The following is a 111,059-nucleotide window of genomic DNA, read 5'->3' as shown; positions in this document are numbered from 1 at the left end:
CCGGCCCGGCACCGCGCACCGGCGCTCCCGCGGAGGTCGTCACTGCCTCGGCGAACAGCTTCAACCTGACCGCGCAGACCGAACCCACCCCCGGCGGCGTGCGTGCGACGATCGCCGAAGGGGGCTATGATGCGGTGATGAACTGGCTCGCCGACATCGCCCGCACCAGCAGCCTCTCGGTCACGCGCGTCGATATCCGCAAGCGTCCCGCGCCCGGCATGGTCAGCGCGACGGTGGAGTTCCGCGGATGACCGACACGCTCGTCGCCGCCCCGCCGCGGCTCCCCTATAGCTTCGCACGCCGCACCGGCGTGCTGCTCCAGGCCGATCCCGGCGGCGTGGTGTGCCTCCACCGCCCCGACGCCCCGCTCGACGCTATCCTGGAGGTGCAGCGCATCGCGCCCTGGACCAGCTTCGTCCCGGTGACCGAGGAGGCATTCGCCGCCGAGCTGTCGCGCACCTACGGCGAAGGCGCCGCGCAGGCGGCCGAGTTCGAGATGGACGCGACCGACCTCGCCGCGCTCGCCGACTCGGCCGCGGCGGTCGACGATCTGCTCGACACCCGCGACGATTCGCCCGTCATCCGCCTGATCAACGCGCTGCTGCTCGAGGCGATCAAGGAAGGCGCCTCCGACGTCCATGTCGAGACCACCGAGAAGCGGCTGGTCGTCCGCTTCCGCATCGACGGCGTGCTGCGCGACATCGTCGAGCCGCAGCGCGCGCTGGCGCCGCTGCTGGTCAGCCGCATCAAGGTGATGGCCAAGCTCGACATCGCCGAGAAGCGCGTGCCGCAGGACGGCCGCGTGACCCTGCGCATCGGCGGCCACGACGTCGACGCGCGCGTCTCGACCATCCCGACCCAGCATGGCGAGCGGGTGGTGATGCGCCTGCTCGAGAAGGGCTCGCTCAAGCTCGACCTCGGCGGCCTCGGCATGAGCGAGCGCGACCAGGAGGTGTTCACCCGCCTGCTCGACCGGCCGCACGGCATCCTGCTCGTCACCGGCCCGACCGGATCGGGCAAGACGACGACGCTCTACGCCGCGCTCACCCGCCTCAACGACCGCAAGCGCAACATCATGACGGTCGAGGATCCGATCGAGTACGAGCTGCCCGGCATCGCCCAGACCCAGGTCAACCCGCGCACCGACATGACCTTCGCCCGCGGCCTGCGCGCGATCCTGCGCCAGGACCCCGACGTGATCATGGTCGGCGAGATCCGCGACCACGAGACCGCGGAGGTCGCGGTGCGATCGGCGATGACCGGCCATTTCGTGCTGTCGACGCTCCACACCAACAGCGCGATCGGGTCGGTCACGCGCCTGATCGACATGGGCGTCGAGCGCTATCTGCTCGCGCCGATGCTGGTCGGCCTCGCGGCGCAGCGGCTGGTACGGCGACTGTGCCCCGACTGCCGCTGGCAGGACGTCGCGACCGAGGCCGATTCGCGGCTGCTCGGCGGCGAGCTCAAGCCCGGCAAGCCGATCTGGCGCGCCGGCGGCTGCGACCATTGCCACGGCGAGGGCTATCGCGGCCGCGCCGGCATCTACGAGGTGGTGGCCATCGACGAGACGCTGCAGGCGATGATCCACGACGGCGCGTCGGAGGCCAAGCTCGAGAAGGAAGCGCGCAAGAAGAACCCGTCGCTGCTCGACGACGGCGTCGCCAAGGTCCGCGCCGGCATCACGACGGTCGAAGAGGTCGCGCGCGTGACGCGCGAGGAGGGGTGAGTAGAGCCCGCAAGATCCTCCCCGGCACGGGGAGGAGGACCATGCGCAGCATGGTGGAGGGGGCTCTCCGCCAGCGACTCGCCAAGCGGCGAGCCCCCTCCACCACCGCCTTCGGCGGCGGTCCCCCTCCCCGTGCCGGGGAGGATCTTTAAATGCCCGCCTACGCCTACAAAGCGGCCGACAAGGCAGGCGCCACCCGCAAGGGCATCGTCGAGGCCTCGTCCCCCGTCGCCGCCCGCGCGCTGCTGCGCGAGCAGGCGCTGCTGCCGCTGTCGGTCGAGCCCGCGTCCGAGCGCCGCGCCGGCTTCGGCGAGTTCCGCCTGCCGCGCCTGCGCAAGGGCATCACCTCGCGCCAGCTCGCGACGCTCACCCGCCAGATCGCGACGCTGGTCGGCTCCGATATCCCGGTCGAGGAGGCGCTACGTCTCGTCGCCACCCAGTCCGATTCGGGCGCGGTCAGCTCGCTGCTGCTCGACGTGCGCGGCGCCATCCTCGACGGGCGCAGCTTCGCCACGGCGCTCGGCAACCATCCGAAGGCGTTTCCGGAGTTCTACCGCGCCTCGGTCGCGGCCGGCGAGAGCTCGGGGCGGCTGGCGCATGTCCTCAACCACCTCGCCAATTTCGTCGAGACGCGCCAGGCCAATGGCCAGAAGCTCCAGCTCGCGCTGCTCTACCCGGCGCTGCTGGCGGTCGTATCGGTCGGCGTGATCGTGATGCTGATGATCTACGTCGTGCCGGACATCGTGCGCGTGTTCGTCTCGCGCGGCGCCGATCTTCCATTCCTGACCCGCGCGCTGATCGCGATCAGCGCCTTCCTCCAGCATTACGGGCTATGGCTCGGCCTCGCGATCGTGGCGGGGAGCCTCGTGTTCGGCCGCTGGGCGAGCGTGCCCGCCAACCGCCTGAAACTCGACCGCTTCTTCGTCGAGCACCGCCCGTTCCGCCGCTTCGTCCGCCAGCACAACGCCGCGCGCTTCGCCGGCAGCCTGGCGACGCTGGTCGACAGCGCGGTGCCGCTGGTCGAGGCGCTCCAGGCCGCCGCGGCGGTCACCCCCAACCGTTGGATCCGCGAGCGCGCCTTCAACGTCGCGACGCGCGTGCGCGAAGGGCTCAGCCTGCGCGCGGCGATGGCCGAGGCCAATGTCTTTCCGACGATGCTGACCGCGCTGGTCGCGAGCGGCGAGAGCTCGGGCAAGCTCGCGCCCGCGCTCGGCCGTGCGTCGTCGGAGCTGGAGCGCGAGCTCGACGCGCTGGTGGCGACGCTGGTCGCGCTGGTCGAGCCGATGGTGCTGCTGCTGATGGGCGGCATGGTGCTGCTGATGGTGCTTGCGATCCTGCTGCCGATCATCAACCTCAACAATCTGGTGACGTTGTAGGCATCGCCGGCTCCAGTGTGGCGATGCGTTGATTTCCCACATTCTTTGGCCGGCGGCCAAGCTTTGTTAACCAAGGCGCGTTAGCCCGGCAGGGTGATCTCTGGCCGTTTCTTGCCGCTTGCGCAGCCGCGGGGCCATCCGACCGCCTCCGCGAACGCAGGGGTGCGCCCGACCAGCCGCGTGAAGATTCTGCTGTGGGCGTTCGGGGTAGCGTTCGTCACGGGCTTGCTGGGTCTGGGGCTGCCGATTGAAGATTATTACCGGATGGCGCGCAATGCCATGCGGGCCCACCCGCCGTCCGGTGACATTGTGGTCATCGGAATCGACGACCGCAGCCTTGAGCAGGTGGGAAGCTGGCCGTGGCCCAGGACCCGGCATGCCGAACTGGTGGATCGCCTGAAAGCAGCGGGCGTGAAGCGGATATTCTTCGATATTTTCTTCAACTCCCCCGCGCATCGCGGCGAGGATCGGGCCTTTGTCGATGCGATGAAGCGCGCCGGCAATGTCTATCTTGCCGGGTATAGCGCCACGGCCCGTGTCGGCGGCTTCAGTGAGAAGCTGCCGATCCCCCCGCTTCGTGCGGTCAGCCGGCTGGTGAGCGTCAACGTCCGCTATAGCGGCACGATGTCCGTCCGGACGCTGCCGTACGCAAGCAACATTCGCGGAGTCACGACATCCTCGCTTGCGGCCACGCTGGCGAACGTCGCCGGCCCCGCCGACATTCAATTCCCGATCGACTACGCCATCGACATCGAGCGGTTGCCGACCGTCAATGCAGCCGAGGTTCTGGCCGGCCCGCCAGGTTTGGCCGAGCGGCTTCGCGGCAAGGATGTCGTCATCGCCGCCGCGTCCCAGGAGATGGGCGACGTCTATTATGTCCCCGGCCAGGGGCAGGTGAACGGCGGCTTCATCAATGTTCTTGGCGGCGAGACGCTCAAGGAGGGACGCCCGATCGACCTGGGCTGGTTGCCGGCGCTCGGCATCGGCCTCCTCCTGGCGGCAATCAACCTGTTGGCCCGACGGCGTTGGGTCGGCCGTCTCGCGCTCGCAGCTGCCGCGCTGGGCGTTACGATCGTGCCGTGCATCGCCGAAATGAACCTGATCTTCTTTCAGGTGATCCCCGCCGCACTGCTCGTCGGGATCGTCGTGGTGAGCCATGCCTGGGCGAAATTCCGCCAGTCGTACAAGGTTCGCGGGAACATCAACGCCTTGTCGGGCTTGCCCAACCTCAATGCCCTGCGCGGCGAGAATGTGCCCAGCGATGCCGTGCTGGTCGCCGCGCGCGTACGGAACTTCGCCGAGATCAGTTCGGCGCTTCCGCCTGAAAGCGAGCGCGCGCTGATCAACCAGATCGTCTCCCGGCTGGCGCTCGGCGCGCGCGGTGCTCGCATCTATCAGGGGGACGAGGGCATTTTCGTCTGGACCTCCAATGCCGAGATCGCCGGTGCGGATCAGCTGGAGGCGCTCCATGCCCTGTTCCGAAGCCCGGCGCTGATCGATGGTCGTGCGGTTGACCTCGCCGTCACCTTCGGCGTCGATGCCGGTAGCAACCGCAGTCTGGCGAACCGGATCGCCGCAACCTTGGTCGCCGCCGATGAGGCGGCCGCCGAAGGGCTGCGCTGGAAGGCTTATGATCCCGCGAAGCTGGCCGATGCCGAGTGGAAGCTATCGCTGCTCGGACGGCTCGACGCCGCGATCGACAGCGGCGAAATCTGGGTCGCCTACCAGCCGCAGCTCGACCTTGCGTCGGGACGCATCGTCGGCGCGGAGGCGCTGGTGCGCTGGTCGCATCCGGAGAAGGGAGAGGTCAGCCCTCAGGAGTTTGTGCTCGCGGCCGAGCAGCATCATCGTATCGACAAGCTTACCGAGTTCGTCCTGTCCGATGCGATCAAGACGGCAGCCTCCTTTGCGGCGCGCAATGTGGAGCTCGACGTCGCAGTCAATATCTCCGCTCGGTTGCTCGAGAAGCCGGGCCTGGTCTCGCTTGTCCGCAGGTTGCTTGCCGAAGCGCGCCTCGCTCCCGAGCGTTTGACGCTCGAAGTCACGGAATCGGCGGCGATGACGAGCGGCCGGGCCTCGATTCGCACGCTGGAGGAAATCGGCTCGCTCGGCATCAACGTATCGATCGACGATTACGGCACCGGCTTCTCGACGCTCGAATATTTCAAGCGGATTCCCGCGACCGAAGTGAAGATCGACCGCAGTTTCATCGCGTCGCTCGATCGTAACGCCAGCGACCGCGTCATGGTGCGGTCGACGATAGAGCTAGCGCATTCATTGGGTAGGAGCGTCGTCGCAGAAGGCGTTGAAAGTCGCGAAGTTCTTACCGAGTTGACGAAGCTCGGCTGCGATCGTGCGCAAGGCTATCTCATCGGACGGCCGATGAAGCTGATGGGGCTGACTAAGCTGCTATTGGAGGATCACAAGTCGAGCGCCGCCTGATGTCCCGAATTAAGATTCTGAAAATGGTAAATATATTGTAAACGAGCCGTCGCTTTGATAAAGCGCTCCCTGCGTGCCGTCCCGTGGCGGCACAGGTGGAATCTTCAGGGAGCTGAGCAATGAAGAAGATGCAGCGCCCGGCGCGCGGCCTTTGGGACTGGCTTTCGACCGGTCACTGGGATGGCGGCGACGGCGCGGGTGGCGTGAACGGCTAAGCCGCACGCAATCCGTTCAAAAGGACAGAAGCCCCGGCTCCGGTCGGGGCTTTTTTCTTGCCTGACGTCCCGTCCCGGCACAGAAGCCGGCATCCGGCCGGAACCTCCGTCCTGCCGGACCATTTCCGTGATGGAACAAGGGAGAGATGGCGATGACCAGGATTCTGGCGGCGGCGGCGCTGCTGATCGCGGCGGGTTGCGCGAATCAGGGGACCACGCCCGCGGCCGAAGCCGCGGCACCTGCGGCCGGCTCTGCGGTCGCGGACCTCGCCGATGCGAAGGGCGCGCCGGTAGGACGCGCGGTCGCGACCGAGCACGGCGGCATGGTCCACCTCAGCGTCGAGGCACGCTCGCTGCCGCCCGGTGTTCACGGCATTCACGTCCATACCGTCGGCCGCTGCGACGCGCCCGACTTCACCACCGCGGGCTCGCACTGGAATCCGGCCGGCAAGCAGCATGGCGCCGAGAATCCGCAGGGCCCCCATGCCGGCGACATGCCGAACCTCACCATCGGGGCGGACGGGCGCGGCAGCCTTACCTTCATGCTGCCGTCGGGCACGCTCGACGGGATGCTCGATGCCGACGGCGCGGCGCTGGTGATCCATGCCGCGGCGGACGACCTCAAGACCGACCCGTCCGGCAACAGCGGCGCGCGGCTCGCCTGCGGAGTGTTCCGGCGCAGCTAATCCGCGAGCGGATAGCGCGCGACCGGTTCGTAGGTCGCCCGGCTGCGGCCGAGATGGCTTTCGAACAGCAGGAAATGGTCGAGCGTGAAGGGCGGGCCGGCGAGGCCCGCCTGGTCCGCGAGGAAGCGCTCGACCGCCTCGCGCGGGACGTTCAGCCGCGCCAGCGTTATGTGCGGCAGATAGGCGCGGCGCTCGGGCTCGCAGCCGGCGCGGACCAGCGCCGCATCGATCTTGTGATGGAGCGCGGTGATCGCCTCGGTCGGACGGATGCCGGCCCACAAGGTGTTGACCCGCCCCCGGCTGTCGAACGCGCCGACGCCGGCGACGGCCAGGTCCAGCGGCGGCGCATGGATCGTGTCCAGCGCCGCGGCGATGTCCTCCGCCTGCGGCCGGTCGACCTCGCCGACGAAGCGCAGCGTGACGTGGAGCTGGCCGTCGTCCTGCCAACGCGCGCCGGGGATGCCGCCCATCATCGCGAGCAGCCTGTCGCGCACCGCCTGAGGGGGCCTCAATCCGACGAAGAGCCTGTGCATGATTTCTGTGTCTAAATGTTGCTGACGGACGAAGCGATCCCGGTTTCGCTTGAAAGCGGACGGCCCAAGGGCGATATTCAGCGCATCCGGCATATTGCCGGGCAAAGGAGCTGTTTGAAAATGGCAAACTGGTCTGACCCCCGGATGGGCGCCGCGAATTTCGCGCAGGCCGCCGCGCGCGCGGGCGCGTATGACGAGGGGCTCCGGTCCTACATGCTGTCGGTTTACAACCGCATGGCCTCGGGCGTGCTGCTGACGGGCATCGTCGCGCTGGTCTTCGCCTATTCGGGCGCGGCCGCCACGGTGATGACGACCCCGCTCGCCTGGGTGATCATGCTGGCGCCGCTCGGCTTCGTGATGGCGCTGAGCTTCGGTGCGAACCGCATGGCGACGAGCACGATGAGCCTGTTGTTCTGGGCCTTCGCGGTGGTGATGGGCCTGTCGCTGTCGACGGTGTTCCTGGCCTATACCAACACCTCGATCGCGGGCGCCTTCTTCGCGACCGCGGCGGCGTTCGCGGGCCTCAGCCTCTATGGCTACACGACGAAGCGCGATCTGGCGCCGTTCGGGACCTTCCTGATCATGGGTCTGGTCGGCCTGATCGTGGCGAGCCTGGTGAACCTGTTCCTGCAGTCTGGCCCCATGGGGCTGGTGATCAGCGTGATCGGCGTGCTGCTGTTCGCAGGCCTCACCGCCTATGACACGCAGAAGATCAAGAGCCTCTACTTCGAGGTGCAGGGCACCGAGATCGCCGGCAAGACCGCGATCCTGGGCGCGCTCAGCCTCTACCTCGACTTCATCAACATGTTCCTGTTCATCCTCCGCCTGTTCGGCAGCAGCCGCAACTGACGGAAGCGGGAACGGAACCACCTTCGGCCCGGCGGGGAGACTCGCCGGGCCTTTTCATTTCCGCGGCCGGCTGCCGGAACGGGGTGCCGCCACCATTCGTTACTCTCCTGAAACGCCCAGGAGAGAGGCCATGAACGACGTGAAGGACAAGCACGACAAGAAGACGTCGGCCGCGCCCGACGCCGCCAAGGCGCCGGGGCAGAAGCAAGATGCCGGCCATGACGAGTCGATCCAGGAGCGGCTCCAGCGCCGCCCCGACAGCCGCGAGGCGCGGCTCGACCGCGCGCTCGACGAGTCGATGGACGCGAGCGATCCGCCCGCCTCGACCCAGCCGATCCACAGCCACGAACCGCCCAAGTCATCGGGCTACAGCGAGGAGGAGGAGAAGGCGCGGCAGGAAGACGCCTGACGGCCGTAACCGCATCCATCCCTACGGCGGCAGCGAGCGGTCTCGCTGTCGCCTTTTTAATTTGCCGAACCTGCGCGGCGGTTAGAGTCCATCCCGTTCGGATTGAAACAGCGTCAGTGCTCCTGCGAAGGCAGGAGCCCAGGCCGCAAGCGATGCACCCATGATCCAAGGCTCCTGCTTTCGCAGGAGCATGATTCCGCTTCATTCGCGCAAAATCTAAGCCGCAGGCGCCAGCTCGATCACATCGAGCAGCGATTCGTATGCGGGATAGGGCAAGGCGATCCGCCAGCGGCGCTCGCCGACGCGCTCGACTACCCCCGCCATGTCGCGCGCGTCATCGCGGCCGTACTGGACCGGCACCATCTCGTCGCCGAACGTCAGCGTGCCGAGGAAGATCGCCCGCGCATTGCTCTCGCGGTAGATGCGCCCCATCGGACGCTGTGGACCTTCGTCCTTGCGAAAGCCGAGGACGTCACCGTCCGCCTCGATCCGGCATCGCGACCAGGGATAGGCGGTGAAGTCCGCGGCGGCGGACCCCTCCTTGGCGCCGAGCTTGAAGGTGCGGCATCGATAATCGCCGGCGGGCGGCATCGCCCCGGTGAGCGCCAGGTCGGGCTCGAACAGCGTGCCGCCGGCGGTGATCTCCGCGCCCTTGCCGGCGCCGCGGGCCTTGTCGAGCGCCTCGATCCACGCGTCGCGCCAGCGCCGAAGCCGGTCGCGATCAGGATCGGTGGCGACCGCGCGCCAGTTCGCATGGACCGGCTCGGCGGTGGTGCAGACCTTCTCCGCCTTGCCCGCACAGGCGGCGAGCAGCGAACAGGCGAGCAGGGCGGGGAGGCTGCGCATCGGCTGCGACTGTGCCCGTCCGCGGCGCCGCTGCCAAGCGCCTCTATTCCGCGGTCCACCCACCGTCGACGGTCAGGTTGGCGCCGGTGATCTGCGCCGCCTCGTCGCGGCACAGGAACAGCGCGAGCGCGGCGACCTGATCGGGCTGGACGAACTCCTTGGTCGGCTGCGCCTCCAGCAGCACGTCGTTGATCACCTGCTCGCGCGTCAGCCCGCGCGTCTTCATCGTGTCGGGGATCTGGTTCTCGACCAGCGGGGTCCAGACATAGCCCGGCGAGATCGCGTTGACGGTGATGCCGAACGTCGCCGTCTCCAGCGCCACCGTCTTGGTGAGGCCGGCGATGCCGTGCTTGGCGGCGACATAGGCCGACTTGTTGGGGCTGGCGACCAGGCTGTGCGCCGAGGCGGTCGAGATGATGCGGCCCCACTTCCGCTCCTTCATGTGCGGCACCGCGGCGCGCATGACGTGGAAGGCGGAGGACAGGTTGATCGCGATGATCGCGTCCCATTTGTCGATCGGGAAATCCTCGATCCGCGAGACGTGCTGGATGCCGGCGTTGATCACGACGATGTCGGGGCCGCCCAATTCGTCATGGCAGCGCTGGACCATCGCCGCGATCTGGTCGGGCTTGGTCATGTCGGCGGCGTCGTAGAGCGCGCCGGCGCCGCTCGCCTCGGCGAGCTTGGCCCGCTCCGCCTCGATCGCCGCCGCGTCGCCGAAGCCGTTGATCACCACCGCCGCGCCCGCGCCCGCGAACGCCTTGGCATAGGCGAGGCCGATGCCCGAGGTGGAACCGGTGACGAGAGCGGTCTTGCCCTTGAGGAACATAGCTGACTCCTAGTTCAAATCCGTTCGTCCCGAGCGAAGTCGAGTGACCTTGCCGGACGAGGCAAGGCGGCCTCGCTCGGCTCGGTGCCGTGTCTGGACTTCGCTCGACACGAACGGTGGGGGAAGAAACACGGCCTACCGCCGCGTGAGGTCGAACGCGGCGGTCTTGCCGTCGAGGATGTTGCTCGCGACGAGCTGCGCGTTGGCGACGGTCTCGTCCACCGCGGCGCGGCCGGCGGCCCAATGCTCGCGCATCGTCCGCGCCGAGAACTCGAAGTCGCGCGCGCCGCCTTCCCAGGCATTGGCGCGGTAGATCAGGTGGACGACGTTGACCGGCCATTCGTCGGCCTCGTCGGCGAGCTTGCGCACCTCCGGCATCTCGCACAGCTCCGCCGGCAGCTTGGCGAGCATCCTGCGGATCGCCTCGCGCTCCCGGCGCAGCCTCAGCCGTTCGTCGGAGATGGCACGCGTGCGGCTGGAGAAGCGGATCTCCTTCTCGCGCGCTGCGACGTCCAGGATCGTGCGCGGCATCTCCGCCGTCGCGGAGAACAGGTCGACCTGGAACACCAAAGTATCGCAGCTCTGGTGATCGAGCACATGCGTCAGCGGCGTGTTGGAGACGAGCCCGCCGTCCCAATACCAGCGCCCGTCGATCTCGACCGGCGGCAGCCCCGGCGGCAACGCGCCGGATGCCATGATGTGGCGCGCGTCGATGCGGTCGGTGGTGGTGTCGAAATAACGGAAGTTGCCGCTCTCGACGTCGACCGCGCCGACCGACAGCCGCACCGGCCCTTTGTTGAGCAGCTCCCAGTCGACCAGTGCGTCGAGCGTCGCCGCCAGCGGCGCCGAATCATAGAAGCTGAGCGCTTCGGGAGTGCCGGGCGTCGCGAACGTCGGCGGGACGGGGCGCGGCGTGAAGAAGCCCGGTACCCCCATCAGCATCACCGCGCCCGCCGACCATTCGTGGACGAACTCGCGGACCTGGTCCTGCGGGTAGATGGGGAAGCTCGGCAGCGCCGAGGTGGCCGTGTCCCAGAAGGCCTGGAGCCGTTCGATCCGCCGCTCGGGCGGATTGCCGGCGACGATCGCGGCGTTGACCGCGCCGATCGAGATGCCTGCGACCCAGTCGATCTCGACGTCGGCCTCGCCCAGCGCCTCGATCACGCCGGCCTGGTAGCTGCCGAGCGCGCCGCCGCCCTGCAGCACCAGCGCCACGCATTCCGGCAGCGGCAGCGCCGCCGCCCGCGAGCGGGTAGGGCGTTTCGCCTGGGGCTCGGCATCGGCCATCGCCGCTCTCATGCCGCAGTGCAGCGAGTCGGGGCAAATGAAATCCGGTTCATGTTGGCGGGCGGCGGGAAGCGATTGCAACTGCGGCGATCCCGGCGCATTCATGGCCGGACGGCAATCAGGGGAGGCCGGGCAATGCGGCTCGACGATCTCGATCCAAGCAACAATGTCGAAGATGGCGGCTTTGGCTCGGTCGGTCGCGGTGGCGGTGGCCTGCCGGTTCTTGGACTGCTGCTGCCGTTTCTGTTTCGCGGCAAGATGGGTTGCGGAACGGTGGCGCTGCTTTTGATCATCGGCGCTGTCTACCTGTTCTCCGGCGGGCTTGGCGGGATAACCGACGTGGGATCGGGGCCGGCCACGCAGCAGCAGAGCTCGACGGCTGGCCAGCAGGGTGCCCAGGTCTGCAACACCGCCGAGCGGCTGTTCACGTGCCGCGTCCTGGCATCGACCGAGCAGGTCTGGGGCAAGATCTTCCAAGCGAGCGGCCAAGTCTATCAGCCGCCGAGGCTACGTTTCTATTCGGGCGGCACGAACTCCGGCTGCGGCCAGGCTTCGTCGGCCGCCGGGCCATTCTATTGCCCGCCTGATCAACGTGTCTTCCTCGACACGACGTTCTTCGACGAGCTTCAGAACCGCTTCGGTGCCAGAGGCGATTTCGCCCAGGCCTATGTGATCGCGCACGAGGTCGGCCATCACATCCAGACGCTGACCGGCACCTCGCAGCGTGTGCAGCAGGCCCAGCAGCGCGCCGGCCGCGTGCAGGGCAACCAGCTCTCGGTGCGGCTCGAGCTGCAGGCGGATTGCTACGCCGGCGTCTGGGCCAAGCAGAGCGGCCGCCTGGAGCCCGGCGACGTCGAGGAGGGCATGACCGCCGCCCGCGCGATCGGCGACGACACGCTCCAGCGCCAGGCGCAGGGGACGGTGGTGCCCGACAGCTTCACCCACGGCAGCTCCGACGAGCGCATGCGCTGGCTCCGCCGCGGGCTGGAGACGGGCGACCCCGCGCAGTGCGACACGTTCAGCGGGTCGATCGACTAGGCGGTGAGCTGATAACGGGGAACGGTCGAGGCTGACGGTTAGCTGTTTGGGGCAGCGACAGGGGTTCGGCGGATGCGCGCTCGGCTCCAGCCGGAAAGGCCGATGGAGTCCTTTCCCAAAAGCAGACGTTCCCCGAGGCGATTTTCCCGACCCGCGCTACTCGCCGATGCTGGAAAGCAATTCGTCGAGTTGCTCCAGCTGCTCCGGCAATGCGGCCGCCGAGCCCTGCAGTGCTTCCTCGAGCGCCTCCTTGGACGGATAGGCTTCGTGGAAACGCAGCAGCGTCTTACCGCCCTGGTCCTCGAAGGTCACGGTCGTGACCGCGCCCTCTTCGCCCTCGTCGTTGGTCCAGACGATGCGCTCGTTCGGCACCACCTCGAGATACTTGCCGTAGAAGGCCATGGTATCCGAACCGCCGGCGCTGAATTCCAGGCGATATTTGCCGCCGGTACGGACGTCCATATCGCACGATACCAGCGAAACGCCGGATGCCGATCTTGGCATCCACCAGCGCTGGAACAACTCAGCTTGGCTCCACGCCCGGTAAACCATGCTCGGCGGCGCATCGAATGCCCGCGTTACGACGAGTTCGCGATCCCCTCTGCGCTCGATTGACGTGCGGTTCTGCGCACCGCCTGCACTGCTAACCTGCTGATTCATCGCTTCCCTCCTGTTTCATTTCGCTGATGATTTCGTCCAATGCGTCGAAGCGGGCCTCGAACAGCTTGCGATGCGCCTCGATCCACTCGGCCTCCGCCTCGAGGCCGCGTTTCCCGAGCTTGCAGGTCCTCACCCGTCCGACCTTCTGCGTGACGACGAGCCCCGCCCGCTCGAGAACCTGGACGTGCTTCTTCATGCCGGTCAGCGTCATCTGGAACTTGTCCGCGAGACTGGTGATCGACGCGCTCCCTCGCCCAAGCTGATCGATGATCCCGCGGCGGGTCGCGTCGGACAGCGCCGCAAACGAGAGATCGAGGGGAGGGCTTGAATACTGAACCATATAGTTCAGTGTCTAGCCTGCTCGCGCAGGAAGCGCAAGCGTCCCGAACTTTCCATGCCGTAGACCGGTCATCCGAGGCGCGTGCTCGTGCTCGACATGCCGGGTGCGATCCGGAACCGGGATGGTCGCCGTCTCTCGCGCCTTGCAATGTAGGATTTCGCCTGCTTGGCTGGTCGGGTCCGAGCTGCGCGAGGCGCCGGTCCGCTCTTTGATTCTGTCGATCCCATCCCGCGTCGCGCCGCTGTCGCGTCCCCGCCGCATCCCCGGCGCGTCAGCGTCGCGCTGCTGGCGCGCCTCTGTCGCGCCCTTGGCGCGCCGCTGTCGCGTTGCCGTCGCATCCCTGTCGCGTCGGCGCCGCGTTCCCATGTGCCGGCTCGCGTGCACCTGCCCCGAGTCAATTTAGTCAACATTTTCGGGGCAATCCGACACCAGAAACGCAATCCGGAAAGGGGCCCGCTCTACCCGTGACTTTCGTGACCTTCGACGGATTTCCGCGGGTTTCCGACGCCTGTCGCCGTCTCTCAGAGGCGCACCAGCATCTTGCCGGTGTTGGCGCCGCTGAACAGGCCGAGGAAGGCGTCGGGCATCGCCTCGATCCCGTCGACCACCGTCTCCTCCCGCCTGAGCTGCCCGGCGGCGAGAAGCGCGCCCATGTCGCGGTAGAACTCGTCCGCGCGGTGCATATGGTCGAAGACCAGGAAGCCGGTGATACGGATGCGTGCGCCGATCACGCGGGCGAGGTAGCGCAGGCTGGTCGGCTCGGCGCGGTTGTAGATGTCGATCATCCCGCAAATCGCGAAACGCGCATGCAGCCGCGCGGTGGCAAGCGCGGCATCGAGGTGGTCCGCGCCGACATTGTCGAAGTAGACGTCGATGCCGTCGGGCGCCGCCGCGCGCAGCCCGTCCAGCACAGGCCCGGCCTTGTAGTCGATCACCCGGTCGGCGCCGAGCGAGCGCACCCAGGCGCATTTCTCCGCCCCACCCGCCGAGCCGATCACCGTCATCCCCTTGGCCTTGGCGATCTGGACCACGGTCGATCCGACCGCACCCGCCGCGGCGGAGACGAACACCGTCTCGCCCGGCTTGGCCTCGGCGACGTCGAGCAGGCCGAAATAGGCGGTCATGCCCGGCATCCCGAGCTGCCCGAGGAACGCCTGCGGCGGCACGTCGAGCGCCGGCAGCTTCTGCGCCTCGTCCGCCGGCAGCGCCGCTTCCTCGCGCCAGCCGCGCATGTGCTGGACGAGATCGCCCGGCGCGAAGCCGTCCGCCCGGCTCTCGACCACCTCGCCGACCGCGCCGCCGGTCATCGGCTCGCCGAGCGCATAGGGGGCGGCATAGCTTTTCGCATCGCTCATCCGGCCGCGCATATAGGGGTCGACCGACAGCCACAGGTTGCGCACCCGGATCTCGCCTTCGCGGAGCGCGGACGGCTCGATCTCCCTGAGCGCAAAGTCGCCGGCCTGCGGCAATCCCTGCGGGCGGCGTTCGAGGGTCCAGGCGCGGGGCATCGTCGCTCTCCCATTCGGCTTTCGAGTCATGGGTATGGCCGCCGCGCCCGCACCGCAAGCGCGTGATGCGAAAACGCCCGGGCGGCGAGGCCCGGGCGTTCCATAGCTGGGTCGGGCAGGCGCCCGGCCGGCTCAATAGGTGCCGGAGAAGCTCCGGTTGAGGTTGGTCGCGCCCTCGTCGGTATCGCGGTCGCGGTCGCGGCCCGATCCGAAGAAGGCGCTCGAGCGCTCCTCGTCGCGCCAGTGCGTCTTCGCTTCCTCGGCCGACTTGATGATCGTCACCCTACCGTCGACCGACTGGATCCAGCTCGACGGGATCGAGTGATGGCGGCCGCCCGCGTCGGCATCGCTCTTGGTCAGGACGATGCGGTCGCCGCGGACGCAGTCGACGGTGCCGACATGCTCGCCGTCGGAGCCGACCACCTCCATATGCTCCTCGACCTGCTGCAGCGCGCTGCGCTGGGTCTGGCGGTTCGAGCGCCAGGTGCCGAACTCGCTCTCGAACCGGCGCGCATTCTCCCGGCGATATTCGTCATAGTCGCGGTCGAGCGCGTCGATCTGCGAGCGGCGCCAGTTGTGATAGTCGCGGTCGTGGTGGCCGTAGCCTGCCCAATTCTGGCCACGCTCGCCATAGCCCATGCGCTCGTCATAGCGCTGGTCGAGCTCGCGGCGGCGCTCGGCATCCTCGTCGCCGAACCACGAGCGGACCTCGTCGCCTGCCCGCGCCATGAAGCCGCGGTCCTCATAGTCGTAGCCCTCGGGCACGCGGCCAAAGTCGCGGCGCCCGCGATAGCCGCGCTCGCGCCAGTCGTCGCGGCCGCCGCGATAATCGCGCTCATATCCGCCGCGCCCGGTTTCGGTGAAGCGATGTCCGTCATGGGCATAGGCGCCGCGATAGTCGCCGCCGAAATTCTGCTGGCCGTAGCCCTGGCCGCGGTAGCCGTAATAATCGCGCTCGCCATAGCCGCGCCGGCCATAGTCGCCGGGCCGCTCGTACGACGCACCATAGCCGCCGCCATAACCGGTGCCGCCGCCGCGGAAATTGCGGTCGTAGCGCGGGCCGATCACTCCGGCGGCCTCGTAGTTGCGGGCGCTCGAATAGCTGTAGTCGCGGCCGGATCCGTAGTCGCGGCCATAGTCCTGATCCTCGCGGTCATAGTCGCGCGTGAAATCGTCGTTGCGGAAACGGTCGGTCATGTCCTGCATCCTTCCTTCGAACCTGTCTGGATGCGCGCCGCGACGGCGGCGGCTCCTCCGGGGAATCAAAGGACGACGACAGCGAATGTTCCGCGCCGGACGGCGCCCGGGGCGACGAAACGGGCCAGCCGGGCGTTGAGAAAAAAGCTTGCGCGATGGGCGTTGCATCGCCCGAACCATGCCGCTAAGGGAGCGCCTCCCGACGGCCACGGCCGGGCGGGACCGGGAGTGCGGGGCTGTAGCTCAGATGGGAGAGCGCTGCAATCGCACTGCAGAGGTCAGGGGTTCGATTCCCCTCAGCTCCACCATCGCCTCCCGTTTGAAATTCCACGATTTTATCCCGGCCGCCTGACCCACGCTCGACTGCGCATCGGCACGTCGGAGCGCGGCGGGCTTGATCCTGAGCGGCGATAGAGCATTAAAACCGCATGGTTTTGCGTAAACGACGGTCGATGCCCGCGGGCTTCGCCATCACCGCCGCGCTGCTGCTGGCGCCCTTTGCCCTGTCGCCGCTGTCCGCCGCGGACCCGGCGCCGTTCGACCTGCCGGGGCCGGCGCTCGGCATCTCCGTCACGCGTAACGGCGTCACGCTGCCGATCGGCGAGGTACCGGCGCTGGCGGAGGGGGACAAGCTGACGATCGCCGCCGACCTGCCGGAGGACCAGCGCGCCCGCTTCCTGCTGCTGTCCGCCTTCCTCAGCGGCGCGACCAACCCGCCGCCCAAGGACTGGATCCGCACCGCCGAGACCTGGAAGCGCAAGGCCAAGGACAAACGCCTCGCCCTGACGGTGCCGGAGGGGGCGAGGCAGCTGGTCCTGTTCCTGGTCCCCGAAACCGGCGGAGCGTCCGACACCATCACCGACGCGGTGCGCGGACGGCCGGGCGAGTTCGTCCGGGCGACGCAGGATCTCAACCAGGCGTCGCTCGACCGCTCGCGGCTCAACGTCTTCATGGCTGCGATCCGCGCGCAGGAGGACACGCATCCCGAATATCTGAGGAGCATCGCCCCCAGGCTGGCGCGCAGCCTGTCGATGAAGCTCAACGCCGATTGCCTCGCCCAGGTGATCGAGCAGCAGGCGGCCTGCCTCCTCGAGAACCGCGATTCGCTGATCCTCGCCGACGTGCACACCAGCTCTCTGAGTGAGACGCTGGTCGGCGCGCCGACCGATCTCGCCCTGCAGCTCAGCTACACGCGTGAGGGCGGCCTCGGCTATTACAGCCCCTATATCGGCGTCGTCCGCGACATCGCCCGGGTGTTCGGCGCGTTCAGCAATCCGCAGTTCGGCTATCTTCCGACGCTGAGCCTGCGGCAGGGCGACCGCGTGTCGCTGCTCCTCAACGCCGCGCCGTCGTTCGCCAAGCCCAAGTCGGTGATGGTCGTCTCGATGCCCGCGATCGGGCCGGATCGCCCGCCGCAGCTGCACAATGCGGCCGAGCGCCCGATCTGCGCCACCCGGCCGAATGCGGTTCTTCCCGTCGAAGGCGCGCCGCTGATCTATTCGACCGGCTATGCGCGCAACATGAAGGTGCGGTTCGCTGCGGCGTCGGGCCGCACGCTCGACGTGCCGGTCAAGGCGCGCCCGGACCTCGGCGGCTATGTCTGGGCGGGTGCGATTCCCGCTGGCGCACCGAAGGGCGCGGTCACCGCCCAGCTCCATGGCTTCTGGGGATTCGATCCGTTCGACGGACCGCAATTCGACCTGCAATTCCCTAGCGATGCGGGATGGAGTGCCGGAGACGGCGCGCCGTTGGCGGCCGGGCGCGACAACAAGGTGATGCTGAGCGGGCCGGCACCTGCCTGCGTCGAGAGCATTGCCATGCGGTCGGGCAATGCACCTTCGCGGCCGATCGCCTGGACCATGGCCGACGACGGCCGCATCGCGGTGACCCTTCCGCTGCGCGAGCCCCCCGGCGGCGAAGTTGCGATCGAGATCAGGCAGTTCGGTGCCGCCAAGCCCGTGAAGCTGCCCTTGCCGGTCCAGGCGGAGGCCGCGCCGGCCGCGACGCCGGCCCCGCCCGCGCCTTGATTGCCGCTGCCCGGCCGCCGCTCTAGATCAGGAGACATGGCCGATCAGCCCGCAGCGATCATCCCTGCCGCCACCGTCGTCGTGATGCGCGACCGCCCGAGCGGCGCGCCCGAGCTGCTGATGCTGGAGCGGTCGGCTGCGATGTCCTTCGCCGGCGGGGCGCTGGTGTTTCCCGGCGGACGGGTCGATCCCGGCGATCGGGCGCTGGCGGAGGTCGGCGGTGCCGACGATCCCGAGGACGCCGCCGCACGGATCGCCGCGGTGCGCGAGGCGATCGAGGAAGCGGGAATCGCGCTGGCGCTCGATCCGATGCCGGACGCCGCTGTGCTCGGGGAGATGCGGGCGGCGCTTCACGGCGGGATGCCCCTTGGTGAGGCACTCGAGAGGGTGGGAGCGGGGCTCGCGCTCGACCGGCTGGTGCCGTTCGCGCGGTGGCTGCCGCTCGGCGTCCCGCATCGCATCTTCGACACGCGCTTCTATCTCGCCCGCGCACCCGAAGGCGCGGCCCCGAGCGTCGACGCGACCGAGAACAGCCGCCTGTTCTGGGCCACCGCCCGCGACGTGCTGGACGAGGCCGACGCGGGCCGCGCGACGATCATCTTCCCCACCCGCCGCAACCTCGAACGGCTCGCGCTGTTCGGCGGCTTCGACGATGCGGTTGCCGATGCCCGCGCACATCCGGTGCGGACGATCACGCCGCACGTAGAGATGCGGGACGGCGTCGAGCATCTCTGCATTCCGGACGATCTCGGCTATCCCGTCACCGCCGAGCGGCTGACCCGTGTCCGGCGCGCATGAGCAAACCCCGCAAGACGCTGTGGAAGCTGTGGTGGACGGTCAAGAACGCCTCCGTGCTGCTGGCGTTCCTGTTCGTGCTCTATGCGCTGATGAAGGCGCGGCCGCAGGACCTGCCCTGGACTGAGCTCGACCTTGCCGAGACGCCGGGCATTTCCACCGGCGACAAGCTCATGGCGCTTGGCGGGGACTTCGCCGAATGCCGTGCGCTGCTCGACAAGGCCGGCGTGCGCTTCACGCCGCTGGCGCCGCTCGCCGACGGACAATGCGGCTACAGCAATGGCGTTCGGCTGGATGATGGGGGATCGCAGCAGATCGCCTTCTCACCTGACCGGCTGGGCGTGTCCTGTCCGGTCGCGGCGGGGCTGGCGATGCTCGAATGGAACGTGATTCAACCCGCCGCACAACGCCATTTCCGCTCGCGCGTGGTGCGAATCGAGCATCTCGGCAGCTACAACTGCCGCCGCATGTACGGCCGCAGCACCGGCGACTGGAGTGAGCATGCCCATGCCAACGCCCTTGACGTTGCCGGCTTCGTCCTCGCGGACGGAACGCGGATCAGCGTGCTGAAGGATTGGCAGGGGCAGGGGGAGAAGCCGCGCTTCCTGCATGAGGTCCGCGACGGCGCGTGCGAGTTGTTCGCGACCGTCCTGTCGCCCGATTACAACGCTGCGCACCGCGACCATTTCCACATCGATCAGGCGCAGCGCGGCGCGCTCGGTTCGCGAGCGTGCCGCTAGTAGCTCAGTTAGGCAGCGCGGCCGCGTCGACCTTCTCGACCCAATAGGGGAAGAAGGCCGGCTTGCGCGTCGACCAGCCTGAGGCGGTCGCCGCCGCTTCGCTGATCGACTGGAGCAGCTTGCGGCGAAGGTCCGGGTGCAGCGTCGGCAGCGCCGATGCGGCGCAGAATGCCGCCGGCAGCCACGGCCGCACCTCGGCGCCGATCAGCCGCTCGTAGAGGAAGCGATAGGCCGAGAAGGTCGGCAGCCGCCCTTGGCCGAGGTCGAACGCCGACACCGTGATCAGCGGCGCCATGAACGGCTCGATTGCCTCGAGCCCGCTGTCGTCGGGCAGCAGCGCACGGACCTCGGGAAGCCGGTCGTACATCCGCGCCTGCGCCCGGATGCTCGCCGCCTCGACCACGTCGCGTGACCAGCGGGCCAGCGCATCCTCGCGATCGAGCCCGATGTCGAGCGCGCGCCGGATGTAGCGCTGCGTCGCCGCGCTGAACCCGGCGAATTCCTTCATCTCCGCCAGCGTCATCGCGCCTTCGGCCGGTTTCATCTTGGAAGCCATCGTCGTCACCCCACCCGCCAAATACGACAGGACGATGCACCCGAGCGGTTAACCAACCCCTTAACCATTCGTCGTCCGCCGTTCATCTATGGAAACATGAACGCCGTTGCACCGCAACAAAGCTGCGACGAACCGAGTCGGCTATCCACAGGATTTCGTGCAGTGATGCATGGAGGCAACAATATGTAGCCTCTTGCGAGCGATGCAGCCGCGGCGGGATCGGGGTGAACCGAAAGGTTCCGCTCAATTCGTCCCATCAGGTCACCGGTTCAACGCCGATGGGGTTCCCGCGCCCGTCCGCGCCTGCATAGTGCCTCCCAGTTGGATCGTTAAGGACCGGGGGGTCTTCATGCACATTCGCGGTGTTGCGGCGCGTGTCGCGCTGGTGGCTGCCGGCCTGCTGATGACCGCCGCTCCCGCCCAGGCCAAGTTCTGGCAGTGCGTGCCCTACGCCCGCATGATTTCCGGCGTGAACATCCACGGCAATGCGCTCACCTGGTGGGATCAGGCCGCGGGGCGCTACGAGCGCGGCTCGGCGCCGAAGAAGGGCGCGGTGCTCGCCTTCGCGCCGACCAGGCGGATGCGGCTCGGCCATGTCGCCACCGTCTCCAAGGTGGTGAGCGAGCGCGAGGTGCTGCTGACCCACGCCAACTGGTCGCGCCGCGGCGGCGTCGAGACGGATGTCCGCGCGGTCGACGTGTCCGAGGCCGGCGACTGGAGCCGCGTCAAGGTATGGTACGCGCCGAACGGCGGGCTCGGCACCTCCACCTACCCGACCCACGGCTTCATCTATCCGGACAGCGCGCCGACGACGACGCCGGATGAGGATGAGGCGCCGATTGCCCCGGTGATGACCGCGGCGGCCACCGCAGCCGCGAACTTCAAGCTTGCCAGCATCACGGCGATCGGCACCGCCTCGAACTGAGCTATCCTGTCAGGGCGCGGGGCGTGAACGCCAGCGCCACGCCGTTCATGCAATAGCGTTTGCCGGTCGGCTTCGGGCCGTCATCAAACACATGCCCCAGATGCCCGCCGCAGCGGCGGCAATGGACCTCGTTGCGCACCATGCCGAGCGTGGTGTCGCGACTCAGCGCGACGGCATTGGGGAGGGGCGCCCAGAAGCTCGGCCAGCCGGTACCGCTGTCGAACTTGGTCCTGGAGGTGAACAGCGGCAGCTGGCAGCCGACGCAGGAGAAGACGCCGGAGCGATGCTCTTTGTTGAGAGGGCTGGTGAAGGGATATTCGGTGCTCGCCTTGCGCAGCACGGCATAGGCCTGCGGCGACAGCCGCTTGCGCCATTCGGCGTCGGAGAGCTGGATCTCATAGGCCGCGGACGCGGTTTCGGGCCATACGGCGGTCGCAACGGTGAGGCCAGTCAGGCCGACGAAGACGGTCCGCCGATCGATGTGCATGGGAACTCTCCATTTGGTGCGAGCAGACGGGAGTCGCCTGAAGCGCCGGTCCGGTCCATAGGGGCCGCGACGACCAATATGGAGAGGGGCTATGGCGATTGGCAAGCTGGCGATCCTGCTCGCGGGGCTGACGATGACGGTGGCGGGAGCGGCGCAGCAGCCGCCGCGCGATCCGCACCTCCCGGCGCCGGTCGTCGACAGCGTGCCGCCCGAGCTGCCGCGTGGGCTTCGCGACGGCGTGCTGATCCTGTCCAAGACCAACGGCTGGCGCCATCTCGAGCATCTTCCGCACTCGAACGCCGTGCTCGGCGAGCTGGCCGGGGCGGCTCGGCGGCGCAGCTATGCGACCGAGAATGCGGCGGTGTTGAACGATGCCCAGCTCGCGCGCTTCTCGGTGGTGGTGCTGAACAGCGTCAGCGGCGATTTCGCCACTCCGGCACAGCAGGCGGCGCTCCGCAAGTGGATCGAAGCGGGCGGCGGCGTGGTGGCGCTTCATGCGGCGGGCGACGGCAGCCACGCCTGGCCGTGGTGGATCGACGAGGTGATCGGCGCGCGCTTCACCGGCCATCCGGGCGGCGCGGATCATATCCAGCGGGCCAGTATCTCGATCCTCACGCCGGATCATCCGGTGATGGCGGGTGTCCGGCTGCCCTGGGCGCCGGAGGACGAATGGTATTCGTTCGATCGCGTGCCGGGCGGTGCCGGGCTCACCCTGCTCGCGACCATCGACGAGGGCAGCTACCGCCCGCCGGAGGGCAAGGCGATGGGCAAGCTCCATCCGGTGATCTGGGCACGGCAGGTGGGGCGGGGCCGGGTGGTCTATGCCGCGCTCGGACACACGCCCGAAGCCTATGACGACCCGAACTTCCGGCGCGTCATCGCCAATGCCTTGCGCTGGGTGGCGAAGCGCTAGGTCGCGTCGCATGTCGCGGCCGCCGCTTGCCGGTTCGAGGTCGACCGAAAAAGTTGACTAAATTGACTCGGGGCGCGTGTCTGCGAGCCTATGCTGGGAAGGCTGCGTCGACGCGACAGGGAAGCGACAGGGAAGCGACAGGGAAGCGACAGGGAAGCGACAGGGAAGCGACAGGGAAGCGACAGGGAAGCGACAGGGAAGCGACAGGGAAGCGGCGTGGACGCGACATATGCGCGACGCGGACGCGCCATGAGCGCGGCACGGTAATCAACGGGGTCAAAGAGCGGACCGACGCTCGCGGACGTCGGAGCGCACGAGCCAAGCAAACGAAATCCTACATTGCAAGGGCGGCAGATCGGATTCGATCCTTCCCCGCCAGGGGGAGGTGGCGCCGAAGGCGACGGAGGGGGAGGGCGGCGACTCACTCTCGGCGTGCTTCCTCCCCCTCCGTCACGCTGCGCGTGCCACCTCCCCCTGGCGGGGGAGGATTGGAAGAGGGCCGTACTGACGGCCTCAATACCGGCTCAGCTCCACCGGCATCTTGCGGTATCCGTGAACGAAGCAGGCGGAGACGCGCACCGGCTCCTCGATCAGGTTCACGCGCAGGCGCCGCTTCGCCATCTCCTCGAGCAGCACGCTGATCTGCAGCTCCGCCAGCCGCGCGCCGACGCAGCGGTGGATGCCGTGGCCGAAGGCGAGGTGGCGCCGCGCGTTCGGGCGGTCGACCACGATCTTGTCGGCATCCTCGCCGAACACGCTCTCGTCGCGGTTGGCGGAGATGTACCAGAGCGCGATCTTGTCGCCCTCCTTGATCCTGTGCCCCTCGACCTCGGTATCCTGCGTCGCCGTCCGCCGCATGTGGGCGAGCGGGGTCTGCCAGCGGATGATGTCCTGCACCGCGTTCGGGATCAGCGACGGATCGGCCTCCAGCTTCGCGCGCTCGTCAGGGAACTGGTTGAGGCCGTATGCATAAGCCGACATCGAGTTGCGCGTGGTGTCGTTGCCGCCGACGATCAGCAGGATGAGGTTCCCGATGAACTCATACTGATCCATGTGCGCCATCGCATCCGAATGGATCATCATGCTGATGAGGTCGGGTGTGGGCTCCTTGCCGACCTTCTGGTTCCACAGGTTCTGGAAATAGGCGCCGCACTCGAACATGTGCTGCAGCCGCTGCTGGCGGAGCTCGTCGTTCTTGACGATCTCGATATCGCCGGCCCAGTCCGACCAGAAGGTGAGCTTGCGCCGGTCCTCCCACGGGAAGTCGAACAGGATCGCCAGCATCTGCGTGGTCAGCTCGATCGAGACCTGATCGACCCAGTCGAACGTCTCGCCGACCGGCAGCGCGTCGAGGATCTCGGACGTGCGGCGACGGATGTCGTCGGTCATCCGCACCATTTCCGACGGGGTGAAGGCCGGTGCGACGGTGCGCCGCTGCGCCGTATGCACCGGGCGGTCGCGGGCGATGAACATCGGCATCTTCACCCCGTCCGTGGAGGGATCGAAGTCGGCGATGGTGATCCCGCCCGCTTCCGACGAGAAGATCTCGGGCAGCGATTCGATGTGGACGATCGGCTTGTAGGTCGCGACCGACCAGAACGGGCCGAAGCCGCTGTGCTCGGTCTTGTGGATACCGCCGCGGCGCCGGATCTCGGCGAAGGGCGCCTGCCACACGTCGTCGCGGTAGAGCTCGGGCCGGCTGACGTCGAGCGGATCGACCTCCGGGCTATGCACCGAATCCTGCGCAAGCGTCGCCATCCTGCCTCTCCCGATATGCGGCGAGGAGAATGCCTTAACTGACACCTGTGTCAATAGCGGTTCGTCGCCGGAACAGCCTCGGGCTGCCCGATTGCAGCACGCCGCGCCGGAACAGCTGGGCGCCGAGCCAGATGGTGATCGCCACCCACAGCGCCTGCCAGCCGAGCGCCAGCAGGTGCGGCCACAGCTCCGGCTTGTTCGCGGCGCGCGCGCCCATCGCCAGCGGCGAGCTGAACGGGAAGATCTCGGCGCCCCGCGCGATCCAGCTGTCGGGGCTGGAGGCCGCCGCCTGCGCCCAGCCGAACATCGCCATCTGGAACATGGTGATCGGCAACGACAGCAGCTGGATCTCGCGCGGGGTCGACGCCTGCGCCCCGACGCTCAGGAACACCGCGCCCTGCAACAGGTATGACATGGTGAAATAGGCGAAGAACAGGATCGGGAACGCCGGTATCCCGACCGCCGGCCCGATGCTCGCAAAGGCGCGGCCGAGCCCTCCCGGCAGCAGCGTGGCGAGATTGCCGAGGATCGTGCCCCAGAAGCCGACGAACAGGATCGCGACGCCGAACATGCCGATCAGCTTGCCCAGGAACACGCTTTCGAGCGGCACTGCGGCGGCGAGCACCTCGATCACCTTGTTCGACCGCTCCTCCGCCATGGTGCCGACCGCCTGGCCCGCCAGCATCAGCGTCAGGAGGAAGATGCCGAACACGGTGAAGAATGCCGCCTGCCCATGGCCCGATACGGTGGCGGCGACGCGTTTCACCGGCTGCTTGGTGGCGGTGGAGAGCGTGGCCGGCACGCGGGCATCGCGCAGGCTCTCCTCGGCCAGGCGGGCCAGATAGTCGGCATGGCGGCCCCCGCGATCGGCGTAGAGCACCGTCGGACGCTCGATCGGCCCGAAGAGGACGGCAGAGGCCTCGATATCCTTGCGTTCGAACAGCGCACGCGCCTGGGCCTGCGGAGCGGCATCGGGAGCCTCGACGACCAGCTCCGGCGGCGCTTCGCTGCGGCGGAACAGCGGGCGCAGGTTCCGATCGGCCGCGAGCAGCGCGCGGCCTTCCGCGGCGGGCACGATCGCGACGATCCGCTCCTTGTCGAGCGAGCTGTCAGCGATGCTGTGCGCGCCCATCCCCCCGATCGCGCCAAAGCTCATCATGATGAGCGGCGCGAGCAGGAAGATGAGGAAGGTCGGCGTGAACACGGTCGCGATGAAGTCGCGCCGGGCGACCGTCAGCGTCTGGCGGATGAGGCGGCGGGCGGTGCTCATGCCGCCAAGAACCTATCGAACCCAATCGTCACCCCGGCCCCCTCGACGCCGCCTGCGGCGTCGCTCGGGACAGGCTTGTGCCGGGGTCCACCGTGCCGATCATTCATCGGCCGCGGAGCTTGCTGCACGGTGGATGCCGGAACAAGTCCGGCATGACGGTGGGAGAAGGGGCGCCGTGCTACACTCATGCCGCCTGCTCCAGCGCGTCGCGGCCGACGATCCTGACGAAGGCGTCGTGCAGCCCCGGCCGCTCGATCGACAGACCGGAGATGCCGTAGCCCGCCTCGATCAGCCGGGTCAGCGTCGCCTCGATCCCTTCCTCGGGCAGGGTGAACTGCCAGCCGCCGTTCTCGCGTTCGGCATCGGCGGGCAGCAGCGCGCGGATGGCGTCGTTCGGATGATGCGGCACGTAATGCGCCTTCATCGGCAGCGTCGCGCGCGCCTCGGCCACCGTACCCTCGAAGCGCACCTTGCCGCCGGCGATGATGCTGAGCCGATCGCACAGCCGCTCGGCGTGGGCCATGACATGGGTCGAGAACAGGATGGTGGCGCCGCGGTCGCGCTCGGCGAGGATCAGCTTCTCGAGCTTCTCCTGGTTGACCGGGTCGAGGCCGGAGAAGGGCTCGTCGAGCACCAGCAGTTCGGGTTCGTGCACGACCGATCCGAGGAGCTGGACGAGTTGGGCCATGCCCTTGGAGAGCTTGCGGATCTTCTGGTCGGCGGCGTGGCCGAGCCCGGCGCTGTCCAGCATCGCGCGTGCCCGCTTGCGCCCCGTGCGCCAGTCGAGGCCTCTCAATGCGCCGAGGAAGGCGATCGCCTCCGCCGCCTTCATGCCGGGGTAGAGCCCGCGCTCCTCGGGCAGATAGCCGACTCGGTCGCTCGCCTCGCGCGGGTGGACGGCGTCGAGCAGCGTCCGCTCGCCGCCGTCGGGCTCGATGATGCCGAGCAGCATGCGTAGCGTCGTCGTCTTGCCCGCGCCGTTGGGGCCGAGCACGCCGTAGACCGCGCCCTTCGGCACGGCGATGTCGACGCCGTCGACGACGTTGCGGTCGCCGAAACGCTTGACCAGCCCTCTGGCGGTGACGGCTCTTCTCTCCGACAACAAAACGCCCCCTTCAGCCTCGACTCGTGCTAGCTGGCCCGCGTGCGACAAGACAAGCCATTGGAAGCGTTGCTGAAGGATAAAGCCGCGGAGCTGGGTTTCGCGGCGGCTGGCATTGCGCGCGCCGATGCCGCGCCGGCGGCGGGGGAGCGGCTCCGGCAATGGCTGGCGGAGGGGCGCCACGGATCGATGATCTGGATGGAGGAGCGTGCCGATCAGCGGGCCTCGCCAGCCGGGTTGTGGCCGGAGGTGCGAAGCGTGATCGCGCTCGGCATGAGCTATGCGCCCGGCCGCGACCCGCTGGCGCTGGCCGGCGAGGGCGATGTCGGGCGCATCTCGGTCTATGCCCAGGGCGGCGACTATCACGACGTGGTGAAGCGCCGGCTCAAGGCGCTCGGCCGCTGGCTCGTCGAGCAGGCGCCGGCAGGGATCAAGGTGTTCGTCGACACCGCCCCGGTGATGGAGAAGCCGCTCGCCGAGGCGGCCGGGCTCGGCTGGCAGGGCAAGCACACCAATCTCGTCAGCCGCGAGCATGGCAGCTGGCTGTTCCTCGGCGCGATCTACACCACGCTCGACCTTGCGCCCGACGTGGCAGGGGATGGGCGGTGCGGGAGCTGCGATGCCTGCCAGCGCGCCTGCCCGACCGATGCTTTTCCCGCGCCGTACCGGCTCGATGCGCGGCGCTGCATCTCCTACCTCACCATCGAGCACAAGGGGCCGATCCCGGAGGAGTTCCGCGCCGCGATCGGCAACCGCATCTACGGCTGCGACGATTGCCTGGCGGTGTGCCCGTGGAACAAGTTCGCCTCGGCCGCCGCGGCCAATCGCGCCTTCCTGCCGCGCGCCGAGCTCACCGCGCCGCTGCTCGCCGACCTGCTGGCGCTCGACGATGCGGGATTCCGGCAGGTGTTCGCCGGCTCGCCGATCAAGCGGATCGGGCGCGACCGGATGGTGCGCAACTGCCTGATCGCTGCGGGGAACAGCGGGGATAAGGGGCTGGAAGAGCCGGTGCGGCGGTTGATGGACGATCCCGATCCGGCGGTCGCGGAGGCGGCAGAATGGGCGATTATGCGGCTCCAGGGCTCCTCCCCGGCACGGGGAGGGGGGCCATTGGCGAAGCCAATGGTGGAGGGGGCGGGCCGCTAGTGAGTCGCCACGATTGGAGCCCCCTCCACCACGAACTACGCTCGCGGTCCCCCTCCCCGTGCCGGGGAGGATTTTTATTTCCCGCCCTCGCGTCGGTTGAGCGCAGCCACACAGCTCGCACGGTCGATCGCGCTGCCGTCGCGCTGGCGGGTGTCGATATGGGTCACCACCGGCTCGCCGCCGCCCTCCTTGGGCGGGTAGAGATAGGCGTCGAGCACGCAGATCTGGCTGGTGAACTGGAGCTTGCGCGCGCTGCCTTCGGCGATCTCGACGTCCGGTTTGCCGAACGCTCTTGTCAGCGCCGGAGCGGTCTGACCGATCACGCGCTCGAGCCCCGTGGTGGGATAGATGCGCGGCGGCGGCACTGGGACCGGCGCAGCCGGGCGCGGGGCGGTGGTCGTAGCGCAGCCGCCTGCGAACAGTCCCAGGGCGACGACGGCGATTCTCATGCTTCGAGCCTCCGATGGAAGAGATGCGTCGCCATCGCCGCGCCGAGCACGGGGACGAGCAGGTTGACGAACGGCACCAGCAGCAGCGCGGTGCCGGCGGCGCCGAGCAGCCAGCGCCGGCCGGTGGTAGCCTTGCGGAAATCGGCCATCGCGGCAGCGGGCATGTGCCGCGCCGCCACCATGTCGCCGAGGTCGCGGCCGAGCAGCCAGGCATTGACGACGAAGAAGCCGATCGCGGTGCCGACTCCCGTCACCAGCAGGACGATGTAGATCGGGCTCGCGGCCAAATTGACCGCCAGCGCCCGCACCGCAGATCGCAGCCCCATCGCGACGCCGCGCGCGAGCGGCACCGGCCGGCTGGTGGCGAGCGCGTGGGGATAGTGGCGCGCCTCGACCGCTTCGACCACTTCGTCGGCGAACACGCCGGTCACCGCGACCGCGATCGCGCGAAACAGCAGCCAGCCGAGCGCGATGCCGCCGAGCACCGCCGCGGCGCCGGCGACCTCGGCCCAGCCGGCACTCGCGCCCAGCCATTGCACGAACGCCCGAACGCCCAGCCACAGCGCGACTCCGATCGTCGCGAGCAATGCCAGCGTCACCAGCAGCGACTTGGCCAGCACGCGCAGCACCCGGCGGTCGCCAAGCTGCTCGAGCGAAAGGAGGAATGCCTGTATCACGGCTGATCCCTCTACCGGCACGAAGCGCCGCTGTCGAAGCGTTGCGTGCGGGCGCGGCAGTCCCTAGGGGCGGCGAATCGACTCTCAGGAGAATTGTGTGGAGACCAAGTACGACGTGGTCGCGATCGGGAACGCGATCGTCGACATCCTCGCCGATGCAACCGACGCCTTCATCGCCGAGGAGGGGATGACCAAGGGCTCGATGCAGCTCATGTTCTCGCCCGAGCAGGCCGATGCGCTCTACGCCCGGATGAACCCGGGGCAGGAAGTGAGCGGGGGCTCCGCGGCCAACACCGTTGCTGGCCTGGCTGCGCTCGGCGGCACGGCGGGCTTCATCGGCCAGGTGGCGACTGACCAGCTCGGACAGGTGTTCGCGCACGATATCCGCGCGTCCGGCGTCGACTTCACCACCGAAGCGCGCGACGGCGAACCCTCGACCGCGCGCTGCCTGATCCTGGTGACGCCCGACGGCCAGCGGACGATGAACACCTTCCTCGGCGCCTCGCAGTTCCTGCCGGCCTCCGCGCTCGACGAGGAGATGATCCGTGCCGGCAAGATCCTCTACCTCGAAGGCTATCTGTGGGATCCCGAGGAGCCGCGCGCGGCGATGCGGCGCGCGATGCAGGTCGCGCGTGACGCCGGACGGCGGATCGCCTTCACCCTCAGCGACGTCTTCTGCATCGACCGGCACGGCGACGATTTCCGCGCGCTGATCGAGGAGGGGATGATCGACATCCTCTTCGCCAATGAGAACGAGCTGAAGGCGCTCGCCCGGACCGACGATCTCGAGGCCGCGATCGCGCGCGTGCAGCCGCGCGTCGAGGTGCTGGTCGTCACCCGCAGCGAGAAGGGCGCGCTGGCGTTCCAGGGCGGGCAGCGTTTCGAGGTGCCGGCCGAGCCCATCGACGAGGTGGTCGATACCACCGGCGCGGGCGACCTGTTCGCGGCGGGCGTGCTCTACGGCATCACGCGCGGCATCACGCTCGACCGTAGCCTCGTCTACGGCGCGGTATGCGCGGCGGAAGTGATCAGCCACATCGGCGCGCGGCCCCGCGCGGACCTCAAGGCGCTGATTGCGGAGAAGGCGGCGGCCTGATCCGCCCGCATCGCAGGCAAAGAAGAAGGCCGGGGAGTCGCCTCCCCGGCCTTTTCGTTTGGTGCCGTTCCCTCAGGCCTGCTGACCGCCGGGCGTCGGCGCGTCGGGCAGCGGCGGCACCGGCTGCGGCGGCACGTCGGCATCCTCCTCATGCACCTCGACGATGCCGCGGCCGACGTGGCTGCGCCGGTAGCTGTAGGTGAAGTAGACGATCAGGCCGACCACCGCCCAGCCGAAGAACAGCATGATCGTCGGCCCGGACAAGCTGAAGAACAGGTAGACGCAGCCGATGATGGAGATCGGCGCGATGAGCATGATCGCCGGGGTCCGGAACGGACGGGCGCGGCCGGGATCGGTCCTGCGCAGCACCATCACCGCGATCGACACCGCCGCGAAGGCGAACAATGTCCCCGAGTTCGAGACGTCCGCCAGCAGGCCGACCGGGAAGAACGCTGCGAACAGGGTGACGAACAGGCCGGTCAGCAGCGTGATGACATAGGGGGTGCGGAACGTGGGGTGAATCTTCGAGAAGAGCTCGGGCAGCAGGCCGTCGCGGCTCATCACGAAGAAGACGCGGGTCTGGCCGAACATCATCATCAGGATGACCGACGGCAGCGCGATGATCGCCGCCGCGCCGACCAGCCAGCCGACGAACGGCCAGCCGACCTGCTTCAGCGTCCAGGCTAGCGCCTCCTTCGAGCAGACGACGGCGTTTTCCTGGATCGCGGCGCACGCCTGCGACAGCGCCGGCGTGCCGGGCGACAGCACCTCATGCCCCGGGCCGAACACCGGCTGCGCGCCGACCGTGCCGATTACGCCGGCGGCGACGAGCATGTAGAAGATGGTGCAGATCGCGAGGCTGCCGATCAGGCCGATCGGCATGTTGCGCTGCGGGTTCTTGGTCTCCTCGGCGGCGGTCGACACCGCGTCGAAGCCGACATAGGCGAAGAAGATCGAGGCCGCCGCGCCCGAGATGCCGGCGAAGCCGAGCGGGGCGAACGGCGTGAACTGGCCCGTCCTGATGACGGGGATCGTCAGGATCACGAACATCGACAGTGCGAGGATCTTGATCGCGACCAGCACGGCGTTGACCGTCGCGCTCTCCTTGGTGCCCTTGACGAGCAGCGCCGTCACCACCGCGGCGATCAGCATCGCCGGCAGGTTGATCATGCCGCCGTCGAACGGCCCGCGCACCAGCGCAAGGGGTATCGAGATATTGAAGCTGGTGTTGAGCCAGCCGATGAAATAGCCCGACCAGCCGACCGAGACCGCGCCGGCCGCGATCGCATATTCGAGGATCAGCGCCCAGCCGACCATCCAGGCGACCAGCTCGCCCATCACGGCATAGCTATATGTGTAGGCCGATCCCGAGACCGGCACCATCGCCGCCATCTCGGCATAGCAGAGCGCCGCCACCGCGCAGACGAAGCCGGCGATGACGAAAGACAGCATCATGCCGGGGCCGGCCTTTTGCGCGGCCTCGGCGGTGAGCACGAAGATGCCGGTGCCGATCACGGCGCCGATGCCGAGCATGGTGAGCTGGAATGCGCCGAGCGATCGGTGCAGCGATTTCTTCTCGGCCGTCGCCAATATGGCGTCGAGTGGCTTGATACGCCCGAAAATCATGAAAACAACATCCCCCCAGGGAAGCAGCGCGCGCATATGCGCCGCAGCGGTTTACGGATGGCGGGGGAGCCTAGACCGAAAACCGTTCCGCGCAATCCCTTAACGCGCGAGCATCGGCCCCAGCGGCTTGCCGGCGAAGATATGGACGTGGAGATGCGGCACCTCCTGGTGCGCATCGACGCCGGTGTTGGCGAGCAGGCGATAGCCGGGCGCGACGAGGCCCGCCTCGCGTGCGACATGGCCGATCGCGCGGACGAAGCCGACGATCTCCGCTTCCGAAGCCCTGGCGCTGAAATCGTCCCACGAAACATAGGCGCCCTTCGGAATCACCAGGACATGGTGCGGCGCCTGCGGGTTGATGTCGTGGAAGGCGAGCGCGAACTCGTCCTCGTAGACGCGCTTCGACGGGATCTCGCCGCGCAGGATCTTCGCGAAGATGTTCTGGTCGTCGTAGGGCTGGGTGGCGTCGATCGGCACGTCTCAAACCTCCATCGTCATGCGGAGCGGCTCGCCTTCTCGTCCAATCCCGAGACACCCTCCCGCCGGGCGAGCTCGGTGCGGACGTCGTCGAGGCTGACGCCGGCATGGGCGAGCAGGACGAGGAGATGGAAGGTGAGGTCCGCCGCCTCGCTGGTGAGCGCCGCACCGTCGTCCCCCATCGCCGCGATCACCGTCTCGACGGCTTCCTCGCCGAGCTTCTGCGCGATCTTGGCGCGCCCCTTCGCGGCCAGGCGCGCGACATAGGAGCTGTCGGGGTCGGCTGTCAGCCGCTGGCGAATCGTGGCTTCGAGAGCGTCGAGCTGGTCCATCGCCGCCCGTTCAGGCGGAGCGGCGCGCGCAAGTCAATCCTTGGCGCGCTTGCCGGCCCGCCGCCGCATGCTCCGCTGCGCCAGCCAGACGCCGATCGCGGCGAAGACGAACAGCGCGACATCGCTGAGCGCGAAGCCGTTGCGGACGACCTGACCGCTGTGCGGCGCGGCCGCATCGGCGAGGCCTGGCAAGGCAAGGAGCGGGAAGAGCAGGACGCGCATAGGCGTCCTCATACTCCGGCAGAGGTTAAGCGTGCCTCACCGGAATGCCGGCTTCGGCGAGTGCGGCATGGGCATCGGCAATGCTCGCCTCGCCGAAGTGGAAGATGGAGGCGGCCAGCACCGCGCTGGCGTGGCCGTCGCGGATGCCCTCGACCAGATGCTGCAGCCCGCCGACGCCGCCGCTGGCGATCACCGGCACGGTGACCTGGTCGGCGATCGTGCGGGTCAGCTCCAGATCGTAGCCGTCGCGGGTGCCGTCGCGGTCCATCGAGGTGATCAGCAGTTCGCCCGCGCCGAGCTCGGCCAGCCGCAGCGCGTGCGCGACAGCGTCGATGCCGGTGGCGCGGCGGCCGCCGTGGGTGAACACTTCCCAGCGCCCGTCCACCCGCCGCGCGTCGACCGAGGCGACCACGCACTGGCTGCCCATCCGCTCGGCGATCTCGGCGACCACCTCGGGCCGCGCGACCGCGGCGGAATTGACCGCGACCTTGTCCGCCCCGGCGAGCAGCAGCGCGCGCGCATCCTCGACCGAGCGCACGCCGCCGCCGACGGTCAGCGGCATGAAGCACACCTCGGCGGTGCGGCGGACGACGTCGACGATCGTCTCGCGTCCTTCATGGCTGGCGCCGATGTCGAGGAAGCAGAGCTCGTCTGCCCCCGCCGCGTCATAGGCGCGGGCCTGCTCGACCGGATCGCCGGCGTCCTTGAGATCGACGAAGTTGACGCCCTTCACCACGCGCCCGCCGGCGACGTCGAGACAGGGGATGACGCGCGCGCGGACGGTCATGACGTAAGATCCTCCCCGGCACGGGGAGGGGGACCGCCGGCGTAGCCGGGGGTGGAGGGGGCCCTCCTCCCGGCGACCCGCTCGCGGCGCGCCCCCTCCACCAGCCTTCGGCTGGTCCCCCTCCCCGTGCCGGGGAGGATCAGCATGACGCCACCCGAATCGCCTCGCCGAGGTCTAGCCGGCCGTCGTAGAGTGCGCGTCCGGTGATGACTCCCTCGATGCCGGGCCGGCCGGCCAGCGCTTCGATGTCCTCGATCCCGGCGACGCCGCCGCTCGCGATCACCGGAATCGCGACGGCGTCGGCGAGCGCGACCGTCGCCTCGACGTTGCAGCCCTTGAGCAGCCCGTCGCGGCCGACGTCGGTGAACAGCAGTGCCCCGACGCCCACATCCTCGAACCGACGAGCGAGATCGACGACCGGCACGTCGGAGACGTCGGCCCAGCCCTTGGTCGCGACCATGCCGTCGCGCGCGTCGACCGCGACGACCACCGCGCCGGGGTAGTCGCGTGCCGCCTCGCGCACCAGCTCGGGGTTCTCCAGCGCTGCGGTGCCGATCACCACCCGCGTCACGCCGAGGCCGAACCAGCGTTCGATCGCCTCGCGGTTGCGGATGCCGCCGCCGAGCTGGATCTTGCCGGGGAACGCCTCGAGGATGCGCGCGACCGCGGCGCCGTTGACCGAATCGCCGGCGAAGGCTCCGTCGAGGTCGACGACGTGGAGCCATTCCGCGCCGGCCGCGGCGAAGGCGGCCGCCTGCGCGGCGGGATCGTCGCCGTAGACGGTGGTGCGGGCCATATCGCCCTCCGCGAGGCGCACGACCTGGCCTGCCTTCAAGTCGATGGCGGGGAAGACGATCATCGAAAGATCCTCCCCGGCACGGGGAGGGGGACCGCCAGCGCAGCTGGTGGTGGAGGGGGCTCCGCCCCAAGCGCTTCGAATGTGGAGGGCCCCCTCCACCAGCCTTCGGCTGGTCCCCCTCCCCGTGCCGGGGAGGAGCTTATGGCTGCCATGTCAGGAACCTCCGCAGCAATTCGATGCCGTAACGCTGGCTCTTCTCCGGGTGGAACTGCACGCCGACCAGATTGTCGCGCCCGACCGCGGCGGTCAGCGTGCCGCCGTGCTCGGTGGTCGCGATCACGTTCTCGCCGTTGAAGGCGAAGCCGTGCAGGAAATAGGCCTCGCCTGCCTCGATCAGCGGGTGCGGCACCGTGGGGATCACGTCGTTCCAGCCCATGTGCGGTACACGCACGCCTTCCCTCGGGGCGATCGGTGCCACCTCGCCCGCGATCCAGCCGAGCCCTTCGTGCTCGCCGAGCTCGAGCCCGCGCGTCGCCATGAGCTGCATCCCAACGCATACGCCGAGGAACGGCGCGCCGCCGCGCAGCACGCGCTCGTCCAGCGCCTCGACCATGCCCGGGATGCCGCGCAGCCCGCCGGCGCAGGCGCCGAACGCGCCGACGCCGGGCAGCACGACCCGCTCGGCGCGGCGCACGGCATCCGGATCGGCGGTGACGGCGATATCCGTGGCGCCCGCCGCTTTCAGCGCGTTGTGGACCGAATGGAGGTTGCCCGCGCCATAGTCGATCAGCGCGGTGGTCATCGCAGCAACGCTGCGATCGCCGGCGCCGCCATGCTCGCGGCGACTTCGGTGACGGCGAAATCGCTGGCGCCGTTCGTCACGAACGGATCGGTGGCCGCCAGCGCCTCGACCTCGGCGCGGCGGCCGCGGCACAGGATGATGCCGCCGACGCGCGGCACCTGCCGGCCGGCGATCAGGAACAGGCCCTCGTCGAATCCCTTCTCCAGCCAGGCGACGTGCTCGGGCAGCAGCCGGTCGATCTCCTCGACCGGCGCGCGATAGGTCAGCGTGATGATGCTGACCGGTGCGGCTTCGACCCGCGCCATCAGAGCGTGCCCTTGGTCGAGGGCACCGCGTCCGCCTTGCGCGGATCGATCTCGATCGCGGTGCGAAGCGCGCGGGCGAGGCCCTTGAACGCGCTCTCGGCGATATGGTGGTTGTTCGACCCGTAGAGCGTCTCGACGTGCAGCGTGAGGCCCGCGGTCTGCGCGAAGCTGTGGAACCAGTGCTCGAACAGCTCGGTGTCCATCTCGCCCAGCCGCTTCTGGGTGAAGGGCAGCTTGCAGACGAGATAGGGCCGGCCCGAGATATCCAGCGCGACTCGGGTCAGCGTCTCGTCCATCGGCGAGAGCGCGTCGCCGTAGCGGCGGATGCCCTTCTTGTCGCCGAGCGCCTCGGCCAGCACCGTGCCCAGCGCCAGCGCCGAATCCTCGACGGTGTGGTGCTGGTCGATGTGGAGGTCGCCCTCGGCCTGGAGCCTGAGATCGATCAGCGAGTGGCGCGACAGCTGCTCGAGCATATGGTCGAGGAAGCCGATGCCGGTGGCGACCTCATAGAGGCCGGTGCCGTCGAGGTTGACGGCGACCTCGATCCGGGTCTCGCTGGTGGCGCGGGTGAGGCTGGCGGTGCGCATCGGCAGCCCAATAGCGTAGTAACGCGTCTGTGCAATCTTGACCGTGCCGGGAAAGGAGGCCAGCGTGCGCGCGATGAGTACGCCCGTTCCCGACAGCCTGATTCCGTACGACGAGATCGTGCAAGAAGCCTTGCGTGCAGTGGTGGGGCGCGTGCTCGGCTCGATCGCGGACGCGGGCGGCCTGCCGGGCGAGCATCATTTCTATATCACCTTCAAGACCCAGGCGGCCGGGGTCGACATCCCCCAGCGCCTGATCGAGCGTTTCCCGGACGAGATGACGATCGTCATCCAGCACCGGTTCTGGGACCTTAAGGTCGACGACCGGGGCTTCTCGGTGGGCCTGAGCTTCAACCAGGTGCCGTCGACGCTGGTGATTCCCTTCGCCGCGATCACCGGCTTCCATGATCCGGCGGTCAATTTCGAGCTCCGCTTCCAGGCCGGCGACGAGCAGGACGACGAGCCGCACGAGCCCGCCGACAACGACGAGCCCGTCGCCAAGCCGGTCGAAGACGGGTCGAACGTCGTCGCGGTGGATTTCAAGCGTAAGAAATGATCCGTCGCCCCGGACTTGTTCCGGGGCCCACCCATCCGCACATTCGCCGGCGTGAGGTTCGCGGCACCGTGGATGCCGGAACGGGTCCGGCATGACGGAGGAATGGATGGCGAGTGCAACCCGAACCGAAACCGACTCGATCGGCGCGATCGAGGTGCCTGCCGACGCCTATTGGGGCGCCCAGACGCAGCGCAGCGTGGAGAACTTCCCCTTCGGCCCGACCGAGCGGTTGCCGATCGAGCTCGTCCATGCCCTCGCGCTGGTGAAGCAGGCGGCGGCGCGGGTGAACCGCAAGCATGGCCTTCCCGCCGAGATCGCCGATGCGATCGAAACTGCGGCCGCCGAGGTGGCCGCGGGCAAGCTCGACGACCAGTTCCCGCTGGTGATCTGGCAGACCGGCAGCGGCACCCAGTCCAACATGAACGTCAACGAGGTGATCGCGGGCCGCGCCAACGAGATCCTCACCGGCCAGCGCGGCGGCAAGTCGCCGGTCCATCCCAACGACCACGTCAACAAGTCGCAGTCGTCGAATGACAGCTTCCCGACCGCGATGCATGTGGCCGCGGCGATCGCGGCGACGCGGCGGCTGGTGCCGGCGCTGGAGCGGCTCGAGGCGGCGCTGCTCGCCAAGGCCGAGGCGTGGGACGGGATCGTCAAGATCGGTCGTACCCATCTTCAGGACGCAACGCCGCTGACGCTGGGGCAGGAATTCTCCGGCTATTACGCGCAGGTCCGGCTCGCCCGCACGCGGCTGGTGCCGCTGGTCGAGCATGGCCTCTCCAAGCTCGCGCAGGGAGGGACGGCGGTTGGTACCGGCCTCAACGCGCCGCCGGGCTTCGCCGAGGACATCGCCGCCGAGCTCGCGCGGATCACCGGCCTGCCGTTCGAGACCGCGCCCAACAAGTTCGAGGCGCTGGCGACGCACGACACGCTGGTCGACTTCTCCGGCCGGCTCAACACGCTCGCGGTCGCGCTGACCAAGATCGCCAACGACATCCGCCTGCTCGGCTCCGGCCCGCGCTCGGGGATCGGCGAGCTGGTGCTGCCCGCCAACGAGCCGGGCAGCTCGATCATGCCGGGCAAGGTCAACCCGACCCAGTGCGAGATGCTGACGATGGTCGCCGCGCAGGTGATCGGCAACCATGCCGCGATCACCGTCGGCGGGCTGCAGGGGCATCTCGAGCTCAACGTGTTCAAGCCGCTGATCGGCGCGGCGGTGCTGCGCTCGATCCACCTGCTGACGGTGGGGATGGAGAGCTTCGCCGAACGCTGCGTCGAGGGCATGGAGGCTGACGAGCGGCGGATCGGCGAACTGGTCGCGCGCTCGCTGATGCTGGTGACCGCGCTGGCGCCGGAGATCGGCTACGACAACGCCGCCAAGATCGCCAAGCACGCCCATGCCGAGGGGCTGACGTTGAAGGAAGCGGGGCTGGCGCTCGGGCTGGTCGACGAGGCGACCTTCGACCGTGTGGTGCGGCCGGAGACGATGGTCGGGCGGTAGGCATCTCAGCCACTTCCCGTGCCCCGGCGAAGGCCGGGGCCCAGTCGCGCCTTGGTCAAGGCGGCCGTCTACCTCATCCAATGACCGGGTTGGAACTGGACCCCGGCCTTCGCCGGGGCACAATCAAATCAACTCGATCCCGCTCACCCCTTGATCCTCGCCACCTCGCGCTCGAGCTTGTCGAGCGTGGTGCGCCAGCCTTCGGGCGCGCCGCCGACCGCGGCCTTGCCGACGACCTCGTCGTAGATCTCATATTGCTGCCGCACGGTCATTAGTGTGCCGTCGCCCTCGTCGGCGAAGGTGACCTGGGTCTTTGCGGCGAAGGGCGCCTTGCCGCTGTCGTCGACATGCGCGCCGGTCTCGAAGGCCAGGCGTTCGTTCTCGACGACCTCGGTGAAACGGCCGCAGCTCCAGAAGCGCTGGCCGTCGGGCGCCTCCATGCAGACATCGAACTTGCCGCCGGGGCGGCACTCGATCTCCGCCTCGGGCGTGGTGAAGCATTCGGGGCTGAACCAGTTCTTCATATGCTCGGCGGTGGTCCAGGCCTGGAACACGATCGCACGCGGCGCGTCGAAATGGCGCTCGATCACCAGCGGTTCCGGGCGGATGACGGTCTTCTCGGTCATTTCTGCTGTCCTTTCAGCGTGTTGACATAGTCTTCCAGCTTATCGAGCCGGCTCTCCCACTCGCTGCGGCAATCGGCCAGCCAGCGTTCGACCTGGCCGAACGTCTGGGGATCGATGCGGCAGGTCCGGACCCGCCCGGCCTTGTGCGACCGGACCAGCCCCGAGTCCTCGAGCACCGCGAGGTGCTGCATGACGGCGGACAGCGACATGGCGAAGGGTTGCGCCAATTCGCTGACCGGCATCGGCCGAAGCGCGAGCCGCGCCACCATCGCGCGCCGGGTGGAATCGGCGAGCGCATGGAAGACACGATCGAGAGAAGGCGATTCGTTAAGCATGTGCTTAAGTATTCCGGGTCGAATAGTTTAGCAAGTGCTTAAGTGTTGCCTGGGGGAACTTTCTGCCGGATCGGACGCTTTCGCGATGAATCTCAAGGAGATGGTGGATGCTGGGTGACGTGATCGCGGCGGTCGTGGGCCGCAATATCGACCGTCGAGACGGGGAGGGCGGCACGATAGGCGCGCTCGCCGGCGTCGCCGCCTGGCGAGTCGCCAGGCGAGTCGTGCCGGCCGCGATCGTGCTCGGCGGTGCGGCGCTGGGCGCCCGCTATCTCGCCCGCAAGCTCCGCGAGACATCCGCGACCGCTTGACCTTCCCCCCGCCTGCACGCCACTAGCGTGCATGGCCGACGCCCGAGAAGACGATCCCCACAAGTTCCGCCGCCGCGGCGTATTGTTCGTGCTGTCCTCACCGTCGGGCGCGGGCAAGTCGACGATCGCGCGCAAGCTGCTCGCGGCCGAGCCGAGCCTCGGCATGTCGGTATCGGCGACGACGCGGCCGATGCGGCCGGGCGAGGTCGACGGCAAGGACTATCATTTCGTCGACCTCGAGCGCTTCCGCGAGATGGTGTCGAACCACGAGTTCCTCGAATGGGCGCATGTCTTCGGCCATCGCTATGGCACACCGCGGGGACCGGTGGAGGCGATGCTCAAGTCCGGCCAGGACGTGCTGTTCGACATCGACTGGCAGGGCGCGCAGCAGCTCTACCAGATCGCCGGCGGCGACGTGGTGCGCGTGTTCGTGCTGCCACCGTCGATGGAGGAGCTGCATCGCCGGCTCACGCACCGCGCCACCGATTCGATGGAGGTGATCGAAGCGCGGATGGCGCGCGCGGCGGCCGAGGTCAGCCACTGGGACGGCTATGACTATGTCCTGGTCAACGACGACGTCGAGCGTTGCTTCGAGTGCGTGCGCACCATCCTGGCGGCGGAGCGTTTGAAGAGGTCGCGGCAGACGGGCCTGATCGGCTTTATCAGGGGGCTCACTACCTCGACATAGCAGGGAGAGCGACGATGATGGGACGAGCGTTGCTGGGCGGCATCCTGGGAGGGGTCGCCATGTGGGTCGTGGGTTTCATCTTCTGGGGCACGCCGCTCAACCGGCTCGCGCTCAGCGTCGCGCCCGATGCCGCCAATGCGGCGGTCCAATCTACCTTGGCGCAGCAGCTCGGGCCGACCGGGACCGGCGTCTATGCCGTGCCCTGGCCCGGGACGCAGGTGGGAAGTGGTCTCTACGCGCAGGGCCCGGTGGCGATGGTCCATTTCAACGCGGGCGGCTTCCCGGTCGTCGATGGCAGCTCGCTGATCGGTGGGCTGATCCTCGCGGTCATCGCCGCGGTGCTGGTCGCCTTCGCCATCCACCGCGTCGCGGCGCCGCTGAGCTTCGGTCAGCGGCTGACCCTGATCGGCCTCTTCGCCATCGCTATTCCGGCCTATCTCGACCTTGGCCAGATCGTCTTCAATCACGGGCCGTCGGACTATTTCATCTACAGCTTCGTCTGCGACGTGCTGTCGTTCCTGGCGGCGGGCGCGGTGATCGCCTGGATGCTGCCGAGGTCGGCGGCGCCGCTAACCGAGTAGCCTCAGGAACTGCGCACCGGCATCAAAGTCGGCGCGGCGGGCCTCGGCCGCCTGGCGGGCGAGCTCGTCCTCGCCCCATTGCTCGGCCTGCCAGTCATCGTCGATGCGGCTAGCCTGCCAGACGGTGTCGGCATCGGCCGTGCCTTCCAGCAGCGCCAGCGCGGCGACCAGCGAGCCGGTGACGGTGACGAGCGGCGACAGGCCGGCGAGCTCGAACGGGCCGAGGTGCGTCACCGCCTCGCGCAGCCGCGCGAGCGTCGCCTCGGGCTGGGGGCGGTGGATCACGCCCGCGGTGGTCTCGAAATGCACGTCGTAGCGGCCGCGCGCCCAGTCGAGAAGCGGATCCCAGGCGGCGCCCTGCCGCTCAACCAGCGGTTCAGGCGATTCGGCGCGGTAGCAGAGGAGGTCGCTCTCGCCATACCGGGCGAGGCCCGCGGCGAAGGCATCCGGATCGGGCGCGATCCGGTCGATGGCGGCATTGGCGAGGCCGGTGAGGGGCATGGCGCGCGGGTCGATGGTCTCGCCGACGCTGCGCCATTCTTCCGCGATTGCCTCGGCAAGTGCTTCGCTCGGCACTGCCAACGGCGTGCGGCCGGGGGTACGCACCGGGCGGTCGTCGAGCGCGATGCCGAAGCCGTCGCCCTCTCGGACGACAGCGACCTCTTTCCAGAACCGCTTCATTGGTCGGGCGGGCTGCGCCAGCGGTGCGCCAGCGCGAGCGGCACTACCGCCATCACGTAGAGCGCGGCGAGCACCAGCGCGATGCCGATCCCCTTGCTCGTCCAATCGGGCGCGCGGGCGGCGAGGATGATCCCCAGCACCGCGCCGGCGGCCGCGGCACAACGGACGCCGACGATGGCGAACCAGCGGTTGCGGGCGGTGCGCTCGGTGCTCATCGCGCCGCCATAGCCGGCCGGTCGAGGCAGGCAAGCAGCGTTGCTGCCAGTTGATCGGCGTGGGCCACCACCTGCAACGCGCCGGCTGCGGCGAGTTCCTCGGGTGGATGATAGCCCCAGCCGACCCCGACCGCATGGGCGCCGGCATTCGCCGCCATCATCATGTCGAAGCTGGTGTCGCCGATCATCACCGTGGTCTCCGGTGCGGCGCCCGCTTCGGCGATCGCCGCGGCGGCCATTGACGGGTTGGGCTTGGAGGGATGGCGGTCGGCGGTCTGCAGCGTGACGAAACGGTGCCTGAGGCCGTGATGCTCGAGGATCAGCAGGAGCCCGCGGTCGGACTTGCCCGTCGCGACGCCGAGCACCCAGCCGGCATCGTCGAGCGCCGCGATCGCCTCGGCGATGCCTGGATAGAGCGGTTCCGGCGCAAGCTCGCCGTTGCCGCGCATCGCCAGGAACACGCGCTTGTATTCGGCCGCGAGGCTGTGGTGGAGCGGATCGTCGCCCTCGGGATGCAGTGCCGCCACCGCCTCGACCAGGCTCAATCCGACGATCCGGCGAATCGCCTCGCGGCACGGCACCTCCAGCCGGTGGCCGGCGAAGCTCTCCTCCATCGCGCGGCAGATGTTGGCGCCCGAGTCGACCAGCGTCCCGTCGCAATCGAACAGTGCGAGCCGGTTCATGCCAGCGACCGCATCCAATGCGCGATGCCGCGGCGGCCGGAGGCTTCGAGCCCGTCCGCCGCGCCCAACCGCGCCGCCTCGGGCTTGTTCTGGCCGAGCTTCAGCGTGCCGCGCCAGGCCGTCACCTCCAGCCGGAAACCGACGATCGCGTTCAGCATCGCGTCGAACTTCTTCGGGTCCATCTTGGCGCGCGTCCAAGGCGCCTTGGGTGCGAGCCGCCCCTCCTGCTCGGCGGAGAGCCGGTCGACCTGCGCGACCAGCTCGTCGCGATCCATCCGCCGCATCGTCCCTTCGAGCTCGACGGCGACATAGTTCCAGGTCGGTACCTCGCTGCTGCCGAGGCCGTACCAATCGGGGCTGACATAGCCGTCCGGGCCGATCACGCTGAACAGCGCGGTCGCGCCGTCGAGATGACGGGCGATGCCGTTGCCGCGGGCGATGTGCATGGCGAGCGTCGCCTCATCGAGCCACACCACCGGCACATGCGCGACGCGCGGGCCGTCGGGCGTGCCGGCGAACAGCGCGCCGAAGCCAATCTCGGCGACGAGTTGGCGCATCGCGTCGCGATCGTCCCAGTGGAAGGCAGAGTTGGGGTGCATCGGCCTCCTCTAATCCCGATTGCGGCCGGTGCGAAAGTGAAAGGGGCGACCGATCTCGATCGGACGGCCTTAGAAGAGTGTCGCCAGCAGGTAGAAGAGCGCCCCCACCGCTGCCGACGCCGGAATGGTGATGACCCACGCCACCATCACATTCCCCGCCACCCCCCAGCGCACCGCCGACGCGCGGCGCGCGGTGCCGGCGCCGATGACGCTGCCGGTGATGGTGTGGGTGGTCGACACCGGGATCCCCATCCACGACGCCGCGAACAGGATGATCGAGCCGCCGAGCGAGGCGCTGAAGCCCTGGTGCTGGGAGAGCTTGGTGATGCGCGAGCCCATCGTCTCGATGATCTTCCATCCGCCGGTGAGCGTGCCGAGCGCGATCGCGACGTAGCAGCTGATCGCCACCCAGTGCGGCACCTCGAACGCGCCGTGGAGATAGCCGGTCGAATAGAGCAGGACGGTGATGATCCCCATCGTCTTCTGCGCGTCGTTGAGGCCGTGGCTCAGCGAATAGGCGCCCGACGAGATGAGGTGGAGGACGCGGAACGTCCGCTCGGCACCGCGCGCGGTGGCGCCGCGGAACAGCCAGCTCGTCACCAGCATGATCAGCATCGACAGGATCATGCCGAGCGTCGGCGAGAGGACGATCGCGACCAGGGTCTTGTTGAGCCCGCCCCATTGCACCCCGGTCAGCCCGGCATGGGCGACGCCCGCGCCGATCAGCCCGCCGACCAGCGCATGGCTCGACGAGGAGGGAATGCCCTTGAGCCAGGTGACGACGTTCCAGAACATCGCCCCGACCAGCGCGCCGAACACCACCGCCGGCGTCACCAGCTCCTTGGCGATCAGGCCCTGGCCGATCGTCTCGGCGACCTTGTGCAGGCTGGGGAAGGCGATCGTCAGGAAATAGGCGGCGAAGTTGAACACCGCGGCGAAGGCGACCGCGTGGACCGGCTTCAGCAGCCGCGTCGCCACCACCGTCGCGATCGAGTTGGCGGCGTCGTGCAGCCCGTTGAGGAAGTCGAACGCGAGCGCGACGGCGATCAGGCCGATCAGCAGCGGGAGGGCGAGGTCGTGCACGGGGCTGGCGGCCGGCTCAGGCGTGGTCGATCACGATGCCGTCGATCTCGTTCGCGACATCCTCGAACGCGTCGACGATCCGCTCGAGATGCTTGTAGATCTCGCGTGCGACGATGAAGCCGAGCGTGTCGCTCGCGCCCTGCTCCTTGAAGGCGCGCTTGACGCCGGCGGTGTGGATGTCGTCGGCCTGGCTCTCCATCCGGACCAGCCGCTCGGTGAGCTCGTGCAGCCGGGCGCCGTTGCGGCCGACGTCGCGCAGCAGCGGCATCGCCTCGGCGGTCAATCGCGCGGCGTCGACGATGATCGCCACCATGTCCTGCATTTCCTGCTCGAACGCGGTGACCTCATAGAGGTCGATCGCGGCCACGCTTGCCTGCATCTCGTCGATGGCGTCGTCCATCGCGCCGATCAGGCTGATGATCGCGCCGCGGTCGAACGGGGTGAGGAAGGTCTGGCGGACCGTCTGCAGCACTTCGCGGATGATGTCGTCGGCGTCGTGCTCGCGCTCGATCACTTCGCGGATATGGTCGGGCGCGGCGGGGCCGCCCTGCATCAGCCGCGCCATCGCGTCCGCCGCGGCGACGACGGTGGTGGCATGGGCCTCGAACAGGTCGAAGAAATTGCCGGTCTTGGGCAGCAGGCGCTGGAACCAGGCGAACATGGGGCTGATCCTCGAGGTTGCGGCGACCGCGCCGAGCATCCCGGCGCGGCGCGTGGCGGCCTTGAACTCGGACGGGCCGAAAGAGCGGATGAGATCGCGCAGGTCGCTCTCGTCGACGATCTCGGCGGCCTCGGGCAGGGCGAACCAGCGGCGCTCGCGCTGCGACTGTTCCTTCCAGCTGCCGAGCTCATCGTTGACGGCGAGGGGGAAGACGTCGACGTCGACCATCAGCGAGGCGCCGTTGGCGCGCCGCTTGCGGTAGCGATAGGAGCCGAGCGGGGTCGGGCAGACGAGGCCGCGCACGCCCGCCTCCTCCTCCGCCTCCAGCGCGGCGGCGGCGTGGGGGGTGAGGCCGGGCGGCGGGTTGCCCTTGGGGATCACCCAGCGCTTGTTCTCGCGCGAGGTGACCAGCAGCACGCGCACGGCCGCATCGGCCGCCGGTCCGTCGGCGCGATAGGGCAAGGCGGCAATCTGGCGAATGACGGTGTCCCCCGTGACCCCTTTGAGACCTTCCCGGCCGTGCAGCGGGCGCTGTCACGAATCCGTCACATGCGGCTAGGGTCGGGGGCGAGGTCCGTCAATGCCGGTTAACGCACCGCCGTCGCGCACCCGCCGCACGCACATCGGCGATCGTAGGGTAGCCGTTCACCGCCATCAGCAGGTCGGCCTCCGCGAGGATGCATTTGAGGACATGCGCCGCTCCCTCGGCACCGCCCAGCGCGAGGCCGTAGGTGTAGGGCCGTCCGATCCCGACCGCACGGGCGCCGAGCGCGAGCGCCTTCACCACATCGCTGCCCGACCGCACGCCCGAATCGAACAGCACCGGCACGTCGCCTGCTGCCGCGACCACGTCGGGCAGCATGTCGATCGCGGCGAGGCCGCCGTTGGCCTGGCGCCCGCCGTGGTTGGAGCAATAGACCGCGTCGGCGCCGAGATCGATCGCGTGGCGGGCGTCGTCGGCGTGGCAGATGCCCTTCAGCACCAGCGGCAGCTTGGTGATCGAGCGGAGCCAGGCCATGTCGTCCCAGGTCAGCACCTTGCCGAACAGTCCCGCCCACAGCATCACCGCGGCGGCCGGATCCTGCTCGGGCGGTTTGCCGAGCAGCTTCCGGAACACCGGATCGGAGGTGTAGTTGGTGAGGACGGCGCCGCGCAGCTGGGGGAAGTTGGCGGTGTTGAGGTCGCGCGGGCGCCAGCCGGTCACCCAGGTATCGAGCGTCACCACCAGCGCCTTGTAGCCCGCCGCCTCGGCGCGGTGGACGAGGCTCTCGGCGAGCTCCGGGTTCTTGGGCGTGTAGAGCTGGAAGAAGGCGGGCGTGTCGCCGCACTCGCCGATCACCGTCTCCAGCGGATCGTTCGACAGGGTCGAGGCGCAGAGCGGTACGCCGGCCATGGCCGAGGCGAGGGCGGCGGCGAGGTCGCCGTGGCCGTCCTGGGTGACGATGCCGGTGACGCCGATCGGGCTCATGAAGATCGGGGAGGGCAGGGTGAGGCCGAACAGCTCGACCGACAGGTCGCGCGTCGTGCAGTCGACCATCATCCGCGGCACCATGCCCCAGCGGTTGAAGGCGCGGGCGTTCTCCTCCTGGGTGAACTCGTCGCCGCAGCCGCCCTGGACGTAGTTCAGCACGTGCGGCGGCATCGCCGCGCTCGCCCGCGCGCAGAGGGTGGCATGGTCGACCGGCAGCTTCGGCACGATCCCGCGCAGCCCCGCGCCGTAGATCTCGTTCTGATAGTCGCCGTAATGGGCCATCGCATCCTCGTCTGCCTATGTGTCGGCGGCGAGTGTCAGACCTGATCGCGGCGGAAGCAATGGGCGGCGTGATCGTTGACGATGCCGGTCGCCTGCATCCAGGCATAGACGATCGTCGGCCCCACGAACTTGAAGCCGCGGCGCTTCAGTTCCCTGGAGATCGTCTCGGACAGCGGCGTCGAGGCGGGGACGGTGCGGCCGTCGCCCTTCAGCACCCCGCCGTCGGTGAAGGACCAGGCGAGGTCGGCGAAGCTCTCGCCGCGATCGGCCATGTCGCAGTAGATCTGCGCGCCGCGGATCGTCGCCTCGATCTTGGCGCGGGCGCGGACGATGCCGGGGTCGGCCATCAGTCGCGCGATATCCGCTTCGTCGAACCGCGCGACCTTCGCGGGATCGAAGCCGGCGAAGGCGCGGCGGAAGCCCTCGCGCTTGCGCAGGATGACGATCCAGGCAAGCCCGGCCTGGAAACCCTCCAGCATCAGCGTCTCCCACAGCATCCGCGGGTTGCGTTCGGGCACGCCCCATTCGGTGTCGTGATAGGCGCGGTAGAGCGCATCGCCGTCCGACCAGCGGCAGCGGTGTCCGGCGTGGGGATCGTGGGGAGAATCGGTCATGGAGACGGCTTATACGTCGACCGCTGGTCACCCTCACCCTTCCCACCGCCTACGGCGGCGGGCCCCTTCCCTCTCCCAATGGGAGAGGGAGGGAGGCGCGAAGCGCCGGAAGGGTGAGGGTGACCCGTGTTCGGATAACGGCCTACTTCGCTCCACCCTCCCACGCCGGCGTCGGCGCGCGATAGTCGAGCGCCGGTTTCCGGTCGCCGAGCATCGCCTGGTATTTGAAGCCCGGCCCGCGTGCCTTGTCGAGCTCGGCCTTGGCCTCGGCCAGCACCTCGGGGCTGCCGAACAGCTCGGCGGCGGTCAGGGCGATCGTCTTGGCCGCGACCACGCCGCCCTTGACGCCGATGCCGGTGCCCGAGGCCGCCACCGCCTGCCAGCTGTGCGCAGGCGTGCCCGGCACCCAGGTCGCGGTGTTGAGGCCGATCGTCGGCACCGTCCAGCTGATGTCGGAGACGTCGGTCGAGCCGCCGCCGTCTGGCCCGCGCTCGCCCTGCGAGACCCTCGTCACCGAATCGAGCGGCTTCTGCGTCGGCAGCGTCTTCTGGATCTCGGTCGCCCAGGCGGTCTCCTCCGGCGTCCATTGCTCGCCGCCGACCGCCTGGAGGTTGCGCAGCATCACCTTGGCCAGCGTCTCGCTCGCCAGCATCGAATAGACGCCGCCGGTGATCTCGTAATCGACGGTGGTGCCGGTCGCCATCGCGGCGCCCTCGGCGGCCTTCTTCACCCGCTCCCACACGTCCTTGACGATCGCGGGATCGACATTGCGGACGTAGTAATAGCTCTCGGCGAAGTCGGGGACGACGTTCGGCGCCTCGCCGCCCTTGGTGACGACGTAGTGGATGCGCGTCGAGGACGGGATGTGCTCGCGCAGATAGTTGACCGCGACATTCATCACCTCGATCCCGTCGAGCGCCGAGCGGCCCTTGTCCGGTGCGGCGGCCGCGTGGGCGGAGACGCCGTGGAAGCGGAACTTGCCGGAGATGTTGGCCATGCTCTTGCCCGTCGACACGCCGTTGGCGTCGCCCGGATGCCAGTGGAGCACCGCCGAGACGTCGTCGAACAGGTCGGCGCGGACCATGTAGACCTTGCCCGAACCGCCCTCCTCTGCGGGCGTGCCGTAGACGCGCAGCTCGCCCTGGACCTTGTTGGCGACCATCCAGTCCTTGATCGCCAGCGCGGCGGTGACGCTGGCGGCGCCGAAGAGGTTGTGGCCGCAGCCGTGCCCCGCCGCCTTGCCGGCGATCGGCGTGCGGGTCGGCACCGCCTGCTGGGCGAGGCCGGGGAGAGCGTCGTATTCGGCGAGGATCGCGATCACGGGGCCGCTGCCGTTCCTGAAGCTGGCGACGAAGGCGGTGGGGATGTCGGCGACCCCGGTGGTGACGGTGAAGCCGGCCTTCTTGAGCTCCGACTGGAGCAGGGCGGAGGACTTGGCTTCCTGATAGCCGACCTCGGACCAGTTCCAGATCTGCCTGGCCGTCGTGGCGAAGGCGGGGGCGCGTTTGTCGACGTCGGCGAGGATCGCGCCACGCTGCGGATCGGGCAGCGCCTGGGCATGGGCGGCGAGGGGGAGGAGGGCGGTGGAGGCGAGGAGAGCGAGCTTCATCTGGTCATCCTATAAAGCCCTCTCCCCATTGGGGAGAGGGTTGGGAGAGGGGGAGGAGCCTCGCAGAGACCATCGCCTGCCGCACTGCCCCTCTCCCCGACCCTCTCCCCAAAGGGGAGAGGGAGTTTCAGCGCGCTCCTACTGCTGCCGCATCCGGCCGCCGCGTGTCGGCGGCGCCGAGGAACCGCTCGCCGTCGACCATGATCGACTGGACGCTGCCCATCGTGTTCGACGTGCGCACCTTGTGCCCTTTGGCCTCGAGCAGCGTGACGATGTCGGGCGAATAGCCGTCCTCCAGCTCGAGCGGCGCGTCGCCGCCGGCCTGGTTCATGCGCGGGCGCTCCGCGGCCTCGGCGACGTTGAGGCGGTGGTCGATCACGTTGGACAGGAGCTGCACCATCGTCGCGATGATATAGCCGCCGCCGGGCGTGCCGGTGACCAGCCAGGGCTTGTCGTCCTTGAACACGATCAGCGGGGTGATCGTCGAGCCGACGCGCTTGCCGGGGACGGGCAGCGTCGCCTTGCCGTCCTCTGCCCGTCGTCCCCAGGCGAGGTTGCCGAGCGAGTTGTTGAGCAGGATGCCGGTGCCGGGGGCCACGACATGCGCGCCGTAGGACGCCGAGAGCGTGTAGGTGTTGCTGACGGCATTGCCCGCCACGTCGACGACGGAGAAGTGCGTCGTGTCCTTGCTCTCGTACGGGTAGGGATTGCCGTCCGGCAGCGTCTTCGCGTTCAGCGAGGCGTCGGGGCGGATCAGCTTGGCGCGCTCGGCCGCATAGTCCTTGCTGGCGAGGCCCTTCGCCGGCGTCCGCCAGTCGGGTGCCCCGCCGACGAGGCGGCGATCGGCGGCGACGATCTTCATCGTCTCCGCCAGCAGGTGGAGGTTGGCGACGCTGCCCCAGCGCGCCTCGCGCACCGGGAAATTCTCCAGGATGTTCATCGCCTCCGCGACGCTGACGCCCGAGGCGGTCGGCGGCATATAGGCGATCCGGTTCCCGCGGTAGCTCGACCAGATCGGCTCGGAGACGATCGCCTGGTAATCGGCGAGGTCCTTCTCGTCGATCACGCCGCCGCCGGCCTTCATGCCCGCGGCGATCCTCTGCGCGATCGGCCCCTTGTAGAAGCCGTCGCGGCCCTTGGCGGCGATCGTCTTCAGCGTCGCGGCGAGATCGGGCTGCTTCCACAGCTCGCCGGGGCGATAGGCGCTGCCGTCGGGCTTGAAGAATGCCGCCATGGCGGCGGCATCCCTGCTCATCGCCTTCTTCTGCTCGGCGGTGGCCTGCGCCTCGTCGTCGGAGAGAATCACGCCGCGCTCCGCCATCGCGATGGCCGGCGCCAGCAGCGTGCCCCAGGGCAGCGCGCCGAAGCGGCGGTGCGCCTCCCAGAGGCCGGCGACCGTGCCGGGGATCGCCACGCCCTTCATCGACCAGCCCTTGGCATTGTCGAACTTGCCGTCGGGTCCGAGCAGCAGGTCGGGCGTCGTGTGGCGCGAGGCCTGGCCGTAATAGTCGATCGCGATGGTTTGGGCGGGCTTGCCGTCCTTCGCCACCATATGGATCAGCATGTAGCCGCCGCCGCCGATGTTGCCGGCGCGCGGCAGCGTGACGGCGAGGGCGAAGGCGGTGGCGACGGCGGCATCCACCGCATTGCCGCCCTTGCGCAGGATGTCGGCGCCGACCGCCGCGGCGAGCCTGTTCTGGCTCACCACCATGCCGCCGCGGCCGATCGCCGGCTTATGAATCTGATCATAGGCGACGATGTCGCCGCCGGTGACCGGCCGGGCGGTCTGCTCGACCTCCTGCGCGACTAAGGGGCTGCAAAGTGCGAGGAGGCCGAGCAGGGCTGGGATGCGGCGCATCAGAACGATGCCCGCACGTTGGCGTACCAGTAGCGGCCGTAGGGATTGTACATCGAGCCGAGATAGCCTTCCGACGACAGCGGCGGCTGCTCGTTGGTGAGGTTGCGGACGCCGATGCGCAGGCGATAGCGGCCGGCGCTGTCGTCGCCGATCGTGACCTGGCCGTAGAGGTTGAAGGTCATCTGGTCGTCGATGACCCAGTTGCCGTTGGTCGCGTCGAACAGGCCGGTGTCGAGGACGTCGCTGGTATATTGGGTGAAGGCGCCGATCTGGAACTCGCGATAGGTCCAGGTGGCGGTGCCGGTCACCTTCCAGCGCGGCTTGCCGTTCTGGCGGATGCGGTCGCCGGCCTCGGCGATGTTGGTGTCCGGGTTGATGGTGCCGGCCGCGCGGGCGTCGATCAGCGCCTGAACCGGCGGCGAGGGCTGGAGGAAGAACTTGTCGAGATAGGCCGCGTTGACGCCGAAGTTGAACCGGCCCGCGCCGAAATCCGGCAGCTGCCAGTTGAGGCCGAGATCGATGCCGGCCGCCTCCTGCGGCAGCAGGTTGACGTACTGGTCCTTGACGTAGAGCACGCGGCCGGCCGGTGCGAGGTTGCTTCCCTGATACAAGGCGATGTCTTCCGCCGTGGGGGCAGCGCGGATCACGTTCGGATCACTGCTTCCCTGCACGCGCAGCAGATAGTCGTTGATGAGTGCGTTGCCTTCGCCGAACAGACCGACGATGCCCTTCTGCTGGATGTGCCAATAATCGGCAGTGAAGGTGATCCGGCCGATCGCGTCGTCCAGGAAGTGCGGTTCCAACACCACGCCCGCGGTCCAGGTCTTGGACGTCTCGGGCTTGAGATCGGGATTGCCTGATCGCTGCGCCGAGGTGGAGAAGCCGATGCAGGCCGGATCGGCGAAGCTCTTGATGACGCCGGTACGAAGCTGCGCCTCGCAGCGGACATAGTCGGTGCGGGTGTTGGAGCGGGTGACGACGGTGGCGTTGACCTGCTCCAGGTTGGGCGCCTTGAAGCCTTCGGCATAGGAACCGCGGAAGCGGACGCCGTTCACTACGTCCCAGGCGGCGGCGATCTTGGGCTTCGCGACCGAGCCGACGTCGCTGTAATGCTCGAAACGGCCGGCCAGCTGGAGCTCCAATGAGCGCATCAGCGGGACGTTCATCTCCGGGCTGACCACCGGCACCGCGAACTCGAGATAGGCGGCGGCGATCGTGCGGTGGCCCTTGGTGTCGGGCGAGGGGCTGGTGCCGATCAGGTCCGATCCGTTGACGGCGCCGGAGACGGCATCGACGAACTGGATGGTGCCGTCGACGCGCGGATCGCGGTCGTCGAGCTGGGTCTCGCGGCGGACTTCGCCGCCGATAGCCATGCCGACGTTGCCGGCAGGGAGCTGGAACAGGTCGGATTTCGATCCCTTGATGTCCCACATCGCCAGCGTCGACTTGCTGACGCGGGTGGTCTTGATCCTGATCGCGTCGATCGCGGCCTGGTTGCTGAAGGTGGCGTCAGCTCCGCTCACGTCGAGCAGATTGCCGCCGTTGAACGGGTTGTAGGCGTCGGGCGTGGTCAGCGAGAGCTGTTTCTGGAGCAGGGTCTGGCTGATGCCGTCGGAGCGGTCGCGCACGCGCGCTTCGGAGTAGAGCAGCGCGCTTTCCCAGCGGAAGCCCAGCGCCTCGAAGCGCAGGCCGCCGAGCAGGCGGTACTGAGTGTTGAGCACCTCGACCAGATTGGGCCCGACGTCGGCGAAATTGTAGCTGCTGAGCGTGACCGGCAGGCCGGCCGCCGGGGCGTTGATGCCGGGCAGCCGGTTGGGGCTGCCGACGGGGCCGAACGGGTTGTAGTAGCTGCTCGCCGGGATCACGAGCGGACCGGATGAGAGCGTGCCGGTCGGCGCCTGGTAGCTGTCGGTCTCCGCGCGGTAATAGCCGGCCTCGCCGAAGAATTCGAGCCCGTCGGTCAGCTCATAATGGCCGTTGAGGAAGAGGTTCACACGCTCCACCTCGGGGATCACCGTGGTGTTGTAGGCGCGCGGCGCGTCGAAGCGCAGGTTGCGGTCGGCGGCGGCCGAGTTGGTGCCGTCGTCGATGCAGATGCCGCTGCCGAGCTGGGCCAGGCAGCCGGCGTTGGTGCCCGGCTGGATATGGAACTGGCCGGAATTATTGGTGATCAGCGTGCCGTTCTGGCGAACCGGCGTGTTGCGATAGACCTGGAACGAGCCCCAGGGCGTGATCGTGCTGCGGCCGTCGACCTGGGTGCTGCCCTCGAACGGCGTGCCGACGAACAATGGGGACTTGTCGGCCGAGGCGGTATAGTCCTGCTCCCGTGCGTTGAGCGCGGTACGGTGGTCGTAGCTCGCGAACAGCGTGACGTTGCCGCGGCTGCCGAGGTTGTGGCCGACGAGCAGGTGCAGGTTGCTCTCGATCATGTTGGTGCCCTCGGCCCAACCGACCTGGCCCTCCGCCTCGACGCCGGTATAGTCCGAGCGCAGCACGGTATTGACGACGCCGGCCACCGCGTCCGAGCCGTAGATCGCCGCCGCGCCGTCGCGCAGCACTTCGAGGCGCTCGAGGCCGAACACCGGAATGGCGTTGGTGTTGTAGGTGAGGACGGGGACCAGATTCTCGTCGGCGCGGCTGGTCGGGTGGTTGACCACGCGGCGGCCGTTGAGCAGCACCAGCGTGTTGCCGACGCCAAGGTTGCGGAGGTTGACCGAGCCGACGTCGCCGCGGGCCGAGTTCGAGCTGTTGGGGAGATAGCTCGAGTTGAAGCTGACGTCGCCCAATTGCGGAATGGAGCGGAACAGCTCGTCGCCGGAGACGGCGCCGGTGGCGCCGATCTGCGCCTGATCGACCACCGTCACCGGCAGCGCCGCGGTGACCTTGCTGCCGCGGATCTGCGTGCCGACCACGACGATATCGGGCTCGGCGGGCTGGTCGCCTTCCACCGCCTGCTCCGCGCTGACCGTCGAGGCGTCCCCGGGTGGGGTGGGGGTCTGCGCCGCTGCCGGTGTCTCCTGCACCAGCGCGATCGGGCGCATCGCCGATACGGCGCCCGTCTCGCGCGCGATCACGCGGACGCTGTTGGGGCCGGTGTAGCGCCATGTATAGCCGCTCTTCGCCAGCAGCGCGTCCAGCGCCTCGTGCGCGGTGTAGCGGCCCGACAGCCGTGGACTCCTGGCGCGGGCGATCGCCGGATCTGTGAAGACGAGTTGCACGCCAGTCTGCTGCGCCACCTGGAGCAGCGCCTTGTCGAGCCGGCCGGCAGGCAGGTTGATGGGAACGCGGGCCGTCTCCGCAGCCTGAGCGGCAGCGGGCGCGGCGATCACGGTCATGATCGCGCTGCCGAGCAGCAGATGGCGGGTATTCATATGGTTTTCCCCCCTTGTTTTGGCGTCCTCCCCAGGACGCTCGTTCCGTATACGACGCCGCTGCGCCGCAAATGCGAACCCCGCGACGCAGATTTTTTTCGTCATGTCGCAACCGACTGGTTCGCCTTTGCGCATTCTCCGCGTCATGGCATTGACGGCATTGGGCAAAGGGGGCGGCGTGGGAACGGCGGGACAGGCAGGGGCACGGGCAATCGATGCGGCGGGCGGGGCCGACGTCGATGCCTATCGCGCGGCCCTGCGTGCCTTCATCGCCCGGCGCGTCGATGACCCCAATGAGGTCGACGACCTGGTGCAGGAGGCCTGCGCCCGCCTGGTCGCCACCCAGCGCGAGCAGCCGCTGGACGAGCCGCGCGCCTATCTGTTCCGCATCGCCGCCAACCTGATCGTCGACCGCCATCGCCGCGCCGCGCCGACGGTGCCGCTCGGCCCGGAGATCGACCCGCCGGTCGCGGCCGCGCAGGAGGACGGCCGCCGCGTCGCCGATCTTCAGGCCGCATTGGCTGCGGCGCTCGACGAGCTGTCGCCGCGCTGCCGCGAAGTGTTCGTGATGCGTCGCTTCGACGAACGCGGTACCGGCGAGATCGCGCGCGAGCTGGGGATCAGCCCGCGCATGGTGCAGAAGCACCTGACCCACGCCGTCGCGCATCTCTACGATCGCCTGGCCCATCTGATGGAGCGCGGCGCGTGACCCGGGACAGGCTCGGCAGCCGTGCGCCGGCAGTGTTCGAGGCGTTCCTCGACGGCCGCGAGGCGGGGCTGCATCCGGCCGACCGCGACGAGGCGGCCGCCTTCTGGTCGTGGCTCGGCGGATTCGAGCATCCCGGCATCCCCGAGCGCCCGCGCCGGTCATGGCCGCGCTGGGCCGCTGCGGCGGCGCTGGCGGCGGTGGTGTTCGGCGGCGTCAGCTGGATCGCCCGCACGCCGCCCGAGCGGGACGAGGTGCGCAGCATCGCCGCCGGCCATGCCGAGCGCAAGCGCGTCCAGCTCGCCGACGGGTCGACGGTGACGCTCGCCGCCGACAGCCGCGTCGAGATCGCCTTTACGCCCGGCGAGCGGCGGCTGCGGTTGACCGAGGGCGAGGCGCTGTTCGCGGTCGCCCACAACAAGGCGCGGCCGTTCGTCGTCGAAACCCGCCATGGCGAGGTGAAGGCGGTCGGCACCGCCTTCGACGTGGCGGTGGGGAAGCGCGAGGCCGAGGTGACGGTGGTCGAGGGCGTGGTGCGGATCGCGCTTACCGACGGCACGCGCGGCGGCAGTGCCGAGCCGATCGAGAAGCTTGCCCGCAAGGGCGAACGGCTGGCGTTCGGGGTCGATCGCAGCGGGAGCGGCAGCACCGGCTTCATCCGCCAGGCCGGTGCGGTCGACGTCGCGGGGGTGACCGCCTGGACGCGCGGGCAGCTCGTCTTCCACGGCGAACCGCTGCGGGAGGTGATCGCCGAGATCAACCGCTACACCAACGATCGCGTCGTGCTGACCGATCCGGCGGCGGGCTCGATCCCGGTCTATGGGGTGATCAACCAGGGCGATACCTCGGCGATTCGCGACCTCGTCGCCGATCCCCATGCGGTGGCGATCCGATCGGAAAGGTGAGGCGGGGGCCTCGCGCCCGCTTCCAACCATCGCGGCAAACCGCTATCGCCGCGCTTTTCCTGAAGCTGTGATCCGCTCGCGCCGCCCGAACGCCCATGCAACCCGCCGGACTCGAGGCCGTCTTCCTGGCCAATCGCGACAAATTGTTGCGTTTCCTGCGTGCGCGCGGCGCGGGTGACGGCGCCGAGGACCTGCTGCACGAGCTGTGGCTCAAGGTCTCGGCGGCGCGCAGCGGGCCGGTGGCGGCGCCGCTCGCCTATCTCTATCGCGCCGCCGACACGCTGATGATCGACCGCTACCGCTCGCGCCGCCAGGCCGAGCAGCGCGACCGCGACTGGAGCGAGGCCGAGGGGACGACAATCCCCGGCACCTCGGACGAGCCCTCGGGCGAGCGGGTGATCGCCGCGCGGCAGGCGGCGGCGCGGGTCGCCGAGGCGCTCGACGCCCTGGGGCCGCGCGTTGCCACCATCTTCCGCCGGCACCGCATCGACGGCGTCGCCCAGCGCGAGATCGCGGGCGAGCTGGGTGTCAGCCTCAGCACCGTCGAGGGCGATCTGCGCAAGGCCTATCGCGCGCTCGCCGAGCTCAGGGAGCGGCTCGATGAGGTTTGACGCGCATGTCTCCGTCATGTCGGCTAGGAGATTGTAATGGCCGAGCCGCGTGACCGTATCGATGAAGAAGCGCTGGCGTGGGCCGTCCGCACCGCCGATCCGGCGTTCGAGGACTGGGACTCCTTCACTCTCTGGCTCGAAGGCGATCCTGCACGTGCTGCCCGCTACGACGCGATCGCGAGCCATGTCGCCGAAGCTGCCGACGATCTGCGTGCCGTGCCTGCTCCCGAGCCGGTCGAGGCTCCGGCGCGTCCCCGGCGGCGCTGGCTGATCGGCACCGGCATCGCCGCCGCGCTGGCGGGGGTGGTCGGCTATGGCGCCTGGACGCTGCAGCCGCAGCCCTATGCGATCGAGACCGCCGCCGGCAGCACGCGCACGGTGACGCTCGGCGAGGGCAGCACGATCGCGCTGGCCGGCGGCACGCGGCTGGTGCTCGATCATCGCGACGACCGTGTCGCCACGCTCGAGCGTGGGCAGGCGATGTTCGTGGTCCGACACGACGCGGCGCATCCCTTCCGGGTCAAGGTCGGCAGCGACGAGCTGGTCGACGTCGGCACCGCCTTCGACGTCAAGCGCACTGCCGGCGTGATGCGCGTCGCGGTGTCGGAGGGCGCGGTGGTCTTCAACCCGGGCCGTGAGGCGGTGCGGGTCGACCCCGGCAAGGCGCTGGTCTCCGACGCGGCGGCGCACAGGCTTCGCGTCTCCAGCATCGAGCCGGAGGCGGTCGGCGGCTGGCGCGAGGGCCGGCTCAGCTATCAGGGCGAACCGATCGGCGAAGTGGCCGCCGATCTCTCGCGGGCACTCGGCGTGTCGATCGCCGCCGCGCCCGATGTCGCGGAGCGTCCGTTCCGCGGCACGCTCGCCGTGGCCACGCTCAGGAAGGACCCGACCGCCGTCGCGCCGCTGCTCGGCGTTGCGGCGAAACGGTCGGGCGAAGGGTGGGTGCTGACCGCAGGACCGTGATCGCCGCTGCCCGCATCCTCGCGGCGGCCGTGCTGGTCGCCGCCGCACCCGCTCTTGCGGAACCTGTCGCGCTGGTGCTGCCAGCGGGGAGGCTGGGTGATGCTGTGCTCGCGCTCGGGCGGCAGACGGGCACCAACATCGCGGTCGCGGATGCATCATTGTGGGGCCGGCGGGTGCCGGCGCTGCGCGGGCGCTACACCGCGCGGGAGGCGTTGGAGAGGCTCGCCCGCGCCGCCAATGCCGAGGTGCAGCCGGCCGGTCCGACCGGCTGGCGCCTGGTTGCGCGTCGTCCCGAGCCGCCGCGCCCGCGTGTCGTGGCCGCGCCCCGCAAGGCGCCTCCGCCACTGCCTCCCGCACCGGTGGTGGAGGTGCCGCAACCCGACATCGTCGTCACCGCCAGCAAGCGCGACCTGACGCTCCGCGATTTCGCCGGGCAGGTCTCGCGCATCGACGGGGCGGAGCTTTCGCTCGGCGGGGCCGGCGGCACCGACCGGCTGGTGGCGCGCGTCGCCAGCGTTTCCTCCACCCATCTCGGTGCGGGCCGCAACAAGCTGTTCATCCGCGGCATCGCCGATTCGAGCTTCACCGGTCCGACGCAGTCGACCGTCGGGCAATATTTCGGCGACCTGCGCCTCAGCTACAACGCGCCCGACCCCGACCTGCGCCTGACGGACCTCGCCGCGGTCGAGGTGCTGGAGGGGCCGCAGGGGACGCTCTACGGCGCCGGATCGCTCGGCGGCATCATCCGGCTGGTGCCCAACGCTCCCGACCTCGACACAGTGAGCGGCTCGATCGCGTTCGGCGGCTCGGCGACCTGGCATGGCGCACCGGGAGCGGATGCGAGCGCGGTGCTCAACGTGCCGATCGAGGAAGGGCGGCTGGGCCTCCGCCTCGTCGCCGACGTCGCCAGTGAGGGTGGCTACATCGACAAGCCGCTGCTGGACCGCAAGGACGTCAACCGCACCCGCATCTCCGGCGGCCGTGCGGCGCTGCGCTTCGACGCGGGTGGTGGCTGGACGGTCGACCTGATCGGCCTCGGCCAGCGCACCCGCGGCGAGGACAGCCAGTACGCCGATCGCGATGGCCCGCCGCTCACCCGCGCCGCGCGGACGGAGGAGGGCTTCGACGCCGACTATGCGCAGGGGCAGGTCGTCGTCGCCGGGCCGATCGGCGACCTCAAGCTGAGCTCGTCCACCGGCATCTCCCGACAGGTGCTCGAGGAGCGCTACGACGCGACGCTGCCGGATCAGGCGCCACGGCTGTTCGTCCAGCACAACCACACCACGATGATCGCGCACGAGACGCGGCTGTGGCGGCCGATGGCGGACGGGTGGGGCGGCATGGTGGGCGTGAGCTTCACCCACAACACCACCCGGCTGTCGCGCGAGCTCGGCACGCCCGAGGACCCGCAGCCGGTGACCGGCGTCGAGAACCGCGTCGACGAGCTGTCGCTGTTCGGCGAGGGCAGCGTCGAGCTGGTGCCCGGCCTCACCGCCACCGCAGGCGCGCGCTACACGCGCTCCGAGCTCGACGGCGCGGGTGAGGACGTCGCCCCGGCGACGACCGAGACGCTCGCCTACGCCCGCGCGGAAATGACCGCGGGACGGGTCGAGACCGCCTTCCTGCCCTCGGCGTCGGTGATCGCCGCGGTGCTGCCGCGCACCAGCATCTATGTGCGCTATCAGGAGGGGTTCCGCCCGGGCGGCCTCGCGGTCGAAGCCGATTTCGTCCGCCGCTTCCGCAACGACCGCGCCTCCAGCATCGAGATCGGCGCGCGCCACGGCAGCCGCGGCTCGGACCCGTTCGCGCTGTCGGCGAGCCTGTCCTACACGCGCTGGCGCGACATCCAGGCCGACTTCATCGACGCGACGGGCCTGCCCAGCACTGCGAACATCGGCGACGGCCGCATCTGGTCGCTGAGCGCCGCCGCCAGCGTGCGCCTGGCGCCGGGCCTCAGGTTGGACACGGGCGTCAGCTACAACGACAGCCGCATCGACGAGCCGGCGCGCGACTTCCCCTATTCGATCTCGACCCCGACATTCGACTATGCCATCGGCCTGCCGGCGACGCCGGTTAGCGCCGGGCAGCGGGCGCTCGCGGTGATCGCGCGGATGAACCAGGTGCCGAACATCGCGCGCTTCGGCGGGCGGGCGGGGCTCGATTATCGCCGGCATCTCACCGGCGACCTGTCGCTCACCGCCAACGGATGGGTACGCTATGTCGGTCCGTCGCGGCTCGGCGTCGGGCCGGAGCTCGGCGCGCGGCAGGGGGATTATCTCGACAGCGGCCTCACCGTCCGCATCGGCACGCCGGGGATCGGCGCGACGCTCAGCGTCACCAACCTCGCCGATGTCGAGGGCAACCGCTTCGCGCTCGGCACACCCTTCACCACCGGGCGCGACCAGATCACGCCGCTGCGCCCGCGCACCGTCCGCCTCGGTCTCGACGCCAGCTTCTGAAAAAAATCGCGGACCGGCCAAGGCGCCGGCCGATCGGCTCCGTCCTGCAGATCAGAACATCTGCAAAAGGGACCCTTGATGCGTCGTTACCTGCTTGCCTCCACCGCGCTCGCCGCGATGGCGGCGCCCGCCGCCGCGCAGACCAATGTCGACACTGCGCGCACCACGCCGATCAGCACCTCGACCATCAAGAACGGCACGCCCGACGCGATCAACATCACCGACAAGGGCTCGGTCAAGCCGGCTAGTGGCACCGCGGTCACGGTCGACACCAACCATGCCGTCACCAACGGCGGCACCATCCAGATCACCAATTCGGACGGCGCGATCGGCATCGGCGCCAACGCCGGCACCGGCGGCGGCATCACCAACAACGGCGCGATCACCATCGACGAGACCTATACCGCGGCCGACGCCGACAATGACGGCGATCCCGACGGTCCGTTTGCGGTCGGCAGCAACCGCGCCGGCATCCGTACCCAGGGCGCCTACACCGGCAACATCGTCAACGGCGCGGCCGGCGTGATCACTGTCGAGGGCAATGATTCGGCCGGCATCCGCCTCGGCGGTCCGCTGACCGGCAACTTCACCCACGACGGCAAGACGACGGTCATCGGCGACCGCTCGATCGGCGTCGACGCCAGCGCGATCAACGGCAACGTGCGCCTCGCCGGCACCATCACCGCGCAGGGGAAGGACGCGATCGGCGCCCGCTTCGCCGGCGACATCTCCGGCGCAATGGTGGTGCAGGGCACGATCAGCTCGAGCGGCTATCGCTTTCCGACCGCGCCCACCGATACTTCCAAGCTCGACGGCGACGACCTGCTCCAGGGCGGCTCCGCGCTGATCGTCTCGGGCAATGTCGGCGGCGGCATCATCTTCGCGGTGCCCCCCAAGGACAACAGCACCACCGACAACGACGAGGACAAGGACGGCATCGAGGATTCGAAGGAGGGCAGCGCTGCCGTCGCCTCCTACGGCGCGGCGCCGGCGGTGGTGATCGGCGCGACCGACCGCGCCATCACGATCGGCCCGGTCGCGGGCACGGGCACCGGCTTCGGCATCGTCATCGACGGCACGATCAAGGGCGACGGCGTCTATTCTGGCATCGACGGCAACGGCCTGGTGATCGGCGGCCGCGGCGGCGCGGTGACGGTCGCGGGCGGCATGGGCATCAGCGGCACCGTCTCGGCGAACAGCAATGGCGCCAGCGCGACCGCGATCCGCATCGGCGCGCAGGCGACCGTGCCCGAGATCCGCAACAGCGGCACGATCAGCGCGGCCGGCGGCAAGTCGACCACCTCGTTAACCACCGCGATCCAGATCGATCAGGGCGCCTCGGTCGGCACCATCCGCAACAGCGGCACGATCAAGGCGACCGCCGGCGGCGACGACGGCACCGCGACCGCGATCCTCGACCGCTCGGGCGGCGTGGTGCTGGTCGAGAACAGCGGCACCATCTCCGCCTCGGGCGCCAAGGCCGACTCGACCCGCAACGTCGCGGTCGACCTCTCGGCCAACACCAGCGGCGCCACCGTCCGCCAGACGGCGGTCGCGAGCGGCGTCACCGCGCCCTCGATCACCGGCGACATCCGCTTCGGCACCGGCAACGACGTGCTCGACATCGCCGACGGCGCAGTCAAGGGCAACGTGTCGTTCGGCGCCGGCAATAACCGCCTGGCGCTGTCGGGCGACGGCACCTACACCGGCGCGGCCACCTTCGGCGCCGGCAACGACACGCTGGCGCTCACCGGCACCTCGAAGTTCACCGGGTCGGCGGACTTCGGCGGCGGATCGGACGTGCTGACGATCGACGGCGGATCGCTGTTCGCGGGCTCGCTCGCCAATGCCGGCGGCCTGGCGGTCACCGTCACCAACGGCGGCTTCGACGTCACCAAGACCGCGTCGATTGCCTCGCTCACCGTCGGCGCCAGCGGCGTGCTCGCCGTCACGCTCGACAAGACCGGCGGCACCGGGACGATGATCAACGTCGCCGGCAACGCCAGCTTCGCCGACGGCGCGACGCTGGCGCTGAAGGTCGCCAGCATCAAGGACGTGGAGGGGCATTATGTCGTCCTGCAGGCCGGCTCGCTGACCGGCGCCGACAAGCTCAAGACCAGCTCGGTGCTGCTGCCCTATCTCCTCAAGGGCACGCTGAACACCAGCGTCGCCAACCAGCTCGCGGTCGACGTCGTCCGCAAGACCACCACCGAGCTCGAGCTCAACCGCTCGGAAAGCTCGGCGTTCAACGCGATCTACGCCGCGCTCGGCACCGATCAGAAGGTCGGCGACGCCTTCCTCAACATCACCGACGGCGAGGTGTTCCGCGGCTCGCTCCGCCAGCTCCTGCCCGACCATGCCGGCGGCGCGTTCGAGGCGGCGACCCAGGGCTCGCGCAGCGTCGCCCGCATGGTCTCCGACCCACACGGCCCGTTCAAGGACGAGGGCAACTGGGGCTATTGGGTCACCTCGACCGTGTGGGGCACGTCCAAGGATCGCGACGCGACCGCGGGCTACAACGCCGGCGGCTGGACCGCGGCGGGCGGCGTCGAGACCAAGACCGGCTTCGGCAACGTCGGCGTCTACGCCGCGTACATGTGGAGCCAGGACAACGACAACAGCACCGACAACGACGTGATGGGCAACCAGTACGAGCTCGGCAGCTACTGGAAGGGGCGCTGGAACGGCTTCGCCGCCAATGTCCGCGCGTCGCTGGCCAAGATCGACTTCGACAGCACCCGCCGCTTCGACGGATCGATCGGCACCGAGGCGGTCAGTCGCGTCGCCAAGGGCAGCTGGGGCGGCAAGCTGACCTCCTTCTCGGCGGCGGTCTCGCACGAGAGCGGCGGCGCGATGTTCTTCATCCGCCCGTCGGCCGCGGTCGACTATTACAAGCTCAAGGAGGACGGCTACACCGAGACCGGCGGCGGCACCGCGATGAACCTGACCGTCGCCGGGCGCACCAGCGACGAGCTCGCGGTCACCGGCGCGATGGCGGCCGGCATCGACTTCATGGGCTTCTACGAGCGCGACGAGGGCTGGTTCCGCGTCGAGGCTGAGGGCGGCCGCCGCCAGATCGTCGGCGGCGAGCTCGGCGTCACCAAGGCCCATTTCCAGGGCGGCGAGACCTTCACCCTGGTGCCGGAGGACCGCACCAACGGCTGGGTCGGCAAGCTCCGCGCGATGGGCGGCAACAATTATTTCCGTCTGGTCGGCGAGGCCAGCGCCGAGGAGCAGCAGGATCGCTTCGTCCTCGGCATCCGCGCCTCGCTCCAGATCGGGCTCTAGTCCCTCTGATTGGCTGCCGGGCACCGGTCCCCCGCACGGCAGACAATCGCGGCCGCGGCATTCTCCCCAATGTCGCGGCCGCACCCTTTTTCCGCTGCGGATTGATGTCGGCCGGGCTGTTGTGCCTATAGGCTCCATGCGGCGTCCCGCCGCGGGGGGGCATGATGGCAGCTGAGTTCGACGTGGTGATCGTGGGCGCCGGCCATGGCGGCGCGCAGGCGGCGATCCTGCTGCGCCAGCACGGCTTCGCCGGCTCGATCGCGCTCGTCGGCGACGAGCCGGGGCTTCCCTATGAGCGGCCGCCGCTCTCCAAGGAGTATCTGCTCGGCGAGAAGCCGGTCGAGCGCCTCTACCTCCGCCCGGCGGAGTTCTGGCGCGGACGCGACGTCACCCTGCTTCCGGGCCGGCGCGTGTCCGCGCTCGATCCTGCGGCGCATCGGCTGACCCTCTCGGACGGGGACGCGATCGGCTATCGCACCTGTATCTGGGCCGCAGGCGGCCGGGCGCGCACGCTCGCCTGCGAGGGCGCGAACCTCGCCGGTATCCATCTCGTGCGTACGCTCGCCGACGCCGATGCGATCGCGGCGGCGCTCGACGGCGTGACCAATGTCGCGGTAATCGGCGGCGGCTATATCGGGCTGGAGGCGGCGGCGGTGTTCCGCAAGTTCGGCAAGCACGTCACCCTGCTCGAAGCGCTGCCGCGCGTGCTCGCGCGCGTCGCGGGCGAGCCGCTGTCGCGCTTCTACGAGGCCGAGCATCGCGCCCACGGCGTCGACGTGCGGCTCGGGACGCAGCTGGAGGGTTTCGACGGCCAGGAAGGCCGCGTGGTCGGCGTGCGTCTGGCGGGAGGCGAGATCCTACCGGCCGAGCTGGTGGTGGTCGGCATCGGGATCGTTCCCAACGTCGAGCCGCTGCTGGAGGCGGGTGCGACCGGCGGGAACGGCGTCGACGTCGACGAGCTCTGCCGCACTTCACTGCCGGACGTCTATGCGGTGGGCGACTGCGCCGCGCATGAGAACGGCTTCTGCGGCGGCCGGCGCATCCGGCTCGAATCAGTCCAGAACGCCAACGATCAGGCCGCGACCGCGGTGAAGGCGATCCTTGGCCAGCCGCAGCCCTATCGCGCGGTACCGTGGTTCTGGTCGAACCAATATGATCTCAAGCTGCAGACGGTGGGCCTGTCGGCCGATCACGACGAGACGGTGCTGCGCGGCGATCCTGCCTCGCGCGCCTTCTCGCTGATCTATCTGAGGGAAGGGCGGGTGATCGCCCTCGACTGCGTCAACGCGGTCAAGGACTATGTCCAGGGCCGTGCGCTGGTGGTGAACGGCGCTATGCCCGACAAGACTGCGCTCGCCGATCCGGGGGTGCCGCTCAAGGAGCTCGCCGGCTGAATCCCGCACCGGGACGCCGGTTAACCACCTTTTCGCATGGCCAGAATCGTAAACGGGGCGTTAACTTCCGCCCATGCGACGCTATCTCGTTCTTACCGATGAAGGCCGGCGCCACCCCTTCCGCCGCTCGCTCCCGCCGCAGCGGATCGAGCGCCTCCGCGATGACGATCAGGACCTGAAGCTCTTCGCGCTGAGCTTCACCGCCTTCTTCATCTGCTTCTATACGTTCCTGTTCTGAAAATCCTCCTCGAGCAACTCGGGGAGGATTTGCTAATCACACGCCTTGTGCAGCTTCTGCGCGAGCCACGCCGAGATCAGGCACATCACCGCCACCAGCAGCAGCATGTTCTCCGACGTCACGCCCAGGGCGGTGAGGGCGATCACCACCACCGCGCCCACGGCCATCGCGCCGGAGTTGACGACGTTGTTCGCCGCCACGGTGCGCGCGGTCTGGTCCTTGGTGACGGTGGTGGTGAGGAAGGCGTAGAGCGGCACCACGAACATGCCGCCGGTGATCGCGATGGCGACGAGCGTGACGATCACCAGCAGCGACTGCGGCATCGTCACGAACTCGGCGATGTTGTAGAGCCCGCCGTCGGGCGCCGGCACGAAATTGCGGGCTTCCAGCGAGAAGGCGACGACGAACACCGCCATCAGCAGCACCGACATCGGCCCGTATTTGGCCGAGATGCGGCCCTTGAGCATGGCGTTGATGATCACCGATCCGATCGCGACGCCGATCGAGAAGATCGCGATCGTCATGCTCGCGACGCGCTCGTCGGCGGTCAGCACGTTCTTCACCAGCGGGGGGAAGATGATGATCAGCACCGCCCCGATCGTCCAGAAGAAGCTGATCGCGCAGATCGCGAGGAACAGACGCGGGATGTGCATCGTCGCGCTGATCAGCCGCCAGGACGAGGTCAGGGGATTGTAGTTGATCGCGAGCTGCGGCCCGACGCGCGGCGCCGGCGGCACCATCCGGCCGGTCACCCAGCCCGCGAGCGCCACCGCCAGCGTCATGCCCGCGGCCAGGCGGATGTCGTGCACCACGAACCCCGCCACCACCGTGCCGATCAGGATCGAGAGGTAGGTCCCCGCCTCAACGAGGCCGGTGCCGCCGAGCACCTCGTCCTCTTTGAGGTGCTGGGGCAGGATCGCGTATTTGATCGGGCCGAAGAAGGTTGAATGGATGCCGAGGAACAGCACCGACGCCAGCATCATGCCGATGCCGATCGTCGTATGCCCCGCGCGCGCCGCGAGCATCCCCGCGCCGCCGAACAGCATGATCGCGATCTCGGCGGTCTTCACCAGCCGGATGATCTTCGACTTGTCGTGCGTGTCGGCGAGCTGGCCGGACAGGGCGGAGAGCAGGAAGAAGGGAATCAGCGACAAACCGGTCGCCAGCGCGTTGAAGTTCGATTCGAGCTTGGCGTCGTTGAAGATCTCGTAGGTCGCGAACAGGACCATCGTCGTCTTGAACAGATTGTCGTTGAAGGCACCAAGGAACTGGGTGACGAACAGCGGCAGGAAACGCCGTTGCCTGAGGAGCCCGAGGGCGTTGATCATGGAAGAGGGTGCACCCCGGTCGTTAGGACAGCCCCGCCGCCATAGCCGAGCGGGGGAGGAGCGGGCAACTCTCATACCCTATACCCCTCTCCCTTTGGGAGAGGTAGGGTCCCGCCCGGCACAGCCGGGTGGGAGGGTGAGGGTGCCCTCGCTCGCCGTAGTCGCCCTCACCCTCCCGCCGCTTCGCGGCTCCTTCCCTCTCCCAATGGGAGAGGGACAGTGGGCCTCTCCCGCAAGCGGAGCGAGAGTGCTAGTCGAGACGCGATGCTGACGCTGCCCAACATCCTGACCCTCTCGCGGATCTTCGCGGTGCCGCTGCTCGTGTGGATGCTGTGGTGGCCGCAATGGACGGTCGGCTATTGGCTGGCGTTCGTGCTCTACTGCGTGATCGCGGCGACCGATTACCTCGACGGCTATCTCGCCCGCGCGCAGGGGGCGGTGTCGAAGCTCGGCATCTTCCTCGATCCGATCGCCGACAAGATCATGGTCGCCGCGGTGATCCTGATGCTGGTCGCGACCCACGATATCGAGGGCTTTCACCTCATCCCCGCGCTGGTCATCCTGCTCAGGGAGATCATGGTATCGGGGCTGCGCGAATTTCTGGGCGGCATCCAGGTCTCGGTGCCGGTGTCGCAACTCGCCAAATGGAAGACCGCGCTCCAGCTCGTCGCGCTGGGCGCGCTGATCCTGTCGGGTGCGCTGCCGGGGTGGCTGTGGATCAAGGTGGTCGGGCTGGCGTCGCTGTGGGCGGCCGCCGCGCTGACGCTGATCACCGGCTGGGACTATCTGCGCATCGGCCTCAGGCACATGGAAAGCTGATGGCGGTCGAGATGCTCTATTTCGCCTGGGTGCGCGAGGCGGTGGGGAAGGGCGGCGAGACGATCGAGCCGCCCGCCGAGGCAGCGACGGTCGCCGACCTGCTCGACTGGCTCGGCGGGCGCAGCCGGCCCCATGCCGCGGCTTTCGCCGACAGGCGGCGTCTGCGCGCGGCGGTCGACCAGCGTTTCGCTCCGCTCGATGCGCCGATCGCGGGCGCGCGGGAGATCGCGATCTTCCCGCCGGTGACCGGCGGATGATCCGCGTCGTCGTCCAGCCCGAGCTGATCGACGTCGCCGCCGAGCTGGCGCTGGCCGAGGCGGACGCGGTCGGGGCGGGCGCGGTCGCGAGCTTCACCGGCCTGGTCCGCGCGGACGACGGCGTCACCGCGCTGGAGCTGGAGCATTATCCCGGCATGACCGAGGCGGCGCTGCGCCATCTCGCCAACGAGGCTGCCGAGCGCTGGGCGCTGCTCGGCGCGACCGTCGTCCATCGGGTCGGCCGGATGACGCCGGGCGAGCGGGTGGTGTTCGTCGCAGCCGCGGCGAGCCATCGCGCTGCCGCACTGGAGGCCTGCGCCTATCTGATCGACCGGCTCAAGACCGATGCGCCCTTCTGGAAGCGCGAGCTGCGTGGCGATGCGGCGCACTGGGTGGAGACCAGGGAGGGCGACATCGCCGCTTCCGCTCGCTGGCTGGCGGAGTGAAGTGAAGGCGTGCTCCTGCGAAAGCAGGAGCGCTGGCCGCAAACGACGTGACCTGTGATCCTGGGCTCCTGCTTCCGCAGGAGCGCTGATAGCGTCTCGACAGGACGGGTCTTCACTCACCCCTCCGATAGCACCTCGGCCAGCAGCCGGAAGTCCTTCTCGCGCGGCGAGGCGCGGCGCCATACCAGGGCGATATCGCGCGCCGGGTTGTCGGCCGCGAGCGGCGTCGCGTCGACATGGGTGCTGTCGAGGATGCCCGCGTCGATCGCCATCTCCGGCAGGATCGTCACGCCGAGCCCGTTGTCGACCATCTGTACGATGGTGTGGAGCGAGGTGCCGAGCATCGTCGCCTCGGCGCGGATCTCCGGCCGGTTGCACGCCGCCAGTGCATGGTCCTTGAGACAATGGCCGTCCTCGAGCAGCAGCAGCCGCGTCTCGTCGATCTCGCTGGGCTTCACGCCCGGCGGGGTCGGCGCCATCTCGCCTTCGGGATAGGCGAGGAACAGCCGGTCCTGGAACAGCCGCGCCACCTCCACGTCGCCGCAGGCATAAGGGAGGGCGAGCAGCACGCAGTCGGTGCGGCCATGGCTGAGCCCCTCGCACGCCGCACCGCTCGGCTCCTCGCGCAGGTAGAGCTTGAGGTCGGGGTATTCTGTGCGCAGCCGCGGCAGGATGCGCGGCAGCATGAACGGCGCGATCGTCGGGATCACGCTCATCCGCATCTCGCCGGACAGCGGCCGGCCGGCGGCGCGGGCCATGTCGCCCAGCTCCTCCGCCTCGCGGATCACCCGCCGCGCCTTGTCGGCGATGCGCTCGCCCACGGGCGTGAAGCGCACCACCCGGCGCGTGCGCTCGACCAAGGTGATGCCGATCAGCGTCTCCAGCTCGCGGATGCCAGCGGAGAGGGTGGACTGGGTGACGAAGCAGCTCTCGGCGGCGCGACCGAAATGGCCGTGGTCCTTCAGTGCCACCAGATACTGGAGCTGCTTGAGCGTGGGGAGATAGGTGGCGGCCAGTGATCGTCTCCGTCGATGAATGGCCTCCTAGATAAGCGGTTCAGACGATGATGCCAGCCCAGCGGAGGGTTATCGCTTATCGCGCCAGAGCAGCCATAGGTTGATCGCAATTCCCGTCGCGGCGCCTGCCAGGAACCCGATCGTCGTCTGGCCGAGAAGGAAGCCGATCACGATGCCGGCGAACAGGGCGAGGACGAACAGGGCACCGCCGCCGGTGGGCGACTTGGGAGACGGAGCGGGATCGGGGGTCGGCATCCTTCCCTCCTGCCATGTCCCGGCCGCGGATGCCACCGTCCCTGTCGGAACCGTGAAGGTGTGGCCCATTCAATCCTCCCCCGCCAGGGGGATGTGTCAGCCGCAGGCTGACGGAGGGGGAGGACGGCAACTCACTATCGGCTCGCTTCCTCCCCCTCCGTCACGCTTCGCGTGCCACCTCCCCCTGGCGGGGGAGGATTGGAATGTCTGGGCCCTCGCCCGCCGGTGCCGGATCGAGCAGCTGGCGGTGTTGCCTTCGGGCGACGGTGCGGCCGTAACCGTCCACTAACCGGTTGGCTTGACGCGGGTAATCGGGTTAAGCCCTGTCCATGTCCGCGTTCGTCCGTCGGCACAGCGTGTGGGCGGCGGCGAGCCTTGCGCTGACGCCGCTTTCCGCCGTTGCCCAGGAAACCCCTCAACCGCCGCCGGCCGCGCAGGACGCGCTCGATCCCACGTCGCCGATGGCGCCGCTGCCGGACCTCGGCGTCGAGTGGCCGGACCTCAGCAAGGCGCCGGCGGGCGAGGATGTCGTGTCGCAGGAGCGGGCGGAGGTCGCGACCGACATCCGTTACGATTACCGGATCACCGGCATCGACGGCATCGGCAGCACGCTGATGCGCCAGCGCTTCGATGCCGGCTCGACGCTGCGCGCCCACCGCGGTGATCCGGCCAACGCCGCCCAGCTCGACCGCCGCGCGCGCGAGGATGCCGAGCTGCTGACCACGCTGCTGCGCTCCGAGGGCTATTACGACGCGCAGATCGCGACGCGGGTCGAGCCGCAGGCAGGCAAGCTCATCGTCACGCTCGAGGCCGAGCCGGGGCCGCTCTATCGCCTGTCCGACGTGACGCTCGCCGGCGTCGAGCGCGCGGACGGCAAGGCCGGGGCGCTGACCAAGGCATTCGGTCTGGAAAAGGACGCGCCGGTCAACAGCGATGCCATCGCCGCCGCCGACGCGCGGCTGAGGACGGCGGTGGGCGAGGAGGGCTTTGCCTTCGCAAAGGTCGGCGAGCCCGAGATCGTCGTCGACCATGCCACCCAGACCGCGACGCTGGTGCAGAATGTCGAGCCGGGCACGCTCCGCCGCTTCGGCAAGATCGTGATGCCGGAGCCGCGCCCCGTGTTCGGACCCAAGCACGTCCAGGACATCGCGCGCTTCAAGCCGGGGCAGGAATATGATGCCTCCGCGCTCGACGATCTGCGCCGCGCGCTCGTCCAGACCGGCCTCGTCTCGACGGTGAAGGTCGAACCGGTCGAGAGCGGCGATCTCTCGACCGTCGACGTCGCGGTGAACGTGGAGCCGGCGCCGCCGCGCACCATCGCGGGCGAGCTCGGCTACGGCACCGGCGAGGGTGCGCGGGCCGAGGTGAGCTGGACGCACCGCAATTTCTTCCGGCCGGAGGGCGCGGTGACCCTGCGCGGCGTGCTCGGCACGCGCGAGCAGCTCGGCAGCATCGTCTTCCGCCGCAACAACTTCCACGAGCGCGACCGCATCCTGACCGCGCAGCTCACCGCCGCGCATCTCGAACGCGATGCCTATGAGGCCGACACGCTGTCGCTGATGGGCAGCATCGAGCGGCAGACCAACATCTTCTTCCAGAAGGCATGGGTGTGGTCGCTGGGTGCCGAGCTGGTCGCATCGGACGAGCGCGACGTGATCGTCTCGACCGGCCAGCCCCGGCGGCGGACCTATTTCATCGGCGCGCTGCCGAGCAACCTCACCTATGACGGGTCCGACGACCTGCTCAACCCGACGCGCGGATTCCGCCTCGGCGCCCGGATCAGCCCCGAACTGTCGCTGGTCGGCAAGGCGTTCGGCTACGCCCGCATCCAGCTCGACGGGAGCATGTACCAGCCGGTCAACGATCGCGTCGTCGTCGCGGGTCGGGTGCGGCTCGGCACGATCGGCGGCGCGCCGCGCGACGCGGTCGCGCCGTCGCGGCGCTTCTATGCGGGCGGCGGCGCCTCGGTGCGCGGCTACGGCTATCAGAGCATCGGGCCGCGCGATCCCAACAACGACCCGATCGGCGGACGCAGCCTGGCGGAGTTCTCGCTCGAGGCGCGGGTGAAGGCGTTCGGTAACTTCGGCGTGGTGCCGTTCTTCGACGGGGGCAACATCTACACCTCCGCGCTGCCCAAATTCTCGGGCTTCCGGTACGGCGCGGGCGTGGGCGTGCGCTATTATTCCAACTTCGGCCCGATCCGCGTCGACGTCGGCACGCCGATCAACCCGCAGCCGGGGGATGCCCGCATCGCCGTCTACGTCTCGCTGGGACAGGCGTTTTGAGCGACGAGCCCGAGGCCCTTTCCGCGCCGCCGCCGCCCGCGCGCCCGCGCCGCTGGCGCTGGTGGCAGTGGATCGTCGGGCTGCTGGTGCTGCTGGCAGTGCTCGCGGGCGGCGCGGTGGTGCTGCTCGACACCAGCATCGGCCACCGCCTCATCGCCGACCGGATCGGGGCGCTCCGGCCGTCCAATGGCCTGCGCTACTCGGTCGGGCGGATCGAGGGATCGATCTACGGCAAGGCAGTGCTGATCGACGTGCGCGTGCGCGATCCCAAGGGGCTGGTGTTCCAGGCGCAGCGAGCCGAGCTCGATTGGCGGCCGCTCGAATGGCTCAACAATCGCCTCGTCATCCGCAGCCTCGTCATCCCACGCGCGACGCTGGCCAAGCTGCCGCAGACGACCCCGACCGGGCGCAAGGGACCGATCCTGCCGGGCTTCGACATCGCGATCGGCGAGCTGCGCGTCGACCGGCTGACGGTGGCGCCGGCCGTCACCGGCGTCGTCCGCAACGGCAGCCTCAGGGGACGCGCCGACATCCGCTCGGGCCGCGCGATGATCGACCTGGCGGCGGTGGTGCAGGGGAGCGACCGACTGACGCTCAAGCTCGACGCCGAGCCGGATCGCGATCGCTTCGATATTGACCTCACCGCGCGCGGTGCGGCTAACGGCGTGCTGGCGAGGCTCGCCGGCGTATCGCGCCCGCTGGCGCTCGACGTCCAGGGCGACGGCCGCTGGAAGGCATGGCGCGGCGCCGGCACCGCCGACGTTGGCGGCACGCGGGTGATCGACCTCAGGCTCGCCAACGATGCCGGCCGCTATTCGCTTGGCGGCACGGTGACGCCCGGCAGCCTGCTCAAGGGCAAGCTCCAGCGGCTGACCGCGCCGCGCGTGATCGTGAGCGGCGCGAGCACGCTCGCCAACCGGCGGATGGAAGGTACGCTGTCGCTGCGCTCGGCGTCGCTGGCGGTCGAGGCGAACGGCGGGCTCGACCTCGCGACCAGCGCCTATCGTAACCTGCGCGTCACCGCCCGGCTGCTGCGGCCGCCGGCGCTGTTCCCCAACATGACCGGGCGCAACATCGAGCTGCGTGCGATCCTCGACGGCACCTTCGCGACTGCGAGCTTCGACTATCGCATCACCGCCGACCGCTTCGCGTTCGACAATACCGGCTTCGAGGTGGCACGCGCCGCCGGGCGCGGGCGGTTGTCGAAGCCGCCGGTGTTGGTGCCGGTCGCCTTCACTGCCGCACGCGTCACCGGCGTGGGCGACGTTGCCGGCGGCATCCTGCGCAACCTCAGCGTGCGCGGGCCGCTGCGCGTCACTGCCCAGAACGTGACCGGCGACGACCTGGTGCTGCGGTCCGACAAGCTCAACGGCCGCATCAGCCTGTTCCTGGACCTGCGCACCGGTCGCTATGAGGTCGGCCTCAGCGGCGGCCTGAGGCGCTATCTCATTCCCGGCATCGGCCTGGTCGACGTGACCTCCCGCCTGACGGTGGTGCCGGGGCCGGGCGGGCACGGCACCCGCGTCGTCGGGCGCGGCGTGGCGCAGGTGGTGCGGTTCGACAACAGCTTCTTCGCGTCGCTGACCGAGGGGCTGCCGCGCATCACGACGGGCCTGGAGCGTGGGCCGGACGGCGTGCTCTATTTCCGCGGGCTGGTGCTGACTTCACCGGGGCTGAAACTCAGCGGCAACGGCTTCCGCCGGCGCGACGGCACCTTCCATTTCGAAGGCTCGGGCAGCCAGGCAACCTATGGCCCGGTGCAGCTTCGCCTCGACGGCGACATCAGCCGCCCGACCGTCGATCTGATCCTCGCGCGGCCCAATGCGGCGATGGGGCTGCGTGACGTCAAAGCACATCTCACTCCCACGCCAGCCGGCTTTGCCTTCACTGCCGCAGGCGGATCGTTGCTCGGCGCCTTCACCGGGGAAGGCGCGATCCTGCTGCCGAAGGGCGGCACCAGCCGCATCGAGATCGCCCGTCTCGACGTGGCGGGGATGCGCGCGAACGGCGGGCTCGACATCGTCACCGGCGGGTTCGAGGGGCGGCTCAACATCGCCGGGAACGGCCTCACCGGCGTGCTCGCCTTCCGCCCGCAGAACGGCGTGCAGCGCATCGACGCCAGCGTCGACGCCGATCGGGCGCGGCTCGCCGAGGGGCTGCGCATCCGCCGCGGCCACCTGGAGGGGAGCATCGTGCTCGATCCCGACGGCGCCAACATCGACGCGACCATCAGCGCGCGCGGCGTGCGCCGCGGCGCGATGGCGGTCGGGCGGCTCGACGCCACCGTCAAGCTGGCCGGCGGCACGGGGGAGGCGCGCGTCGCAATCAGCGGGCGGCGCGGGCGCGCGTTCGACATCCAGTCGGTGATCGGCATCGCGCCGGACCGCTACACGGTGCAGGCGCAGGGCACGGTCGATCGCCGGCCGATCAGCCTGACCACGCCGGCGGTGATCGTCCGCGACGGCGACGGCGACGGCTGGCAGCTGCAGCCGGCCCAGCTCACCTTCGCCGGCGGCACGGCGCAGGTTTCCGGGCGCTTCTCGGGGGAGGGGACCGCCCTTGACGCCACGCTGTCGCGGATGCCGATGTCGGTGCTCGACATCGGCTATCCGGGCCTCGGGCTCGGCGGCAGCGCGTCGGGTACGCTCCATTATGCGCAAAACGGCGACGGCGCGCCGACCGGTCGCATCGACATGACCATCCGCGGCCTCACCCGGTCCGGGCTGGTGCTGTCCTCGACCCCGATCGACGTCGGTATCGCCGGCATCCTGCAGCCGAACAAGGCGGCGGCGCGCGCGGTGGTGGCGAATCGCGGCGGCAGCGTCATCGGCCGCGCGCAGATGCAGATCGCACCGCTGGGCGAGGGCGATCTCTCCAGTCGCTTGATGAACGCGCCGCTGTTCGCGCAGCTCCGTTACGCGGGGCCGGCCGATACCCTGTGGCGGATGACCGGGATCGAGCTGTTCGACCTGTCCGGCCCGGTCGCGATCGGCGCCGACGTCACCGGCAGCCTTTACGATCCGCGCATCCGCGGATCGGTGCGTGCCGACAATGCCCGGCTCGAAAGCGCGGTCACCGGCACGGTGCTGCGCAACGTCCAGGCCTCGGGCCGGTTCGACGGCTCGCGCCTGGTGCTCGACCGGCTGGCGGCGCAGGATCCGGGGCAGGGGACGGTCAGCGGCAGCGGCGTGTTCGATCTCTCACGCGCGAACGGGCTCGGCATCGATCTCAACATCCAGGCGCAGCGCGCCCGGCTGATCGCGCGCGACGACATCGCCGGCACGGTGACCGGACCGCTGCGCTTCCATTCGGACGGGTCGGGCGGAACGATCTCGGGCAACATCGTCATCAACAACGGCCGCTATCAGCTCGGCAAGGCAGCTACCGCCGCCGCCGTGCCGAGGCTCAACATCCGCGAGATCAACGTCCGCGGCGTCGACGATGACGACGAGGCGGCGGCCGCCGTGCCATGGCAGCTCGATGTCCATGCGCGGGCGCCGAGCGGCATCAGCGTGCAGGGCCTGGGCCTCGACAGCCGCTGGTCGGGCGATCTCGCCATCGCCGGCGAGCCGACCAATCCCAAGATCACCGGCCAGCTCAATCTGGTCGATGGCGATTACGAGTTCGCCGGGCGCACCTTCGAGCTCGAACGCGGGGTTATCCGCTTCGACGGCAGCGTACCCGCCGATCCGGCGCTCGACATCTCCGCCGATGCTGACGCCCAAGGGCTCAACGCGACGATCCGTGTCACCGGCACCGCGTCCAAGCCCGACATCAGCTTCACCAGCACGCCGGCGCTGCCCGAGGACGAGTTGTTGTCGCGGCTGTTGTTCGGCACCTCGATCACCAACCTGTCGGCGCCGGAAGCGCTCCAGCTCGCCGCGGCCGTGGCCGCGCTGCAGGGCGACGGCGGCGACGGGCTCAACCCGATCAACGCGGTGCGCCGCGCCGCGGGGCTCGATCGCCTCCGCATCCTGCCCGCCGACCCGCAGACCGGCGCCGCCACGTCGATCGCGGCGGGCAAATACATCACCCGGCGGACCTATGCGGAGATCATCACCGACGGGCAGGGCTATTCTGCGACGCGGCTGGAGTTCCGGCTGACGCGCTGGCTATCGCTGCTCGCATCGGTCTCGACGATCGGACGCCAGAGCGTGAACGTCCGGGTGTCGAAGGATTATTGAGGCACCGGAACCCCTTGGCGCCAGCGCGGTTCAGCGCTGAGCGATGACGCTGCCGCAGATCCTGTCCGTGACCGTGCTCGCGGGCATGATGGCGCTCTTCGTCTGGGGACGGCTGCGCTACGACATCGTCGCGATCCTGGCGCTGCTTGCCGCGCTGGCGGTCGGCGTGGTCGAGCCGAAGGACGCCTTCACCGGCTTTTCCGACGACATCGTCATCATCGTCGGCTCGGCGCTGGTGATGTCCGGCGCGGTGCAGCGCTCGGGGGTGATCGAGCGGCTGCTGGGGTCGCTCGCCAAGCGCGTGACGCGGGTGCGCTCGCAACTGCTGCTGCTGACCGCCAGCGTCGGCTTCGCGTCGGCGCTGGTCAAGAACATCGGCGCGCTGGCGATGCTGATGCCCGCCGCCTTCTCGATGGCGAAGCGGTCGGGCAGTTCGCCGTCGGTATTCCTGATGCCGATGTCGTTCGCCTCGCTGCTCGGCGGCCTCATCACGCTGGTCGGCACCTCGCCCAACATCATCGTCAGCCGCGTGCGCGAGGACATGACCGGCGAACCGTTCCGGATGTTCGACTATGCCCCCGTCGGGCTGACGCTGACGGTGGTCGGGCTTATTTTCCTGCGCTTCGCCTATCGCGTTCAGGCGCTGCGCCAGGCGCCGGCGACGATGGGGCAGGCGCTGGATGTGGCGAGCTATGTCACCGAGGTGCGCGTCGGCGAGGGATCGAGCGCGATCGGCGTTCCGCTCGGCGAGCTGCTGGAGCGCGGGGAGGGCGACGTCGCCGTCGCGGCGCTGCTGCGTGCGGGCCTGCGCACCGCGCCGCTGCCCGACATGAAGTTGCGCGAAGGCGACGTGCTGATCCTGGGCGGCGCGCCGGACGTGCTCGAGCGGGTGATCGCCCGCGACGAGCTCGAGCTGGTCGGCCAGGACAAGCACGAGGGCGACGACATCGGCGTGATCGAGGCGGTGGTGACGATCGATTCGCCGCTGGTCGGCGAGACGGCGGGCGACCTTCACCTGCGCGAGCGGACCGGGGTCAACCTGATCGCGATCTCGCGCCAGGGTGAACGGCTCGATCGCCGGCTGGCGCGGATCACGCTCGCCGCGGGCGACCTGTTGCTGCTCCAGGGGCCTCTCAAGCAGATGCCTGAGCGGTTGGCCGACCTCGGCGTGCTGCCGCTCGCCGAGCGGGAGCTCCTGCTCGGCAGCCCGCGCAGATGGCTGCTGCCGATCGCGATCCTCGCCGCCGCCATGGCCGCGACGGCGACGGGACTGGTGCCGGTGGCGGTCGCCTTCTTCGCTGCCGCGGGGCTGGTGATGGCGACGGGTGCACTGCCGGCGCGCGAGGCCTATGATCATATCGAATGGCCGATCCTGATCATGCTCGGCGCGCTGATCCCGGTGAGCGACAGCCTGCGCACCACCGGCGTTACCGAGCTGATCGGCACCTGGCTGTCCCATGCCGCCGCCAGCCTGCCGCCCTGGGGCGCGGTGGCGCTGATCCTGGCGGCGGCGATGGCGGTGACGCCGTTCCTCAACAATGCCGCGACCGTGCTGGTGATGGCGCCGATCGCCGCTACCTTCGCCGGCGATCTCGGCTATCGGCCCGAGGCGTTCCTGATGGCGACCGCCGTGGGGGCGGGGTGCGATTTCCTGACGCCGATCGGCCACCAGTGCAATACGCTGGTGATGGGGCCGGGCGGGTATCGGTTCGGCGATTACGCCCGGCTCGGCGCTCCCCTGTCGCTGCTGGTGCTGCTGGTCGCGACGCCGCTGATCCTGTGGGTGTGGCCGGTGAGGTGAACATTCGGCCTGCCCGAATTATCAACATGTAAACATCGAATTTTCGAATGATGGTCGAGCGCATAGCATGACCGGCATGTCACCGCTCCTGTTGCTGGCCGCGCTCGCCGCCACCGCTAATACGACGCCGCGCGACGCCGTCGCCGCCTACGCGCGCGCGACCGAGCGGAGCGATCCCGAAGCGCTGAACGAAGCGGTTCAGCCGAGCGCAGTCATGTATTGTGCCGACGGTACCGATACCCGCGCCACCGGCCAAGGCGAATGGAAGACCAAGCTTGCCGCGAGCGTGCCACCGACGCCGGCTTCGACGCGCATCGACTGGCTCGACGAGGGCAAGGAAAGCGCGGTGGCGCGGTTGACCGCGGTGCGCGGAGCGTTGCGCTTCACCGATTACCTGCTGATCGCACGGCTTCGTGAGGAATGGCGGATCGTCGGCAAACTCTGCGAGGCTGGCGTGGATGATTCGATCCCGCCGGCCACGGCCGCGGCGGAGCGGGTGATCGACGCCAAGCTGGCCGCTGACCGCGCCTGGAACGGCGCGCTGCTCGCAGACAGCATCGACGCCCGCGCGCTGGTGATGACCGTCGAGAACGGCGAGTTCGTCGCCGCGACGCTGGCCGAATGGCAGGCGCGTTACGTCGAACGGCGGAAACATTCGCCCGGAAATGCCGTCACGGTCACCAGCCGGCAGGTGGATGTCCGCGGCAGCATCGGTGCGGCACGTTGGACCTTCCATTCGCCGAGCGGCAGTGACTGGAGCGATCGCGCGCTGATCATGCGCCGGCCCGACGGCCGCTGGCGAATGATGGCGTTGCTGTTCGTGAAGGACGCGCCCGCCGATTAGGCGAGTGCGCCGATCAGCGACTTCACCTCCATGAACTCGGCCAGCCCGAACTTGCCGTACTCGCGGCCATTGCCCGACTGCTTGTAGCCGCCGAACGGCACGTTGGGGTCGGGCGCGCCGCCGTTCACATAAACCATCCCCGCACGCAGCCGCGGCGCGACGCGCTTCACGCCGTCCGCATCGCCGAACACAACCGCCGACAGGCCGTAGTTGGTGTCGTTGGCGATGCGTACCGCATCCTCCTCGTCTTCATAGGGGATGATGGTGACGACCGGGCCGAACACCTCCTCGCGCGCGATCGTCATGTCGTTGGTGACATTGGAGAAGAGGGTAGGGCGGACGTAATAGCCGCTGTCGATTCCGTCGGGCCGGCCCGGGCCGCCGACCTCCAGCTTGGCGCCTTCCTCAAGCCCCTTGGTGATCAGGCCCTGAATCTTGTCCCACTGCGCCTTGTTGACCACCGGGCCGATGTGGCGGCCTTCGGTAAGCGGATCGCCGGTCTCGGTCGCGCTCATCACCTGCCTGGCGATCGCCACCGCCTCGTCCTGCCGGCCCTTGGGCACCAGCAGGCGCGTCGGCGCGATGCAGCTCTGGCCGGAATTGAGCAGCACGCTCATCAGTGTGCCCGGCACCGCGCGGGCGAAGTCGGCGCTGTCGAGCACCACCGAGGGGGACTTGCCGCCGAGCTCCTGGTGCACGCGCTTGACCGTGTCGGCGGCGTTCTTGGCGACGAGGATGCCGGCGCGGGTCGAGCCGGTGAAGCTCACCATGTCGATCCCCGGATGCTGCGCGAGGGCAGTGCCGACGCCGGGGCCGTCACCCTGGACCAGGTTGAACACCCCGCCCGGCACGCCTGCCTTGTCCATCACCTCGGCGAAAATCGCGGCGCAGGAGGGTGCCTCCTCCGACGGTTTCAGGATCATCGCGTTGCCCGCTGCCAGCGCGGGCGCGACCTTGGCGACGATCTGGTTCATCGGCCAGTTCCATGGCGTGATGAGCGCGACCACGCCGATCGGCTCGTGGACGACCAGGCTCTGGTTGATCGTCTCCTCGAACCGGAACTCCTTCAGCGCCTTGATCGCCGCCATCAGATGGCCAAGGCCCGAGCCGACCTGCGCCGTCTTGGCGATGCCGATCGGGCAGCCCATCTCCAGCGCAATCGCCTCGGCGAGGTCGTCCGCACGGTTCCTGTATTCGGCGAGGATCGCCTCGAGCAGCGCGACGCGCTCGTCGACCGAGGTGCGGCTGAAGCGCTCGAACGCCGCCTGCGCCGCCTTGACCGCGGCATCGACATCGGCGGCGGTGCCGAGCATGATCTCGGTGCAGGGCTGCTCGGTCGCGGGGTTGATCACCTCATGGCGCTGGCCGCCCTGGCTTTCGACCCACCGGCCGCCAATATAGTGCCTGAGATAGCTCCGCATCCTCGCCTCCATTGGTTCGAACTTTGGGTATGTGGATGGCGATGCGGGCGGAGCGTTGCAAGTCGAAACGCGTTCGGAGGTGACGATGCAGGCACGGGCGGCAAGGATCGAAGCGACCGGCGGGCCGGAGGTGATCCGTATCGTCGACGTCGAGGTGCCTGAGCCCGGCCCCGGCGAGGTCCGGATGCGCAACACCGCGATCGGGCTCAACTATATCGATACCTATCATCGTAGCGGACTCTATCCGCTCGAGCTGCCGACCGGGCTCGGCGGAGAGGCGGCCGGCGTGGTCGAGGCGGTGGGCGAGGGCGTCGAGGGTTTCGCGCCCGGCGGTCGAGTGGCGACGTTCGGCCCGACCCGCGGCGCCTACACGACCGCGCGCAATGTGCCGGCGAAGGAGTTGTTCCATCTCCCCGACGACATCGACGAACGCACCGCCGCAGCGCTGATGCTGAAGGGCTGCACCACCGAATACCTCGTCGAGCGCATCGCGAAGGTGGAGCCGGGGCAGACTGCGCTGGTCCATGCCGCCGCGGGCGGGGTGGGACAACTGCTGGTCGGCTGGCTCAAGGCATTGGGCGTGACGGTGATCGGCACCGTCGGCAGCGAGGAGAAGGCTGAGGCCGCGCGCAAGTCCGGCGCCGACCATGTCATCCTCCACAAGTCCGAGGATGTTGCGAAGCGCGTGCGCGAGATTACAGACGGTGCGGGCGTGCCGGGGGTGTTCGACGGCGTCGGTGCGGCGACATGGGAAGTGTCGCTCGCGAGCGCCGCGCGGCGCGGGCTGATCGTGAGCTACGGCAATGCCGGCGGGGCGGTGACCGGGGTCAATCTCGGCGTGCTGTCTGCCAAGGGATCGCTGTTCGTCACGCGGCCGACGCTGTTCGACTATTATGCGACGCCCGAGGAGCGGAAGGCCGGCGTCGAGCGCGTGTTCGCCATGCTGCGCGCGGGGGCGATCAAGCCTGAGATCGGCCGCACCTTCGCGCTGGAGGACGCCGCCGACGCCCACCGCGCGATGGAGGCGGGGGAGACGCTGGGGAGCAGCTTGCTGATCCCATAAATCCTCCCTGCTTGCGGGGAGGGGGACCGCCGCCGAAGGCGGTGGTGGAGGGGGGTCGCCACATCCGACACTGCTTGAGGCCCGCCCCTCCACCATCGCCATGCGGTGGTCCCCCTCCCCGTGCCGGGGAGGAGCTTTGCGCTACCGCCGCTCTTTAGCCAGCCGGCTGATCAGCACCGCCGAGCGCAGCGCCTGGCGCTGGATGCTGTCGAGGTCGACCCATTCGCCCTCGGCATGGGCACCCCCGCCGCCGACGCCCATGCCGCCCAGCGTGTCCGCGTAGGCGGCGACGAAGCCTGAATCCGCCGCGCCGCGCTTGGCGGGGTCGTATTCGCCCATCTCCTCGAGCCCGAGGTCGCGGTTGACTCCGTTGAGCTTCGCCAGCAACGCCCGGTTGCCTTCGGTCGGTGCCATCGGCGGGTAGCTGTCGAAGAACTTGAGCGTCGCGTCGGTGCCGGCGAGGTGCCTGGTGACGATCGCCTGCATCTTCTCCCGCGCCCGCGCGTCCTGTTCAGGTGTAAGCGAGCGCAGGTCGCCGCGCGCGACCGAGCTCGCCGCGACGACGTTGGTCTTGCCCTGCGCGGTGACGCGGAAGCCTGACGGGTCGATCTCGGCCGGAGTCCCGCCCGCCAGCACGCCGACATTGTAGGTGAGGTTGGGCTCCGGCAGCTCGCGGCGGAAATCGTCGAGGATGCGCGCCATCTCGTAGATCGCGCCATAGCCGAGCGATGGACCGAACACCCCGCCCGAATGGCCGGTCTTGCCGCTGGTCCTGAGCTCCCAGCTCGCCGCGCTGCGACGAGCGATGGTGCCCATGTCGCGGCCGTCCTGCTCGGCCAGCCCTTCATATTCGAGCGCGACGTCGGCCCATTTGCCCGCCTCGATCAGGTCCTTGCGCGCGACCTCCAGCGGGGTGCCGGTGCGTTCCTCGTCGCCGGTCAGGAGGATCTGGATGTCGGCGCCCTTGAGCGTCCCCGCCGCCTGCATCGCCCGCATCGCCGCGACGATCACGACGTTGCCGCCCTTCATGTCGCTGGTGCCGGGGCCGGTCGCGCGATTGCCGTCGCGGACGAACTTCTGGAAGGGCGAGTCGGGCTCGAACACCGTGTCGAGATGGCCGATTAGCAGGATGCGCTTGCCCTTGCCGTTGCCCTTGTGTGTCGCGATCAGATGCCCGGCGCGGCCGACCGCCGACTGGTCGATCCAGCGCACGGTGAAGCCGAGCGGCTCCAGCTCGGTGCGGAAGATGTCGCCGACTTTGCGTACCCCGTCGAGGTTCAGCGTCCCCGAATTCTGGTTCACCGCGCGTTCGAGCAGCGCGATGTCGCGATCCTGCTCGGCGGCGATCACCGCCTTCATCTTCGCCTCTGCGGGAGCGAGGTTCTGCGCGGCGGCGGGCAGGCCGGCAACGGTTAGGCCGGCGGCGATCAAGGCAGATGGAATTCGGATCATTCCGCCGGGCTAACAAAGCCCATGCGGCGAGGGAAGCGGCGGTTGCATGACAGCGCGGCCTGGCAGGTCATGATTCGGTCACAACCCACCGATACCGCGCCCGCGCCGGGCGTCGCAGAACGCCGGCACTGGAGGGGACAGAACCAAATCTCAGTCCCAGGGAGGGCCTTCGTGCCGCATCTGAAACTCACCAAATCCATCCTGCTGCTGAGCGCCGCCACGGCGATGCTCGGCGCCGTCTCCGCCCATGCGCAGGACAGCGCCGCACCGGCGGCCGACGCCGCGCCGCAGGACGGCGTCGGCGATATCGTCGTCACCGCCGAGCGCCGCTCGGAGAATCTCCAGAAGGTGCCGGTCTCGGTCGGCGTGGTCGGCGGGCAGGACCTGCGCACCTACACCAGCGGCGGCGACGACACGCTGCTGGCGCTGTCGGGCCGCGTGCCGAGCTTCTACGCCGAGTCCACCACCGGCCGCATCTTCCCCCGCTTCTACATCCGCGGGCTCGGCAACATCGACTTCTACCTCGGCGCATCGCAGCCGGTATCGATCATCCAGGACGACGTCGTGCTCGAGCATGTCGTGCTGAAGTCCAACCCGGCCTACGACATCCGCCAGGTCGAGGTACTGCGCGGGCCGCAGGGATCGCTGTTCGGGCGCAACACCACCGCCGGCATCGTCAAGTTCGACACCATCCAGCCGAGCCACGACTGCGAGGGCCGCGCCGACCTGTCCTACGGCAGCTACAACACGGTCAACCTCGATGCGGGCGTCGGCGGGCCGATCGCCGACGGCATCTCCTTCCGCCTGTCGACGCTGATCCAGCATCGCGACGACTGGGTCGACAACACTTATGTCGGCCCCAGCGCCGACGGTACCCGGACGCCGAGGAAGGACGCGATGGGCGGCTATGACGACCGCAATGTCCGCCTCCAGCTGCTGCTCGAGCCGACCGACGCGCTGTCGATCACTGCGTCGGCCCATGCCCGCTGGTACGACGGCACCTCGACGTTGTTCCACCGCGCCGCGCTCAAGAAGGGTTCGAATGACGTCTCGGACGAGCCGCGCGGCACGGTCGCCTATGACGAGGCGCACGACAATCCGCAGGCCTACGACACCTACGGCGGGTCGCTGCGCGCGGCCTATGACTTCGGGCCGGTCACGCTGACCTCGATCACCGCCTATGAGACCACCTCGGGCTACAGCCGCGGCGACACCGACGGCGGCGCGGCGGCGAACTTCCCGGTGAACGGCCTGCCCAATGGCTTCGGCCAGTCGCAGGGCAACGTCCGCGACCTCGACCAGTGGACGCAGGAGGTCCGCCTCGCCAGCAACGGCAACGGCCCGTTCAAGTGGCAGGTCGGCGGCATGTATTTCGACAGCCGCGACATCACCGACTTCTACCAGCGTGCCTATTTCCTGACGCCGCCGGCGAACAATCCGAACAACTGGGTGCGGCTGCACAACGTCAACACCTCATGGGCGGTGTTCGGACAGCTGAGCTACCAGTTCGCGCCGGACTTCACGCTGACGATCGGCGCGCGCGAGACCAACGACACCAAGACGACCGACCTGCTCAAGACCGCCGACACCGCGGCCGGCGTGGTCACTTATCGCGGCCGCCGTCACGTCCGCCTGTCGGACACGACGCCCAGCTGGGACGTCAGCCTGTTGTGGCAGGCGAACCCCGACCTCAGCTTCTACACCCGTCTCGCCCGCGGCTTCCGCGGCCCGACGATCCAGGGGCGTTCGGCGGTGTTCAACTCCGACTTCACCACCGCGGATTCGGAGACGATCACGTCGCTCGAGGCCGGCTTCAAGAGCAACCTGTTCAACAACACGCTGCGCTTCAACGCCACCGCCTTCGCCTATTCGGTCAAGGACATCCAGCTCAACGGCAACGATGCCGACGGCAACGGCGTGCTGTTCAACGCGAACCACGCCTATGCCTATGGTGCGGAGGCGGACCTGGAGTGGCGGCCGACGCGCAACTTCACCGCAGGGCTGGGGCTCAGCCTGCTGCACAGCGAGATCAAGGATAAGCGCGTCTATGCGCAGGTCTGTGCGCTGAACGGTGTGGTGGTGTGCACGGTCGAGGACCCGACGATCACGCGCCCGGTGTTCGGCGCGCCAGCGGTGTTCGCGCAGATCGACGGCGAGCCGCTGCCCAACGCGCCGGAGTACAACCTCAACGTCAACGCCCGCTACGATCTGCCGCTCGGCAACGGTGGCCGCGCGTTCGTGGCGACCGACTGGAACCTGCAGGGCTACACCCAGTTCGTGCTCTACCGGACCAAGGAGTTCACCTCGAACGGCAACTTCGAGGGCGGGCTGAAGATCGGCTATGCCGCGAAGGACGACGCCTATGAGGTCGCGCTGTTCGCGCGCAACATCACCAACGAGAAGAACCTCAAGGGCGTGATCGAGAACTACATGGCAGCGGTGTTCAACGAACCGCGCATCATCGGCGTCCAGCTCAGCGGCAAGTTCCGCTGAGGCTCTTAGCCTCTCCCTTTCAGGGGAGGGGCTAAGGATGCTCCAAGCTGGAAACGAGAAGGGCGCCCGAGTGATCCGGGCGCCCTTTTCTTTGTCGGGCAGGACGCCGCGGCGAAGCCGCGACGTCGGTCCTCGCTCTGGCGAGGCCGGCCGTACAGCGCGTTGCGGACCGGGCTTCGCCGGTCCGAAACGGCGCGGTCGTGGCCGCGCCTACGCGCTGTAGTACATATCGAACTCGACCGGGCTCGGCGTCATCTCCCAGCGGGCGACCTCCTCGCGCTTGAGCTCGATATAGGCTTCGATCTGGTCCTTCGAGAACACGTCGCCCTTCAGCAGGAAGTCCATGTCGGCCTCCAGGCTGTCGAGCGCCTCGCGGAGCGAGCCGCACACGGTCGGCACGTTGGCGAGCTCCGCCGGCGGCAGGTCGTAGAGGTTCTTGTCCATCGCCTCGCCTGGATGGAGGCGGTTCTGGATGCCGTCGAGGCCCGCCATCATCAGCGCCGCATAGGCGAGATAGGGGTTGGCCATCGCATCGGGGAAACGCACCTCGACGCGCTTCGACTTGGCGCCCGCGCCGTACGGGATGCGGCACGAGGCCGAGCGGTTGCGGCTCGAATAGGCGAGCAGCACCGGCGCCTCGTAACCCGGCACCAGCCGCTTGTAGCTGTTGGTGGTCGGGTTGGTGAAGGCGTTGATCGCCTTGGCGTGCTTGATGACGCCGCCGATGAAATAGAGGCAGGTGTCGGAAAGGCCCGCATAGCCGTTGCCGGCGAACAGCGGCTCCTTGCCCTGCCAGATCGAGAAGTGGGTGTGCATGCCCGAGCCGTTGTCCTCCTTGATCGGCTTGGGCATGAAGGTCGCGGTCTTGCCATAGGCGTGCGCGACCTGGTGCACGACATACTTGTAGATCTGCATCCGGTCGGCGGTGGTGGTGAGCGTGCCGAAGGTCAGGCCGAGCTCGTGCTGCGCCGCCGCCACCTCATGGTGGTGCTTGTCGCAAGGAAGGCCCATCTCGAGCATGGTCGAGACCATCTCGCCGCGGATGTCGACCGCGCTGTCGACCGGCGCGACCGGGAAATAGCCGCCCTTGGCGCGCGGACGATGGGCGAGGTTGCCGCCCTCATATTCGCGGCCGGTGTTGGTCGGCAGCTCGATGTCGTCGATCTTGTAATAGCTGGTGTTGTAGCCGTTCTCGAACCGGACGTCGTCGAACATGAAGAACTCGGCCTCGGGGCCGACGTAGACGGTGTCACCGATGCCGGTGGTCTTGAGATAGGCCTCGGCGCGCTTCGCCGTCGAGCGCGGATCGCGGGCATAGAGCTCGCCGGTCGACGGCTCGACGATGTCGCAGATCAGGATCAGCATCGGCGTCGCCGAGAAGGGATCGACATAAACCGCGTCGAGATCCGGCTTCAGGATCATGTCCGACTCGTTGATCGCCTTCCACCCCGCGATCGAGGAGCCGTCGAACATCAGGCCGTCGGTCAGCTCGTCCTCGCCGAGCACGGACGAGACCATCGTCAGGTGCTGCCACTTGCCCTTGGGATCGGTGAAGCGGAGGTCGACCCACTCGATCTCCTTCTCCTCGATCATCTTGAGGACGTCACTCGCCGAATTCGCCATGTCTTGCCCTTTGCTCTCTAAAAAATGTGCCGCCGGGATGCGGCAGAATCATGTTGCGCCGCGGCGCACCGTCTTCACAGATTATTGCGTCGCGTCAAATCGCATCCTCATTGCGCTCGCCGGTGCGGATGCGCAGCGCCGTCTCGACCGGGATCACGAAGATCTTGCCGTCGCCGATCCGGCCGGTCTGCGCCGCCGAAGCGATCGCCTCCACCACCCGTTCGGCGAGTCCGTCCTCGACCACCACTTCCAGCTTCACCTTCGGCAGGAAGTCGACGACATATTCGGCACCCCGGTAAAGCTCGGTATGCCCCTTCTGCCGGCCGAAGCCCTTGGCCTCGGTGACGGTGATGCCGGACACGCCAACTTCGTGCAGCGCCTCCTTCACCTCGTCGAGCTTGAACGGCTTGATGATGGCTTCGATCTTCTTCACCGGCTTGGGTTTCCCTGTTGGTCGCTTGTTGAGAGCGGCCCCATACTCCCTGATCGCGCGGCTTGCAGCAAGCGTGCCATTCGCAAATGCGGCGGAAATCCTCGCGCCGTTGCACCGCCGCATCGCTAATGGGCTTCGATCGTTGCCCAGCAATTGGGCAGCAGGTGCTCCGTTGCCCAATTGGGCGGCAGGGAAGGAGAGACGGACGGATGCGTGACGTTCCCGCGGATTGGCTGGCCCCGCCCGATCTCTCGGCGGCCGCCAAGGTCCAGCGCGAGATCGCGGCGGCGGGGGAGACCGCCGACCGGGTGGGACCGGTCCGCATGGTCGCGGGCGTGGATACCTCGATGCGCTGGCGCGACGTGCGCGGGCCGATCCATGCGGCGGTCGCCCCGCTGCCCTGGCCGCCGGGCGAGCCGCTGCCGGCGGCGAGCGTGACGATGGTGCCGCGGATTCCCTATGTTCCCGGCTATCTCGGTTTCCGCGAGACGCCGGCGATCGTCGCGGCGCTGCGACGGCTCGGCGCGATGCCCGACCTGATCCTGGTCGACGGACACGGCCGCGCGCATCCACGGCGTTGCGGAATCGCGACCCATCTCGGTGTCGTCGCCGACGTGCCGACGATCGGCTGCGCGAAGACATTGCTGTGCGGCCGCGTCGAAGGCGAGCTGGGGCCGGCGCCAGGCGACCGCGCGCCGCTGGTCGACCGCGGTGAGATGGTGGGCGTGGCGCTCCGCACGCGCCCTCGCGCGCAGCCGATCTACGTCAGCATCGGCCACCGCGTGTCGCTCGAGACCGCGGTCGCCTGGGTGCTGAAGCTGTGCGACGGACGCCGGCTGCCCCTGCCGATCCGGCTGGCGCACGATGCCGCCAACGCGACCCGGCGTGCGGCAGAAGTTCAGGCGTAGGGCGGCTTGTCGAACCCGCGAGGCGACAGCGTGAAGATCTCGCAGCCGTCCTCGGTGATGCCGATTGAATGCTCGAACTGCGCCGACAGCGAACGGTCGCGGGTCACGGCGGTCCAGCCGTCGTCGAGCAGCTTCACGTCGGGCTTGCCGATGTTGATCATCGGCTCGATCGTGAAGAACATGCCGGGGCGCAGCTCAGGCCCGGTGCCGGGGCGGCCGACGTGCACCACCTCGGGCGCGTCGTGGAACAGGCGGCCCAGGCCATGGCCGCAGAAGTCGCGGACCACGCCGAAACGGTGCTTCTCGGCATGTTTCTGGATCGCATAGCCGATGTCGCCGAGGTGATTGCCGGGCTTCGCCTGCTCGATGCCGAGCATCAGGCATTCATAGGTGACCTCGACCAGCCGCTTCGCCTTCAGGGGCACGTCGCCGATCAGGTACATGCGGCTCGAATCGCCGTGCCAGCCGTCGAGGATCGGGGTCACGTCGACGTTGACGATGTCGCCGTCCTTGAGGATGCGGTCGCCCGGGATGCCGTGGCAGACGACATGGTTGATCGAGATGCAGCTCGAATGGGTGTAGCCGCGATAGCCGAGCGTCGCCGGGATGCCGCCCGCCGCCTCGACCGTCCTGTGGACGATATCGTCGATCTCGGCGGTGGTGACGCCGGGCACCATGTGCGGCACGACCGCGTCGAGCACCTCTGCGGCGAGCCGGCCGGCGCGGCGCATGCCCTCGAAATCCTCGGGGCGATGGAGGCGGATCGCGCCCGTGCGCGTCAGCGGGGCGTCGGCGGTCACATATTCGGTCATCGCCGCCATATAGCGAGGGACACGCGGTTTCGCTATGGGGCGGAGCCATGAGCGAGAGGATCTGGACGGCCGCGCTGGCGGTGATCGGTGACGAGATCCTCTCGGGCCGCACCCAGGACAGGAACGTCGCGCAGATCGCGACCTGGCTCAACGTCCAGGGCATCCGCCTCGCCGAGGTCAGGATCGTGCCCGACGTCGAGGAGGCGATCGTCGAGGCGGTGAACCAGCTCCGCGCCCGCAACGACTATCTCTTCACCACCGGCGGCATCGGGCCGACGCACGACGACATCACCGTCGACGCGGTGGCGAAGGCGCTGGGCGTCGAGGTGGTCTACCATCCCGAGGCGCTGGCGGTGCTGGAGCGCTACTATGAGACCCGCGGCGGCCTCACCGAGGCGCGGATGCGGATGGCGCGGGTGCCGGCGGGCGCCGATCTGATCCCCAACCGCATGTCCGGCGCGCCGGGCATCCGCATCGGCAAGCTGTTCGTCATGGCGGGCGTGCCGCATATCACCGCCGGGATGCTCGATGCGCTGACGGGGCAGCTCGAAGGCGGCCGGCCGGTGCTCTCGGCGACGATCGGCTGCTGGGTACCCGAAAGCGAGGTCGCCGACCTGCTGCGCGAAGCCGAGCGCAGCCACGAGGGCATCGCGATCGGCAGCTATCCCTTTTTCCGCGATGGCCGGACAGGCGCCAATTTCGTGGTCCGCGGAACCGAGCAGGCGCTGGTCGACGCCTGCATGGCCGATCTCACCGCGGCGCTGGAGGCGGCGGGGCGCGAGGTCGTCAGCGGGGGAATATAGGGCGTTCCCGCGGCAAGACCTTAACGCGAAATCAACCACGTCCGGTCATGCAGCCTCCATGGCATTGCGCATGTTCCAATCCGTCCCGGCAAAGGAGCCCGCACGGCGATGGTCCCTGGCACCGTCCGAGGCGATGCCCGCCCTCGCAATAGCGGGGTTCATGGCATCGATACTCGCCACCGGCCTCGGTACCGGCGCGATCGGCTATGACCACCGCAGTCTCGATCCCGTGTTTCTGACGTTTGCCGGATTGTGGGGGATCGGCGTCGTACTGCGCCGACTGGGCGCGCGCCGTATCGGCGGTTTCATTCAACTCGCCGTCCTCCTGATCGCCGTTGGGACGCTCACCTCGCTGGCATCGGCTCTGCTCGCTACCAGTGCCCGACCCTATATGGACGGGTGGCTGGCGGCCTTTGACCGGCAGATGCTGCCGGGCTTCGACTGGCCGCGCACCATCGTCGCAATCCAGGAATACCGGTCCAGCCTGCTCGCGCTGACCTATGCCTATACCTCGCTCGGCTGGCAGCCTTTGGCGCTGGTTGCGATCGCGAGCGCAATGGGCCGGGAGCAGCTCGGGTGGCGTTTCTTGACTGCTTGGTCGCTCACGCTGCTCGTCTGCCTGTTGATCTTCCCATGGTTTCCGGCCCGCGGCGCCTATGTCCATCACGGGATAGTACCGGAGCAGGTTCCCGCGATCAGGGTGCTGGCAGCCTGGAAATTTCTGCCGCTGATCGAAGGGTTGCGGGACGGGACCATCCGCGCGCTCAGTACCGAAACTCTTGGCGGCATCATCACCATGCCGAGCTTTCATGCAGGCGGCGCGGTGGTGCTGGCCTGGGGATTTGCCCAGCTTCGCTATCTGCGCTGGCCGTTCCTCACGCTGAACCTGGCCATGTTTGTGGCCGCGGTTCCGATGGGCGGACATTACATCATTGATCTGATGGCAGGTGCAGCGATCGCGGGCGCGGCAATCCTGGCAGCATATTGTCTACATCAGAAAACCGCCGGCCACACTCCAGCGCTCCGGGAGACAGCATAGTGCGGGCGCTAACGCGGCGCCTCGCCCATCGAAGCGATGCCTCGTATTTGCGTCATCATTCTCGAGCCGCAACCAATCGCGCAGCGCCGGCGTTTCGTCAAAGTGGACTGCTGCGCCATCGTCACCGGGGGAGAGTCAGGGATAGGAAGAGCGTGTGCGCTGGCGCTGGGCGCGCGGCGCTCGAATGTTGCGATAACCTATTTCGGGGATGAGACCGCGGGCGCGGCGGTCGCAGGCGAGATCGAGCGCAGCGGTGGCCGGTCCATCGCCTGCCGGACCGACGTTGCTGACGAGGCGGCGGTCGACGCTCTGTTTGCAGCAGCCGAGAGAGCATTCGGGCCGGTGCGTCTGCTGGTCAATTCCGCCGGCCTCAACATGAGCGACACGCCGATCGCCGACATGAGCTTGGCCCAGTTTGACCGCGTGCTACGCGCCGACCTCTATGGTCCCTTCCTCACCTGCCGGCGCTTCGTTCGCGGGCTCGAAAGCAAGCAGGGTGGTGGGAGAATCGTCAATATTTCCTCGATCCACGAGCGCGCGCCTCGCTCTGGCGGGGTTGAGTACGACAGCGCGAAGGGAGGGCTGGCGCAGCTGACCGCGACACTCGCGCTCGAGCTGGCGCCGCAGCGTATCGCGGTGAACGCCGTTGCGCCCGGCATGATCTTGACGTCGATGAATCAGTCCGCGCTCGACGATCCCGACGAGCTGCGCCGCAAAGAGGCAGCGATCCCTTGGGGCCGCGCGGGGACGGCCGAGGAGGTCGCCGAGCTCGTCCTGTTTCTGCTGTCGGAGAAGGCCGACTATATCACGGGCGCGACAGTGACCATCGACGGTGCCCTGTCGCTGACGGTGGCGCAAGGGGCATGAAATTGGCCAAGAAGACGGCGCTCGATTTCGCAGTCGAGCAGATCGATGTGGTCCAGCTCGACATCGCCGAGCGCCCCGATGGTCTGCTCGCAGCGCACGACTTGATGAGCCCCTATGTGTGGGAGGCCGAAGGCCGCATGCGATTGCTAGTGAGGGTGCTGAAGAATCCACTCGGCCCCGGCGATCCGACCGGGATCATCTATGCCGGTGAGTCTGCCGATGGATTGTTCTTCAGGACGGAACCCACTCCGGCGATCGTCCCTGGCCCCGATGACGTCGACGCTGGCGGGGTGGAGGATCCCACCGTGGTGATCGGAGACGAGCCGCACCTGCTGGTATTCTACACCGGGGTGGACGGCAAGCGGGACCAGGGTTCGCTGCTTGTCGCCACCGGACCTGACCTAACCCATCTGACTAAGGACAAAGTCCTGCTCAAGGCGCGAGCAGGCGAAGGCAACATCAAGGAAGCGACGGTGGCGCAGGGGACTGACGGCCGCTATCGGATATTCTACGAATATGCGAAGGACAACGCCTCGCGGATCGGCCTTGCGGTTGCGGATAATCTCACTGGCCCATGGGAAGCGGTCGAGGACCTCTTTACGGTTCGGCCCCGTCTTTGGGACACTTGGCACCTTTCGACCGGGCCGATCCTTTCCCGCCCGGGCGAGCCACCGGTGATGTTTTACAACGGTGCTACCGCCGATGCGCGCTGGCGTATCGGCTGGATCGCTTTCGATGAGAACTTCACGAGAGTCCTCGACCGCTGCATCGAACCGCTTTTGGTACCGCCACCGCCGAAGCAACGCGCCGGGACTGACATTGCCTTTGCCGCCTCACTTCTTGATCGGTCGCCGGACATCTTTCTCTACTACTCGCTCGAGGACCGACTTCTCCGTCGCGCGCTCGTGCGGAGGCTCAGCGGACTGAACTGACCTTTGGTCGAACTTCACCCCCGAATAACCCGGTGCCTCTGCTCAGGCGCCTGCCAGCGCGGTGACCTAGCTCCGGCCGGAGCCACACTAGAAGGTTTGGAAGCAAGCAATACGGGTCGCCCGCCGCGTCATCGCCGTCTCATGGCGCCAGCTCGGAGGGCTGCAACAGCAGTGCTGTGCTCACCGAATTATGGCCGCAGGAATTCCGTAGGCGGCGACAGCTGCGCCGGTACAGAATATCTTTACATGATGCGCCTAGGGGCCTTTCCGGCTTTGCGGGAGGGTGATGGTCGTGCGTCGTGTCCTTGTCGTTGGATGCAATCTCGTTGTGGCGCTGTCTGCCGTTGCGGTGGGGGCTCAGCCGCTGCGTGATACCCATGTCCGCGGCCGATTGATCGTCGGTGCGACCGTGGTCTCGCCGTGTCGTATCGAACCTGTCGGGAACGGGCAGCACCCCATGCCGTCGGCAGCGGTCTCGTGCCCGCAGGCACAGCGTCCCGAGGTGAGATTGGTCGAGCCCGAGACTTCGGTCCAGCAGGGGCAGAATACCGACCCGGATACGGAGCTTCGGCGCGGCAATCAGTCCGTTCTGGAAGTAAACTTCTAAATCCAACCGTTTGGCGGCGCTAAGAAAAGTAATAATATTATGATTGCGGAATAGCGGCGGAACGTGCTGCGATGTCGGTGAATCGCAGCTTCTGGAGTTGCTCTGGTAAGCCGAACCGCAGACAATTTGCCTGCAAGGGGGGCGTCGTAAGCAAGTGGGAGAACCACATGACTTGGCGCACCCTTCTCACCCTGTTGGGCTCGACCGTCGCGAGCCTGCTGATCGTTAGCCCCGCCCGGGCGCAGACGGCGACGACTACCTTTCCCGTAACCGCGACCGTGCAGACCGCCTGCGCGGTGACCGCCAATCCGCTGGCGTTCGGCAACTACAGCCCGACCGCCGCCACCGCGCTCGACGCCACCACGACCTTGTCGGTGCTCTGCACCGTCGGAACGTCGTTCACCGTCGGACTCAATGCCGGCACTGCGACGGGCGCGACGGTCACGACTCGGCGGATGACGAACGGCGCGAACACATTGAGTTACGCGCTCTATCGTGAGGCGGCGCGGACCAACAACTGGGGCAACACGCCGGGAACCGACACGCCGCCGCCCACGACCGCCGGGGCGCTGCCGACGACGCTCACCGTCTACGGGCGCGTCCCAGCCGGCCAGAATGTTCCGGCCGGCGGATACACTGACACGATCACGGTCACGGTGAACTACTAGGCCAGCCCGTGCGCACGGCGTGGCGCTTCGGCGCGGCATTGGTCGCGGCAACGCTTGTTCCGTTCGTCGGCTATGCCGCGGCGCTCAAGGTGTTTCCGGTCCGGATCGTCCTGACCCCGGCCCAGCCGGTCCAGACGATGACGATCGAGAACGACAGCGACGAGCCGTCGCGGGTCCAGCTGCGCGTCTATGCCTGGCGGCAGGACCAGGGCGAGGATGTCTTCGAGGAGACGCGCGACGTCCTCGCCAATCCCGCTCTGTTCGAGGTGGCGCCCGGCGGAACGCAGATCGCGCGGTTCGGGCTGCGCACGGCGCCGGGCGCGACCGAAAAGACCTATCGCGTCTTCCTGGAGGAGGTGCCGACCGAACGCCCCTCGCGTCCGGGCGAGGTGCGCACCTTGCTGAGGATCAGCATCCCGATCTTCGTGCCGCCGCCGCAGCAGACTCCGATGCAGCTGGTGTGGCGCGCCGTGCCGGCCGGGCCGGGGCAGGTGCAGCTGCTCGTTCGCAACGAGGGCGCTGCCCACGTCCAGATCAACCGGCTGGCGCTGCACCGGCCGGGCGGCGCCGCGCTGGGGGCCAGGGACGTGTCCCTCTATCTCCTGCCGGGTACGGCGAAGGCGGTGATGCTGGACAGTGCCGCGCCGGTCGTTGCCGGTCAGGCGCTCAGGCTCGACGCAATGACCGACCAGAAGGACGTGTCGGTCGATCTGGTCACCGAGGCGGCCGGCCGTGATGCCGGGCGCCCTTAGCGCGGCGATGGGCGCGCTTTGCCTGATCGCCGGCCCGCTGGCCGCCGGCGCGCAACCGAGCGGCTCCGATCAGCCGCAGCGGGCGGATTCCGCAAGCAAGGCGGAGCTGATGCTCGTCGAGGTCTCAATCAACGGCGTTCCCCGCGACGGCGAATATGTCGTGGCCCGGCGGGGGGAGCGTTTCTGGGTCCGTCCCGAGGATCTCGATCGCTGGCGCATGCGCCGCCCTGAGCTCGCGCCGGAGACGATCGAGGACGAACGGCTCGTGCCGTTATCGGCTTTCCCCGACGTGACGGTGCGGTTCGACGCCGCGCGGCAGCGCCTCGACCTCATTGTTCCGTCGGCACGCTTCCTGCCCCAGCAGCTGTTGCCCGCCTCCGGACGAACCGGCCCGACTCCAGCGACGTTCGCGGCCTTCCTGAACTATGATCTGTCGTTCCAATATGACGACCGCCTGACCGGTACCGCCTTTCTCGAGGGCGGTGTCTCGGACGATTGGGGGCTGGTCTCGAGCACCATGACGGTCGGGCGGAACGGCGGCGCCGGCACGGTCACCCGCCTGGATACCTTCTACCTGCGCGATTTCCCCGATGCACTCACGCGCCTGGTCGTCGGCGACACGGTGACGGATGCCAGGGATTGGTCGCGGCAGGTCCGGTTCGGCGGTGTCCGGCTCGGCACCGAATTCGCGCTGCAGCCGGAGCTGGTCACCTTTCCCGTGCCCGATTTCGGCGGGCGCGCCGCCGTGCCATCGAACGTCGAGCTGCTGGTCAACGACGCCGTTCGTTACCAGGCCCAGGTCGACCAGGGACCGTTCTCGATCATCCAGGCACCGGTCGTGACCGGCGCCGGCGACGTGACCCTGGTGGTGCGCGACGCGCTCGGCGTCGAGCGGCGGGTCAGGACCTCCTATTACGTCAGCTCCCGCCTCCTGCGGCGCGGGCTCTCGGCCTGGTCGCTCGAGGGCGGCGTCGAGCGACGCGACTACGGCATCCGCAGCTTCCGCTACCATAATCCCTTTGCCGCGGGGAGCTACCGCTACGGCCTCACCGACTGGCTGACCGTCGAGGGTCGGGCAGAGGTGGGCGGGGAGGTGCAGATGGCCGGAGCGGGCGCGAACCTCATCGTACCGGACATCGGCGAGATCGGCGTCGCCGGCGCCGTCTCCCGCGGCGACGACGGCGAGGGAGCGCTCTACCGCATCTTCTTCAGCCGCATCTCGCCCGATTGGAACATCGGGGTCAGCTACCAGCGCGCCTCGCGCCATTTCGACCAGCTCGGGATCGACCGCGACGAGGATCGGATCACCGAGCAGCTCCAGGCATCGGCGGGCGTGTCGCTGGGACGCGGTGGCAGCATCGCCGTTTCCTGGACCGACCTGACCTATGCCGCCGGAGACCGGACGCGGCTCGCGTCGGCCAACTACAGCGTCTCGCTCGGCGACAAGGCCTATCTCAATCTGTTCGCGCTGAGGACCAAGGTCGAGGATGCCGGTTGGGAGACGACGGCGGGGATCGGGCTGACCATACCGTTGGGATCGCGCTCCAGCGCCTATGCGCAGGCCGACAGCCGCAACGTGCTCGCCGAGCTGCGCCAGACCACGCCGACCGAGGGTGGCTGGGGCTATCGGCTGGCGGCGAGCACGGGGGAGGCCGATTATCAGCAGGCCGAGCTGCGCTGGCGCGGCGACGTCGGTGAGGTCAGCGTGGAGGCGGCGCGGTTCGACGGCCGCGAGGGGCTGCGGGCGATCGCGAGCGGCGGCCTGCTGATCGCCGGCGACCGCGCCTATGCGACGCGGCGCGTCGAGGGCGGGCTAGGCGTCGTTGAGGTGCCGGGTCAGCCGGACGTGCGGATCTATCAGGAGAACCGGCTTGTTACTCGCACCGACAAACAGGGCCGGGCGATCATCCCGGACCTGCGCGCCTATGAGGAGAATCGCATCTCGCTCGCGCCGTCGGACCTGCCGCTCGACGTCCGTATGCCGAGCGATACGATGATCGTGGTGCCGCGCTTCCGCGGCGCGGCGCAGGCCCGCTTCGCGGTCGAGCGGGACCGCCCCGCCACGATCGTCGTGACGATGCCCGACGGCAGTCCCGCCGAAACCGGTGCCAATGTGCGGACCAGCACCGGCGAGAGTGCCTTCGTCGGCTATGGCGGCGAGATTTTCGTCCGCGAGCTGCAGCCGGGCATGAGCCTCGAGGTCGAAACCGGCAGAGGTCCCTGCCGTGTCGTCGTCCCGGACCGTCCGGCCGGAGAGACGCTGCCGCGGATCGGGCCGCTACGGTGCCAGTGAGAGGATTTCCGATGATGACCGCCAATCGGTTCGGCGTTCTCCTGGGCGTGTTGCTGGCGTCCTATCTTCTCTGGCCATCCGAGGCGCGGGCGGCCTGCAATCCGCTCTCGTTTTGCAGCTGCACCGTCACCGCCACGGGCGTGAGTTTCGGCACCTACAATCCCATTTCCTCGTCCGCCAACGATGCGACCGGATCGGTCAGGGTACGCTGCACGCTGCTCGTGGCGCTGGCCGGATCGTTCACCGTCGATCTCAGCACCGGTTCGTCCAACAGCTATGCCGGCCGGACGCTGCGGAACGGCACGACCAACCTCGGCTACAATCTCTATACCACGGCAGCGCGCAATCAGATCTGGGGCAATGGAACGGGCGGCACGGTGAATGTCGTGCGAAGCTTCACTGCGCTGCTGGCGGTCGACCAGACGATCACGGTCTATGGCAGGATCCCGGCCGGGCAGAACGTCCGTTCGGGCGCCTATAGCGATACCATTGTCGTCACGGTGACGTACTGATCGAACCGAGCGAAAGCTGAGCCCAACTAGTGGCGAAAGGCGCTTTGTTGGGCCAGCCATCCTGTGACCAATCACGGGGTGAGGTGCCGCCTGGCTGCAGAATTTCATCGATTGCCCGAGCTGGCTCGATCCGTTGTAAAGTACATGCTGCAAACACGCGTGTAAGTAAGTAGATTTCTTAGATAAAATGCGACGGACCGTTTTCGCGTTAACCATTTGTTAACCATTTTGGCGGACCGTCATGAGGATAGCTAGCGATCGATTGCGGCTGTGAATCCCGCGGCTCAAAAGGTGCATGCTGGGTGCCCTTCGGCGTCCCTGTGTCGCGCACCCGTCCGGATTTCGCAGCATGTGAGGGCGCGGCAGCATCTGAGGATGGACTCCCGGCACCGTAGGCCGCGGTAACGGCTAGCCATCTTCCGTCGGGGGCAATGGCGACCTCATTCGCTTCAAGGACTGGCGACGATCATGGCGTCGAAGCGCCGTCTATCGTCGGCTCACGGTAAACGGCGCTGGGCATGATCCGCCGCCATGGAAGGAGGGGCTGAACGAAGCGGCAGGAGCTGCCGCGTGACAATAGGGGACGTGCAATGCGTATCGTTTCTCTACGCTCGCTTGCGGGCATTATCCTGGCTTGTGCACTTGCGGCCTGTTCAAGCGGAACAGGTCCATCCACGACGGAAACCGAAGGCAGGGTGATCGTGGCGGAGGCCGGGCCAAGCGCCGCGACGGGCGCTCTCCCTGCGGCCAGCATCAACACCGCGAGGTCGGGTCAAGCCGGCGCCGCATTCACGCCGCCGCTGCCGAGCCCTTGGACGACGGCTCTCGGCACCAGCAATCCCAGTGCGCTCTTTCCCGCGACCGCCGGGCTCAGCACGACCGGGATCGGTGCAAATGGTTCGAGCGGCAGCACGGGCGGCGCCCGGACGCTGCTGGCCAGTGCAGTCACGCCGCTCGCCGCGGGCACGGCGCCTGCCGAGTTCGCCGATTTCGACTTCGCGAACGGTACCCGGTATCCGGAGCAGGCCACGGCGTCGGTCGGCCCAGCCTTCTACCAGCCGGGGGCGAGTGTCGCCTATGTCCCCATCTCGCTCGATCGACCGACGCCAAACACCGTCATCGCCCGCGTGATGACCGAGGATGGCACCGGCCCCGTCAGGGGTATTGCGGGGACCAATTATCAGAGCATCTACAAATCGGTGATCTTCCGCCCGGGCGATCCCCTGACGAAGACGGTCGAGGTCCCGATCATTCTCGGCATCCCTCAGGCCGATTTCATCGTGCGCTTCGTCGAGGCGCCATGGGGCGGCAAGATGGGAACCGACCGCGCGGCCGTGCAGTGCGACATCTATCATGAGCCGACCGCGGAACAGGTCGCGGGCCGCGCGCCGCGCACCTTCCAGCCGTCGGGCACCCTTCAGTGGAAGATGAGCCGCGAGACCATGAAATGGTCGGACGCGGGGCATGACAAGGCCTGGTCCACGCAGCTTCCCAACGGCCGCTCGCAGCCGGGCAATCAGGAGACCGGCATCTATCTCGATGGCTGGGTCTATCGCGACTACGGCATCGAGGCGCCGCTTCGCTACACCGATGACGGCCTGATCATGCACACCCAGAAGCTCAAGGAGCCGATCTCCTGGAACGGCGTCCCCTACGACTATGGCGCGATCGTCCTGAGCGGTCACAACACGCGACCCCTGCAGATCGGCTATGGCCAGTATGAGTTCACCGCCAAGATGCCGACGCGGCGCGGCTCCTGGCCGGCCTTCTGGCTGATCTCGACCGCAGGCTGGCCTCCGGAGATCGACATCTACGAAGGTTTCGGCTTCGAAAGCTGGTGGGACTTCGACCGCTATACCGCCAATACGCTGCATGGAGGCGCCAACGTCGAACGCACCTTCCAGCAAGGCACGTTCATGAACACCGACGAGATCTACGGCATCGGCGGATTCACCACCGGCTTCCACAGCTTCGCGGTCGATATCCAGCCCGATTACATCACCTGGTTCATCGATGGCAGGGAGACCTACCAGGCGGTGAATCCGTTCGCCGGCTTCCGCTGGTATCCGATCATGGACGTCGCGGTGAAGACAAACGGCGACTATGCCGATGGTTCGGGCGACATGATCGTGAAGGATATCAAGGTCTATTCGAACTGAGGCGTGCGGGAGCGGCGCGATCGCGCCGCTCCCGTCCGTCGTTGAGATTTCAGGCAGCGGGTCGACCGAGAGTCACTTTCGGCAACACGGAGGCAGGGCGTGGCGGCGTGCTTGGCCAGTAGTTCGCCATCGATCGAGCACGCCCCAAAAACCAGGCTCTCGTCCGCCAGACTAATCGAATCGCTCATTGTTCTGTGTGCCACCGTACGGAATATCCGCCCCGATCTGGTTTGACGTGCGGAGTAAGGGCGATGGTGGGTTCGGTCGGCAGCGCAGGCGCTGGAATCCTCCTGTCGAAGGATGCGCCGCCCGCGCCAGCCGGCGACAGCAGATCGCAGCAGCGCGAGCCGATCGTTTGTCTTTTCAAGAGGAACTGACGGCTATTGAGAGCAGCAATGTGATCGCTCCTCATCCAAGATTGCCGAAGATTGTCGGCGAGATTCTTTCGCTCGATGCCTTGCTGAAGGATGACGCGCCCGAATCGCGGGAACAGGTAACGCCCCGCATCCGCTCCCGCATCGATTCGATAGTGCTTACCCCTGCAAAGGTCGGCCGAGCATTGATATCGAGATGACTGGCGCCTCGCAAAAATGATTGAGCTGGCTACGGGCGAGCCAATCGACGACCTAGGGATGATAACGCTGGAGCGGGTGAGGGGAATCGAACCCCCGTCGTAAGCTTGGGAAGCTTCTGCTCTACCATTGAGCTACACCCGCAACGCCTTGCCTTCGCCCGGCGGAAGCTGTCCGGCAGTTAGCCTGCGGTTGTTCCGCGCGCAAGCTCGCTGCTGCCGTGAGGCAGAACAACCGATCAATGAGGGCGCGAGCCTGCGTCTCCGTCAGGCTATCGAATGCTCGGCAACTGGCGCTTGACCAGGCTCGACGGCCTTTGCAGATGCCGGATGCCGCCAATGTAGGGAGGAAGAGTGCAGGTGTTCAACTGGATCGCAGGATTATCTCGCTGCTCCAAAGGGAAGCATGAACGTTCCGAGAAACATATTACACCCGCAGCCGACGGCAGCTACGTAAGCATTTGCCGCTATTGTCGGACCCGGATGAAGCGTCGTGCCAAGCGTGATTGGTCCGTGATCTCTCGCGCGGAGTTCGATGCTCTGATCTGATCGGCGCCTGGGGATAGTGGCGCTACTCCACAACTCGGCCGCGGATATCCCCGTCGGTGCGTCGTTTGACGAGTTTGCGCGTTGGCGGATGGCATGAAGACGCTCTGGTTCATCACCAATCCCAATTCCGGCACCGCGACGATCGAGAAATGCGAGGCGCTGGAGGCCGTGTTCCACGAACACGGGCTGGGCCTAGCCGGTCGCACACATTTTCCTGAGGACGACCTGCCGAGTAGCGAATCGCTCGATCGGGCAGGCGTCGACACCGTCGTGCTGTTCGCCGGCGATGGCACGATCAATGCGGCCCTGTGCGCGCTTGCCGAATGGGACGGCGGATTCCTGATCCTGCCTGGTGGCACGATGAACCTGCTGGCCAGGGGACTCCACGACAGCCTCGATCCGGCCGAGATCATCCGTGCCGCGCATGAGCGCGATCGGCGGGTGTCGATCCCCTTCGTCGAGGCGGGACAGCATCGCGCGTTCGTGGGTCTGATCATCGGGCCTGCGGCGTCTTGGTTCCGCGCTCGCGAAGAGGTGCGGCGCGGGCGGCTCGGCGGCGTTTGGCGCGCGGCGCGGGCGGCATGGCGGCGGACGTTCGGGCGCGGAGTTCGCATCGCCGGGGTGCCGGGCCTTCGCGGGCGCTATCAGGCGGTGTTCGTGCGGCCGCACGCGCCGGGGCTGGACGTGCGCGGGGTCGACGCGCGGGACTGGCGGTCGATCGCCGACCTCGGCTGGACCTGGGTGACCGGCGACTGGGTGGAGGCCCGCGCGGTCGACCAGACGCACAGCGATCGGCTGTGCATCGCCGAACCGCGGCCGGTCCTCGCGCTGTTCGACGGCGAGGCGGAGCGGCTGGAGCCGGGCACGGAAATCACCGGCGGCACCACCCGCGACGTATTTCTCGCCACCAAAGCGGCATGATCCGGCTGTTCCACGTCAGCGACGTGCATTTCGGCAGCGAGGACCGGACTGCGCTCGCCTGGTTCGATGCTATGGTCCGCGACGAGGTGCCCGACGCGGTGATCATGACCGGCGACCTCACCATGCGGGCGCGCTCGCGCGAGTTCACCGCGGCGGCGAAATGGCTAGAGAGCCTGGGACGGCCGGTGACGGTCGAGGTCGGCAATCACGATCTGCCCTATTTCAATCTCTTCGCACGCTTCTTCACGCCCTACGGGCGCTATCTCGCGCTCGAGCGGATGATCGAGCGGCCGCTCGATATCCACGGCGTCTCCGTAGTGCCGCTGCGGACGACCGCGCGGTTCCAGTGGCGGCTCAACTGGTCGAAGGGGCATGTCAGCACCCGCGAGCTCCAGAAGGCGCTGGCGCTGGTCGAGGCGGTGCCGGCGGGTAGCGTGGTGCTGCTCGCCTGCCATCATCCGCTGATCGAGGGCGGCACACTCGCCAACGCCCGCACCCGCGGCGGCCGCCGCGCGCTGGCGGCGCTGGCGACGGCCGGGATCGACGCGGTGCTGAGCGGGCATGTCCATGATCCGTTCGATATCCCGCATCAGGTGGGTGGCCGGACGGTGCGGCTGATTGGCGCCGGCACGCTCTCCAGTCGCACGCGCGCGAGTCGGCCGAGCTTCAACGAAGTGCGGATCGACGGGCGCGAGATCGAGGTGATCGCGCGGGTGATGGATGGGCCGGATGTCGAGCTGACGGCTGAGACAGCTGTGACCTAAGCTATCTCCGTCACCCCGGCGAAGGCCGGGGTCCACCATGCAGCGAGCTCCACGGGCGGAAGCTCATGTCCAGTGCTTGCCGGCCGATGGCCCCCGGCCTTCGCCGGGGTGACGGTGGAATGTGGCTCGGCCACGAACGAAAAGGGCGGCCCGTTGCCAGGCCGCCCCTCGCATTCCAAGTGGAAAAGCCGTTAACGCTTCGAGAACTGGAAGCTGCGGCGGGCCTTGGCCTTGCCGTACTTCTTGCGCTCGACGGTGCGGCTGTCGCGGGTCAGGAAGCCGGCCGCCTTGACCGGGCTGCGCAGCGCCGGCTCGTAGCGGGTGATCGCCTGGGCGATGCCGTGCTTGACCGCGCCGGCCTGGCCCGAAAGCCCGCCGCCCTTGACGGTGGCGACGACGTCATACTGGCCCTCGCGCCCGGCGACGCCGAACACCTGGTTGATGACGAGGCGCAGCGTCGGACGCGCGAAATAGACTTCCTGATCGCGGCCGTTGATCGTGATCTTGCCGGTGCCAGGCTTCAGCCACACGCGGGCGACCGCGTCCTTGCGGCGGCCGGTGGCATAGGCGCGACCGAACTTGTCGAGCTCCTGCTGGCGCAGCGGCGTGGTCGGCTGGGTCTGGACCGGCGCGACGGCGACCTCACCGGCCGTGGCCGGAGCGGCGGCCGGCTCCTGGCCGGCGGCGATGGCGCCGAGATCGGCGAGGGACTGGCGATTGTCGGACATTATGCGCCCACCTTGTTCTTGCGGTTCAGCGCCGCGACGTCGAGAACCTCGGGGTTCTGTGCGGCGTGCGGGTGCTCGGCACCCTTGAAGATGCGCAGGTTGCGCATCTGCTGGCGGCCCAGCGGACCGCGCGGGATCATGCGCTCCACGGCCTTCTCCAGGATGCGCTCGGGGAATTTGCCCTCGAGGATCTTGTCGGCGCGGACTTCCTTGAGGCCGCCCGGATAGCCGGTGTGCTTGTAGTAGAGCTTCTGCGTCAGCTTGCGGCCGGTGAACTTCACCTTGTCCGCGTTGATGACGATGACGTTGTCACCGCAATCGACGTGGGGCGTGAAGCTGGTCTTGTGCTTGCCGCGCAGCAGATTGGCGATGATCACCGCGGCGCGGCCGACCACCAGACCGTCGGCATCGATCAGATGCCACTTCTTCTCCACCTCATGCGGCTTGGCCGACTTGGTGGTCTTCATCAGCGCCTTCATGGGCCTTGGACCTCTATCACAGAAAAGCAGCACGCCGCCCCATCGGGAGCGGCGCGGATGCGGCCCTTTGTTCGATGGGCGGCGGAAAGTCAAGCAAAGCGCGGCTTTGCTGACGGGTATTATTTTACCCGATCGTTGCGGAGAAGGTGCGGACCTGCCGCACGGTGCCGGCATCGCTCTCGATCTCCGTCGTCTGGCTGGTGTCGAGCACCAGGCCTGTAGCGGGATCGGCGCGCTGGGTCAGGCGGAAGGTGACGCGCCGATCGGCGGAGCCTCCGTTCAGCTCGCGGGTGGTGAGGATATGCCCATCCGCGGTGCGTTCGCTGCGTTCGGTGCCGGTAAGCGGTGTCGCGACGCCATCGGGTGCACGCATGGTGAGCGTGATCGGATGGAGAGCGCGCGTCTCCGTCGCTGCAGCCTTGGGATCGATCAGCGGAGAGAGGGTGCTGGCCAGCATGGCGAGCTGACGTTCCGGCGGCAGCGAGCGCAGCATGACCACCGGCGCCGGATCGGCGCTGCCCGGCGCCCTTCCTGGCTTGCGGCGTCTGATGGCGTCGGCGATCGCGTCGACCACGTGCGTCCACAGCGCCTCGCGGTCGGCGACGGCGAGGGGCTGGCCGGCGCCGTCGAGCGTTATCGTCATGCGGCGTCCGATCAATGCAGACAGCCCGGCCTCGGCGATGGCGCTGCTGGCGTTGGCGGCTTCGCCCGAGGCGGACAACGTATCGACATCGGCGACGTAGCCGCCGTCACGGACATGGAAGACGACGCGGCGGGTGGTGGCGAAGCGGCTCTCCGCGCCGTCGAGGGTGCGCGTTTCCGCGACGGTGAGCGTGATCGGTTGCTCGACCGGTGGGGCAAAGGCCGGCGCGGCCGACATGATGGCGAGCAGGGCCGCAAGCAACGCGCTCATCGCGTGGACGCGGCGATCCATGCCGCCAGCGCTTCCCCGGCAGCGGCGGGAACGATCTCGATCGCCGGCAGGTCGTAGCTGTGGCGCTCGGCGATGCGCGCGGCGAGGCGGGGCGCGACGGCGATCGTGGTCTTGAACAGCGCCTGCACTTCCTCGGCGTGCTCGATCTTGCCCTGCCAGCGATAGATCGAGGTGCAGGGAGCAGCGATGTTGACGCAGGCGGCGAGCTCCTCCTCGACCATCGCCGTGCCGATCGTCTCCGCCTCGCCCCGGTCGGCGAAGGTCGCCAGCACCAGCGCGATGTCGCTCATCGCCGCCCGGCCGCGTGTGCGCCCCAGACGGTGGCGATCAGCAGGAGCGTGCCGACGAGCTGGTGCAGCGCCGCCAGCCAGATCGGCACGCCGCTCATTACGGTGGCGATGCCGAGCAGGATCTGAAGGCCCACCGCCGAGTGAATCGCGATCGATGCGCGTCGGTCGCCCGCCGCCCGGGCCTTGCGCGCCAGCACCACCAGCCCGGCGAAGGCGATCCACGCCCACCAGCGGTGGATGAAGTGGACGAGGAACGGATCGTTGACCGCCGCGTCGAGGACGGAGCGGCCGGCGAGCGTCTCGGAGGGGAAGAGGCGGCCGTTCATCAGTGGCCAGTCGCTGGCGGCCAGCCCGGCGTTGAGCCCGGCCATCAGCGCGCCATAACCGAGCTGGACGAACAGCAGCACGAGCACGATCGCGCCTACGACAGTCAGCCGCGCCGGTTTGTCAACGGAGGTGCGGACGAGGGCGCGTAGATCGAGCGCAGTCCAGACGATGCCGCTAAGGATGACCAGCGCGGTGAGGAGGTGGATGGCGAGACGGATGTGGCTGACGTCGGTTCGCACCGACAGGCCCGAGGTCACCATCCACCAGCCGATCGCGCCCTGCAGCCCGCCCAGCGCGAGCAGCGCCGTCAGCCGCCAGCCATAGCCGCGCGGGATCTGCTTGCGAATCCAGAACCACAAGAGCGGCAGCGCGAAGGCGAGGCCGATCATCCGCCCGAGCAGCCGATGCAGATATTCCCAGAAAAAGATGCCCTTGAACTGGGCAAGCGTCATCCCCCGGTTGAGCTGCTGATATTCGGGAATGCGCTGGTAGTTGGCGAACTCGGCCTGCCACTGCGCGTCGTTGAGGGGTGGGATGACGCCGCTGATCGGCTTCCATTCGGTGATCGACAGCCCCGATTCGGTGAGCCGGGTGATGCCGCCCACCACCACCATCGCCACGATCAGCGCGGCCACGACATAAAGCCAATGGACGAGCGCCATCGGGCGGGCGGTCGGCGGGTCGAGCGGAGGCCGGAGCATCGCGGCGAGTTAGCGGAGTGGGGGTGTGAGGCCAAGCGGATTGGTGGGAGGAATGCCAAAATGACATTTGTCACCGCAAATCAGGTGGCCGGTTCGGGTCGCTGGCAGACGAACTCGACGAGCCGTCCATCGGGGTCCCGAAGATAGCCTGCATAGTAATTGGGGTGGATATGCGGCGCGAGCGCAGGCGCGCGGTCCAGCGTCAGCCCTGCCGCTTCCGCCTCGGCATAGACGCGGTCGACCGTGGTGCGATCGGGCACGGCGAGGGCGAAATGGACATGCGAGACCGGATCGCCCTCGGCGATGAACAGGTCCAGCGTGGTGCCGTCGCCGAAGCCCTTGGACGGGCCGTCGACCTGCAGGGTGTAACCGAGCGGCGCCAGGGCGCGGGCGTAGAAGGCCACGGTCTCGGCGGGCTTGCGCGTATAGAGTTCGAGATGATCGATCACCGGCGTCTCCTTGTATGGAGGCGGTAGTCTATCGCGCGGGCGCGACGCGATCTTGGCATGAGATGCGGGAAATGTGATCGTGATCGATCGTCTGCCCCGCAGGTTTGAGGACATCCGATGACCATCCCCCTCGACGCCGCCGATCTTACGATCCTGCGCCTCTTCCAGGAGGATAGCGCCACGCCGATTCGCGCGCTCGCCGAGGCGGCGGAGCTGTCGGTGCCGTCGGTGCAGCGCCGGCTGCGGCGCCTGCGCGATGCTGGGGTGATCGAGCGCGAGATCGGTGTGCTCGCGCCGGCCGCGCTCGGGATGGCGATGACGTTCGTCGTGCTGGTCGAGCTCGAGCGCGAGCGGCTCGACCAGCTCGATGCCTTCCGCCGCCGCGCGCTGCGCGATCCCAATGTCCAGCAATGCTATTACATCACCGGCGAGGCCGATTTCGTGCTGATCTGCCTCGCGCGCGACATGGCCGAGTTCGAGGCGCTGACACAGCGCCTGTTCTTCGCCGACGAGAATGTCCGCCGCTTCCGCACATCGGTGGTGCTCAGCCGCACCAAGGTGGGGCTGAGCCTTCCGATCGGCGAATGAGCGGCGAGGCGCTTACAGCACCTCGAACAACCCGGCCGCGCCCATGCCGCCGCCGATGCACATCGTCACCACGACGTACTTGGCGCCGCGGCGCTTGCCCTCGATCAGCGCGTGGCCGGTGCAGCGCGCGCCGGTCATGCCGTAGGGGTGGCCGATCGAGATCGAGCCGCCGTTGACGTTGAGCAGCTCGTTCGGGATGCCGAGCTTGTCCTGGCAGTAGAGCACCTGCACCGCGAACGCCTCGTTGAGCTCCCACAGGCCGATGTCGTCCATCTTGAGGCCGAAGCGGTCGAGCAGCTTGGGGATCGCGAAGACCGGGCCGATGCCCATCTCGTCGGGCTTGGTGCCCGCGACCGCCATGCCGACGTAGCGGCCGAGCGGCTGGAGGCCGCGCTGCTCGGCCAGCTTCTCCTCCATCAGCACCGAGGCGGCGGCGCCGTCCGACAGCTGCGAGGCGTTGCCTGCGGTGACCGAGCCGTCGGGCAGCACCGGCTGCAGCGCCTTCAGCCCCTCGAGCGTGGTGTCGGGGCGGTTGCCCTCGTCCCTGGCGAGGGTGACCTCCTTCTGCGTGACCTCCTTGGTCTCCTTGTTGACCACGTTCATCTTCGCGGTGACGGGCACGATCTCGTCGTCGAACTTGCCGGCGGCCTGGCCGGCGGCGGTGCGCTGCTGCGACTGGAGGGCGTATTCGTCGCAGCGCTCGCGGCTGATGTTGTAGCGCTTCTGCACCACCTCGGCGGTCTGCAGCATCGGCATGTAGATGTCGCCGTGCATCGCCAAGAGCTCGCGGTCGGGGCCGACGCGCATCTCCGGCGTCTGGACGAGCGAGATCGACTCGACGCCGCCGCCTACGCACACGTCCATGTTGTCGACCATGATCTCCTTGGCCGCGGTGGCGATCGCCATCAGGCCGGAGGCGCACTGGCGGTCGACCGACATGCCGGCGACGCTGACCGGCAGCCCGGCGCGCAGCAGCGAGGTGCGGGCGATGTTGCCGGCCTGCACGCCCTGCTGGAGCGCGGCGCCGAATACGACGTCCTGCACCTCGGCCGGGTCGATCCTGGCGCGCTCGACCGCGGCCTTGATCGCGTGGCTGGCGAGGGTGGGCGAGGGCAGGGCGTTGAACGCGCCGCGATAGGCGCGGCCGATCGGGGTGCGGGCGGTGGAGACGATGACGGCGGAGCGCATTGGGCTATCCTCTCGGGCTTAGACGAAAATCTGGCTGATCCACTCGGCGACCATCGCGGGCTTGTCTTCGCCCTCGATCTCGACGGTGAACTCGTTGACCTGCTGCCATTGGCCGGGGCGCTTCTCGCTGAACTCGAGCAGCTTGAAGCGGCCGCGCACGCGCTTGCCCGAGCGCACCGGCGTCAGGAAACGGACCTTGTTGCCGCCGTAGTTGACCGCCATCCGGATGCCCTCGATCTGCGGCTGCTCGGCCTTGGAGGCGAGCAGCGGCATCAGCGACAGCGTGAGGAAGCCGTGAGCGATGGTGCCGCCGAACGGCGTCAGCTTCGCCATTTCCGGATTGACGTGGATGAACTGGTGGTCGCCGGTCGCGTCGGCGAACTTGTCGATCATCTCCTGCGAGACCTCGACCCAGTCGGAGACGACCTCCTGCCCGATCTGCTGGGTCCGTTCCTGGACGGTGATTGTCGACACGGCATTCCTCTCTGGGCGGCGTTTTACGCGATGACGGATTTCTCTCAGCACGGCTGCGGCCCCGTCGCAAGGCCTAGCCGAACCGGAATTACGAAACGTGGGCTGACGTAGCGTAAAGGAGCGGACTCGAACTTCTAAATCTGTCCTTGGAATGGGCGGGACGCGTTCGAATCACCTGCGGTCTCAGGCGGTTTCGCCGCCGGTGGCGGCGCGCGCGGCCGGCTGCTTCTCCGGAAAGGGCATGATCAGCCGGCCGTCGGGCGCGGCGGTGTAGGTGGTCTGGGTGGGGAAGGGGATGGTGATCCCCTCGTCGGCGAACCTACGCAGGATCGCGACGATCACCTTGTCGCGCGTCGCGTGCGCCAGCGGCCAGTTGTCGCCGGGAATGTCGAACTCGAGCACGAAGTCGATTGAGCTCGGGCTGAATGTCTCGAAGCTTGCGCGGGCGACGGTCGCCTTCTCCGCCTCGACGATAGAGGTCAGCATCGCCGGCAGGGCGGCGAGCGTCTCGGGCGGTGTCTCGTAGGCGACGCCGATCGGCAGCCGGATCCGGACATGGTCGCGGTTCGATGTGTTCTGGATTTCCTTGTCGAGCAGGTTCTTGTTGGCGATCACGCGCTCCTCGCCGGTGAAGGCGCGGATGCGGGTCGACTTGAGGCCGATCGCCATGATCACGCCGGTAGTGTTGTCGTACTGGACCTTGTCGCCGACGCGGAACGGCCGGTCGAAGATGATCGCGAGCGCCGCGAACAGGTCGGCGAAGATGCCCTGCGCGGCGAGGCCGATCGCGATGCCGCCGACGCCGAGGCCGGCGACGAGGCCGGTGATGTTCACGCCGAGGTTGTCGAGCACCACGATCAGCGCGATCGCGAACAGCGCGAAGGTGACGAGCAGGCGGATGAGGCCGAACGCGCTGCCGAGCGTCGCGTGCTCGTCGGCGCGGCTGCGGTTCTCGATCGTGCCGAGGATCAGCTCGCGCGCCCAGAGCGCCGCCTGGAACACCGCGGCGACGGTGAACAGGAAGGTGATCGTCGAGGAGACGATCGGCGGCGCCGCCGCATAGCCCGCGACCAGCCGGGCCGCGAGCATCACCATGAAGAAATTGCCGGTGCGTGCGATCGCCCGGCCGATGACGCCGCCCCAGCCGTCGGCGAGCCCCGGTCGGCGGCACAGCTTCATGCCGATGCTGCGCGCCGCGTGGAGCAGCGCGACGATCGCGGCGGCGATGCCGACGGCGATTAGGATCTGCAGCCAGTGGGTCTGGAGCCAGGCAAGGCTGTCGGTGAACAGGGCGTCGGCGTGGGCCTGCACCTCCTCAGCAGTGATCGGGTCCTTGACGGTCGCGGCCGCGTTGGCGGCGGTCGTGTTGCTCATCGATGGGCTCCTCAGGCGGCAGCGCGCTTGTGGACGGTCGGGACGCCCTTTTCCAGCAGGGCGATGAGGCCGCGCTCGTGGCGGCTCAGATATTTGGCGGAGCGCGGCAGCGGCTGGGCCCTGAGCGCCGCTTGGCCGCCCGACTTGGCGAGTTCGATCAGCAGCGGGTGGACATAGCTCTTGCGCGCGATCGCGGGCGTGTTGCCGAGCATCTCGGTGACCGGTTCGAGCATCGTGTTGAGGCCGATGTCCTTCTCCGCCTCCACCAACGCGGTGAAGGCGATCACGCTCGCGCCCCAGGTGCGGAAATGCTTGGCCGTGAAGTCTTCGCCCATCGCCTCGCGGATATAGTCGTTGACATCGCCTGACGTCACGCCGCGCGCCTCGCCGGCATCATCGAGCCAGGCGAACAGATGCTGGTCGGGCAGGTCCTGGCAGCGCTTGACGAAGCGGGCGAGACTGCGGTCTGTGACGGTGAGCTGGCGCAGCTTGCCCGACTTGGCGCGGAACTGGAGGCGGAGCGTCTCGCCCGTCACCTTGCCGTGGCGCTTGCGCAGCGTGGTGGCGCCGAAGCTCTTGTTCGCCTTGGCATAGCCTTCGTTGCCGACGCGGAGCTGGCCGAGGTCGAGCAGCCGCACCACCGCGGCGACCGCCTTGTCCTTACTGAGGCCGGGACGGCGGAGGTCCGCCTGCACCCTTGCGCGCAGCTTGGGCAGCTTGCGCCCGAAAAGGGCGCAGGCCTCGTACTTCTCCGCCTCCTGCGCTTCCCGAAAGTCGGGATGATAGCGATATTGCTTGCGGCGCTTCTCGTCGCGGCCGACCGCCTGGATGTGGCCGTTGGGCTTCGGGTTGAACCAGGCGTCGGTATAGGCCGGCGGCAGGCCGATCGCGTTCAGCCGGTCGATCTCGTCGCGGTCGGTGATGCGGTTGCCGTCTGCATCCCAATAGCCCCAGCCGTGACGGACCTTGCGGCGTGTGATCCCGGGTGCGCTGTCGTCGCTGTAGATCAGTCGTGCCGCCATCGGGTCCGACCAATGCCCGGGCGGTCGATGGGTTCCGGAACCAGGCGCGGCGTATCGATTCGGGACGTCCTAACCCGCCGATAACGCATTGGCCTTAGGACGGCGGCGCGCGACAATCCCTGTCTCGCGCCGTGTCTCGCGCCGTTTGGGATTTTCGTGAATGCGCCTGCCGCTCCTGCTCGCTTCCATTGTCGTGCTCGCCGCGCCCGCCCTGTCGCAAGCCCAGCGCACGCCGTTCACCGTGGCCGAGACCGGCCGCTCCTTCCGCAGCTTCGACGAGGCGCTGGCGTCGCTCCAGGGCGGCGACGGTACGATCCGGATCGCGCCGGGCACTTATCACGAGTGCGTCGTCCAGGATTCGGGCAACGTCGCCTATGTCGCCGAGGTGCCGGGCAAGGTGATCTTCGAGCGCGCGATCTGCGAGGGCAAGGCGACGCTGGTGCTGCGCGGGGCGAGCGCGCGGGTCGACGGCATCGTCTTCATGCACACCTTCGTCAACGACGGGAACGGCGCCGGCATCCGTATCGAGAAGGGCAATCTCGCCGTTGCCAACGCGATGTTCATCGACGGCCAGTGCGGCATCCTGTCGGCGAGCGATCCGGCGAGCACGATCATCATCGACCGCTCGACCTTCGCCGGGCTCGGCAAGGACCCGACCGGCAACGGCGCGCACGCGGTCTATGTCGGCGAATATGGCGCGCTGAAGGTCACCCGCTCGCGCTTCGAACGCGGCACCGGCGGCCATTACCTCAAGAGCCGCGCGCCCAGGATCGAGGTGCTCGATTCGAGCTTCGACGACAGCCGGGGACAGGCCACCAACTACATGATCGACCTCTCCAACGGTGCCTCGGGGCGGATCGCGGGCAACAGCTTCGTGGTCGGGCCGAACAAGGAGAATTATTCGACGATGATCACCGTCGCGCCGGAGGGGATCAAGAACTCGTCGGCCGGGCTGGTGGTCGAGAACAACCGCGCCTGGCTGGCCGAGGGCTTCAAGTGGAAGACGACCCTCGTCGGCAACTGGTCGGGCGACAAGGTGACGGTGCGGAACAACCAGCTCGCCGACCGGATCGCGCCGGAGGGTTCGCGCTACTTCTAACGGCTTCAGCCAGCCAAGCGCGAGCCGAGGTGAGCGGCGAGATATTCGAGATTGGCGATCCGCCGCCACAAGCCGCTGTCGGTGATTCGGTCCATGCGGAAGTAGCGGCGCATCGCGGGGAAGGCGGGGTCGATCACCCGGCCCATGTAATCGGCGCCGAGCAGGCCGCCATGCTCGTCGGAGAGCGGGCGCAGGCGGCGCTGGATCGCGTAGCTGCGCTGGCGCAGCCAGATCGGGCGGACACGCGAGGACCATTCGTCGAAACGGTGCCGCAGGCTCGGCGGGCCGGCGAAGTCGTGGCCATAGGCGGACATGTGCCGCGCCAGGGTCGGATCGATCGCGTGGAGCAGCATCGCCTCGAAGCGGCCGGCGTGCTTTAGCGCGAGCGGCAGGGTCATCGCCTCGGCGACCACCTGATGGTCGA

Annotated in this window: 107 protein-coding genes and 2 tRNA genes (2 of these 109 running past the window's edge); 52 read left to right on the top strand and 57 right to left on the bottom strand. The window is 68.5% G+C overall.

The annotated features are described in order from the left end of the window. The 5 genes from AC2YHA_RS08670 to AC2YHA_RS08650 form a co-directional block, all read left to right on the top strand. Positions 1 to 251: the 3' portion of a type II secretion system protein M gene (locus AC2YHA_RS08670; RefSeq protein WP_487401162.1), read on the top strand. It extends 241 nt beyond the left edge of the window; only the last 251 of its 492 coding nucleotides appear in the window; its start codon lies beyond the left edge, outside the window; the stop codon is at positions 249 to 251. Further along, positions 248 to 1,726 (top strand): type II secretion system ATPase GspE, encoded by a 1,479-nt coding sequence (gene gspE, locus AC2YHA_RS08665; protein ID WP_487401161.1) that lies wholly within the window; start codon positions 248 to 250, stop codon positions 1,724 to 1,726. Before AC2YHA_RS08670 ends, gspE begins: the two co-directional genes overlap by 4 nt. A 152-nt stretch (positions 1,727 to 1,878) precedes the next feature. Further along, positions 1,879 to 3,102, top strand: a complete 1,224-nt coding sequence (locus AC2YHA_RS08660) for a type II secretion system F family protein (RefSeq protein ID WP_487401160.1) — start codon at positions 1,879 to 1,881, stop codon at positions 3,100 to 3,102. A 180-nt stretch (positions 3,103 to 3,282) separates the two neighbouring features. Further along, positions 3,283 to 5,544: an EAL domain-containing protein gene (locus AC2YHA_RS08655; protein WP_233785781.1), complete on the top strand. Its 2,262-nt coding sequence runs from the start codon at positions 3,283 to 3,285 to the stop codon at positions 5,542 to 5,544. A 361-nt stretch (positions 5,545 to 5,905) separates the two neighbouring features. Beyond that, positions 5,906 to 6,445: a superoxide dismutase family protein gene (locus AC2YHA_RS08650; RefSeq protein ID WP_487401159.1), complete on the top strand. Its 540-nt coding sequence runs from the start codon at positions 5,906 to 5,908 to the stop codon at positions 6,443 to 6,445. Here AC2YHA_RS08650 and thpR read toward each other — a convergent pair. Then, the gene (gene thpR / locus AC2YHA_RS08645) at positions 6,442 to 6,978 is read right to left on the bottom strand and encodes an RNA 2',3'-cyclic phosphodiesterase (RefSeq protein WP_487401158.1); all 537 of its coding nucleotides are present in this window, start codon (positions 6,976 to 6,978) and stop codon (positions 6,442 to 6,444) included. The genes AC2YHA_RS08650 and thpR overlap by 4 nt on opposite strands. 120 nt (positions 6,979 to 7,098) lie before the next feature. Between thpR and AC2YHA_RS08640 the strand changes: the two genes are divergently transcribed. Further along, positions 7,099 to 7,827: a Bax inhibitor-1/YccA family protein gene (locus AC2YHA_RS08640; protein ID WP_487401157.1), complete on the top strand. Its 729-nt coding sequence runs from the start codon at positions 7,099 to 7,101 to the stop codon at positions 7,825 to 7,827. Between the two features lie 130 nt (positions 7,828 to 7,957). Continuing rightward, positions 7,958 to 8,236: a hypothetical protein gene (locus tag AC2YHA_RS08635; protein WP_233785785.1), complete on the top strand. Its 279-nt coding sequence runs from the start codon at positions 7,958 to 7,960 to the stop codon at positions 8,234 to 8,236. A gap of 216 nt (positions 8,237 to 8,452) precedes the next feature. Here the strand turns inward: AC2YHA_RS08635 and AC2YHA_RS08630 are convergent, their stop codons facing one another. From AC2YHA_RS08630 to AC2YHA_RS08620, 3 genes are all read right to left on the bottom strand, one after another. After that, positions 8,453 to 9,082, bottom strand: a complete 630-nt coding sequence (locus AC2YHA_RS08630) for a DUF4893 domain-containing protein (RefSeq protein ID WP_487401156.1) — start codon at positions 9,080 to 9,082, stop codon at positions 8,453 to 8,455. Between the two features lie 43 nt (positions 9,083 to 9,125). Next, positions 9,126 to 9,911 (bottom strand): 3-hydroxybutyrate dehydrogenase, encoded by a 786-nt coding sequence (locus tag AC2YHA_RS08625; protein ID WP_487401155.1) that lies wholly within the window; start codon positions 9,909 to 9,911, stop codon positions 9,126 to 9,128. Positions 9,912 to 10,046: 135 nt separating this feature from the next. Beyond that, on the bottom strand, positions 10,047 to 11,198 hold the full coding sequence (locus AC2YHA_RS08620) for a patatin-like phospholipase family protein (protein ID WP_487401154.1): 1,152 nt from the start codon (positions 11,196 to 11,198) through the stop codon (positions 10,047 to 10,049). A gap of 135 nt (positions 11,199 to 11,333) precedes the next feature. Between AC2YHA_RS08620 and ypfJ the strand changes: the two genes are divergently transcribed. Continuing rightward, entirely contained in the window at positions 11,334 to 12,236 is a 903-nt protein-coding gene (ypfJ, locus tag AC2YHA_RS08615) for a KPN_02809 family neutral zinc metallopeptidase (RefSeq protein ID WP_487401153.1), read from the top strand. Positions 12,237 to 12,392: 156 nt separating this feature from the next. Here the strand turns inward: ypfJ and AC2YHA_RS08610 are convergent, their stop codons facing one another. From AC2YHA_RS08610 to AC2YHA_RS08595, 4 genes are all read right to left on the bottom strand, one after another. Continuing rightward, the gene (locus AC2YHA_RS08610; RefSeq protein ID WP_487401152.1) at positions 12,393 to 12,896 is read right to left on the bottom strand and encodes an SRPBCC family protein; all 504 of its coding nucleotides are present in this window, start codon (positions 12,894 to 12,896) and stop codon (positions 12,393 to 12,395) included. Then, a complete protein-coding gene (locus AC2YHA_RS08605; RefSeq protein ID WP_487401151.1) occupies positions 12,880 to 13,236 on the bottom strand; it encodes an ArsR/SmtB family transcription factor in 357 nt (118 codons plus the stop codon). Before AC2YHA_RS08605 ends, AC2YHA_RS08610 begins: the two co-directional genes overlap by 17 nt. Positions 13,237 to 13,757: 521 nt before the next feature. Continuing rightward, positions 13,758 to 14,744 (bottom strand): NADP-dependent oxidoreductase, encoded by a 987-nt coding sequence (locus tag AC2YHA_RS08600; protein WP_487401150.1) that lies wholly within the window; start codon positions 14,742 to 14,744, stop codon positions 13,758 to 13,760. A 132-nt stretch (positions 14,745 to 14,876) separates the two neighbouring features. Then, positions 14,877 to 15,941: a DUF2171 domain-containing protein gene (locus AC2YHA_RS08595; protein WP_487401149.1), complete on the bottom strand. Its 1,065-nt coding sequence runs from the start codon at positions 15,939 to 15,941 to the stop codon at positions 14,877 to 14,879. Between the two features lie 232 nt (positions 15,942 to 16,173). On the opposite strand from AC2YHA_RS08595, the gene AC2YHA_RS08590 reads away from it, so the two are divergent. The 4 genes from AC2YHA_RS08590 (at position 16,174) to AC2YHA_RS08575 (ending at position 19,503) form a co-directional block, all read left to right on the top strand. After that, positions 16,174 to 16,249: transfer RNA gene (locus AC2YHA_RS08590), tRNA-Ala, on the top strand. A 144-nt stretch (positions 16,250 to 16,393) separates the two neighbouring features. Further along, a complete protein-coding gene (locus tag AC2YHA_RS08585) occupies positions 16,394 to 17,968 on the top strand; it encodes a hypothetical protein (RefSeq protein ID WP_487401148.1) in 1,575 nt (524 codons plus the stop codon). 36 nt (positions 17,969 to 18,004) lie between these two features. Next, the gene (locus AC2YHA_RS08580) at positions 18,005 to 18,766 is read left to right on the top strand and encodes an NUDIX hydrolase (RefSeq protein ID WP_487401147.1); all 762 of its coding nucleotides are present in this window, start codon (positions 18,005 to 18,007) and stop codon (positions 18,764 to 18,766) included. Continuing rightward, positions 18,763 to 19,503: an extensin-like domain-containing protein gene (locus tag AC2YHA_RS08575; RefSeq protein ID WP_233785795.1), complete on the top strand. Its 741-nt coding sequence runs from the start codon at positions 18,763 to 18,765 to the stop codon at positions 19,501 to 19,503. Before AC2YHA_RS08580 ends, AC2YHA_RS08575 begins: the two co-directional genes overlap by 4 nt. A gap of 4 nt (positions 19,504 to 19,507) precedes the next feature. On the opposite strand, the gene AC2YHA_RS08570 is transcribed toward AC2YHA_RS08575, so the two are convergent. After that, complete coding sequence (locus AC2YHA_RS08570; RefSeq protein ID WP_233785796.1) at positions 19,508 to 20,059, bottom strand: hypothetical protein; 552 nt, start codon at positions 20,057 to 20,059, stop codon at positions 19,508 to 19,510. Positions 20,060 to 20,408: 349 nt separating this feature from the next. On the opposite strand from AC2YHA_RS08570, the gene AC2YHA_RS08565 reads away from it, so the two are divergent. Next, on the top strand, positions 20,409 to 20,984 hold the full coding sequence (locus tag AC2YHA_RS08565) for a CHAP domain-containing protein (RefSeq protein WP_233785797.1): 576 nt from the start codon (positions 20,409 to 20,411) through the stop codon (positions 20,982 to 20,984). Between the two features lies 1 nt (position 20,985). Here AC2YHA_RS08565 and msrB read toward each other — a convergent pair whose 3' ends face one another. Beyond that, positions 20,986 to 21,471: a peptide-methionine (R)-S-oxide reductase MsrB gene (gene msrB / locus AC2YHA_RS08560; RefSeq protein WP_487401146.1), complete on the bottom strand. Its 486-nt coding sequence runs from the start codon at positions 21,469 to 21,471 to the stop codon at positions 20,986 to 20,988. A gap of 91 nt (positions 21,472 to 21,562) precedes the next feature. On the opposite strand from msrB, the gene AC2YHA_RS08555 reads away from it, so the two are divergent. After that, positions 21,563 to 22,384 carry a ThuA domain-containing protein gene (locus AC2YHA_RS08555; protein WP_487401145.1) on the top strand — a complete coding sequence of 274 codons (822 nt, stop codon included), beginning with the start codon at positions 21,563 to 21,565 and terminating at the stop codon, positions 22,382 to 22,384. A gap of 513 nt (positions 22,385 to 22,897) precedes the next feature. Here the strand turns inward: AC2YHA_RS08555 and AC2YHA_RS08550 are convergent. The 3 genes from AC2YHA_RS08550 to AC2YHA_RS08540 form a co-directional block, all read right to left on the bottom strand. Further along, positions 22,898 to 24,142, bottom strand: coding sequence for a cytochrome P450 (locus tag AC2YHA_RS08550; protein ID WP_487401144.1), 1,245 nt, complete (start codon positions 24,140 to 24,142; stop codon positions 22,898 to 22,900). A 34-nt stretch (positions 24,143 to 24,176) separates the two neighbouring features. Then, a complete protein-coding gene (locus tag AC2YHA_RS08545; protein ID WP_487401143.1) occupies positions 24,177 to 25,412 on the bottom strand; it encodes an ABC transporter permease in 1,236 nt (411 codons plus the stop codon). A gap of 184 nt (positions 25,413 to 25,596) precedes the next feature. Further along, positions 25,597 to 26,514 carry an ABC transporter ATP-binding protein gene (locus AC2YHA_RS08540; protein WP_487401142.1) on the bottom strand — a complete coding sequence of 306 codons (918 nt, stop codon included), beginning with the start codon at positions 26,512 to 26,514 and terminating at the stop codon, positions 25,597 to 25,599. Between the two features lie 42 nt (positions 26,515 to 26,556). Here AC2YHA_RS08540 and queG point away from each other — a divergent pair, with 42 nt between their 5' ends. After that, positions 26,557 to 27,660, top strand: a complete 1,104-nt coding sequence (gene queG / locus AC2YHA_RS08535; RefSeq protein WP_487401141.1) for a tRNA epoxyqueuosine(34) reductase QueG — start codon at positions 26,557 to 26,559, stop codon at positions 27,658 to 27,660. Between the two features lie 74 nt (positions 27,661 to 27,734). Here the strand turns inward: queG and AC2YHA_RS08530 are convergent, their stop codons facing one another. Together AC2YHA_RS08530 and AC2YHA_RS08525 are read right to left on the bottom strand one after the other, a co-directional pair. After that, positions 27,735 to 28,109: a hypothetical protein gene (locus AC2YHA_RS08530; protein WP_487401140.1), complete on the bottom strand. Its 375-nt coding sequence runs from the start codon at positions 28,107 to 28,109 to the stop codon at positions 27,735 to 27,737. Next, complete coding sequence (locus tag AC2YHA_RS08525) at positions 28,106 to 28,786, bottom strand: EI24 domain-containing protein (protein ID WP_487401139.1); 681 nt, start codon at positions 28,784 to 28,786, stop codon at positions 28,106 to 28,108. Before AC2YHA_RS08525 ends, AC2YHA_RS08530 begins: the two co-directional genes overlap by 4 nt. Positions 28,787 to 28,883: 97 nt before the next feature. On the opposite strand from AC2YHA_RS08525, the gene AC2YHA_RS08520 reads away from it, so the two are divergent. Further along, entirely contained in the window at positions 28,884 to 29,882 is a 999-nt protein-coding gene (locus tag AC2YHA_RS08520; protein WP_487401138.1) for an adenosine kinase, read from the top strand. A 72-nt stretch (positions 29,883 to 29,954) separates the two neighbouring features. Here AC2YHA_RS08520 and AC2YHA_RS08515 read toward each other — a convergent pair whose 3' ends face one another. The 9 genes from AC2YHA_RS08515 to hisB form a co-directional block, all read right to left on the bottom strand. Then, complete coding sequence (locus tag AC2YHA_RS08515) at positions 29,955 to 31,508, bottom strand: amino acid permease (RefSeq protein WP_487401137.1); 1,554 nt, start codon at positions 31,506 to 31,508, stop codon at positions 29,955 to 29,957. A 99-nt stretch (positions 31,509 to 31,607) separates the two neighbouring features. Further along, positions 31,608 to 31,985, bottom strand: a complete 378-nt coding sequence (locus AC2YHA_RS08510) for a histidine triad nucleotide-binding protein (RefSeq protein ID WP_233785808.1) — start codon at positions 31,983 to 31,985, stop codon at positions 31,608 to 31,610. 17 nt (positions 31,986 to 32,002) lie between these two features. After that, positions 32,003 to 32,317 (bottom strand): phosphoribosyl-ATP diphosphatase, encoded by a 315-nt coding sequence (locus tag AC2YHA_RS08505; protein WP_487401136.1) that lies wholly within the window; start codon positions 32,315 to 32,317, stop codon positions 32,003 to 32,005. 33 nt (positions 32,318 to 32,350) lie between these two features. Further along, a complete protein-coding gene (locus AC2YHA_RS08500) occupies positions 32,351 to 32,539 on the bottom strand; it encodes a hypothetical protein (RefSeq protein ID WP_487401135.1) in 189 nt (62 codons plus the stop codon). Between the two features lie 25 nt (positions 32,540 to 32,564). Beyond that, complete coding sequence (gene hisF / locus AC2YHA_RS08495) at positions 32,565 to 33,326, bottom strand: imidazole glycerol phosphate synthase subunit HisF (RefSeq protein ID WP_487401134.1); 762 nt, start codon at positions 33,324 to 33,326, stop codon at positions 32,565 to 32,567. Positions 33,327 to 33,465: 139 nt separating this feature from the next. Continuing rightward, positions 33,466 to 34,185, bottom strand: a complete 720-nt coding sequence (gene hisA, locus AC2YHA_RS08490) for a 1-(5-phosphoribosyl)-5-[(5-phosphoribosylamino)methylideneamino]imidazole-4-carboxamide isomerase (protein ID WP_487401133.1) — start codon at positions 34,183 to 34,185, stop codon at positions 33,466 to 33,468. 139 nt (positions 34,186 to 34,324) lie between these two features. Further along, positions 34,325 to 34,927, bottom strand: coding sequence for an imidazole glycerol phosphate synthase subunit HisH (gene hisH / locus AC2YHA_RS08485; RefSeq protein ID WP_487401132.1), 603 nt, complete (start codon positions 34,925 to 34,927; stop codon positions 34,325 to 34,327). Beyond that, positions 34,924 to 35,232: a YciI family protein gene (locus AC2YHA_RS08480; protein WP_487401131.1), complete on the bottom strand. Its 309-nt coding sequence runs from the start codon at positions 35,230 to 35,232 to the stop codon at positions 34,924 to 34,926. Before AC2YHA_RS08480 ends, hisH begins: the two co-directional genes overlap by 4 nt. Further along, positions 35,232 to 35,819: an imidazoleglycerol-phosphate dehydratase HisB gene (hisB, locus tag AC2YHA_RS08475; protein WP_487401130.1), complete on the bottom strand. Its 588-nt coding sequence runs from the start codon at positions 35,817 to 35,819 to the stop codon at positions 35,232 to 35,234. Before hisB ends, AC2YHA_RS08480 begins: the two co-directional genes overlap by 1 nt. Positions 35,820 to 35,892: 73 nt before the next feature. On the opposite strand from hisB, the gene AC2YHA_RS08470 reads away from it, so the two are divergent. Further along, positions 35,893 to 36,372, top strand: coding sequence for an SspB family protein (locus AC2YHA_RS08470; protein ID WP_233786528.1), 480 nt, complete (start codon positions 35,893 to 35,895; stop codon positions 36,370 to 36,372). 106 nt (positions 36,373 to 36,478) lie between these two features. Then, the gene (gene fumC, locus AC2YHA_RS08465; RefSeq protein WP_487401129.1) at positions 36,479 to 37,873 is read left to right on the top strand and encodes a class II fumarate hydratase; all 1,395 of its coding nucleotides are present in this window, start codon (positions 36,479 to 36,481) and stop codon (positions 37,871 to 37,873) included. A 143-nt stretch (positions 37,874 to 38,016) separates the two neighbouring features. Here the strand turns inward: fumC and AC2YHA_RS08460 are convergent, their stop codons facing one another. Both AC2YHA_RS08460 and AC2YHA_RS08455 read right to left on the bottom strand, forming a co-directional pair. Further along, on the bottom strand, positions 38,017 to 38,499 hold the full coding sequence (locus AC2YHA_RS08460; RefSeq protein WP_487401128.1) for an SRPBCC family protein: 483 nt from the start codon (positions 38,497 to 38,499) through the stop codon (positions 38,017 to 38,019). Beyond that, the gene (locus AC2YHA_RS08455) at positions 38,496 to 38,834 is read right to left on the bottom strand and encodes an ArsR/SmtB family transcription factor (protein WP_264757870.1); all 339 of its coding nucleotides are present in this window, start codon (positions 38,832 to 38,834) and stop codon (positions 38,496 to 38,498) included. Before AC2YHA_RS08455 ends, AC2YHA_RS08460 begins: the two co-directional genes overlap by 4 nt. A gap of 107 nt (positions 38,835 to 38,941) precedes the next feature. On the opposite strand from AC2YHA_RS08455, the gene AC2YHA_RS08450 reads away from it, so the two are divergent. From AC2YHA_RS08450 to AC2YHA_RS08440, 3 genes are read left to right on the top strand one after another with little or no spacing between them, the layout of a single operon-like run. Continuing rightward, the gene (locus AC2YHA_RS08450) at positions 38,942 to 39,145 is read left to right on the top strand and encodes a hypothetical protein (protein WP_233785819.1); all 204 of its coding nucleotides are present in this window, start codon (positions 38,942 to 38,944) and stop codon (positions 39,143 to 39,145) included. Between the two features lie 31 nt (positions 39,146 to 39,176). Beyond that, complete coding sequence (gene gmk / locus AC2YHA_RS08445) at positions 39,177 to 39,833, top strand: guanylate kinase (protein WP_233785820.1); 657 nt, start codon at positions 39,177 to 39,179, stop codon at positions 39,831 to 39,833. 14 nt (positions 39,834 to 39,847) lie between these two features. Next, on the top strand, positions 39,848 to 40,414 hold the full coding sequence (locus AC2YHA_RS08440) for a hypothetical protein (protein ID WP_487401127.1): 567 nt from the start codon (positions 39,848 to 39,850) through the stop codon (positions 40,412 to 40,414). Here the strand turns inward: AC2YHA_RS08440 and AC2YHA_RS08435 are convergent. The 11 genes from AC2YHA_RS08435 to AC2YHA_RS08385 form a co-directional block, all read right to left on the bottom strand. Then, on the bottom strand, positions 40,403 to 41,095 hold the full coding sequence (locus AC2YHA_RS08435) for an ATP12 family chaperone protein (RefSeq protein ID WP_487401126.1): 693 nt from the start codon (positions 41,093 to 41,095) through the stop codon (positions 40,403 to 40,405). The two genes, AC2YHA_RS08440 and AC2YHA_RS08435, sit on opposite strands and share 12 nt — an antisense overlap. Then, positions 41,092 to 41,310, bottom strand: coding sequence for a hypothetical protein (locus AC2YHA_RS08430; RefSeq protein ID WP_487401125.1), 219 nt, complete (start codon positions 41,308 to 41,310; stop codon positions 41,092 to 41,094). Before AC2YHA_RS08430 ends, AC2YHA_RS08435 begins: the two co-directional genes overlap by 4 nt. Continuing rightward, entirely contained in the window at positions 41,307 to 41,993 is a 687-nt protein-coding gene (locus AC2YHA_RS08425) for an HAD-IA family hydrolase (protein ID WP_487401124.1), read from the bottom strand. The genes AC2YHA_RS08430 and AC2YHA_RS08425 overlap by 4 nt, the downstream gene beginning before the upstream one ends. Continuing rightward, positions 41,990 to 42,592 (bottom strand): FMN-binding negative transcriptional regulator, encoded by a 603-nt coding sequence (locus AC2YHA_RS08420; RefSeq protein ID WP_487401123.1) that lies wholly within the window; start codon positions 42,590 to 42,592, stop codon positions 41,990 to 41,992. Before AC2YHA_RS08420 ends, AC2YHA_RS08425 begins: the two co-directional genes overlap by 4 nt. A 69-nt stretch (positions 42,593 to 42,661) precedes the next feature. Further along, positions 42,662 to 43,675 carry an inorganic phosphate transporter gene (locus AC2YHA_RS08415; protein ID WP_233785826.1) on the bottom strand — a complete coding sequence of 338 codons (1,014 nt, stop codon included), beginning with the start codon at positions 43,673 to 43,675 and terminating at the stop codon, positions 42,662 to 42,664. 16 nt (positions 43,676 to 43,691) lie between these two features. Then, on the bottom strand, positions 43,692 to 44,798 hold the full coding sequence (locus tag AC2YHA_RS08410) for a DUF47 family protein (protein WP_487401122.1): 1,107 nt from the start codon (positions 44,796 to 44,798) through the stop codon (positions 43,692 to 43,694). Between the two features lie 115 nt (positions 44,799 to 44,913). Further along, complete coding sequence (locus tag AC2YHA_RS08405; RefSeq protein ID WP_487401121.1) at positions 44,914 to 46,089, bottom strand: alpha-hydroxy-acid oxidizing protein; 1,176 nt, start codon at positions 46,087 to 46,089, stop codon at positions 44,914 to 44,916. Between the two features lie 35 nt (positions 46,090 to 46,124). After that, positions 46,125 to 46,703 (bottom strand): DNA-3-methyladenine glycosylase I, encoded by a 579-nt coding sequence (locus AC2YHA_RS08400; protein WP_487401120.1) that lies wholly within the window; start codon positions 46,701 to 46,703, stop codon positions 46,125 to 46,127. A 142-nt stretch (positions 46,704 to 46,845) separates the two neighbouring features. Then, entirely contained in the window at positions 46,846 to 48,312 is a 1,467-nt protein-coding gene (locus AC2YHA_RS08395; RefSeq protein ID WP_487401119.1) for an amidohydrolase, read from the bottom strand. A 127-nt stretch (positions 48,313 to 48,439) separates the two neighbouring features. After that, a complete protein-coding gene (gene ggt / locus AC2YHA_RS08390; protein ID WP_487401118.1) occupies positions 48,440 to 50,170 on the bottom strand; it encodes a gamma-glutamyltransferase in 1,731 nt (576 codons plus the stop codon). Further along, positions 50,170 to 53,541: a TonB-dependent receptor gene (locus AC2YHA_RS08385; RefSeq protein ID WP_487401117.1), complete on the bottom strand. Its 3,372-nt coding sequence runs from the start codon at positions 53,539 to 53,541 to the stop codon at positions 50,170 to 50,172. The genes ggt and AC2YHA_RS08385 overlap by 1 nt, the downstream gene beginning before the upstream one ends. Before the next feature lie 178 nt (positions 53,542 to 53,719). On the opposite strand from AC2YHA_RS08385, the gene AC2YHA_RS08380 reads away from it, so the two are divergent. From AC2YHA_RS08380 to AC2YHA_RS08345, 8 genes are all read left to right on the top strand, one after another. Continuing rightward, on the top strand, positions 53,720 to 54,250 hold the full coding sequence (locus AC2YHA_RS08380) for an RNA polymerase sigma factor (protein ID WP_487401116.1): 531 nt from the start codon (positions 53,720 to 53,722) through the stop codon (positions 54,248 to 54,250). After that, entirely contained in the window at positions 54,247 to 55,152 is a 906-nt protein-coding gene (locus AC2YHA_RS08375) for a FecR family protein (protein ID WP_487401115.1), read from the top strand. Before AC2YHA_RS08380 ends, AC2YHA_RS08375 begins: the two co-directional genes overlap by 4 nt. 95 nt (positions 55,153 to 55,247) lie before the next feature. Continuing rightward, complete coding sequence (locus AC2YHA_RS08370) at positions 55,248 to 55,763, top strand: RNA polymerase sigma factor (protein ID WP_487401114.1); 516 nt, start codon at positions 55,248 to 55,250, stop codon at positions 55,761 to 55,763. Between the two features lie 36 nt (positions 55,764 to 55,799). Next, positions 55,800 to 56,726, top strand: coding sequence for a FecR family protein (locus AC2YHA_RS08365; RefSeq protein ID WP_487401113.1), 927 nt, complete (start codon positions 55,800 to 55,802; stop codon positions 56,724 to 56,726). Beyond that, complete coding sequence (locus tag AC2YHA_RS08360; RefSeq protein ID WP_487401112.1) at positions 56,723 to 59,185, top strand: TonB-dependent receptor; 2,463 nt, start codon at positions 56,723 to 56,725, stop codon at positions 59,183 to 59,185. Before AC2YHA_RS08365 ends, AC2YHA_RS08360 begins: the two co-directional genes overlap by 4 nt. 78 nt (positions 59,186 to 59,263) lie before the next feature. Next, the gene (locus AC2YHA_RS08355) at positions 59,264 to 62,473 is read left to right on the top strand and encodes an autotransporter domain-containing protein (protein WP_487401111.1); all 3,210 of its coding nucleotides are present in this window, start codon (positions 59,264 to 59,266) and stop codon (positions 62,471 to 62,473) included. A gap of 164 nt (positions 62,474 to 62,637) precedes the next feature. Then, complete coding sequence (locus tag AC2YHA_RS08350; RefSeq protein WP_487401110.1) at positions 62,638 to 63,867, top strand: NAD(P)/FAD-dependent oxidoreductase; 1,230 nt, start codon at positions 62,638 to 62,640, stop codon at positions 63,865 to 63,867. 73 nt (positions 63,868 to 63,940) lie between these two features. Beyond that, positions 63,941 to 64,105, top strand: a complete 165-nt coding sequence (locus tag AC2YHA_RS08345) for a hypothetical protein (protein WP_233785840.1) — start codon at positions 63,941 to 63,943, stop codon at positions 64,103 to 64,105. Between the two features lie 32 nt (positions 64,106 to 64,137). On the opposite strand, the gene AC2YHA_RS08340 is transcribed toward AC2YHA_RS08345, so the two are convergent. After that, entirely contained in the window at positions 64,138 to 65,433 is a 1,296-nt protein-coding gene (locus tag AC2YHA_RS08340; protein ID WP_233785841.1) for an MFS transporter, read from the bottom strand. Positions 65,434 to 65,697: 264 nt separating this feature from the next. Between AC2YHA_RS08340 and pgsA the strand changes: the two genes are divergently transcribed. Genes pgsA through AC2YHA_RS08325 form a run of 3 tightly spaced genes read left to right on the top strand, consistent with a single transcriptional unit; the run spans position 65,698 to position 66,955 of the window. After that, entirely contained in the window at positions 65,698 to 66,252 is a 555-nt protein-coding gene (pgsA, locus tag AC2YHA_RS08335; protein ID WP_233785842.1) for a CDP-diacylglycerol--glycerol-3-phosphate 3-phosphatidyltransferase, read from the top strand. Continuing rightward, positions 66,252 to 66,509 carry a molybdopterin converting factor subunit 1 gene (moaD, locus tag AC2YHA_RS08330; RefSeq protein WP_487401109.1) on the top strand — a complete coding sequence of 86 codons (258 nt, stop codon included), beginning with the start codon at positions 66,252 to 66,254 and terminating at the stop codon, positions 66,507 to 66,509. The genes pgsA and moaD overlap by 1 nt, the downstream gene beginning before the upstream one ends. Then, a complete protein-coding gene (locus AC2YHA_RS08325) occupies positions 66,506 to 66,955 on the top strand; it encodes a molybdenum cofactor biosynthesis protein MoaE (protein WP_487401108.1) in 450 nt (149 codons plus the stop codon). Before moaD ends, AC2YHA_RS08325 begins: the two co-directional genes overlap by 4 nt. A gap of 116 nt (positions 66,956 to 67,071) precedes the next feature. Here the strand turns inward: AC2YHA_RS08325 and AC2YHA_RS08320 are convergent, their stop codons facing one another. Further along, a complete protein-coding gene (locus AC2YHA_RS08320; protein ID WP_487401723.1) occupies positions 67,072 to 67,971 on the bottom strand; it encodes a hydrogen peroxide-inducible genes activator in 900 nt (299 codons plus the stop codon). Positions 67,972 to 68,040: 69 nt separating this feature from the next. Further along, positions 68,041 to 68,226: a hypothetical protein gene (locus AC2YHA_RS08315; protein ID WP_487401107.1), complete on the bottom strand. Its 186-nt coding sequence runs from the start codon at positions 68,224 to 68,226 to the stop codon at positions 68,041 to 68,043. Positions 68,227 to 68,555: 329 nt separating this feature from the next. On the opposite strand from AC2YHA_RS08315, the gene AC2YHA_RS08310 reads away from it, so the two are divergent. The 4 genes from AC2YHA_RS08310 to AC2YHA_RS08295 all read left to right on the top strand — a co-directional run bounded on the left by AC2YHA_RS08310 (position 68,556) and on the right by AC2YHA_RS08295 (position 77,340). Beyond that, entirely contained in the window at positions 68,556 to 70,511 is a 1,956-nt protein-coding gene (locus AC2YHA_RS08310) for an autotransporter assembly complex protein TamA (protein WP_487401106.1), read from the top strand. After that, a complete protein-coding gene (locus AC2YHA_RS08305; RefSeq protein WP_487401105.1) occupies positions 70,508 to 74,695 on the top strand; it encodes a translocation/assembly module TamB domain-containing protein in 4,188 nt (1,395 codons plus the stop codon). The genes AC2YHA_RS08310 and AC2YHA_RS08305 overlap by 4 nt, the downstream gene beginning before the upstream one ends. A 43-nt stretch (positions 74,696 to 74,738) precedes the next feature. Then, the gene (locus AC2YHA_RS08300; protein WP_487401104.1) at positions 74,739 to 76,496 is read left to right on the top strand and encodes an SLC13 family permease; all 1,758 of its coding nucleotides are present in this window, start codon (positions 74,739 to 74,741) and stop codon (positions 76,494 to 76,496) included. 76 nt (positions 76,497 to 76,572) lie between these two features. After that, the gene (locus tag AC2YHA_RS08295) at positions 76,573 to 77,340 is read left to right on the top strand and encodes a nuclear transport factor 2 family protein (protein ID WP_487401103.1); all 768 of its coding nucleotides are present in this window, start codon (positions 76,573 to 76,575) and stop codon (positions 77,338 to 77,340) included. On the opposite strand, the gene AC2YHA_RS08290 is transcribed toward AC2YHA_RS08295, so the two are convergent. After that, entirely contained in the window at positions 77,337 to 78,761 is a 1,425-nt protein-coding gene (locus tag AC2YHA_RS08290; RefSeq protein WP_487401102.1) for an aldehyde dehydrogenase family protein, read from the bottom strand. The genes AC2YHA_RS08295 and AC2YHA_RS08290 overlap by 4 nt on opposite strands. Positions 78,762 to 78,846: 85 nt before the next feature. Here AC2YHA_RS08290 and AC2YHA_RS08285 point away from each other — a divergent pair, with 85 nt between their 5' ends. Then, positions 78,847 to 79,824 (top strand): quinone oxidoreductase family protein, encoded by a 978-nt coding sequence (locus tag AC2YHA_RS08285; protein WP_487401101.1) that lies wholly within the window; start codon positions 78,847 to 78,849, stop codon positions 79,822 to 79,824. A gap of 141 nt (positions 79,825 to 79,965) precedes the next feature. Here AC2YHA_RS08285 and AC2YHA_RS08280 read toward each other — a convergent pair whose 3' ends face one another. Next, positions 79,966 to 81,276 carry a M20/M25/M40 family metallo-hydrolase gene (locus AC2YHA_RS08280; protein WP_487401100.1) on the bottom strand — a complete coding sequence of 437 codons (1,311 nt, stop codon included), beginning with the start codon at positions 81,274 to 81,276 and terminating at the stop codon, positions 79,966 to 79,968. Between the two features lie 225 nt (positions 81,277 to 81,501). Here AC2YHA_RS08280 and AC2YHA_RS08275 point away from each other — a divergent pair, with 225 nt between their 5' ends. Beyond that, positions 81,502 to 83,769: a TonB-dependent receptor gene (locus AC2YHA_RS08275; protein ID WP_487401722.1), complete on the top strand. Its 2,268-nt coding sequence runs from the start codon at positions 81,502 to 81,504 to the stop codon at positions 83,767 to 83,769. Positions 83,770 to 83,979: 210 nt separating this feature from the next. On the opposite strand, the gene glnA is transcribed toward AC2YHA_RS08275, so the two are convergent. Both glnA and AC2YHA_RS08265 read right to left on the bottom strand, forming a co-directional pair. Next, positions 83,980 to 85,392 (bottom strand): type I glutamate--ammonia ligase, encoded by a 1,413-nt coding sequence (gene glnA / locus AC2YHA_RS08270; RefSeq protein WP_487401099.1) that lies wholly within the window; start codon positions 85,390 to 85,392, stop codon positions 83,980 to 83,982. Between the two features lie 94 nt (positions 85,393 to 85,486). Beyond that, positions 85,487 to 85,825, bottom strand: coding sequence for a P-II family nitrogen regulator (locus AC2YHA_RS08265; protein ID WP_233785859.1), 339 nt, complete (start codon positions 85,823 to 85,825; stop codon positions 85,487 to 85,489). A gap of 209 nt (positions 85,826 to 86,034) precedes the next feature. On the opposite strand from AC2YHA_RS08265, the gene AC2YHA_RS08260 reads away from it, so the two are divergent. Beyond that, the gene (locus AC2YHA_RS08260; protein WP_487401098.1) at positions 86,035 to 86,733 is read left to right on the top strand and encodes an endonuclease V; all 699 of its coding nucleotides are present in this window, start codon (positions 86,035 to 86,037) and stop codon (positions 86,731 to 86,733) included. Here the strand turns inward: AC2YHA_RS08260 and map are convergent. Next, on the bottom strand, positions 86,724 to 87,545 hold the full coding sequence (gene map / locus AC2YHA_RS08255; RefSeq protein ID WP_487401097.1) for a type I methionyl aminopeptidase: 822 nt from the start codon (positions 87,543 to 87,545) through the stop codon (positions 86,724 to 86,726). The genes AC2YHA_RS08260 and map overlap by 10 nt on opposite strands. Before the next feature lie 47 nt (positions 87,546 to 87,592). On the opposite strand from map, the gene AC2YHA_RS08250 reads away from it, so the two are divergent. From AC2YHA_RS08250 to AC2YHA_RS08210, 9 genes are all read left to right on the top strand, one after another. After that, positions 87,593 to 88,348 carry a competence/damage-inducible protein A gene (locus tag AC2YHA_RS08250; RefSeq protein WP_487401096.1) on the top strand — a complete coding sequence of 252 codons (756 nt, stop codon included), beginning with the start codon at positions 87,593 to 87,595 and terminating at the stop codon, positions 88,346 to 88,348. A gap of 160 nt (positions 88,349 to 88,508) precedes the next feature. Next, positions 88,509 to 89,387: a phosphatase PAP2 family protein gene (locus AC2YHA_RS08245; RefSeq protein ID WP_487401095.1), complete on the top strand. Its 879-nt coding sequence runs from the start codon at positions 88,509 to 88,511 to the stop codon at positions 89,385 to 89,387. A 36-nt stretch (positions 89,388 to 89,423) separates the two neighbouring features. Next, positions 89,424 to 90,254: an SDR family NAD(P)-dependent oxidoreductase gene (locus AC2YHA_RS08240; RefSeq protein ID WP_487401094.1), complete on the top strand. Its 831-nt coding sequence runs from the start codon at positions 89,424 to 89,426 to the stop codon at positions 90,252 to 90,254. Beyond that, positions 90,251 to 91,186 carry a glycoside hydrolase family 130 protein gene (locus AC2YHA_RS08235; RefSeq protein WP_406694034.1) on the top strand — a complete coding sequence of 312 codons (936 nt, stop codon included), beginning with the start codon at positions 90,251 to 90,253 and terminating at the stop codon, positions 91,184 to 91,186. The genes AC2YHA_RS08240 and AC2YHA_RS08235 overlap by 4 nt, the downstream gene beginning before the upstream one ends. A gap of 774 nt (positions 91,187 to 91,960) precedes the next feature. Beyond that, entirely contained in the window at positions 91,961 to 92,461 is a 501-nt protein-coding gene (locus AC2YHA_RS08230) for a Csu type fimbrial protein (RefSeq protein ID WP_233785867.1), read from the top strand. 8 nt (positions 92,462 to 92,469) lie between these two features. Further along, on the top strand, positions 92,470 to 93,213 hold the full coding sequence (locus tag AC2YHA_RS08225) for a fimbrial biogenesis chaperone (protein WP_487401093.1): 744 nt from the start codon (positions 92,470 to 92,472) through the stop codon (positions 93,211 to 93,213). Next, complete coding sequence (locus AC2YHA_RS08220) at positions 93,197 to 95,506, top strand: fimbria/pilus outer membrane usher protein (RefSeq protein ID WP_487401092.1); 2,310 nt, start codon at positions 93,197 to 93,199, stop codon at positions 95,504 to 95,506. The genes AC2YHA_RS08225 and AC2YHA_RS08220 overlap by 17 nt, the downstream gene beginning before the upstream one ends. 11 nt (positions 95,507 to 95,517) lie before the next feature. Continuing rightward, positions 95,518 to 96,018 (top strand): Csu type fimbrial protein, encoded by a 501-nt coding sequence (locus AC2YHA_RS08215; protein ID WP_487401091.1) that lies wholly within the window; start codon positions 95,518 to 95,520, stop codon positions 96,016 to 96,018. A 701-nt stretch (positions 96,019 to 96,719) separates the two neighbouring features. Further along, positions 96,720 to 98,177, top strand: coding sequence for a family 16 glycosylhydrolase (locus tag AC2YHA_RS08210; protein ID WP_487401090.1), 1,458 nt, complete (start codon positions 96,720 to 96,722; stop codon positions 98,175 to 98,177). Between the two features lie 642 nt (positions 98,178 to 98,819). Here AC2YHA_RS08210 and AC2YHA_RS08205 read toward each other — a convergent pair. Next, positions 98,820 to 98,893, bottom strand: a tRNA-Gly gene (locus tag AC2YHA_RS08205). Between the two features lie 497 nt (positions 98,894 to 99,390). Between AC2YHA_RS08205 and AC2YHA_RS08200 the strand changes: the two genes are divergently transcribed. Together AC2YHA_RS08200 and AC2YHA_RS08195 are read left to right on the top strand one after the other, a co-directional pair. Beyond that, positions 99,391 to 100,218 carry a diacylglycerol/lipid kinase family protein gene (locus AC2YHA_RS08200; protein WP_487401089.1) on the top strand — a complete coding sequence of 276 codons (828 nt, stop codon included), beginning with the start codon at positions 99,391 to 99,393 and terminating at the stop codon, positions 100,216 to 100,218. Further along, positions 100,215 to 100,982: a metallophosphoesterase family protein gene (locus AC2YHA_RS08195; protein ID WP_487401088.1), complete on the top strand. Its 768-nt coding sequence runs from the start codon at positions 100,215 to 100,217 to the stop codon at positions 100,980 to 100,982. Before AC2YHA_RS08200 ends, AC2YHA_RS08195 begins: the two co-directional genes overlap by 4 nt. A 191-nt stretch (positions 100,983 to 101,173) precedes the next feature. Here the strand turns inward: AC2YHA_RS08195 and rpsI are convergent, their stop codons facing one another. The 6 genes from rpsI to AC2YHA_RS08165 form a co-directional block, all read right to left on the bottom strand. Continuing rightward, the gene (rpsI, locus tag AC2YHA_RS08190) at positions 101,174 to 101,710 is read right to left on the bottom strand and encodes a 30S ribosomal protein S9 (protein WP_233785877.1); all 537 of its coding nucleotides are present in this window, start codon (positions 101,708 to 101,710) and stop codon (positions 101,174 to 101,176) included. Next, positions 101,710 to 102,189, bottom strand: coding sequence for a 50S ribosomal protein L13 (gene rplM, locus AC2YHA_RS08185; RefSeq protein WP_487401087.1), 480 nt, complete (start codon positions 102,187 to 102,189; stop codon positions 101,710 to 101,712). Before rplM ends, rpsI begins: the two co-directional genes overlap by 1 nt. Positions 102,190 to 102,313: 124 nt before the next feature. Continuing rightward, positions 102,314 to 103,123 carry a hypothetical protein gene (locus tag AC2YHA_RS08180; RefSeq protein WP_487401086.1) on the bottom strand — a complete coding sequence of 270 codons (810 nt, stop codon included), beginning with the start codon at positions 103,121 to 103,123 and terminating at the stop codon, positions 102,314 to 102,316. Further along, the gene (gene cutA, locus AC2YHA_RS08175; protein ID WP_487401085.1) at positions 103,099 to 103,413 is read right to left on the bottom strand and encodes a divalent-cation tolerance protein CutA; all 315 of its coding nucleotides are present in this window, start codon (positions 103,411 to 103,413) and stop codon (positions 103,099 to 103,101) included. Before cutA ends, AC2YHA_RS08180 begins: the two co-directional genes overlap by 25 nt. Next, entirely contained in the window at positions 103,410 to 104,441 is a 1,032-nt protein-coding gene (locus AC2YHA_RS08170) for a COX15/CtaA family protein (RefSeq protein WP_487401084.1), read from the bottom strand. Before AC2YHA_RS08170 ends, cutA begins: the two co-directional genes overlap by 4 nt. An 80-nt stretch (positions 104,442 to 104,521) precedes the next feature. Then, positions 104,522 to 104,890 carry a VOC family protein gene (locus tag AC2YHA_RS08165; protein WP_487401083.1) on the bottom strand — a complete coding sequence of 123 codons (369 nt, stop codon included), beginning with the start codon at positions 104,888 to 104,890 and terminating at the stop codon, positions 104,522 to 104,524. Between the two features lie 117 nt (positions 104,891 to 105,007). On the opposite strand from AC2YHA_RS08165, the gene AC2YHA_RS08160 reads away from it, so the two are divergent. Beyond that, on the top strand, positions 105,008 to 105,478 hold the full coding sequence (locus tag AC2YHA_RS08160) for an Lrp/AsnC family transcriptional regulator (protein WP_487401082.1): 471 nt from the start codon (positions 105,008 to 105,010) through the stop codon (positions 105,476 to 105,478). 12 nt (positions 105,479 to 105,490) lie between these two features. On the opposite strand, the gene AC2YHA_RS08155 is transcribed toward AC2YHA_RS08160, so the two are convergent. The 4 genes from AC2YHA_RS08155 to AC2YHA_RS08140 form a co-directional block, all read right to left on the bottom strand. Then, positions 105,491 to 106,666, bottom strand: a complete 1,176-nt coding sequence (locus AC2YHA_RS08155; RefSeq protein WP_487401081.1) for an acetyl-CoA C-acyltransferase — start codon at positions 106,664 to 106,666, stop codon at positions 105,491 to 105,493. 18 nt (positions 106,667 to 106,684) lie between these two features. After that, positions 106,685 to 107,140 carry a MaoC family dehydratase gene (locus AC2YHA_RS08150; RefSeq protein ID WP_487401080.1) on the bottom strand — a complete coding sequence of 152 codons (456 nt, stop codon included), beginning with the start codon at positions 107,138 to 107,140 and terminating at the stop codon, positions 106,685 to 106,687. A 183-nt stretch (positions 107,141 to 107,323) separates the two neighbouring features. Beyond that, positions 107,324 to 108,514, bottom strand: a complete 1,191-nt coding sequence (locus tag AC2YHA_RS08145; protein WP_487401079.1) for a mechanosensitive ion channel family protein — start codon at positions 108,512 to 108,514, stop codon at positions 107,324 to 107,326. 11 nt (positions 108,515 to 108,525) lie between these two features. Next, complete coding sequence (locus AC2YHA_RS08140) at positions 108,526 to 109,536, bottom strand: DNA topoisomerase IB (RefSeq protein ID WP_487401078.1); 1,011 nt, start codon at positions 109,534 to 109,536, stop codon at positions 108,526 to 108,528. Positions 109,537 to 109,696: 160 nt separating this feature from the next. Here AC2YHA_RS08140 and AC2YHA_RS08135 point away from each other — a divergent pair, with 160 nt between their 5' ends. Beyond that, positions 109,697 to 110,635 carry a right-handed parallel beta-helix repeat-containing protein gene (locus AC2YHA_RS08135; RefSeq protein WP_487401077.1) on the top strand — a complete coding sequence of 313 codons (939 nt, stop codon included), beginning with the start codon at positions 109,697 to 109,699 and terminating at the stop codon, positions 110,633 to 110,635. A 5-nt stretch (positions 110,636 to 110,640) separates the two neighbouring features. Here AC2YHA_RS08135 and AC2YHA_RS08130 read toward each other — a convergent pair whose 3' ends face one another. Next, positions 110,641 to 111,059 carry the 3' end of an asparagine synthetase B family protein gene (locus AC2YHA_RS08130; RefSeq protein ID WP_487401076.1) on the bottom strand. Its footprint extends 1,318 nt past the window's final position, so 419 of the gene's 1,737 nt are visible here — the last part of the coding sequence; the start codon falls outside the window, past its right edge; it ends in the stop codon at positions 110,641 to 110,643.

The sequence above is a fragment of the Sphingomonas sp. SRI_018 genome (genome assembly GCF_057586275.1).
Note: the sequence above shows the minus strand (reverse complement) of the source record. Positions and strands in the feature narration are given on the sequence as shown.

What these genes read in the sequence shown, in the direction of transcription:
- gspE (WP_487401161.1), top strand. Translation starts at nt 248, where the DNA reads ATGACCGACACGCTCGTCGCCGCCCCGCCGCGGCTCCCCTATAGCTTC.
- AC2YHA_RS08660 (WP_487401160.1), top strand. Translation starts at nt 1,879, where the DNA reads ATGCCCGCCTACGCCTACAAAGCGGCCGACAAGGCAGGCGCCACCCGC.
- AC2YHA_RS08650 (WP_487401159.1), top strand. Translation starts at nt 5,906, where the DNA reads ATGGCGATGACCAGGATTCTGGCGGCGGCGGCGCTGCTGATCGCGGCG.
- thpR (WP_487401158.1), bottom strand. Translation starts at nt 6,978, where the DNA reads ATGCACAGGCTCTTCGTCGGATTGAGGCCCCCTCAGGCGGTGCGCGAC.
- AC2YHA_RS08640 (WP_487401157.1), top strand. Translation starts at nt 7,099, where the DNA reads ATGGCAAACTGGTCTGACCCCCGGATGGGCGCCGCGAATTTCGCGCAG.
- AC2YHA_RS08635 (WP_233785785.1), top strand. Translation starts at nt 7,958, where the DNA reads ATGAACGACGTGAAGGACAAGCACGACAAGAAGACGTCGGCCGCGCCC.
- AC2YHA_RS08630 (WP_487401156.1), bottom strand. Translation starts at nt 9,082, where the DNA reads ATGCGCAGCCTCCCCGCCCTGCTCGCCTGTTCGCTGCTCGCCGCCTGT.
- AC2YHA_RS08625 (WP_487401155.1), bottom strand. Translation starts at nt 9,911, where the DNA reads ATGTTCCTCAAGGGCAAGACCGCTCTCGTCACCGGTTCCACCTCGGGC.
- AC2YHA_RS08620 (WP_487401154.1), bottom strand. Translation starts at nt 11,198, where the DNA reads ATGGCCGATGCCGAGCCCCAGGCGAAACGCCCTACCCGCTCGCGGGCG.
- ypfJ (WP_487401153.1), top strand. Translation starts at nt 11,334, where the DNA reads ATGCGGCTCGACGATCTCGATCCAAGCAACAATGTCGAAGATGGCGGC.
- AC2YHA_RS08610 (WP_487401152.1), bottom strand. Translation starts at nt 12,896, where the DNA reads ATGAATCAGCAGGTTAGCAGTGCAGGCGGTGCGCAGAACCGCACGTCA.
- AC2YHA_RS08605 (WP_487401151.1), bottom strand. Translation starts at nt 13,236, where the DNA reads ATGGTTCAGTATTCAAGCCCTCCCCTCGATCTCTCGTTTGCGGCGCTG.
- AC2YHA_RS08600 (WP_487401150.1), bottom strand. Translation starts at nt 14,744, where the DNA reads ATGCCCCGCGCCTGGACCCTCGAACGCCGCCCGCAGGGATTGCCGCAG.
- AC2YHA_RS08595 (WP_487401149.1), bottom strand. Translation starts at nt 15,941, where the DNA reads ATGACCGACCGTTTCCGCAACGACGATTTCACGCGCGACTATGACCGC.
- AC2YHA_RS08585 (WP_487401148.1), top strand. Translation starts at nt 16,394, where the DNA reads ATGCCCGCGGGCTTCGCCATCACCGCCGCGCTGCTGCTGGCGCCCTTT.
- AC2YHA_RS08580 (WP_487401147.1), top strand. Translation starts at nt 18,005, where the DNA reads ATGGCCGATCAGCCCGCAGCGATCATCCCTGCCGCCACCGTCGTCGTG.
- AC2YHA_RS08575 (WP_233785795.1), top strand. Translation starts at nt 18,763, where the DNA reads ATGAGCAAACCCCGCAAGACGCTGTGGAAGCTGTGGTGGACGGTCAAG.
- AC2YHA_RS08570 (WP_233785796.1), bottom strand. Translation starts at nt 20,059, where the DNA reads ATGGCTTCCAAGATGAAACCGGCCGAAGGCGCGATGACGCTGGCGGAG.
- AC2YHA_RS08565 (WP_233785797.1), top strand. Translation starts at nt 20,409, where the DNA reads ATGCACATTCGCGGTGTTGCGGCGCGTGTCGCGCTGGTGGCTGCCGGC.
- msrB (WP_487401146.1), bottom strand. Translation starts at nt 21,471, where the DNA reads ATGCACATCGATCGGCGGACCGTCTTCGTCGGCCTGACTGGCCTCACC.
- AC2YHA_RS08555 (WP_487401145.1), top strand. Translation starts at nt 21,563, where the DNA reads ATGGCGATTGGCAAGCTGGCGATCCTGCTCGCGGGGCTGACGATGACG.
- AC2YHA_RS08550 (WP_487401144.1), bottom strand. Translation starts at nt 24,142, where the DNA reads ATGGCGACGCTTGCGCAGGATTCGGTGCATAGCCCGGAGGTCGATCCG.
- AC2YHA_RS08545 (WP_487401143.1), bottom strand. Translation starts at nt 25,412, where the DNA reads ATGAGCACCGCCCGCCGCCTCATCCGCCAGACGCTGACGGTCGCCCGG.
- AC2YHA_RS08530 (WP_487401140.1), bottom strand. Translation starts at nt 28,109, where the DNA reads ATGAGAATCGCCGTCGTCGCCCTGGGACTGTTCGCAGGCGGCTGCGCT.
- AC2YHA_RS08515 (WP_487401137.1), bottom strand. Translation starts at nt 31,508, where the DNA reads ATGATTTTCGGGCGTATCAAGCCACTCGACGCCATATTGGCGACGGCC.
- AC2YHA_RS08505 (WP_487401136.1), bottom strand. Translation starts at nt 32,317, where the DNA reads ATGGACCAGCTCGACGCTCTCGAAGCCACGATTCGCCAGCGGCTGACA.
- AC2YHA_RS08500 (WP_487401135.1), bottom strand. Translation starts at nt 32,539, where the DNA reads ATGCGCGTCCTGCTCTTCCCGCTCCTTGCCTTGCCAGGCCTCGCCGAT.
- hisF (WP_487401134.1), bottom strand. Translation starts at nt 33,326, where the DNA reads ATGACCGTCCGCGCGCGCGTCATCCCCTGTCTCGACGTCGCCGGCGGG.
- hisA (WP_487401133.1), bottom strand. Translation starts at nt 34,185, where the DNA reads ATGATCGTCTTCCCCGCCATCGACTTGAAGGCAGGCCAGGTCGTGCGC.
- hisH (WP_487401132.1), bottom strand. Translation starts at nt 34,927, where the DNA reads ATGACCACCGCGCTGATCGACTATGGCGCGGGCAACCTCCATTCGGTC.
- AC2YHA_RS08480 (WP_487401131.1), bottom strand. Translation starts at nt 35,232, where the DNA reads ATGGCGCGGGTCGAAGCCGCACCGGTCAGCATCATCACGCTGACCTAT.
- hisB (WP_487401130.1), bottom strand. Translation starts at nt 35,819, where the DNA reads ATGCGCACCGCCAGCCTCACCCGCGCCACCAGCGAGACCCGGATCGAG.
- AC2YHA_RS08470 (WP_233786528.1), top strand. Translation starts at nt 35,893, where the DNA reads ATGAGTACGCCCGTTCCCGACAGCCTGATTCCGTACGACGAGATCGTG.
- fumC (WP_487401129.1), top strand. Translation starts at nt 36,479, where the DNA reads ATGGCGAGTGCAACCCGAACCGAAACCGACTCGATCGGCGCGATCGAG.
- AC2YHA_RS08460 (WP_487401128.1), bottom strand. Translation starts at nt 38,499, where the DNA reads ATGACCGAGAAGACCGTCATCCGCCCGGAACCGCTGGTGATCGAGCGC.
- AC2YHA_RS08455 (WP_264757870.1), bottom strand. Translation starts at nt 38,834, where the DNA reads ATGCTTAACGAATCGCCTTCTCTCGATCGTGTCTTCCATGCGCTCGCC.
- AC2YHA_RS08450 (WP_233785819.1), top strand. Translation starts at nt 38,942, where the DNA reads ATGCTGGGTGACGTGATCGCGGCGGTCGTGGGCCGCAATATCGACCGT.
- gmk (WP_233785820.1), top strand. Translation starts at nt 39,177, where the DNA reads ATGGCCGACGCCCGAGAAGACGATCCCCACAAGTTCCGCCGCCGCGGC.
- AC2YHA_RS08440 (WP_487401127.1), top strand. Translation starts at nt 39,848, where the DNA reads ATGATGGGACGAGCGTTGCTGGGCGGCATCCTGGGAGGGGTCGCCATG.
- AC2YHA_RS08435 (WP_487401126.1), bottom strand. Translation starts at nt 41,095, where the DNA reads ATGAAGCGGTTCTGGAAAGAGGTCGCTGTCGTCCGAGAGGGCGACGGC.
- AC2YHA_RS08430 (WP_487401125.1), bottom strand. Translation starts at nt 41,310, where the DNA reads ATGAGCACCGAGCGCACCGCCCGCAACCGCTGGTTCGCCATCGTCGGC.
- AC2YHA_RS08425 (WP_487401124.1), bottom strand. Translation starts at nt 41,993, where the DNA reads ATGAACCGGCTCGCACTGTTCGATTGCGACGGGACGCTGGTCGACTCG.
- AC2YHA_RS08420 (WP_487401123.1), bottom strand. Translation starts at nt 42,592, where the DNA reads ATGCACCCCAACTCTGCCTTCCACTGGGACGATCGCGACGCGATGCGC.
- AC2YHA_RS08405 (WP_487401121.1), bottom strand. Translation starts at nt 46,089, where the DNA reads ATGGCCCATTACGGCGACTATCAGAACGAGATCTACGGCGCGGGGCTG.
- AC2YHA_RS08400 (WP_487401120.1), bottom strand. Translation starts at nt 46,703, where the DNA reads ATGACCGATTCTCCCCACGATCCCCACGCCGGACACCGCTGCCGCTGG.
- AC2YHA_RS08395 (WP_487401119.1), bottom strand. Translation starts at nt 48,312, where the DNA reads ATGAAGCTCGCTCTCCTCGCCTCCACCGCCCTCCTCCCCCTCGCCGCC.
- ggt (WP_487401118.1), bottom strand. Translation starts at nt 50,170, where the DNA reads ATGCGCCGCATCCCAGCCCTGCTCGGCCTCCTCGCACTTTGCAGCCCC.
- AC2YHA_RS08385 (WP_487401117.1), bottom strand. Translation starts at nt 53,541, where the DNA reads ATGAATACCCGCCATCTGCTGCTCGGCAGCGCGATCATGACCGTGATC.
- AC2YHA_RS08370 (WP_487401114.1), top strand. Translation starts at nt 55,248, where the DNA reads ATGCAACCCGCCGGACTCGAGGCCGTCTTCCTGGCCAATCGCGACAAA.
- AC2YHA_RS08365 (WP_487401113.1), top strand. Translation starts at nt 55,800, where the DNA reads ATGGCCGAGCCGCGTGACCGTATCGATGAAGAAGCGCTGGCGTGGGCC.
- AC2YHA_RS08355 (WP_487401111.1), top strand. Translation starts at nt 59,264, where the DNA reads ATGCGTCGTTACCTGCTTGCCTCCACCGCGCTCGCCGCGATGGCGGCG.
- AC2YHA_RS08350 (WP_487401110.1), top strand. Translation starts at nt 62,638, where the DNA reads ATGGCAGCTGAGTTCGACGTGGTGATCGTGGGCGCCGGCCATGGCGGC.
- AC2YHA_RS08345 (WP_233785840.1), top strand. Translation starts at nt 63,941, where the DNA reads ATGCGACGCTATCTCGTTCTTACCGATGAAGGCCGGCGCCACCCCTTC.
- AC2YHA_RS08340 (WP_233785841.1), bottom strand. Translation starts at nt 65,433, where the DNA reads ATGATCAACGCCCTCGGGCTCCTCAGGCAACGGCGTTTCCTGCCGCTG.
- pgsA (WP_233785842.1), top strand. Translation starts at nt 65,698, where the DNA reads ATGCTGACGCTGCCCAACATCCTGACCCTCTCGCGGATCTTCGCGGTG.
- moaD (WP_487401109.1), top strand. Translation starts at nt 66,252, where the DNA reads ATGGCGGTCGAGATGCTCTATTTCGCCTGGGTGCGCGAGGCGGTGGGG.
- AC2YHA_RS08325 (WP_487401108.1), top strand. Translation starts at nt 66,506, where the DNA reads ATGATCCGCGTCGTCGTCCAGCCCGAGCTGATCGACGTCGCCGCCGAG.
- AC2YHA_RS08315 (WP_487401107.1), bottom strand. Translation starts at nt 68,226, where the DNA reads ATGCCGACCCCCGATCCCGCTCCGTCTCCCAAGTCGCCCACCGGCGGC.
- AC2YHA_RS08310 (WP_487401106.1), top strand. Translation starts at nt 68,556, where the DNA reads ATGTCCGCGTTCGTCCGTCGGCACAGCGTGTGGGCGGCGGCGAGCCTT.
- AC2YHA_RS08300 (WP_487401104.1), top strand. Translation starts at nt 74,739, where the DNA reads ATGACGCTGCCGCAGATCCTGTCCGTGACCGTGCTCGCGGGCATGATG.
- AC2YHA_RS08295 (WP_487401103.1), top strand. Translation starts at nt 76,573, where the DNA reads ATGTCACCGCTCCTGTTGCTGGCCGCGCTCGCCGCCACCGCTAATACG.
- AC2YHA_RS08290 (WP_487401102.1), bottom strand. Translation starts at nt 78,761, where the DNA reads ATGCGGAGCTATCTCAGGCACTATATTGGCGGCCGGTGGGTCGAAAGC.
- AC2YHA_RS08285 (WP_487401101.1), top strand. Translation starts at nt 78,847, where the DNA reads ATGCAGGCACGGGCGGCAAGGATCGAAGCGACCGGCGGGCCGGAGGTG.
- AC2YHA_RS08280 (WP_487401100.1), bottom strand. Translation starts at nt 81,276, where the DNA reads ATGATCCGAATTCCATCTGCCTTGATCGCCGCCGGCCTAACCGTTGCC.
- AC2YHA_RS08275 (WP_487401722.1), top strand. Translation starts at nt 81,502, where the DNA reads ATGCTCGGCGCCGTCTCCGCCCATGCGCAGGACAGCGCCGCACCGGCG.
- glnA (WP_487401099.1), bottom strand. Translation starts at nt 85,392, where the DNA reads ATGGCGAATTCGGCGAGTGACGTCCTCAAGATGATCGAGGAGAAGGAG.
- AC2YHA_RS08260 (WP_487401098.1), top strand. Translation starts at nt 86,035, where the DNA reads ATGCGTGACGTTCCCGCGGATTGGCTGGCCCCGCCCGATCTCTCGGCG.
- map (WP_487401097.1), bottom strand. Translation starts at nt 87,545, where the DNA reads ATGACCGAATATGTGACCGCCGACGCCCCGCTGACGCGCACGGGCGCG.
- AC2YHA_RS08250 (WP_487401096.1), top strand. Translation starts at nt 87,593, where the DNA reads ATGAGCGAGAGGATCTGGACGGCCGCGCTGGCGGTGATCGGTGACGAG.
- AC2YHA_RS08245 (WP_487401095.1), top strand. Translation starts at nt 88,509, where the DNA reads ATGGCATCGATACTCGCCACCGGCCTCGGTACCGGCGCGATCGGCTAT.
- AC2YHA_RS08240 (WP_487401094.1), top strand. Translation starts at nt 89,424, where the DNA reads ATGCCTCGTATTTGCGTCATCATTCTCGAGCCGCAACCAATCGCGCAG.
- AC2YHA_RS08235 (WP_406694034.1), top strand. Translation starts at nt 90,251, where the DNA reads ATGAAATTGGCCAAGAAGACGGCGCTCGATTTCGCAGTCGAGCAGATC.
- AC2YHA_RS08230 (WP_233785867.1), top strand. Translation starts at nt 91,961, where the DNA reads ATGACTTGGCGCACCCTTCTCACCCTGTTGGGCTCGACCGTCGCGAGC.
- AC2YHA_RS08220 (WP_487401092.1), top strand. Translation starts at nt 93,197, where the DNA reads ATGCCGGGCGCCCTTAGCGCGGCGATGGGCGCGCTTTGCCTGATCGCC.
- AC2YHA_RS08215 (WP_487401091.1), top strand. Translation starts at nt 95,518, where the DNA reads ATGATGACCGCCAATCGGTTCGGCGTTCTCCTGGGCGTGTTGCTGGCG.
- AC2YHA_RS08200 (WP_487401089.1), top strand. Translation starts at nt 99,391, where the DNA reads ATGAAGACGCTCTGGTTCATCACCAATCCCAATTCCGGCACCGCGACG.
- AC2YHA_RS08195 (WP_487401088.1), top strand. Translation starts at nt 100,215, where the DNA reads ATGATCCGGCTGTTCCACGTCAGCGACGTGCATTTCGGCAGCGAGGAC.
- rpsI (WP_233785877.1), bottom strand. Translation starts at nt 101,710, where the DNA reads ATGTCCGACAATCGCCAGTCCCTCGCCGATCTCGGCGCCATCGCCGCC.
- rplM (WP_487401087.1), bottom strand. Translation starts at nt 102,189, where the DNA reads ATGAAGGCGCTGATGAAGACCACCAAGTCGGCCAAGCCGCATGAGGTG.
- AC2YHA_RS08180 (WP_487401086.1), bottom strand. Translation starts at nt 103,123, where the DNA reads ATGGATCGCCGCGTCCACGCGATGAGCGCGTTGCTTGCGGCCCTGCTC.
- cutA (WP_487401085.1), bottom strand. Translation starts at nt 103,413, where the DNA reads ATGAGCGACATCGCGCTGGTGCTGGCGACCTTCGCCGACCGGGGCGAG.
- AC2YHA_RS08170 (WP_487401084.1), bottom strand. Translation starts at nt 104,441, where the DNA reads ATGCTCCGGCCTCCGCTCGACCCGCCGACCGCCCGCCCGATGGCGCTC.
- AC2YHA_RS08160 (WP_487401082.1), top strand. Translation starts at nt 105,008, where the DNA reads ATGACCATCCCCCTCGACGCCGCCGATCTTACGATCCTGCGCCTCTTC.
- AC2YHA_RS08155 (WP_487401081.1), bottom strand. Translation starts at nt 106,666, where the DNA reads ATGCGCTCCGCCGTCATCGTCTCCACCGCCCGCACCCCGATCGGCCGC.
- AC2YHA_RS08145 (WP_487401079.1), bottom strand. Translation starts at nt 108,514, where the DNA reads ATGAGCAACACGACCGCCGCCAACGCGGCCGCGACCGTCAAGGACCCG.
- AC2YHA_RS08140 (WP_487401078.1), bottom strand. Translation starts at nt 109,536, where the DNA reads ATGGCGGCACGACTGATCTACAGCGACGACAGCGCACCCGGGATCACA.
- AC2YHA_RS08135 (WP_487401077.1), top strand. Translation starts at nt 109,697, where the DNA reads ATGCGCCTGCCGCTCCTGCTCGCTTCCATTGTCGTGCTCGCCGCGCCC.